General features: G+C 71.0%; 100 protein-coding genes, 4 tRNA genes and 1 pseudogene (2 of these 105 only partly in view). 46 read left to right on the top strand and 59 right to left on the bottom strand.

What is annotated here, in order from left to right; translation table 11 throughout:
- Positions 1-913, top strand: the 3' portion of a protein-coding gene (locus Q0818_RS02395) for a low specificity L-threonine aldolase (RefSeq protein WP_298870931.1). 155 nt of this gene lie to the left of the window's left edge; the window shows 913 of its 1068 coding nt (coding positions 156-1068); the start codon falls outside the window, past its left edge; its stop codon occupies positions 911-913.
- A gap of 88 nt (positions 914-1001) precedes the next feature.
- On the opposite strand, the gene Q0818_RS02390 is transcribed toward Q0818_RS02395, so the two are convergent.
- Together Q0818_RS02390 and Q0818_RS02385 are read right to left on the bottom strand one after the other, a co-directional pair.
- Positions 1002-2924, bottom strand: coding sequence for a M3 family metallopeptidase (locus tag Q0818_RS02390; protein WP_298870929.1), 1923 nt, complete (start codon positions 2922-2924; stop codon positions 1002-1004).
- Positions 2925-3006: 82 nt separating this feature from the next.
- The gene (locus tag Q0818_RS02385) at positions 3007-3621 is read right to left on the bottom strand and encodes an NUDIX hydrolase family protein (RefSeq protein WP_298870927.1); all 615 of its coding nucleotides are present in this window, start codon (positions 3619-3621) and stop codon (positions 3007-3009) included.
- 153 nt (positions 3622-3774) lie between these two features.
- Here Q0818_RS02385 and Q0818_RS02380 point away from each other — a divergent pair, with 153 nt between their 5' ends.
- The 4 genes from Q0818_RS02380 (at position 3775) to Q0818_RS02365 (ending at position 10684) form a co-directional block, all read left to right on the top strand.
- Positions 3775-4440, top strand: coding sequence for an alpha/beta fold hydrolase (locus Q0818_RS02380; protein ID WP_298870923.1), 666 nt, complete (start codon positions 3775-3777; stop codon positions 4438-4440).
- A gap of 101 nt (positions 4441-4541) precedes the next feature.
- Positions 4542-9215 carry an ATP-dependent helicase gene (locus tag Q0818_RS02375; protein ID WP_298870920.1) on the top strand — a complete coding sequence of 1558 codons (4674 nt, stop codon included), beginning with the start codon at positions 4542-4544 and terminating at the stop codon, positions 9213-9215.
- Positions 9208-9984: a DNA-formamidopyrimidine glycosylase family protein gene (locus Q0818_RS02370; RefSeq protein WP_298870917.1), complete on the top strand. Its 777-nt coding sequence runs from the start codon at positions 9208-9210 to the stop codon at positions 9982-9984. The genes Q0818_RS02375 and Q0818_RS02370 overlap by 8 nt, the downstream gene beginning before the upstream one ends.
- A gap of 292 nt (positions 9985-10276) precedes the next feature.
- Entirely contained in the window at positions 10277-10684 is a 408-nt protein-coding gene (locus tag Q0818_RS02365) for a transferase (protein WP_076673580.1), read from the top strand.
- A 114-nt stretch (positions 10685-10798) separates the two neighbouring features.
- On the opposite strand, the gene Q0818_RS02360 is transcribed toward Q0818_RS02365, so the two are convergent.
- Positions 10799-11188, bottom strand: a complete 390-nt coding sequence (locus Q0818_RS02360; protein ID WP_298870914.1) for a DUF1304 domain-containing protein — start codon at positions 11186-11188, stop codon at positions 10799-10801.
- A 34-nt stretch (positions 11189-11222) separates the two neighbouring features.
- Between Q0818_RS02360 and Q0818_RS02355 the strand changes: the two genes are divergently transcribed.
- From Q0818_RS02355 to Q0818_RS02340, 4 genes are all read left to right on the top strand, one after another.
- Positions 11223-11945, top strand: a complete 723-nt coding sequence (locus Q0818_RS02355) for a LysR substrate-binding domain-containing protein (protein ID WP_298870911.1) — start codon at positions 11223-11225, stop codon at positions 11943-11945.
- Positions 11946-12162: 217 nt separating this feature from the next.
- Positions 12163-12891 carry a GMP synthase gene (locus tag Q0818_RS02350; RefSeq protein WP_298870909.1) on the top strand — a complete coding sequence of 243 codons (729 nt, stop codon included), beginning with the start codon at positions 12163-12165 and terminating at the stop codon, positions 12889-12891.
- Positions 12892-13099: 208 nt separating this feature from the next.
- Positions 13100-13915, top strand: a complete 816-nt coding sequence (locus Q0818_RS02345) for a tryptophan-rich sensory protein (RefSeq protein WP_298870908.1) — start codon at positions 13100-13102, stop codon at positions 13913-13915.
- 154 nt (positions 13916-14069) lie between these two features.
- Positions 14070-15110 carry a sodium:calcium antiporter gene (locus Q0818_RS02340; protein ID WP_298870906.1) on the top strand — a complete coding sequence of 347 codons (1041 nt, stop codon included), beginning with the start codon at positions 14070-14072 and terminating at the stop codon, positions 15108-15110.
- A gap of 25 nt (positions 15111-15135) precedes the next feature.
- Here the strand turns inward: Q0818_RS02340 and Q0818_RS02335 are convergent, their stop codons facing one another.
- On the bottom strand, positions 15136-17274 hold the full coding sequence (locus Q0818_RS02335) for an alpha-galactosidase (protein ID WP_298870904.1): 2139 nt from the start codon (positions 17272-17274) through the stop codon (positions 15136-15138).
- Positions 17275-17330: 56 nt separating this feature from the next.
- On the opposite strand from Q0818_RS02335, the gene Q0818_RS02330 reads away from it, so the two are divergent.
- Entirely contained in the window at positions 17331-18440 is a 1110-nt protein-coding gene (locus Q0818_RS02330; protein WP_298870902.1) for an ROK family transcriptional regulator, read from the top strand.
- Between the two features lie 41 nt (positions 18441-18481).
- On the opposite strand, the gene treZ is transcribed toward Q0818_RS02330, so the two are convergent.
- From treZ to Q0818_RS02295, 7 genes are all read right to left on the bottom strand, one after another.
- Positions 18482-20233 carry a malto-oligosyltrehalose trehalohydrolase gene (gene treZ / locus Q0818_RS02325; protein WP_298870899.1) on the bottom strand — a complete coding sequence of 584 codons (1752 nt, stop codon included), beginning with the start codon at positions 20231-20233 and terminating at the stop codon, positions 18482-18484.
- A gap of 90 nt (positions 20234-20323) precedes the next feature.
- Positions 20324-22729, bottom strand: coding sequence for a malto-oligosyltrehalose synthase (treY, locus tag Q0818_RS02320; protein ID WP_298870896.1), 2406 nt, complete (start codon positions 22727-22729; stop codon positions 20324-20326).
- Positions 22730-22734: 5 nt separating this feature from the next.
- Complete coding sequence (gene glgX / locus Q0818_RS02315) at positions 22735-24957, bottom strand: glycogen debranching protein GlgX (protein ID WP_298870894.1); 2223 nt, start codon at positions 24955-24957, stop codon at positions 22735-22737.
- 97 nt (positions 24958-25054) lie between these two features.
- Positions 25055-25537, bottom strand: coding sequence for a glutaminase (locus tag Q0818_RS02310; RefSeq protein ID WP_298870892.1), 483 nt, complete (start codon positions 25535-25537; stop codon positions 25055-25057).
- Positions 25534-26385, bottom strand: a complete 852-nt coding sequence (locus tag Q0818_RS02305; protein ID WP_298870889.1) for a transposase — start codon at positions 26383-26385, stop codon at positions 25534-25536. Before Q0818_RS02305 ends, Q0818_RS02310 begins: the two co-directional genes overlap by 4 nt.
- Positions 26386-26441: 56 nt before the next feature.
- Positions 26442-27119 (bottom strand): GTP pyrophosphokinase family protein, encoded by a 678-nt coding sequence (locus Q0818_RS02300; RefSeq protein WP_298870887.1) that lies wholly within the window; start codon positions 27117-27119, stop codon positions 26442-26444.
- Between the two features lie 43 nt (positions 27120-27162).
- Positions 27163-27306 carry a hypothetical protein gene (locus tag Q0818_RS02295; protein ID WP_298870884.1) on the bottom strand — a complete coding sequence of 48 codons (144 nt, stop codon included), beginning with the start codon at positions 27304-27306 and terminating at the stop codon, positions 27163-27165.
- Between the two features lie 112 nt (positions 27307-27418).
- Between Q0818_RS02295 and Q0818_RS02290 the strand changes: the two genes are divergently transcribed.
- Positions 27419-27745: a hypothetical protein gene (locus tag Q0818_RS02290; RefSeq protein ID WP_136586020.1), complete on the top strand. Its 327-nt coding sequence runs from the start codon at positions 27419-27421 to the stop codon at positions 27743-27745.
- A gap of 3 nt (positions 27746-27748) precedes the next feature.
- Here the strand turns inward: Q0818_RS02290 and Q0818_RS02285 are convergent, their stop codons facing one another.
- Positions 27749-28066, bottom strand: a complete 318-nt coding sequence (locus tag Q0818_RS02285) for a hypothetical protein (RefSeq protein WP_055959437.1) — start codon at positions 28064-28066, stop codon at positions 27749-27751.
- 118 nt (positions 28067-28184) lie between these two features.
- On the opposite strand from Q0818_RS02285, the gene Q0818_RS02280 reads away from it, so the two are divergent.
- On the top strand, positions 28185-28496 hold the full coding sequence (locus tag Q0818_RS02280) for a hypothetical protein (RefSeq protein WP_298870878.1): 312 nt from the start codon (positions 28185-28187) through the stop codon (positions 28494-28496).
- Between the two features lie 57 nt (positions 28497-28553).
- Here the strand turns inward: Q0818_RS02280 and Q0818_RS02275 are convergent, their stop codons facing one another.
- Entirely contained in the window at positions 28554-28808 is a 255-nt protein-coding gene (locus Q0818_RS02275) for a three-helix bundle dimerization domain-containing protein (RefSeq protein WP_298870877.1), read from the bottom strand.
- Positions 28809-28898: 90 nt separating this feature from the next.
- On the bottom strand, positions 28899-29426 hold the full coding sequence (locus Q0818_RS02270; RefSeq protein WP_298870874.1) for a MarR family transcriptional regulator: 528 nt from the start codon (positions 29424-29426) through the stop codon (positions 28899-28901).
- Positions 29427-29575: 149 nt separating this feature from the next.
- Here Q0818_RS02270 and Q0818_RS02265 point away from each other — a divergent pair, with 149 nt between their 5' ends.
- A complete protein-coding gene (locus tag Q0818_RS02265) occupies positions 29576-30109 on the top strand; it encodes a MarR family transcriptional regulator (protein WP_298870872.1) in 534 nt (177 codons plus the stop codon).
- A gap of 31 nt (positions 30110-30140) precedes the next feature.
- Here Q0818_RS02265 and Q0818_RS02260 read toward each other — a convergent pair whose 3' ends face one another.
- A complete protein-coding gene (locus tag Q0818_RS02260; RefSeq protein ID WP_298870869.1) occupies positions 30141-30380 on the bottom strand; it encodes a DUF3072 domain-containing protein in 240 nt (79 codons plus the stop codon).
- Positions 30381-30459: 79 nt separating this feature from the next.
- Here Q0818_RS02260 and Q0818_RS02255 point away from each other — a divergent pair, with 79 nt between their 5' ends.
- Positions 30460-31425, top strand: coding sequence for an alpha/beta fold hydrolase (locus Q0818_RS02255; RefSeq protein WP_298870866.1), 966 nt, complete (start codon positions 30460-30462; stop codon positions 31423-31425).
- A 96-nt stretch (positions 31426-31521) separates the two neighbouring features.
- Complete coding sequence (locus Q0818_RS02250) at positions 31522-32625, top strand: FUSC family protein (RefSeq protein ID WP_298870864.1); 1104 nt, start codon at positions 31522-31524, stop codon at positions 32623-32625.
- Between the two features lie 99 nt (positions 32626-32724).
- Here the strand turns inward: Q0818_RS02250 and Q0818_RS02245 are convergent, their stop codons facing one another.
- The 5 genes from Q0818_RS02245 to Q0818_RS02225 form a co-directional block, all read right to left on the bottom strand.
- Positions 32725-33969, bottom strand: a complete 1245-nt coding sequence (locus Q0818_RS02245; protein ID WP_298870862.1) for an ADP-dependent glucokinase/phosphofructokinase — start codon at positions 33967-33969, stop codon at positions 32725-32727.
- Between the two features lie 19 nt (positions 33970-33988).
- Positions 33989-34852, bottom strand: a complete 864-nt coding sequence (locus Q0818_RS02240) for a ketose-bisphosphate aldolase (RefSeq protein ID WP_076673539.1) — start codon at positions 34850-34852, stop codon at positions 33989-33991.
- Positions 34853-34886: 34 nt separating this feature from the next.
- Entirely contained in the window at positions 34887-35786 is a 900-nt protein-coding gene (locus Q0818_RS02235; RefSeq protein ID WP_298870858.1) for a carbohydrate ABC transporter permease, read from the bottom strand.
- Between the two features lies 1 nt (position 35787).
- Complete coding sequence (locus Q0818_RS02230; protein ID WP_298870856.1) at positions 35788-36717, bottom strand: carbohydrate ABC transporter permease; 930 nt, start codon at positions 36715-36717, stop codon at positions 35788-35790.
- 73 nt (positions 36718-36790) lie between these two features.
- Positions 36791-38083 carry a sugar ABC transporter substrate-binding protein gene (locus Q0818_RS02225; protein WP_298870855.1) on the bottom strand — a complete coding sequence of 431 codons (1293 nt, stop codon included), beginning with the start codon at positions 38081-38083 and terminating at the stop codon, positions 36791-36793.
- A 234-nt stretch (positions 38084-38317) separates the two neighbouring features.
- On the opposite strand from Q0818_RS02225, the gene Q0818_RS02220 reads away from it, so the two are divergent.
- The 3 genes from Q0818_RS02220 (at position 38318) to Q0818_RS02210 (ending at position 41196) form a co-directional block, all read left to right on the top strand.
- A complete protein-coding gene (locus tag Q0818_RS02220) occupies positions 38318-39124 on the top strand; it encodes a DeoR/GlpR family DNA-binding transcription regulator (protein ID WP_298870853.1) in 807 nt (268 codons plus the stop codon).
- 124 nt (positions 39125-39248) lie between these two features.
- Positions 39249-40505, top strand: a complete 1257-nt coding sequence (locus tag Q0818_RS02215) for a Fic/DOC family N-terminal domain-containing protein (RefSeq protein ID WP_298870851.1) — start codon at positions 39249-39251, stop codon at positions 40503-40505.
- Between the two features lie 64 nt (positions 40506-40569).
- A complete protein-coding gene (locus Q0818_RS02210; protein WP_298870849.1) occupies positions 40570-41196 on the top strand; it encodes a TetR/AcrR family transcriptional regulator C-terminal domain-containing protein in 627 nt (208 codons plus the stop codon).
- A gap of 9 nt (positions 41197-41205) precedes the next feature.
- On the opposite strand, the gene Q0818_RS02205 is transcribed toward Q0818_RS02210, so the two are convergent.
- The gene (locus Q0818_RS02205) at positions 41206-42021 is read right to left on the bottom strand and encodes a DUF1206 domain-containing protein (RefSeq protein ID WP_298870846.1); all 816 of its coding nucleotides are present in this window, start codon (positions 42019-42021) and stop codon (positions 41206-41208) included.
- A gap of 16 nt (positions 42022-42037) precedes the next feature.
- Positions 42038-42718 carry a phosphatase PAP2 family protein gene (locus Q0818_RS02200; protein ID WP_298870843.1) on the bottom strand — a complete coding sequence of 227 codons (681 nt, stop codon included), beginning with the start codon at positions 42716-42718 and terminating at the stop codon, positions 42038-42040.
- Positions 42719-42834: 116 nt separating this feature from the next.
- Between Q0818_RS02200 and Q0818_RS02195 the strand changes: the two are divergent.
- The 4 genes and pseudogenes from Q0818_RS02195 to Q0818_RS02180 all read left to right on the top strand — a co-directional run.
- A pseudogene (locus tag Q0818_RS02195) lies at positions 42835-44508 on the top strand (amidase); the annotation flags it as partial.
- A 365-nt stretch (positions 44509-44873) separates the two neighbouring features.
- Positions 44874-47753: an aminotransferase gene (locus Q0818_RS02190; RefSeq protein WP_298870841.1), complete on the top strand. Its 2880-nt coding sequence runs from the start codon at positions 44874-44876 to the stop codon at positions 47751-47753.
- Between the two features lie 57 nt (positions 47754-47810).
- Complete coding sequence (locus Q0818_RS02185) at positions 47811-48839, top strand: agmatine/peptidylarginine deiminase (RefSeq protein WP_298870839.1); 1029 nt, start codon at positions 47811-47813, stop codon at positions 48837-48839.
- A 118-nt stretch (positions 48840-48957) separates the two neighbouring features.
- Positions 48958-49794, top strand: a complete 837-nt coding sequence (locus tag Q0818_RS02180) for a universal stress protein (RefSeq protein ID WP_298870838.1) — start codon at positions 48958-48960, stop codon at positions 49792-49794.
- A gap of 176 nt (positions 49795-49970) precedes the next feature.
- Here the strand turns inward: Q0818_RS02180 and Q0818_RS02175 are convergent, their stop codons facing one another.
- A complete protein-coding gene (locus Q0818_RS02175; RefSeq protein WP_298870836.1) occupies positions 49971-50558 on the bottom strand; it encodes a pyridoxamine 5'-phosphate oxidase family protein in 588 nt (195 codons plus the stop codon).
- A gap of 122 nt (positions 50559-50680) precedes the next feature.
- On the opposite strand from Q0818_RS02175, the gene Q0818_RS02170 reads away from it, so the two are divergent.
- Positions 50681-52366 (top strand): GAF domain-containing protein, encoded by a 1686-nt coding sequence (locus Q0818_RS02170; protein ID WP_298870835.1) that lies wholly within the window; start codon positions 50681-50683, stop codon positions 52364-52366.
- Positions 52363-52998, top strand: coding sequence for a response regulator transcription factor (locus Q0818_RS02165; RefSeq protein ID WP_298870830.1), 636 nt, complete (start codon positions 52363-52365; stop codon positions 52996-52998). Before Q0818_RS02170 ends, Q0818_RS02165 begins: the two co-directional genes overlap by 4 nt.
- Before the next feature lie 34 nt (positions 52999-53032).
- On the opposite strand, the gene Q0818_RS02160 is transcribed toward Q0818_RS02165, so the two are convergent.
- Complete coding sequence (locus Q0818_RS02160; protein WP_298870828.1) at positions 53033-53869, bottom strand: universal stress protein; 837 nt, start codon at positions 53867-53869, stop codon at positions 53033-53035.
- A 297-nt stretch (positions 53870-54166) separates the two neighbouring features.
- Between Q0818_RS02160 and Q0818_RS02155 the strand changes: the two genes are divergently transcribed.
- Together Q0818_RS02155 and Q0818_RS02150 are read left to right on the top strand one after the other, a co-directional pair.
- Complete coding sequence (locus Q0818_RS02155; RefSeq protein WP_298870825.1) at positions 54167-54817, top strand: hypothetical protein; 651 nt, start codon at positions 54167-54169, stop codon at positions 54815-54817.
- 10 nt (positions 54818-54827) lie between these two features.
- Positions 54828-56549: a LamG-like jellyroll fold domain-containing protein gene (locus Q0818_RS02150; protein ID WP_298870823.1), complete on the top strand. Its 1722-nt coding sequence runs from the start codon at positions 54828-54830 to the stop codon at positions 56547-56549.
- 96 nt (positions 56550-56645) lie between these two features.
- Here Q0818_RS02150 and Q0818_RS02145 read toward each other — a convergent pair.
- A tRNA-Ser gene (locus tag Q0818_RS02145) sits at positions 56646-56735 on the bottom strand.
- A 126-nt stretch (positions 56736-56861) separates the two neighbouring features.
- Between Q0818_RS02145 and Q0818_RS02140 the strand changes: the two genes are divergently transcribed.
- Together Q0818_RS02140 and radA are read left to right on the top strand one after the other, a co-directional pair.
- Positions 56862-57815, top strand: coding sequence for an L-lactate dehydrogenase (locus Q0818_RS02140; RefSeq protein ID WP_298870819.1), 954 nt, complete (start codon positions 56862-56864; stop codon positions 57813-57815).
- 255 nt (positions 57816-58070) lie between these two features.
- Complete coding sequence (gene radA / locus Q0818_RS02135; RefSeq protein ID WP_298870817.1) at positions 58071-59438, top strand: DNA repair protein RadA; 1368 nt, start codon at positions 58071-58073, stop codon at positions 59436-59438.
- A 433-nt stretch (positions 59439-59871) separates the two neighbouring features.
- Here radA and Q0818_RS02130 read toward each other — a convergent pair whose 3' ends face one another.
- The 6 genes from Q0818_RS02130 to Q0818_RS02105 all read right to left on the bottom strand — a co-directional run bounded on the left by Q0818_RS02130 (position 59872) and on the right by Q0818_RS02105 (position 65791).
- Positions 59872-60282, bottom strand: a complete 411-nt coding sequence (locus Q0818_RS02130) for a dehydrogenase (protein ID WP_298870815.1) — start codon at positions 60280-60282, stop codon at positions 59872-59874.
- A gap of 374 nt (positions 60283-60656) precedes the next feature.
- Entirely contained in the window at positions 60657-61373 is a 717-nt protein-coding gene (locus Q0818_RS02125; protein WP_298870814.1) for a GntR family transcriptional regulator, read from the bottom strand.
- 23 nt (positions 61374-61396) lie between these two features.
- Positions 61397-62176: a 3-oxoacyl-ACP reductase gene (locus tag Q0818_RS02120; protein WP_298870813.1), complete on the bottom strand. Its 780-nt coding sequence runs from the start codon at positions 62174-62176 to the stop codon at positions 61397-61399.
- A 150-nt stretch (positions 62177-62326) separates the two neighbouring features.
- A complete protein-coding gene (locus Q0818_RS02115; RefSeq protein ID WP_298870812.1) occupies positions 62327-63682 on the bottom strand; it encodes an aldehyde dehydrogenase family protein in 1356 nt (451 codons plus the stop codon).
- On the bottom strand, positions 63679-64434 hold the full coding sequence (locus tag Q0818_RS02110; RefSeq protein ID WP_298870811.1) for a gamma-glutamyl-gamma-aminobutyrate hydrolase family protein: 756 nt from the start codon (positions 64432-64434) through the stop codon (positions 63679-63681). Before Q0818_RS02110 ends, Q0818_RS02115 begins: the two co-directional genes overlap by 4 nt.
- Before the next feature lies 1 nt (position 64435).
- Complete coding sequence (locus tag Q0818_RS02105; protein WP_298870808.1) at positions 64436-65791, bottom strand: glutamine synthetase family protein; 1356 nt, start codon at positions 65789-65791, stop codon at positions 64436-64438.
- A 152-nt stretch (positions 65792-65943) separates the two neighbouring features.
- Here Q0818_RS02105 and Q0818_RS02100 point away from each other — a divergent pair, with 152 nt between their 5' ends.
- Positions 65944-67479, top strand: coding sequence for an amino acid permease (locus Q0818_RS02100; RefSeq protein WP_298870805.1), 1536 nt, complete (start codon positions 65944-65946; stop codon positions 67477-67479).
- Positions 67480-67684: 205 nt separating this feature from the next.
- Here the strand turns inward: Q0818_RS02100 and Q0818_RS02095 are convergent, their stop codons facing one another.
- The 3 genes from Q0818_RS02095 to Q0818_RS02085 all read right to left on the bottom strand — a co-directional run bounded on the left by Q0818_RS02095 (position 67685) and on the right by Q0818_RS02085 (position 71557).
- The gene (locus tag Q0818_RS02095) at positions 67685-68347 is read right to left on the bottom strand and encodes a hypothetical protein (protein WP_298870803.1); all 663 of its coding nucleotides are present in this window, start codon (positions 68345-68347) and stop codon (positions 67685-67687) included.
- Positions 68348-68449: 102 nt separating this feature from the next.
- Positions 68450-68959, bottom strand: coding sequence for an amino-acid N-acetyltransferase (locus Q0818_RS02090; RefSeq protein WP_298870801.1), 510 nt, complete (start codon positions 68957-68959; stop codon positions 68450-68452).
- Positions 68960-69031: 72 nt separating this feature from the next.
- The gene (locus tag Q0818_RS02085; RefSeq protein WP_298870799.1) at positions 69032-71557 is read right to left on the bottom strand and encodes an ATP-dependent Clp protease ATP-binding subunit; all 2526 of its coding nucleotides are present in this window, start codon (positions 71555-71557) and stop codon (positions 69032-69034) included.
- 189 nt (positions 71558-71746) lie between these two features.
- On the opposite strand from Q0818_RS02085, the gene Q0818_RS02080 reads away from it, so the two are divergent.
- Together Q0818_RS02080 and Q0818_RS02075 are read left to right on the top strand one after the other, a co-directional pair.
- Positions 71747-72373, top strand: coding sequence for a hypothetical protein (locus Q0818_RS02080; protein WP_298870797.1), 627 nt, complete (start codon positions 71747-71749; stop codon positions 72371-72373).
- Entirely contained in the window at positions 72370-72603 is a 234-nt protein-coding gene (locus Q0818_RS02075; protein ID WP_298870795.1) for a helix-turn-helix domain-containing protein, read from the top strand. The genes Q0818_RS02080 and Q0818_RS02075 overlap by 4 nt, the downstream gene beginning before the upstream one ends.
- Positions 72604-72621: 18 nt before the next feature.
- On the opposite strand, the gene Q0818_RS02070 is transcribed toward Q0818_RS02075, so the two are convergent.
- The 3 genes from Q0818_RS02070 to Q0818_RS02060 form a co-directional block, all read right to left on the bottom strand.
- Positions 72622-73359, bottom strand: a complete 738-nt coding sequence (locus Q0818_RS02070; RefSeq protein ID WP_298870793.1) for a hypothetical protein — start codon at positions 73357-73359, stop codon at positions 72622-72624.
- Between the two features lie 86 nt (positions 73360-73445).
- A complete protein-coding gene (gene cls, locus Q0818_RS02065; protein ID WP_298870791.1) occupies positions 73446-74912 on the bottom strand; it encodes a cardiolipin synthase in 1467 nt (488 codons plus the stop codon).
- A 64-nt stretch (positions 74913-74976) separates the two neighbouring features.
- On the bottom strand, positions 74977-75174 hold the full coding sequence (locus Q0818_RS02060) for a hypothetical protein (RefSeq protein WP_298870789.1): 198 nt from the start codon (positions 75172-75174) through the stop codon (positions 74977-74979).
- 113 nt (positions 75175-75287) lie between these two features.
- Between Q0818_RS02060 and Q0818_RS02055 the strand changes: the two genes are divergently transcribed.
- Positions 75288-76442 carry a DUF4192 family protein gene (locus Q0818_RS02055; RefSeq protein WP_298870787.1) on the top strand — a complete coding sequence of 385 codons (1155 nt, stop codon included), beginning with the start codon at positions 75288-75290 and terminating at the stop codon, positions 76440-76442.
- Here the strand turns inward: Q0818_RS02055 and lysS are convergent.
- The 12 genes from lysS to hpt form a co-directional block, all read right to left on the bottom strand.
- On the bottom strand, positions 76393-77913 hold the full coding sequence (gene lysS / locus Q0818_RS02050; RefSeq protein WP_298870784.1) for a lysine--tRNA ligase: 1521 nt from the start codon (positions 77911-77913) through the stop codon (positions 76393-76395). The two genes, Q0818_RS02055 and lysS, sit on opposite strands and share 50 nt — an antisense overlap.
- Positions 77914-78057: 144 nt before the next feature.
- On the bottom strand, positions 78058-78912 hold the full coding sequence (gene panC, locus Q0818_RS02045) for a pantoate--beta-alanine ligase (RefSeq protein WP_298870781.1): 855 nt from the start codon (positions 78910-78912) through the stop codon (positions 78058-78060).
- On the bottom strand, positions 78909-79631 hold the full coding sequence (locus Q0818_RS02040; protein ID WP_298870778.1) for a DUF2520 domain-containing protein: 723 nt from the start codon (positions 79629-79631) through the stop codon (positions 78909-78911). The genes panC and Q0818_RS02040 overlap by 4 nt, the downstream gene beginning before the upstream one ends.
- Positions 79628-81457 carry a PH domain-containing protein gene (locus tag Q0818_RS02035; protein ID WP_298870776.1) on the bottom strand — a complete coding sequence of 610 codons (1830 nt, stop codon included), beginning with the start codon at positions 81455-81457 and terminating at the stop codon, positions 79628-79630. Before Q0818_RS02035 ends, Q0818_RS02040 begins: the two co-directional genes overlap by 4 nt.
- On the bottom strand, positions 81454-82047 hold the full coding sequence (locus Q0818_RS02030; RefSeq protein WP_298870774.1) for a PH domain-containing protein: 594 nt from the start codon (positions 82045-82047) through the stop codon (positions 81454-81456). Before Q0818_RS02030 ends, Q0818_RS02035 begins: the two co-directional genes overlap by 4 nt.
- Entirely contained in the window at positions 82001-82486 is a 486-nt protein-coding gene (locus Q0818_RS02025) for a DUF3180 domain-containing protein (protein ID WP_298870771.1), read from the bottom strand. The genes Q0818_RS02030 and Q0818_RS02025 overlap by 47 nt, the downstream gene beginning before the upstream one ends.
- A complete protein-coding gene (gene folK, locus Q0818_RS02020) occupies positions 82483-83010 on the bottom strand; it encodes a 2-amino-4-hydroxy-6-hydroxymethyldihydropteridine diphosphokinase (protein ID WP_298870769.1) in 528 nt (175 codons plus the stop codon). The genes Q0818_RS02025 and folK overlap by 4 nt, the downstream gene beginning before the upstream one ends.
- Entirely contained in the window at positions 83007-83375 is a 369-nt protein-coding gene (folB, locus tag Q0818_RS02015; RefSeq protein ID WP_298870767.1) for a dihydroneopterin aldolase, read from the bottom strand. Before folB ends, folK begins: the two co-directional genes overlap by 4 nt.
- A complete protein-coding gene (folP, locus tag Q0818_RS02010; protein ID WP_298870765.1) occupies positions 83375-84166 on the bottom strand; it encodes a dihydropteroate synthase in 792 nt (263 codons plus the stop codon). Before folP ends, folB begins: the two co-directional genes overlap by 1 nt.
- On the bottom strand, positions 84163-84750 hold the full coding sequence (gene folE, locus Q0818_RS02005) for a GTP cyclohydrolase I (RefSeq protein WP_298870763.1): 588 nt from the start codon (positions 84748-84750) through the stop codon (positions 84163-84165). Before folE ends, folP begins: the two co-directional genes overlap by 4 nt.
- Before the next feature lie 6 nt (positions 84751-84756).
- The gene (ftsH, locus tag Q0818_RS02000) at positions 84757-86760 is read right to left on the bottom strand and encodes an ATP-dependent zinc metalloprotease FtsH (RefSeq protein ID WP_298870761.1); all 2004 of its coding nucleotides are present in this window, start codon (positions 86758-86760) and stop codon (positions 84757-84759) included.
- A 124-nt stretch (positions 86761-86884) separates the two neighbouring features.
- On the bottom strand, positions 86885-87436 hold the full coding sequence (hpt, locus tag Q0818_RS01995) for a hypoxanthine phosphoribosyltransferase (RefSeq protein WP_298870759.1): 552 nt from the start codon (positions 87434-87436) through the stop codon (positions 86885-86887).
- Between the two features lie 108 nt (positions 87437-87544).
- Between hpt and Q0818_RS01990 the strand changes: the two genes are divergently transcribed.
- Positions 87545-88882, top strand: coding sequence for an MFS transporter (locus Q0818_RS01990; RefSeq protein WP_298870757.1), 1338 nt, complete (start codon positions 87545-87547; stop codon positions 88880-88882).
- A gap of 13 nt (positions 88883-88895) precedes the next feature.
- On the opposite strand, the gene tilS is transcribed toward Q0818_RS01990, so the two are convergent.
- The gene (gene tilS, locus Q0818_RS01985) at positions 88896-89894 is read right to left on the bottom strand and encodes a tRNA lysidine(34) synthetase TilS (RefSeq protein WP_298870754.1); all 999 of its coding nucleotides are present in this window, start codon (positions 89892-89894) and stop codon (positions 88896-88898) included.
- Positions 89895-90118: 224 nt separating this feature from the next.
- Between tilS and Q0818_RS01980 the strand changes: the two genes are divergently transcribed.
- A complete protein-coding gene (locus Q0818_RS01980) occupies positions 90119-90652 on the top strand; it encodes an inorganic diphosphatase (RefSeq protein WP_298870751.1) in 534 nt (177 codons plus the stop codon).
- Positions 90653-90709: 57 nt separating this feature from the next.
- Here Q0818_RS01980 and Q0818_RS01975 read toward each other — a convergent pair whose 3' ends face one another.
- Positions 90710-92161 carry a M23 family metallopeptidase gene (locus Q0818_RS01975; protein WP_298870748.1) on the bottom strand — a complete coding sequence of 484 codons (1452 nt, stop codon included), beginning with the start codon at positions 92159-92161 and terminating at the stop codon, positions 90710-90712.
- A 213-nt stretch (positions 92162-92374) separates the two neighbouring features.
- Between Q0818_RS01975 and Q0818_RS01970 the strand changes: the two genes are divergently transcribed.
- The 3 genes from Q0818_RS01970 to Q0818_RS01960 all read left to right on the top strand — a co-directional run bounded on the left by Q0818_RS01970 (position 92375) and on the right by Q0818_RS01960 (position 92688).
- Positions 92375-92447, top strand: a tRNA-Glu gene (locus Q0818_RS01970).
- A gap of 30 nt (positions 92448-92477) precedes the next feature.
- Positions 92478-92551 (top strand) — tRNA-Asp (locus Q0818_RS01965).
- Positions 92552-92615: 64 nt separating this feature from the next.
- Positions 92616-92688, top strand: a tRNA-Phe gene (locus Q0818_RS01960).
- A 122-nt stretch (positions 92689-92810) separates the two neighbouring features.
- Here Q0818_RS01960 and Q0818_RS01955 read toward each other — a convergent pair.
- Entirely contained in the window at positions 92811-93614 is an 804-nt protein-coding gene (locus Q0818_RS01955) for an alpha/beta hydrolase (RefSeq protein WP_298870745.1), read from the bottom strand.
- Positions 93615-93929: 315 nt separating this feature from the next.
- Here Q0818_RS01955 and Q0818_RS01950 point away from each other — a divergent pair, with 315 nt between their 5' ends.
- Positions 93930-95936, top strand: coding sequence for an MDR family MFS transporter (locus Q0818_RS01950; RefSeq protein ID WP_298871684.1), 2007 nt, complete (start codon positions 93930-93932; stop codon positions 95934-95936).
- Between the two features lie 263 nt (positions 95937-96199).
- Here the strand turns inward: Q0818_RS01950 and Q0818_RS01945 are convergent, their stop codons facing one another.
- From Q0818_RS01945 to Q0818_RS01935, 3 genes are all read right to left on the bottom strand, one after another.
- Positions 96200-97783 (bottom strand): AMP-binding protein, encoded by a 1584-nt coding sequence (locus tag Q0818_RS01945; RefSeq protein WP_298870744.1) that lies wholly within the window; start codon positions 97781-97783, stop codon positions 96200-96202.
- 254 nt (positions 97784-98037) lie between these two features.
- Positions 98038-99231, bottom strand: a complete 1194-nt coding sequence (gene chrA / locus Q0818_RS01940; protein ID WP_298870738.1) for a chromate efflux transporter — start codon at positions 99229-99231, stop codon at positions 98038-98040.
- A gap of 71 nt (positions 99232-99302) precedes the next feature.
- On the bottom strand, positions 99303-100259 hold the full coding sequence (locus Q0818_RS01935) for a Gfo/Idh/MocA family oxidoreductase (protein ID WP_298870733.1): 957 nt from the start codon (positions 100257-100259) through the stop codon (positions 99303-99305).
- A gap of 106 nt (positions 100260-100365) precedes the next feature.
- Here Q0818_RS01935 and Q0818_RS01930 point away from each other — a divergent pair, with 106 nt between their 5' ends.
- From Q0818_RS01930 to Q0818_RS01895, 8 genes are all read left to right on the top strand, one after another.
- Positions 100366-101526: a polysaccharide deacetylase family protein gene (locus Q0818_RS01930; RefSeq protein WP_298870730.1), complete on the top strand. Its 1161-nt coding sequence runs from the start codon at positions 100366-100368 to the stop codon at positions 101524-101526.
- A gap of 159 nt (positions 101527-101685) precedes the next feature.
- Positions 101686-102813 (top strand): glycosyltransferase family 2 protein, encoded by a 1128-nt coding sequence (locus Q0818_RS01925; protein ID WP_298870727.1) that lies wholly within the window; start codon positions 101686-101688, stop codon positions 102811-102813.
- A 69-nt stretch (positions 102814-102882) separates the two neighbouring features.
- Positions 102883-103140 carry a glutaredoxin domain-containing protein gene (locus tag Q0818_RS01920; RefSeq protein ID WP_298870725.1) on the top strand — a complete coding sequence of 86 codons (258 nt, stop codon included), beginning with the start codon at positions 102883-102885 and terminating at the stop codon, positions 103138-103140.
- Positions 103141-103166: 26 nt separating this feature from the next.
- Positions 103167-104069, top strand: coding sequence for a hypothetical protein (locus Q0818_RS01915; RefSeq protein WP_298870722.1), 903 nt, complete (start codon positions 103167-103169; stop codon positions 104067-104069).
- A gap of 31 nt (positions 104070-104100) precedes the next feature.
- Complete coding sequence (locus Q0818_RS01910; RefSeq protein WP_298871683.1) at positions 104101-105345, top strand: aminotransferase class V-fold PLP-dependent enzyme; 1245 nt, start codon at positions 104101-104103, stop codon at positions 105343-105345.
- Positions 105346-105452: 107 nt separating this feature from the next.
- A complete protein-coding gene (locus Q0818_RS01905) occupies positions 105453-107201 on the top strand; it encodes a sodium:proton antiporter (RefSeq protein ID WP_298870720.1) in 1749 nt (582 codons plus the stop codon).
- Between the two features lie 94 nt (positions 107202-107295).
- Positions 107296-108048, top strand: a complete 753-nt coding sequence (locus Q0818_RS01900) for an SDR family oxidoreductase (protein WP_298870718.1) — start codon at positions 107296-107298, stop codon at positions 108046-108048.
- Between the two features lie 447 nt (positions 108049-108495).
- Positions 108496-108969, top strand: a complete 474-nt coding sequence (locus Q0818_RS01895) for a dehydrogenase (RefSeq protein WP_298870716.1) — start codon at positions 108496-108498, stop codon at positions 108967-108969.
- A 271-nt stretch (positions 108970-109240) separates the two neighbouring features.
- Here Q0818_RS01895 and Q0818_RS01890 read toward each other — a convergent pair whose 3' ends face one another.
- The 4 genes from Q0818_RS01890 to Q0818_RS01875 form a co-directional block, all read right to left on the bottom strand.
- The gene (locus tag Q0818_RS01890) at positions 109241-111580 is read right to left on the bottom strand and encodes an excinuclease ABC subunit UvrA (RefSeq protein ID WP_298870713.1); all 2340 of its coding nucleotides are present in this window, start codon (positions 111578-111580) and stop codon (positions 109241-109243) included.
- Positions 111581-112099: 519 nt separating this feature from the next.
- Positions 112100-113653: a DEAD/DEAH box helicase gene (locus Q0818_RS01885; protein WP_298870711.1), complete on the bottom strand. Its 1554-nt coding sequence runs from the start codon at positions 113651-113653 to the stop codon at positions 112100-112102.
- A gap of 197 nt (positions 113654-113850) precedes the next feature.
- Positions 113851-114420, bottom strand: coding sequence for a DNA-3-methyladenine glycosylase I (locus Q0818_RS01880; protein WP_298870709.1), 570 nt, complete (start codon positions 114418-114420; stop codon positions 113851-113853).
- A 176-nt stretch (positions 114421-114596) separates the two neighbouring features.
- Positions 114597-115343, bottom strand: the end of a protein-coding gene (locus tag Q0818_RS01875) for an acyl-CoA dehydrogenase (protein WP_298870706.1). The gene runs 1356 nt beyond the window's last position; 747 of the gene's 2103 nt are visible here — the last part of the coding sequence; the start codon falls outside the window, past its right edge; it ends in the stop codon at positions 114597-114599.

Here is a 115343-nt window from a genome sequence, read left to right as displayed (position 1 = left end):
CGTCTCGCTGCTGGGCGACGGCGTCGAGGCGTACCCCGTCTTCAACGGCACGGGCGCCAACGTCGTCGGGCTGCAGTCGATGCTGCCCCGCTGGGGCGCGGTGATCTCGGCATCCACCGCGCACATCAACGTCGACGAGGGAGGAGCCCCCGAGCGCGTGGGCGGCATCAAGCTGCTCACGGTCCCCACCGACGACGGCAAGCTCACGCCCGAGCTCGTCGACCGCGAGGCGTGGGGCTGGGGCGACGAGCACCGCGCGCAGCCGCTCGTGGTCTCGATCACGCAGTCGACCGAGCTGGGCACGCTGTACAGCGTCGAGGAGATCCGCGAGCTGGCCGCCCACGCGCACGGCCACGGCATGCGCCTGCACATGGACGGAGCGCGCATCGCGAACGCCGCCGCTGCCCTCGACGTCCCGCTGCGCGCCTTCACCCGCGACGCGGGCGTCGACGTGCTGAGCTTCGGCGGTACGAAGAACGGCGCGATGATCGGCGAGGCCATCGTCGTGCTCGACCCCGCGGCATCGACCGGGCTCACCTATCTGCGCAAGCTCGACATGCAGCTCTCGAGCAAGATGCGCTTCGTGTCGGCCCAGCTGGTCGCCCTCCTCGACGGCGATCTCTGGCTGCGCAACGCCCGTCACTCCAACGCGATGGCGCAGCGCCTGCGCGCGGGCGTCGAGGCGGGACTGGCCGACGGCTCGATCCAGGGCGTGGAGTTCACCCAGCCCACGCAGGCCAACGGCGTGTTCGCGACCCTGCCGGCCGGCGTCGCCGATCGGCTGCGCGCGAGCTTCCGGTTCTACGACTGGGACGAGATGCGCCGCGAGGTGCGTTGGATGTGCTCGTTCGACACCACGGAAGACGACATCGACGCGTTCGTCGCCGCGATCGCGCGCGAGACGACCGCGTGACCTGACGCGCCCGCACCCGTCGCCGACGGGATCGACGCGAGCCCGAGGGCCGCGGCATCCGGACCAGGATGCCGCGGCCCTCGTCGTCTCACGCTCCCGCGAGCCAGTCGCGGTAGGCGTCGAACGTGCTCTCACGCCCGAGGAACGACTCGACGAGGTCCCGAGCGTCGCGGGTGCCGCCGGGTTCGAGGATCTCGCGGCGGTAGCGCGTCGCCGTGTCGACGTCGAAGAGGTCGTCGCCGAACGCCGAGAGCAGGTCGCGCGCGATGACGAGGCTCCACTGGTACGTGTAGTAACAGGCCCCGTAGCCCGTGAGGTGCCCGAACCCGGCGTACGAGTGCGCACCGTCGAGCGGGGTCACCGGACTCGCGGCGCGGTAGTAGCCGTCGACGGCCGCGGCCAGATCCACCGGGCGGTCCACGTGCAGGCGGTACGAGGTGGTCGCGTGCCCGAGCTGCCTCGTCACCTCGAGGCCGCGCCCGAAGGCGTCGGCGGTGCGCATTCGCGCGACGAGGTCGGCGGGGATGGGCTCGCCCTGGTCGTTCACGGCGAAGGCGGCGAGCGCCTCGGCATCCCACGCCCACTCCTCGAGCAGCTGGCTGGGCGCCTCGACGAAGTCCCACTCGGTCGCCACGCCCGTCCAGCGCGCCCATGTCTGGTGGCCGCCGAGGATGTCGTGCACGAGGTGACCGAACTCGTGGAAGAAGGTCACGACCTCGTCGTGTTCGAGCAGTCCGCGCGAGAAATTGCACAGCAGCACCGATTCGGGCAGCGCGCGCCCCGCGATGCCGGGAGCGAGTCCGAAGCACGCGGCATGGTTGTACTTGCCCTCGCGGGGGTGCAGGTCGAGGTGGATGCGACCGAGTCGCTCCCCCGCGCGGACGACGTCGTACGTGCGCACGTCGTCGTGCCACGACGGAGCCTCGACCGGCACGTAGTCGACGTCGAGCAGGCGCCCGGTGGTGGCGAGGACCCCGTCGAGCACCCGGTCGAAGCGGAAATAGGAGCGCACGAGCTGCGCGTCGACGTCGTACTCCTCGCGCTTGAGCGCACCCAGGACGTACCAGAAGTCGGCGATCGTGACGGCCTCGGCGGTGGGGTCGTCGCGCCAGAGACGGGCGAGGACGCGCTCGTATTCGGCGGTCGCCGCCGGAGCCACGGCCTCCGCGACCCGCTCGAGGAATGCCGCGACCGCGGCGCTCGAGCCGATCATGCGCGTCTCGGTCTCGTAGTCGGCCCAGTCGCCGTAGCCGAGCAGCGCCGCGCGCTCCGCCCGCACCGCGAGCAGCTCGGCGAGCACGGGCTCGTTGACGGGCCACGCGAGGTCGTTGTACATCGCCACCAGGGCGTGGCGCACCGACCGGTCGCGCGCGTACTCGCGCACGGGCATGAGGTCGGTGTACTCGGTGGTGAGGGTGACCATCCCCTCGTCGTCGGCGGGGTGCTCGGCGAGGAAGTCGTCGGGGAGGCCGTCGAGCGACGACGCCGGGACGCGGATCTCGCGACGCCCCTCGCGGATGTTGCGTGAGAACATCAGCGACAGCTCGGTGTCGCGATCGGTCAGCTCGCGCACGCGTTCGCGATCGGCATCCGCGAGATCGACGCCCCCGCGACGGAAGTCCCGCCGGACGTGTTCGAGGAAGCGCCGCTCGTCGGGGTCGAGCCCGTCGGGGTCGGCGTCGGCGAAGACGCCCCAGAGCTCGCGCTCGAGGAGCCGGCGCGACTGCACGGCGTCCACGGTCTGCGCCTGCTTCTCGGCGGCGTCGCGGACGCCGGCGTCGGGGTGCGACTCGCTGAGCAGGTGGGAGGGCGCCGCGGCCTCGGCGAGGGCGAGATCCGCCTCGTTCCACAGGGCGAGACGCTCGCGCAGGCTCAGGTCGGTCTCGGCGACGAGCCGCGCGTCGATCTCGGCGACCCGGTCGAGGAGTCCACGCGGACGCTCTTCGGCGAACGCGCGCCAACCATCGAGGTCGTGGGGCAGGGTCAGGGGTTCCAGGGGAGAATCCGGCATCCTCCGACCCTAGGCAGAGCCTGCGACGCCGGGCAATGGCCGGGGGACGACCTCCCGCCCTCCCAGGCCTGGGGAGGAGTGGTCAGCGCAGGGCGCCGACCGAGGCCAGCGCGAGCCGGATGAGCGTGCCGCGGCCGCCCTCCATCTCGTCGGAGAGGGCATCGGATGCCGCCTCCTGCGGCGAGAGCCACGTGACCTCGAGGGCGTCCTGACGCGGTTCGCACGTGCCGGTGACCGGCACGACGTACGCGAGGGACACCGCGTGCTGGCGGTCGTCGTGGAAGGCGCTCACGCCCGGGAGCGGGAAGTACTCCGCCACCGTGAAGGGGGTGGGCTGCGGCGGCAGCAGCGGGAAGGCCATGGGCCCGAGGTCGTTCTCGAGGTGGCGGAACAGCGCATCGCGCACCGTCTCGCCGTAGCGCACGCGACCCGAGACCAGCGTGCGGGTCATCTCGCCGAGCGGGGTCGCCCGCAGCAGGATGCCGACCTGCGTCACCGCGCCCATGCCGTCGGTGCGCACCGGCAGCGCCTCGACGTAGAGCATCGGGAGGCGCCGGCGCGCCTCGGCCAGCTCGACCTCGCTCAGCCAGCCCGGGTTGGGGTTGGGGCCTCCCTGCGCGCCTGAGAACGACGCCGAGAGCGGCTCGCGCTCGTCGCCGTTGTCGCCGGGTTCGGGGTCGGGGGTACGCACGGGCATGATCCCTGTATATCAACGTCTGCTCCGGATGCCGCGTTCGGCGGTGCCGGAGCGGTCGCGCGGCGATCGCCCGTACCGGTCTCCGATCCCCTCCTGCATCGCGCCGCCCCGCGCGAGCGCCGCCGTGTCGGAGGCCTTTGCCACAATGGCGGCATGAGCGCGCATCCCTCCCTCGATCCCTCCGTCGTGCGGTGGTCCGTCCCCGCGGCCGAGCGCGGCGATCGCCCGGTGCTGCTTCTGCTGCACGGCTACGGCTCCGACGAGCACGACCTGTTCGGCCTCGTGCCGTACCTGCCCGAGACCTTCGTGATCGCGAGCGTGCGCGCTCCGCTGGCGCCGCCGTGGCCCATGCCCGGAGCCTCGTGGTACCCGATCGAGGGTCTCGACGGGCGCGACCCCGAGGCCGTGACCCTCGCGGCGCACGCGGTGCTGTCGTGGGTGCGGGAGGCCGTGGGCGAGGCGCCCGTGGGCCTGCTCGGGTTCTCGCAGGGCGGCGCGGTGGCGCTGCAGACCCTCCGCGCGGCGCCCGACGCGGTGTCGTTCGCCGTCGTGCTCGCCGGCTACGCCGCGGGTGGGGAGCTGCCGGGCGACGACATCCTCGCCGAACGGCGCCCTCCGGTGTTCTGGGGGCGCGGGGCCGCAGACGACGTCATCCCCGCGGCGCTCGTCGATTCGACGGCGCAGTGGCTCCCCGTGCACAGCGAGCTGAGCGGGCGGGTGTACCCCGGGCTCACGCACTCCATCTCGCAGGACGAGCTCGACGACGTGCGGGCGTTCCTCGAGGCACGACTGCGCGACCGCGACGCCGCCTCCGACTGAGCGACGCGGGGCCCGTGCGGCACCGGCCTCCTGAGGGGCGTTCCGCGACCAGCGAACGTCAAGCCCGACCCGATGTCGGAGGTCCGGGAGAGGATGTCGGCATGGCCGACGTGCTCGAGAGATTCGGTCCTGCGACGCAGGACTGGTTCCGTGGCGCGTTCTCCGCGCCCACCAACGCGCAGAAGGGCGCGTGGGAATCCGTCTCGTCCGGTCGCAACGCGCTGGTGGTCGCCCCGACGGGCTCGGGCAAGACGCTGTCGGCCTTCCTCTTCGCGATCGACCGCATCTTCCGAGAGAAAGCCCCCGAGGCCGCGGATGCCGCGCCCGCGCGCCGCGGCAAGAAGGCGGCCGCGAAGGCCCCCGCCACGAACACCCGCGTCCTGTACATCTCGCCGCTGAAGGCGCTCGGTGTCGACGTCGAGCGCAACCTCCGCTCGCCCCTCGTCGGCATCGGCCAGTCGGCCCGGCGACTCGGCATCGACGTCCCGGCCGTGAGCGTGGGCGTGCGCTCGGGAGACACCAGTTCGAGCGATCGCCGCAAGCTCGTCTCCGACCCGCCCGACATCCTGATCACCACTCCCGAGTCCCTGTACCTCATGCTCACGAGCCAGGCGGCCGAGACGCTGCGCGGGGTGCACACGGTGATCATCGACGAGGTGCACGCGGTCGCCGCCACAAAGCGCGGCGCGCACCTCGCGGTGAGCCTCGAGCGACTCGACGCCCTCCTCGACTCCCCCGCCCAGCGCATCGGGCTGTCGGCCACAGTGCGGCCGATCGACGAGGTCGCGCGGTTCCTCGGTGGAGCACAGCCCGTCGACATCGTGGCCCCCAAGGCCACGAAGGCCTTCGACCTGTCGGTCGTCGTGCCGGTCGACGACATGCTCAACCCACCGCCCCCGCCCGGATCGCCGGCTCCCGACGAAGCGGCCGAGGGCGAGTGGTTCTCCGAGCGCCCCGAGAGCACCGAGATGGCGGGGTCGGTGTGGCCCCACGTCGAGGAGGCCATCGTCGATCGCATCCTCCAGCGGCGATCGACCATCGTCTTCGCCAACTCCCGGCGTCTCGCCGAGAGGCTGACCGGACGCTTGAACGAGATCTACGCCGAGCGCCAGGGCATCGACGTCCCCGAGCCCACCGTGCCGGCATCCCTCATGGCGCAGGCCGGATCCTCGGCCGGCGTCGCCGCGATCCTCGCGAAGGCCCACCACGGCTCGGTCTCGAAGGAGCAGCGGGCCCAGGTCGAAGACGAGCTGAAGTCGGGGGCGCTGCGGTGCGTCGTGGCGACGAGCAGCCTCGAGCTCGGTATCGACATGGGCTCGGTCGACCTCGTCATCCAGGTCGAATCGCCGCCGAGCGCGGCATCCGGTCTCCAGCGCGTCGGGCGCGCGGGCCACCAGGTCGGCGAGGTGAGCCGCGCCGCCCTCTTCCCGAAGCACCGCAGCGACGTGCTGCACACCGCGGTGGTCACCGAGCGCATGCTCGGCGGACGCATCGAGGCGATCTCCGTGCCGCAGAACCCGCTCGACATCCTCGCGCAGCAGACCGTCGCCGCGTCGGCCCTCGGGTCGATCGACGTCGAGGAGTGGTTCGACACCGTCAAGCGCAGTGCGCCGTTCCGTTCCCTCCCCCGGTCGGCCTACGAGGCGACGCTCGATCTGCTCGCCGGCCGCTACCCCTCCGACGAGTTCGCCGAACTGCGCCCGCGCCTGGTGTGGGACCGCGACGCGGGGACGCTGACGGGGCGGCCGGGCGCCCAGCGCGTCGCCGTGACCAGCGGCGGCACGATCCCCGACCGCGGTCTGTTCGGCGTCTTCGTCGCCGGGGAGTCGCAGAACGCCCGCGTGGGCGAGCTCGACGAAGAGATGGTCTACGAGTCGCGCGTCAACGACGTGTTCACCCTCGGCACGACGAGTTGGCGCATCGTGGAGATCACCCACGACCGTGTGAACGTCGTCCCGGCGTTCGGCCAACCGGGCAAGCTGCCGTTCTGGCACGGCGACGGCATCGGTCGCCCCGCCGAGCTCGGCGAGGCACTGGGCAAGTTCTCCCGCGACATCGCCGGCGCCGACCGCGCCAAAGCCGAAGAGCGTCTGCGCGAATCGGGTCTCGACGACAACGCCATCACCAACCTGCTCGCCTACCTCGCCGAGCAGCGCGAGGCCACCGGGAGCCTGCCCACCGACAAGACGCTCACGGTCGAGCGCAGCCGCGACGAGGTCGGCGACTGGCGCATCATCCTGCATTCCCCCTACGGCATGCAGGTGCACTCCCCCTGGGCCCTGGCGGTGAACGCGCGCATCCGCGAGCGTCTCGGCGTCGAGGGCGCCGCCGTGGCGAGCGACGACGGCATCATCGCGCGCGTTCCGGATGCCGCAGCCGAACCGCCCGGCGCCGATCTCTTCGTCTTCGAGCCCGACGAGCTCGAGCAGATCGTCACCGACGAGGTCGGCGGCTCCGCACTGTTCGCCTCGCGGTTCCGCGAGTGCGCCGCGCGCGCCCTGCTCCTCCCGCGTCTGAACCCGAACCGGCGTTCCCCTCTCTGGCAGCAGCGCCAACGTTCGGCCCAGCTGCTCGAGGTGGCGAAACGGCATCCCAGTTTCCCGATCATCCTCGAGACGCTGCGCGAGGTGCTGCAGGACGTCTACGACCTGCCCGCGCTGTTGCGCATCACGCGCCAGATCGGCGAGCGCCGCATCCGCCTCGTCGAGATCACCACCTCGCAGCCCTCGCCCTACGCCCGCGATCTGCTGTTCGGCTACGTCGGGGCGTTCATGTACGAGGGCGACTCGCCCCTCGCCGAGCGTCGCGCCGCCGCGCTCTCGGTCGATCCCGCGCTGCTGAGCGAGCTGCTCGGCAAGGTCGAGATGCGCGAACTCCTCGACCCCGACGTGATCGCCCAGTTCGAGCGCGAGGTGCAACGGCTCGACCCCGACCGGCGCGCCCGAGGGGTGGAGGGGGTCGCCGACCTGCTGCGCATCCTCGGTCCCCTCGACGCGGCCGAGGTGTCGGCGCGTCTCGACACCGACGGCGACGCCCTCGCCGAGGCAGAACACCACCTCGCAACGCTCGTCGACGAGCGTCGGGCCATCCGTGTGACGATCGCCGGGATCCCGCGCGTGGCCGGCATCGAAGACGCCGGGCGCCTGCGCGACGCCCTCGGTGCCGCCCTGCCCGTCGGCATCCCGAACGCCTTCCTCGAACCGCTCGCCGATCCGCTCGGCGACCTGGTCGCCCGTTTCGCCCGCACGCACGCCCCCTTCACGACGGATGCCGTGGCCGAGCGGCTCGGTGTCGGTGTCGCCGTCGCCCGACTCACGCTGCAGCGACTCGAGTCGCAGGGGCGCCTGTCGAGCGGCTTCTTCCTCCCGGAGGCCTCGGGGGGAGCGCGCGGCGATGACATGGAATGGTGCGACGTCGAGGTGCTGCGGCGCTTGCGCATGCGCTCCCTCGCCGCGATCCGCGGCAGTGTCGAGCCCGTACCGCCCGCCGCCTACGCGCGGTTCCTCCCCGTGTGGCAGCATCTCGGCCGACCCCTCGAGGGGATCGACGGCGTGCTGGCCGTCGTCGAGCAGCTGGCGGGGGTCCCCATCCCCGCGAGTGCGTGGGAATCGCTCGTGCTGCCCTCCCGCGTCGCCGATTACAGCCCGGCCCTGCTCGACGAGCTGACCGCCACGGGCGAGGTGGTCTGGTCGGGCCACGGCACCCTGCCCGGCCGTGACGGGTGGATCGCCCTGCACCCGGCGGAGGCCGCTCCCTTCACGCTGCAAGACCCCGACGAGGCCGACGACCCCGCCCCCGATTCGCTCGAGGCGCGACTCCTCGCGGCTCTCTCCGGCGGCGGCGCCTACTTCGCGGCCCAGCTGAAGCAGCTGGCCGAGGCCGAGAACGAGCAGTCCGTCAACGACGCACTGTGGGCGCTCACCTGGGCGGGGCGAGTGACGAACGACACGTTCGCTCCGGTGCGCACCCTGCTCAGCGGGGGCGGACAGTCGCACCGCGTCGCTCGGCGGGCGCCACGGGCCCGCATGTACCGCGGGGCCGCCATGCCCCGCGCGACCTCGGCTCCGCGACCGCCCTCGCTCGGCGGACGCTGGTCGCTCCTGCCCGAACGCGAAGCGGATGCTGCGGCACGGGCGACCGCCACCGCGAGCCTCCTGCTCGACCGATACGGCGTCGTCACCCGCGGAGCCGTTCAATCGGAAGGGGTGCCGGGCGGATTCGCTCAGGTCTACCGCATCCTCGCCGGGTTCGAAGAGGCCGGGCACTGCCGTCGCGGCTACGTCATCGAGAAGCTCGGTGCGGCGCAGTTCGCGGCGTCGGCGACCGTCGACCGCCTGCGCGAGTTCGCCGCGGTCGCCGATCCCCCACCGCTGCGGACCGTCACGCTCGCCGCCACCGACCCCGCCAATCCGTACGGTGCCGCCCTCGGCTGGCCGGCGATCGAGGGGGTCACGCACCGCCCCGGACGCAAAGCGGGCGGCCTGGTCGTGCTCGTCGACGGAGAGCTGACGCTGTACCTCGAGCGCGGGGGCCGCAGCGCTCTCGCCTTCACCGATGAGGAGGCCTCCCTCCAGGCTGCGTCGCGCCACCTCGCGGAGACGGCGCGCAAGAGGCGGCTCGACACGCTGACGGTCGAGCAGGTGAACGGCGAGTTCGTCTACGGCACCGCCGTCGGACGAGCCCTTCGCGAGGCCGGCTTCGTGGAGTCGCCGAAGGGTCTGACGCTGCGCAAGCTCACCGCCGGCGACACCCTGCGAGAGGCCGCGCGTGCCTGAGGGCGACACCGTCTACCGCGCCGCCGCGAAGCTGAACGCCGCACTGGCGGGCAGGGTCGTCACGCGCTTCGACATCCGCGTCCCCGGCAGCGCCACCGCCGATCTGCGCGGCGAGACCGTGCACGAGGTGGCGGCCCGCGGCAAACACCTCCTGCACCGCATCGGCGGCTACACCCTGCACTCGCACCTCAAGATGGAGGGCCGCTGGGACCTCTACCGCCCCGGGCAGCGGTGGCGACGCCCCGCGTTCAAGGCCCGCGCGATCGTCGGTGTCGACGGCATGGATGCCGTCGGCTTCGACCTCGCGATGGTCGAGGTCCTGCGCACCACCGACGAGCACACCGTCATCGGCCACCTCGGCCCCGACCTGCTCGCCGACGACTGGGACGAAGCGGAGGCGGTGCGGCGCGTCTCCGTCGACGACCGGGCAGCCCACGTGGCCCTTCTCGACCAGCGCAACGTCGCGGGTTTCGGCAACGTCTACGCGAACGAGCTCCTCTTCGTGCGGGGCATCGCCCCCACGACCCCCGCGACGCGGATCGACGCCCGCGCCACGATCGCCCTCGGCGAGCGCATGATCCGCGCGAACCTTCCGCGGCCCGAACGCACATTCACCGGCGACAGCAGGCCCGGTCGTCGCTTCTGGGTCTACGGGCGCGAGGGCGCGCCGTGCCGGCGCTGCGGCACCCCCATCCGAGCCACGACCCTGGGCGCGACCGACACGAGCGAGCGCAACGTGTTCTGGTGCCCGACCTGTCAGCCCGGCTGAGACCGGATCCGCAGCGCACCTCGACGGAGTGCTCCCACCGTGCGCGCGACTCCCGGCATCCCGCCCGGAAAACGACCGTCGCGCCGTCCGCTGTCAACCCGGCCGTGACTGTCGGTTCGACATGCGAGAACAAGGGGACAACACAACGCCGGGCAACGGACCGCAGGGGATCTCTCGACATCGAGGAAACCGATAGCGGGAGGGGCGACGAAGAACCATTCGAGGGAATGAAGAGCATTCCCCACCCGTTGTCAGACATGTCGGCGCACCCGAGGGCCGACCGGAGGGGATCGTGGGAAAGAACTACATCGACATCGAGAACGACCACGGCGAAACGCTGCGTTACCGCAAGCACGTCAACGGTCGGGGCCTCGTCGCGCACGGCGCGAAGGTCCACCCGTCGGCGCTCGTGGAGAACGGCGCTTACGTCGAACCCGGCGTGCAGATCGCGGCCGGTGTTCGAGTGGGTCGCGGCGCGTGGATCGAATCCGACGCCGTCATCGGTCCGGAGGCCCGTATCGAACCGCACGCGCACATCTGTGCGGGCGCGGTCATCGGCGCCGGAGCGCACATCGGCGTCCGCACCCAGGTCGGCCACAACGCGCGCATCGCGGTGGGGTCGCTCATCGGCGACGACGAGATCATCAACGACGGCGAGGCCGTCGCGACCGACCGTCGGGGTCTGCGCCTCGCGGCCTGACCCCCGCCCGCCGGGCATTCATCGACCCGCACGACTCCCCGGAGCGTGCGGGTCTTCGTCTGCCCGGGCGAGGTGCCCGCGCACCCGCGACGGAGCGGGTGGCCGTCGAGTCCCTCAGGCGAGGATCGTCAGCACGAGACCGAGCAACGGAAGCGTCCCCTGGATGGCGGCGGGACGAAGGTACTTCCGCCCGGAGGTGACGAGCACGAGCGCCGCCGCGAGCATCGAGCCGAGCGAGAAGATGAGCAGCGTCCGCCCCGCGACGTCACCGGTGCCGTTGACGATCCACAGCACCACGCCCACGGCGGCGCCGATCGCGAGGAACAGGTTGTAGAAGCCCTGGTTGTACGCCATGGGCTTGGTGATGTCGGCGGCGCGCTGGTCGGCGATGCCGAACACCTTCCACGTCGCGGGCTGCGTCCAGCGCACGCTCTCGAGCACGAAGATGTAGACGTGCAGCAGGGCCGCGAGCCCCGCGAAGACGAGTCCCAGGACGCCGATCATCCCTCCACGTTAGCGGCGCGGCTAGCCTGGGACCATGGCGAACGGTTCGGGCTCCCGAGGTCGCGGCGGCGCACCGCGACGCGGCGGACCCGCGCGCGCGGCGGCGAAGGGACGGCCGCGGCCGGCGCCGAAGCCCTCGCGCCGACCGGAGCCGACGCCTCCCCCAGAGCCCCGCGCGTTCCGCCTCGGTGCCGTCCCCGGGGCGACGCCCGGCAAATGGATCGGCGTCTGGCGCGAACGCCTGCCGCACGTGTCGCTCGAATTGCGGGAGATCGCCGTCGCGTCGCAGCGGGATGCGCTCGACGAGGTCGATGCCGCTCTGGTGCGCCTTCCCGTGGAGTCATCCGACGACGTCCACGTCATCGAGCTGTACGAAGAACTCCCCGTGGTGGTGATGGCCGCCGAATCGCACCTCACCGCGGCCGAGGAGCTCGCCCTCGCCGATCTGGCCGGCGAGGTCGTAATCGTCCCGGCCGACGACGTGCTGCACACCGAGGTCCCGGATGCCGTGCCCCCGGCGTTCGCGCCTCCGGCCGACACCGCGGAGGCCATCGCGACGGTGGCCGCGGGCGTCGGCGTCGTGATCGTGCCGATGTCGCTCGCGCGCGCGCACCAGCGCCGCGACGTGGACTACCGCGTCCTCACCGACGGTCCGCGCTCCACGGTCGCCCTGGCGTGGCTGCGCGAGCGCACCACCGAAGACGTCGAGACGTTCGTCGGCATCGTGCGCGGCCGCACGGCCCGCTCCTCGCGCTGACGAACGGCTCGCGGATTCCGATCCGACGCGCCGCGTCAGCGGCATCCGCCCGCATCTCGAGCCGAGGGCGGCGAACGCGCGTCGAGCGGGGCTTCGTCGAGAATGCGCGGAAAGGCTTTCGCGCGCGGCGGGTCGCGCGAGAGGACGCGCAGCGCGGAACGTGTCGCCGCATGTCCAGGCCCGCTCGGCCCGGGCGCCGCCCGCATAGAATCCCTGAGTGACCGCCCCCCTCCTCTACGTCTGCGCGCGCCCCCAGCGGGTCGCGGCGGAGGCGGAGTGGGCGTCGTTCCGCGATGGGCTGGGCGTGCGCGATCACGAGCTCGTGCACCACGACCTCGTCCGCGAGCCCCTGCCCGCCGACCTCGACCGGTTCGCCGCCGTGGTGGTGGGCGGCAGCCCGTTCAACGTCACCGATCCCGACAAGACCGACGAGCAGCGGCGCCTCGAACGCGACCTGGAGCGCCTGGCCGCCGCCGCGATCGAGGGTCGCACGAGCGCGCTGTTCACGTGCTTCGGGATCGGAGTGGTCACGCGGTTCCTCGGCGGCGACGTGACCCTCGGACACCCCGAGGGCACGGGTCCCGCCGACATCTCGCTCACCGAGGCGGGCCGCGCCGACGAGCTCTTCGGCATCCTGGAACCGCGCTTCCAAGCCCTGACCGCGCACAAGGAGGGCACCGCGAGCGTGCCGCCGGGGGCGACGCTGCTGGCCCAGAACTCCGCGTGTCCGGTGCAGGCCTACCGGGCGGGGCGCGCGCTATGGGCGACGCAGTTCCACCCCGAGCCGACCACCGAGGCGTTCGTGGAGCGCATGGTCGTCTACCGGGATGCCGGCTACTTCGACGCCGACGCCTTCGACGAGGTCTCGGCGCACGTGCGCACCGCGTCGGTCGAGCAGCCCACCCGGCTGCTGCGCTCGTTCGCCGCTCGCGCCGTCGCCGCCTGACGGGCGGCACCTCCTCCGAGGCCCGGCGGGCACAACGGCGGGTGGCCGCGGCGAAACGCCGTCCGGCCCCGGCCGCCCTCCGGCGTGTCGCCGTGCGCTCCCGCTGCTGTGCACGACCAGGCACGGCGGCGCGGCGGGCTCGGTGGGCGACGAGGGAGAAAGTCAAGCCCACGGCATCCATTTACCTAGCTTTTCTAGTGTTCTCTGTATGAACGCAACAGCTCAGTGGCGGGGCGCAGACCTCGCGCGTCAGATCGTCGTCCTCTCCGCGGTGTCGTTCATGCTCATCGCGGCCGTGATCGGCGCGGGAGCCTTCGGCAATACGGCCGTCGAGGATCAGCAGGGCGGCGCCCTCAGCACGAGCGGTTCGTACCTCGCGCCGGCCGGCCCGGCCTTCTCGATCTGGTCGATCATCTACCTCGGCCTCATCGCCTACGCCATCTGGCAGGCCCTCCCCCGCCAGCGCACGAACGCGCGCCAGCGCGCGATCGGTTGGCTCATCGCCCTCACGATGACCCTGAACGGTCTGTGGCTCGTCGCCGCCCGCTTCGGCACGCTGTTCCTCACCGTCGTCGTGATCGTCCTGCTCCTCGCCGCCCTCGGCTGGACCTTCCGCGTCGCCGTCGCCACCCGCGAACCGCGCGGGGGCGTCGTCGACTCGGTGCTCATCGACGGCGTCACGGGCCTTCACCTCGGATGGGTCAACCTCGCCACCGTCGCCAACACCGCCGCCTGGCTCACCACGGTCGTCCCGCCGTCGTGGGAGGAGGGGGCGGATGCCATCGGCGTCGCCGTGCTGATCGTGGTGGCGCTCATCGGACTCGCGATCGCCTGGCGCAGTTCGTGGCGCGTCGCGCCGGCTCTCGCCCTCGCATGGGGCCTCAGCTGGCTCGCCGTCGAACGCTTCGGCGGCGAACCGCAGAGCACCCCGATCGGCGTGACGGCGATCATCGTCGCCGTCGTCGTGCTCGTGCCCCCCGTGGCCGTGAGCGTACTGCGCCTCATCCGCCCGAACGTCGACTGAGCGGGGGCGCACGAGCCGGCGGGGCGCCACGGCGCACCGCGCTTCACCCGCCGGACGTCGACGGATCGGGGGCGCACGGGCCGCTCGCGTAACCCCTCGGCATCCGCCGCACAAGAGCATCGGATGCCACGGCGATCGGTGGTCTCATCGGGGCGTGGACTCGTTGCCCTTCGCCCTTCTCGTCGTCATCTTCGTCGCCGCCGCGGCGGTGGTGTGGGTCGCCGGTATCCAGCTGTCGAAAGCGACCGACGTCCTCGACGCGCGCCTGCATCTGGGCAGCGCCCTGGGCGGGCTCATCGTGCTCGCCGTGGCGACCAACCTTCCCGAGATCGCCATCACCGTGTCGGCGGCGATGGCGGGGAACCTCGAGGTCGCGGTGGGCAACATCCTCGGCGGCATCGCCCTGCAGACGGTCGTCCTGGTGATCCTCGACGCGTTCGGCAAACGCGGGCGCGGCGTGAAGCCGCTCACCTACCGCGCGGCCTCGCTCACCCTGGTGCTGGAGGGATTGTCGGTGGTGGCGGTGCTGGCGGTGGTGATCGCCGGCAGCCAGTTGCCCGACGGCCTCGAGGTGCTGCGGCTGACCCCCGACGTGGTCCTGATCGCTGCTCTCTGGATCATCGGGCTGGTGCTGGTGCAGCGCGCCGGCAAGCACCTGCCGTGGCACGAGGACGGCCGCGCCCCCGATGCGAGTCCGAAGCCCTCGCCCGCGAAGACGAAGATGAGCACGAAGAAGGCCGCGGTGGTCTTCTCGATCGCGGCACTAGCGACCCTCGTCGCCGGTGTCGTCCTGGAGCGCGCCGGTGACGCGGCCTCCTCGCAGATCGGACTGTCGGGAGTGCTCTTCGGCGCGACGGTGCTCGCCCTCGCCACCTCCCTACCCGAGATCTCGACGGGTCTGCAGGCCATCCGGCAGGGCGACGACAACCTGGCCATCAGCGACATCTTCGGCGGCAACGCCTTCCTGCCCGTGCTGTTCCTGCTGGCCACGGTGATCTCGGGATCGGCGGTGCTCCCGCGCGCCAACGGCGCCGACATCTACCTGACCGCGCTGGCGGCGCTGCTGACGCTCGTCTACGTCGTCGGCCTGATCTTCCGTCCGCAGCGGCGGATCATCGGGATGGGCGTCGACTCGTTCGTCGTCCTCGTGCTCTACGCCGTGGGCATCGGCGGGCTGTTCGCGATCTCCGCGTGAGCGAGCCCCGGCTGCACGCCCGGAATCACGCCGTGAGCTCGACGACCACCGCCTGCTGCGGGTTCTGCACCGGGGGACGGATGCCGGCGACGGCCAGCTGCCGGCCGGTGAGCACGGTGTCGTCGTGCGCCCAGGGCAGCGGGGATTGCGCGGGCTCCTGCACGAGTCCGCCCGGGGTGACCAGCCGCACGCGGTACGCGCGGTCGGGGTCGAGCCCGGGGAGGCGCACGCGCCCCGCGGGCGAGGCGATGAGCGTCTGGGTCTGCGCAATCGTGAAGAACGCGTGGTCGCGCTCGGCTGAGACGACGCCGCGCACATCGAGACCGGGGTCGGTCGTGTCGACGTTGACCAGGCGTCCGGTCGCCACGAGCGGCCGCACCCGCCGCGCTAGGTCCACCCACTCCGCCACGAGCGCGCGGTCGTCGGCGGAGAGCGTCGTGAGGTCCCACTCGATCCCGAAGTGCCCGAAGAGGGCGACCGCGCCACTGAACGCGAGCGACACCGTGCGCCCCGTGGAGTGCACGTGCGGAGTGGTCAGGTGCATGCCCATCATCTCGGGCGGCACCACCAGGGCCGTGTGACGCTGCGTCTCGAGCCGTTCGACGGGATCGAGGCAGTCGCTCGTCCAGATGCGATCCGTGCGATCCAGGATGCCGAGATCCACCCTCGAGCCGCCCGAGGCGCAGGATTCGATCTCGAGGTCCGGGAACGCGGCCTTGAGCTCGTCGATGAGGCGGTAGACGGCGAGCGTGTGGGCGTGCACGGCCGAGCCTCCGCCCGGCCCGGTCGCGGCATCCACGAGATCGCGGTTGTGATCCCACTTCACGTAGGCGATCGGGTAGGCCCGCAGCACCGCGGTCATGCGATCGAGCAGATAGGCGTAGGCGCCGGGGTGGGCGAGGTTCAGCACCTGCTGCTGGCGGGCCGAGGGCGGCAGCTCGTCGCGGCCGCGCAGGATCCACTCGGGGTGCGCGCGGGCGATGTCGCTGTCGGGGTTGACCATCTCGGGCTCGAACCACAGCCCGAACTCCATGCCGCGCTCGATGACGTGATCGGCGAGCGGGCTCAGGCCGTCAGGCCACACGCCCTCGTCGACGAACCAGTCGCCCAGCCCCGCGGTGTCGTCGCGGCGGTGCCGGAACCACCCGTCGTCGAGCACGTAGCGCTCCACGCCGATCTCGGCGGCGACGTCGGCGAGCTCGAGGAGCTTCGGCAGGCGGTGGTCGAAGTACACGGCCTCCCAGGTGTTCAGGGTGATCGGGCGCGGGCGCGTGGGATGCTGCGGGCGGGCGCGCCAGGTGTCATGGAAGCGCGCGGCGAGCTGGTCGAGCCCGTCGCCCCACGAGCCGTAGACGATCGGCGACGACAGCTCATCGCCGGGGGCGACGACGACCTCTCCCCACGCGAGCAGCTCGCCACCCGCGAGCAGCGCCTCGCCCAGCGGCAGCCGCTCGGCGAACACGCGCTGGTTGCCGCTCCAACCGACGTGGATGCCGTGCACCAGGCCGCTCTCGAACCCGAACCCCGGCCGCCCGGCGGCCAGCAGCAGCGTGGCATCCGCCCCCGGTCGACCCCGGCGGCTCTCGCGGAGGTGCGTGCCGAAGGTGAAGGCGTGGCGCTGCGCCGAGCGCTCGCGCAGGTGGCGCCCGGTCGTGTCGAGGATCTCGGTGGCGTCCCACGGCAGCGGGAACGTCGGCTGCAGCGCCTGCACGACGAGGTCGTCGGCGCCGTCGTTGGTCACCGTGAGTCGCTGCGTGAAGAGTCCGGCGTCATCCACCCGCAGCTCGGTGCGCAGACGCAGAGCGCGCTGCTCGTCGACGAGGTGCAGCGTCAGGGCATCCACGGCGACATCGACGGATGCCGTCGAGAACACCGTCCCCTGCACGACACCGCCGCGTCCCCCCTCGAACCCGGGCGCCCCGGGCCATCCCGCCGCGGCGGTCGGCACGATCGTGAGGCGGGGCGTCTGGTCGATACCTCCCGACACGCGCTGCGGCCGCGCGGCGACGACCATCGACGACAGCTCGCGGGCCCCGAGTTCGCCGAGGTCGGGGCCCCAGTGGATGATCGCGGGCGCCGGGTGCGCGGTGAGGTCGACGACGACGCTCGTGCCACCGCCTCGCAGGTGGACGGCGGTCTCGGCGGCGGCGACGGGGTCGGACATGGCATTATTTTTATCACGGAAGTTATTCGACGCATCAGCCGGCGGGGGAGGAAACGATGCTCACCGAGAGCGAAGCCGCCGTCGCGCGCGAGGTGCTGATCCACGGACCGCTCTCGCGCAGCGCCCTCGCGACGCGCCTGCACCTGTCGCCTGCGAGCCTGACCCGTCTCACACGCCCGCTGCTCGACGCGGGCCTGCTCGTCGAACTCGACGACGCCGCCGGATCGGTCGGCCGCCCGTCGCGTCCCCTCGACCTCTCGCCCGCTGCAGGGACGTTCGTGGGGGTCAAGCTCACCGGCGAGCGCCTGTACCTGATCACCACCGACATGCGCGCCCGGGTGATCGAGTCGCACGAGAGCGCCCTCGCCGACACCTCCCCCGACGCGGTCGCCGCGACGATCGCACACCTCGTGGATGCCGTGGACCACGTTCGCGGCGTCGGCGTCGCCATCGGCGGGCACGTGCACGACGGCCTCGCCGCCGACGCCCCCTTCCTCGGATGGCGTGACGTGCCGTTCGCCGCCATGCTCGCCGAGCGGCTCGGCGTCCCGGTCGCGCTCGAGAACGACGTGGTCGCCCTCACGGATGCCGAGCGCTGGTTCGGCGTCGGACGGGGCATCCCCGGGTTCGCCGTCGTCACGATCGGCGCCGGCGTCGGCCTCGGGCTCGTTGTCGACGGGCGCACCGTCCGCTCCCCCGACGCGTCTCGCGGCACCGTCGGACACCTCCCGCTCCGGGCCGACGGGCCCTCGTGCGCGGAGGGTCATCGCGGGTGCGCCGACGCCCTGCTGACGACCGGTGCACTGAGCATCCGGGTGTCGAGGGATCTCGGGCGCGCGGTCAGCGCCGACGACGTCTTCTCGCTGGCCCGCGACGGCGAACCCGCGGCGCGGGCCGCGATCGACGATGCCGGCGAGGCCCTCGGCATCCTGTGCGGGCTGGCGGCGAACCTGTCGCTGCAGGCCGACATCGTGCTGGCGGGTGAGGCGACCGCCGTCTGCGACCTCGCGCGCGAGCATGTCGACGCGGCCCTCGAGCGCACCCGCCCTCACGGCTCGACGCCGGTGCGGGTGCACGTCGACGGCGCGGGATTCTCCGCCTGGGCGAGGGGAGCGGCGGCGGTGGCGATCCAGGCCGAACTGGGACGCATTCCGCTGACACGCTGACGGCCCCACTCCCTCGCGGGAACGGGGCCGTCAGCGCGACGTCAGAGCGCCGGACCCACGATCGCGCTGGCCCCCGCGGGCACCGTCAGCGCCGTGCCGTCGAGCACCACGCCGTCCGCGGTGGCGAGCAGCACGCGCGCTCCCGGAACGACGGATGCCGTGGCCTCCGCCTCCGAGAGGTTCACCACGACCACGAGGTCGCGACGGTGCAGCTCGTAGACGCGTCCGCCGGTGGCCTCGCGCGCGGCGGCCGACAGACCCTCGCGCGACGGATCGGTCAGCTCGGGGCGCTCCCGGCGCAGCTTCGCGAGCTCGCGGTACAGGCCGAGGAGCTGGGCGTGATCGCCCTCGCCGACCTCGTCCCAGTCGAGCTTCGAGTTCTCGAACGTCGAGGGGTCCTGCGGGTCGGGCACGGAGTCCTCGTCCCATCCCATCTTCTCGAATTCGGCGATGCGCCCCTCGGCGGTGGCCTTGCCGAGCTCGGGCTCGGGGTGCGAGGTGAAGAACTGCCACGGCGTGGTCGCGCCCCACTCCTCGCCCATGAAGAGCATCGGCGTTCCCGGCGCGGTGAGCGTCAGCACCGCTGCCGCGGCGAGGCGGTCGTAGCCGAGCGACTGCGACAGGCGGTCGCCGGCGGCGCGGTTGCCGATCTGGTCGTGGTCCTGGGCGAAGGTCACGAGACGCCAGTTCGGCACGGCATCCGGGATGGGCTTGCCGTGCTTCTCCTCGCGGAACGAGGAGTAGGTGCCGTCGTGGAAGAACCCGCCCTCGTTGACCTTGCGGAAGGCGTCGAGGTCGGCGAAGTCCTCGTAGTAACCGGTCGTCTCGCCGGTGAGGGCGACGTGGGCGGTGTGGTGCCAATCGTCGGACCACTGGGCGGTGAGGCCGTAGCCGCCGGCCTCGCGCGGCAGGATCAGCTTCGGGTCGTTCATGTCGCTCTCGGCGACGGTCGTGAGCGGGATGCCGCGGTGCGCCGACAGGGCGTCGGTGCGCTCGGCGATCTCCTGCAGCACGTGAACGTCGCGGTGGTCGAGCAGCGCGTGCACGGCATCCAGGCGCAGGCCGTCGACGTGGTAGTCGCTCATCCACATCAGGGCGTTCTCGACGATGTAGGCCCGCACGGCGTCCTCGTCGAGGTTGACCGAGTCGCCCCACGTGTTGCGGCTGCCCTCGCGCAGGTACTCCCCGAACTCGGGCAGGTAGTTGCCCGAGGGGCCGAGGTGGTTGTACACGACGTCCTGGATGACGGCGAGCCCGGCCGCGTGCGCAGCGTCGACGAAGCGCTGGTAGGCCTCCGGCCCGCCGTACGCCTCGTGCACGGTGTACCAGAGCACTCCGTCGTATCCCCAGTTCCACGTGCCGTTGAAGCCGTTGACCGGGAGCAGCTCGACGTGGGTCACGCCGAGGTCGACGAGGTGGTCGAGGCGCCCGATCGCTGCATCCAGGGTCCCCTCGGGGGTGAAAGTGCCCAAGTGCAGCTCGTAGATCAGACCCCCGGCGAGTTGCCTGCCCGTCCACGCGGCGTCGTTCCACGAGTACACCGACGGGTCGAACCACGCCGACGCCTCGTGCACCCCGCCCGGCTGACGCCGCGACCGCGGGTCGGGGCGCAGGTCATCGCCGTCGCCGAGCACGAAGCCGTACCGCTCGCCGTCGGCGAGGTCGACCGGTGCCGTCCACCACCCGTCCGACGCCGAGGTCATCTCGATGTCTTCGACGACGCTGTCGCCGCTGTCGTCCAGCCGGCGCAGCCGCACCCGCTGTGCCTTGGGTGCCCAAACGTCGATGCTCATGTGGGTTCGTCCTTACGCGTGAGGTGCCAAGATTTGTCGCTCCAAGAGCGCGTGAGGCGACAAATTCTGGCGACTCACGCGCTCGGGGGGTCAGAAGATCAGGAGGGCGACCGGGAGGAACGCCAGCAGATCGGCCAGGGGGGTCGGGCCACCGGCGAACGAGCGGCCCGTCAGCACGTCGACGACGGGCGTGTCGGGCAGCAGCACGACGGTGTCGCGCCAGCCTCCCGCCGCCTTCAGCCCGTGCGGCAGACGCGTGGCGACCGTGAACACGCCGCCGCGGTCGAATGCGACGACATGGTCGGATGCCACTCCCGCGGCCTCGAGCGGACGGTAGATCTCGAGCGGGTGCTCGCGGCGCAGGCGCAGCGCGCGCGAGGTCACGAGCAGCTTCGCCGCCCCCGTGGCATCCACCGCCGGAGGACGAGCCCCCGGGGCGTCGATCTCGGCGAGCATCCGACGGCGCTCGGCGAAGTCGACCGCACGACGGTTGTCGGGGTCGACGAGCGACTGCTCCCACAGCTCCGAGCCCTGGTAGACGTCGGGGACACCGGGGCCCATGATCTGCAGCAGCTTCGCCGACAGGCCGTTCGACCACCCGGCTTGCGAGATCTCGTCGACGAAGGCGCGGACGCGCTCGGCAGCAGGGCCGGTGGCCGCGTCGACGACCGCGTGCATGCGCTCCTCGAAGGCCTCGTCCTGCTCCCACCAGCCGGTGACCTCGCTCGCCTCGCGCGCTGCCTTCTCGGCGTACGCGTGCAGGCGCTCGCGGTAGTCCTTCAGCCCCTCGGGGGTGGATGCCGAGGCGGGCCACGCCCCCACGATGGCCTGCCACAGCAGAGCGTCGAAGGGTCCGTGACCGGTCGAGGCGATCCCGCGGAACTCCTCGAGGCGTGCCTCCCACGTCTCCGGGATCTCGGCGAGCACAGCGATGCGGGCGCGCGTGTCCTCGCCGCGCTTGGTGTCGTGGGTCGACAGCGTCGTCATGGCGGTGGGCCACGACGCGTGCCGCAGGGCCTGCGCGGTGTGGAAGCCTGCGACGTCGAGGGAGAACTCCCCCGGGTCGCCGCCCACCTCGGTGAGCGAGCCCAGCCGCGTGTAGCGGTAGAACGCCGTGTCTTCGACACCCTTGGCCATGACGGGCCCGGTCGTCTGCTGGAACCGCCACGCGACCTCGAGGCTCGTGTCGGCGAGCACCGGGACGAGCTTCTCGATCACGTCGCCCAGCTCGGGCCGGCGTACCTCGGCCTCGCCCGCGGCGGCGTCGAGGTGCGCGCGACCGGCGGGGAGGTACGAGCGGTACACGGGGAAGCACGCCAGGATCTCGGCGAGCGCGTCCTGCAGCACGTCGGCGCCGAACTCGTCGCGCAGCTCCGCGGGAAGGCCCCGCACCAGGCGACGGATCTCCGACACCTGGATCGAGTCGGCGATCTTGCGCTTGGTGTCGTGGATGAGGTCGTGCCAGCCGGTCAGCGGCGCGACGTCGCTGTCGACGCGGAGGCGCGCATCGAGCGCGTCGAGGGCGGCCTCTCCGGCGGGGTCGGTGAGCACGCGGTCGATCTCGGCGAGCGCGTCGTATCCGGTCGTTCCGGCGGTCTTCCACCACGAGGGCAGCGCCTCGCCGTGCTCGAGGATCTTCTCGCCCAGCACGTACCCGACCTCGCCGTCGCCGGCCTCCTCGAGCGCGACCGCAAGCCGGTCGAGATACCCGCCCGGGTCGACGAGACCGTCGGGGTGGTCCACGCGCAGGCCGTCGGCCAGGCCCTCGCGCACCCAGCGCAGGATCTCGGCGTGCGTGGCGTCGAACACCTCGGGCAGCTCGACGCGCACGCCCGCGAGGGTCGTGACGGCGAAGAAGCGCCGGTAGTTCAGGTCGTCCGCCTCGTCCTGCCAGAATCGCAGCTCGAAGTTCTGCGCATCGAGAAGAGCCTCGATCGCCTCGCGCGAGCCCGCGGCCGCGGCATCCGTCCCCGTCCCCGGCGCGACCGGGAAGGCGTGGTCGTAGTACCGGATCAGGCCGTCGGGAGCGTCGTCGGCGGGCGCGGGGTCGTACGTGATCTCGTCGATGACCGCGTCGAGGTGATCGCCGAGCACGGGCACGCGAACCTTGCCGCGACCGAATTCCCAGTCGATATCGAACGCGCTCGCGTGCGCCGACGCCCGCCCCTGTCGCAGCACGTCCCACCACCACGCGTTGCTGCGCGGTTCCGAGACGCCCATGTGGTTGGGCACGATGTCGATCAGGATGCCGAGCTCCGCCGCGCGCGCCGCCGCGGCGAAGCGGTCGAGGCCCTCGGCGCCCCCGCGTGCGGGGTCGACGCGCTCGACGTCGACCACGTCGTACCCATGGTCCGAGCCGGGCGTGGCCTCGAGGATCGGCGACAGGTACGCCCACGAGACCCCGAGGTCACGAAGGTATCCCGTGACCTCGGCGGCGTCGTCGAGGGTGAACGATTCGCGGATCTGCAGGCGGTAGGTCGAGAGCGGATGCCGCATGTCGCTCACAGCTCCGGCTTGGGCGCCTGACCGGGCAGGTCGTCGGTGCCGACCACCGGGATCTGCGCGGTGAGGGAGGCGGCGACCGAGTGGTCGATCTCGGGCTCGGGCAGGTGGTGCTCGCGCAGGACCATGAGCGACTTCGGCTCGAGCGGCAGCGTCTCCCCGGGCTCGAGGGGCTCGGTGTTGGCGCGCTCCCCCGCGGTGTCGACGTAGGCGTCCCACTTGAGGGCGTACTCGAAGTCGGGCAGACGGAAGTCGACCTTGTCGTCACCGGCGTTGAACAGCACGAGGAAGTGGTCGTCGCTGATCGACTCTCCACGACGATCGCGCTCGCGGATGCCCTGGCCGTTGAGGAACACGCCCACCGCGAGGCCGAAGCCGTTGTCCCAGTCCTCCGGCTGCATGAGCGAGCCGTCGGGACGCAGCCACACCACGTCGGGAATGGGCGCGCCCTCCTCCATCTTCACCGGGCGGCCGTCGAAGAACCGGCTGCGGCGGAAGGTGGGGTGCTGCTTGCGGAGCCGTGCGAGGGCGGCGGTGAACTCGATGAGCGGGGTGTCGATGTTCGACCAGTCCACCCACGTGATCTCGTTGTCCTGCGCGTAGCCGTTGTTGTTGCCGCCCTGCGTGCGACCGAGTTCGTCGCCGTGCAGCAGCATCGGCACGCCCTGGCTGAGCAGCAGTGTCGCGATGAAGTTGCGCTGCTGCTGCGCTCGACGCTTCAGCACGACCTGATCGTCGGTCGGCCCCTCGACGCCCATGTTGCTGGAGCGGTTGTGCGATTCGCCGTCGTTGTTGTCTTCGCCGTTGGCGTCGTTGTGCTTCTCGTTGTACGACACGAGGTCGCGCAGCGTGAAGCCGTCGTGCGCGGTGACGAAGTTGATGGATGCCACCGGGAAACGTCCCGAGTGCTCGTAGAGGTCGGCCGATCCCGTGAGGCGGGAGGCGAACTCGCCGAGGGCCTGGGGCTCGCCGCGCCAGAAGTCGCGCACCGTGTCGCGGTACTTGCCGTTCCACTCGGTCCACTGGGGCGGGAAGTTGCCGACCTGGTAGCCGCCGGGACCGACGTCCCACGGTTCGGCGATGAGCTTGACCTGCGAGACGATCGGGTCTTGCTGCACGAGCTCGAAGAAGGTCGCGAGCTTGTCGACCTCGTAGAACTCGCGGGCGAGGGTGGATGCCAGGTCGAAGCGGAATCCGTCGACGTGCATCTCGAGCACCCAGTAGCGCAGCGAATCCATGATCAGCTGCAGCGTGTGGGGGTTGCCCACGTTCATGCTGTTGCCGGTGCCGGTGTAGTCGGTGTAGTACCGCTTGTCGTCGTCTTCGAGGCGGTAGTACGCCTCGTTGTCGATTCCGCGCATCGAGAGGGTCGGGCCCATGTGGTTGCCCTCGGCGGTGTGGTTGTAGACCACGTCGAGGATGACCTCGATGCCGGCCGCGTGCAGCGCCTTGACCATGGCCTTGAACTCCTGCACCTGCTGACCGTGGTCGCCGGTGGACGAGTACGTGTTCTGGGGCGCGAGGAACGCGATCGTGTTGTACCCCCAGTAGTTCGACAGACCCTTCTCCTCGAGAGTGGAGTCGTTGACGAACTGGTGCACCGGCATGAGCTCGATCGCCGTGATGCCGAGCTTGCGCAGGTGGTCGATGACGGCCGGGTGGGCGACGCCGGCGTAGGTGCCGCGCAACTCTTCGGGCACGTCGGGGTGCAGCTGGGTGAGGCCCTTCACGTGGGCTTCGTAGATGAAGCTCTCGGCGTAGGGGATCTTCGGCTGACGGTCGCCCGCCCAATCGAAGAACGGGTTGACGACCACGCCCTTCATCATGTGCGGGGCGGAGTCCTCGTCGTTGAACGAGTCGGGGTCGCCGAATTCGTAGCTGAAGACCGGCTGGCCCCAGTCGATCTGCCCCTCGACGGCTTTCGCGTAGGGGTCGAGCAGGAGCTTGCTCGGGTTGAAGCGCTTGCCCTGCGAGGGGTCGTACTCGCCGTGGACGCGGTAGCCGTACCGCTGCCCCGGCTGGATGTTGGGGAGGTAGGCGTGCCACACGAACGCGTCGACGTCCACGAGCTCGAAGCACGTCTCCGTTCCGTCCTCCGCGAAGAGGCAGAGCTCGACTTTCTCCGCTCCTTCACTGAACAGGGCGAAATTCGTCCCGTTACCGTCGTAAGTGGCCCCGAGGGGATAACTGGATCCTGGCCATACCTGCTGCACGTCGCTCACGATAGACCAGCGTCGTTTCGCCGAACGGTCGGGGTCGCGCCTGTTGACACCCGGGGCACCCCCGACTATGCGCACGAGGCTCCGCGAACTCCGGCCCTCACGCGCGCTCGGGCGGATGCCGCAGCAGCTCGACGCGCTCGTCGAGGTACCGCGCGATCGGCATGTATCCGCCCGCGGCGCTCCACCGCACCCACACCTCCCCGTCGCGCAGCGCCAGCGGCGCCGAGGCCGCGTCGAGGCGCTCGAGGTCGACCGGCCGCCACCCGATGTGCACCGTCTCCCCCTCGGGCACACCGCCGCGCGCGGCGGCGGCGGCGAGCTCGGCGCGGCGCCGTTGCGACTCCGCCGCGAAACCGCGGCGCACCTCGGCGCGAGCGCGCACGATGTCACCGGTCGCGAGGATCCCGTCGTCGGTCACGAGCAGCACCCCGAGGTGCCACGCCGTTCCGCGCGGCACGATGCGGGGAGCGCGCGGGATGCCGAGCAGCCGCCGCCCCTCCTGCAGCTCGCCGATGCGCTCGCGCGGCGCATCGACGAGGCGGGCCCGGGCGGCGTCGATCAGGGGTGCGACGCCGGTCATGCGTCCCCTCCCCCGTCTCGCGCGGCCTCTGCCCGTTCGAGCGCCCGCGCCGCGTCACGGGCGACCGCCGCGGCGTCGCGCTGCGCCTCCTCGCGCTCGGTCACGGCCTCGTCGGCCTCGTCGGCCTCGGCTTCGGCGCGGCGCAGGTCGGCGCGGAGTCCCTCGACGCGCTCGCGCAGGCGGTCGGCTCGCTCGCGCGCCGTGGCGAGGCGCTTGTCGACCGCCGCCTTCTCGCGCTCGGCGTCGGCCCTCGCACGTTCGGCTTCGCGCACGGCGCGCTCGGCGGCCTTGCGCGCACGACGGGCCGTCAGGTCATCGCGCGGCGCGGGTGCCGGCGCGGCGTCGGGGACCGAACCCGCGACGGCGGCGCCCAGGTCGGAGGGGTCGAGGTCGGCCAGGTCGATCGCCGACACCAGGCGCCCGGTGAGCACGACGGCCGCCACCGCCGGATCGACGACCGCGGCGTTGACGGTCTTCTCGACCGCGTCGGTGACGGCGGCGCTGAGCGGAGTCCCCGCCTCGCTCGCCAACTCCGCCGCCCGCCGCGCCAGGGCGGTCACCAGCTGACGCCGCTGGCGTCCGAGACGGGCGAGCTCCGCGGCATCCAGGTCGTCCTGCGCCTCGTGCAGGGCGCGCGACAGCTCCACGGCCTCTCCCAGCTGCCCGTCGGCGACGAGCAGGTTCACCGCCCAGGCCGCCACGGTGGGCTTGCGCAGCTTCGCGATACCGCGACCCAGGGCGCCGCCGGCGGCGGCGGCGCGTTCGTTCCGGGCTGCGGTGAAGCGCGCGGGGGGAAGCGCGAGAAGCGCGGCGGCAGCTTCGTCGAGGCGGGCGGCGTCGTCGCTCATCCCTTCATTGTGGTCGCCCACCGAGACCTCGACCACCCGGCGACGGTCGGCGCACGTCAGAGCGAGACGATGCCCGGGCGCGGGCCGCGGATCTCGCGGTGCAACCGCTCCATCCGCGCGTCGAGCTCCGCGGCGGTGTCGGCGGCGTTCTTGAGCTCGGCCAGCAGCTCCGGAGGCACGAGCCGGTCGTATTTGTAGTAGATCTTGTGCTCAAGGCTCGCCCAGAAGTCCATGGCGATGGTGCGGAACTGCACCTCAACCGGCACGTCGACCCGCCCGGTCGAGAGGTATACCGGCACCTCGACGATGACGTGCAGGCTCTTGTACCCGTTCGCCTTCGGCTCGGCGATGTAGTCCTTGACGTCGCGCACGGTGATGTCGTCCTGCCGGGTCAGCAGGTCGGACAGACGGTAGGCGTCGTCGACGAAGCTGCACGTGATGCGGATGCCGGCGATATCGGTGATGGTCGCGCGGATCGAATCGAAATCGGTCTCGATGCCCTTGCGTCGCACCTTGTCGACGAGGCTGTCGGGCGACTTCACCCGGCTCGAGACGTGCTCGATCGGGTTGTACGCGTGCATCTCCTGGAACTCTTCCCGCAGGATCGAGATCTTGGTCTCGACCTCCGCGAGGCCGAAGCGGTACTCCATGAGGAATCGCTGGAACTCGTCGCGCAGAGCCCGCAGCGCCGCCCCGGAGACGGTGATCTGCTGATCGTCCAGCGGGTCCGACATGCGGACGACGCTAGCGCCGTCGGCTACGAGGGCGCTGGGAGCGTCATCCGGCGCGCGGCGGTTCCGTCGAGCGGGGAACCAGTTCGCCGTCGACCACGTCGATCGCGATCAGTCCCCGGAACACGTCCGGGAGATCGTCGGGATCCTCCGCCGGTCCGGGCTGCCGGGAAGTGGGGGGATGTGCCACGGCGCCTCCTTCCGTGCAGAGTCCCACTGTGACAGGCGCGGAGCCCCCCGCCGGTGGTCTTGACACCCGGCATCCCTGGGCGTAGCGGGAGCCCTGGCGTATCGTGAAGGCCATGGGGACCATTCACTACGGCGGCAGCGGCACCACGGTGCACATCGAAGACCGCGCGCTGGCCCACCTGAAAGTCGTGATCTCGACCAAGCTCCGCCGCGGCGAGAGCTTCACGCTGTCGTGGCGTCACCGCGACGACGAAGAACGCGGTCGCAGCACGCTGTGGCTGCACCCGGCGATCCCGTTGCGGTTCGTGTTCGACGACGCCGAGCCCACCACCCTCAGCCGCGAGTGGATCGAGCGGCTCGCCGACTCGGCGAACTCGTCGGGCGGCATCATGCTCGTGCCCGAAGACGTCACCCCCGCGCAGGACGCGGAGAAGCGCTAGAGGTCAACCCTCTTCGACGTGGGCGTCTTCGCTCGGCTCGGGCGTGATCGCCAGACCGTTGGGGCCGGATGCCGCGAGCATGAGGTCTTCGACCCACACGCGGTTGATGCGCGGCTGACGGCTGCCGTAGAAGTGGAACTGGATCGGCACCGACGGGTGCATCCAGAAGCTGCGGCGTCCGCTGCCGTCGCCGACCTCGACGTCGAACATGAACGACTCGGAGCGGCGCAGCTTGTTCATCACGACGATGCGCAGGTGCGCCAGCGTGCGGTCATCGATGTCGACGGCGTTCGCGACGGTGTCGTAGATGAATCGGCCCATGCTCAAAGCCTAGTCGAGGAACGCAGCGTCATCCGCGAACCGCGAACCGGATGCCACGGGCACCGCCCGCGGTGCAACCCCCGGGGTCCCCGGAGGTCGAGGCGACTAACGTGCCGGTGTGGGAACGCTCTACTACGGCGACGTTGCAACGCCGATCGAGATCGAGGACCGCGCACTGGCGCACGTCAAGGTGGTCGTCGCGACCAAACTGCGTCGCGGCGAGAGCTTCACCCTGTCGTGGACGCACGGCCCCGGGCAGGAGGTGGGGCGCAGCACCGTCTGGCTGCACCCGTCGATCCCGCTGCGGTTCGTGTTCGACGAGCCCGAGCCGGCCCTGCTCAGTCGCGCGTGGATCGAGGCCCTGGCCACGTCGGCGAACTCCTCCGGCGGCCTGCTGCTCGTGCCGGAGCCGGGTCAGCCCGACGCCTGAGTCGAACGTGGCGGCGGACGGCGGCGAACCGCTTCCGACCTTCGAGGACGGCCTGATTCAGACCGGCGGCTGGTCGAGGATCTCGCGAGCGCCCTCTTCGACGGCGGCGGGCACGACCAGCGGCCGACCGGCCGAGAAGGCCTCCCACTCGCGCAGGACGATCGCCTCGATGCGGGCGGGATCCTCGCCGGGGTAGTCCGCGTGCAGGCGCGACAGCACTCCGCGGAACGAGGCGACGTGCACGCCGTCGACCATCTGCACGGCGTCGGACGCGCGAGGGGTCTCGCCCACGTCCACCGCCTTCTCGTTCATGACCTCATGGTTTCACGGCCACGCCGAGCGGCCTAATGCTGCGGAGGAAAGAAGGCCGCCTACTTACTTACGACCCGTTCGACCGGGGACTCAGTGCGCGGCGTCGACCGCGACGGGGTGGGGATCGACCTGATCGACCGCGTCCTGCAGGCGACCGAGACACGCGATGACGGCCGCACTCTCTTCGGGCGTCATGTCGACGACGGCCGCCATCATGCGGGAGTGCATCGACCCGAGGGTCGCACGCACCTCTTCGTCGCTCGCGGCGGTGGCCACGATGAAGATGCTGCGACGGTCGGTGGGGTGCGGCACGCGCGTGACGTGGCCGGACTTCTCGAGACGATCGACGATCGCGGTGGTCGACGCGGTGGAGACGCCGAGGTAGCGGGTGAGCTCGCTCGGCGAGACCTGGCGGTCCTGTCCCGCCGCCTTCAACAGATAGCGCAGCACGAGGAGCTCGTTCTCGCCCATCGACATCGATTCGCGCGTGCGCCGGCGCATCGCGACCTCGGCCGCACGGTAGACGCGGAAGGCCTGCAGCACGTCGACGGCGCGACGGCCGCGGTCTTCTTCGCTCGCGCCGTACCAGTAGCGCGACGACTCGGACCCGTTTTCCACCAGGGCAGCTTACGTCAGGGGAGGTCGTCCAGCCCCCTGCCGATGCGCATGGCGGACAGGTACGATGGTAAGTAGATCAGCTATCTACTCGACATGCGCGTAGATCGACATCGAAGACACTAGCGCAACGAGAGACACGGGGAGGCGAGATGAGAAGCACAGCGACGGCGGACGACGTGGTGAAGGCCCTCAACGACCTCACCGACTCGGGCGTGGCCTCCGAACGCGTGGCCCTGAGCACTCTGGGGATCGGCCCCAACGATGCGAAGGTGCTGCGCTTCCTTCTGCAGCGCCTGCCCGACGACGAGCCGGTCACGCCGCGCATGCTCGCCGCGATGCTGGGGATCTCGTCGGCGGCGACGACGGCGCTCATCGATCGCCTCGCCGAAGCCGGATGGGTCGAGCGAGAGCCCTATCCGGGCGACCGGCGCTCGATCGTCGTGCGCGAGACGATCGCCGACTCCTCACCCGCGCGCCGCATCCTGTCGGTGCGACGCGCATCGGCGAGCGCGGCCGCCGCGAAGCTCGGTCCGGTCGAGCGCCGCATCGTCGCCGACTTCCTCGACGACATCGCACGAGGCGAACGAGCGGACATCGACGATCTGGCCGCCGAAGACGGGGATGACGACGGTATGGCCGCCGACGACGGGGCCGCAGACGACGAAGCGTCCCGCACGGCCTGATCGGCACGTACGGGACGCTCGACGACGCGGATCACTCGGTCGAGCGGCCGGTCTCGTTCTGCAGGCGGTCGATCTGCTCCGAGGCCTCGGCCTTGGTGAGGTCGGCCGGGATCTCCTCGCCCGCCTCGCGGGCGAGCGTGTCGAGGTAGCTGCGCTGGGGAGCGGTCATCGGCTCGTCGCCGGTGACCCAGTCGGACGGGTCCTTCTCAGCGGGGTTCTCACCCTCGCGGACGGCACCCAGGGTCTCTTCTTCGCGGGATGTATCGCTCATCCCCGAAGGCTAGGCGGCCGGGTCCGGCACGCCCCCCGGGATTGACAGGCCGCCCCACCGGGTGCGGCATCCTTGGACGATGGCCTCCGACCACCGTTCCCTCGACGTGCAGGTCGAGTCGTACCGCTCTGCCGCCGCGCGCACGCGCGTCACGCGCGTGTCGACCGGCGCGACCGCGGAGCGCCCTTTCGTCCTGATCGCGGGAATCGGGGTCGCGTCGACGTACTTCGAATTCCTCGCACCCCTGCTGGCCGAGAGGGGCGAGGTCTATGCGCTCGACCTCCCCGGATTCGCCGGCGTGCCGGCATCCGGCGCTCAGCCCACCGCCGCCTTCTTCGCCGATCAGGTCGAGGGCATGATCGACCACTACGGTCTGACCGACCCCGTGCTCGTCGGGCATTCGATGGGGACGCAGGTCGTGACGGAGGTGCTCTCGCGTCGGCCGCGCCTGTCGCACGCCGTGCTCGTGAGCCCGGTCGTCGACGAGGACGAGTCGGGGGCCGTGGTGCAGGCGGTGCGTTTCGCCCAGTCGACCGCGCGCGAATCGCTGCACGTCGCGCTGCTGGCGCTCTCGGCGTACCTGCTGTGCGGCGTGGTCTACTTCTTCGAGGTGCTCCCCTACATGCTGCGCTACCGCATCTCCGACCGGATCGGAGCGGGTCACGCGACGCTCCTGCTGCTGCGCGGCGAGTTCGACCGCCCCTCCCCGCGGCGGCTGCATTCGCGCCTGGTCGCCCGTGCCCGTGACGCGCGACGGTGGGAGATCCAGGGGGCCGCGCACTGCGTCGTCAACAGTCACGCGGTGGGGGTCGCGCGGCTCGTCCTGCGCCACATCGACGACGACCTCCCCCGCAAGGGACGGATGCCGGCGGCCGAGGCCGCGGTTCCGCCGGCGCGTCACGCCGACCTGCGCATGGTGGTCGGGGCCGTGGCCAGCCGCCTCGCCGAGTGGTTCAGCTCGGCGCGCAACGACGACGACGGGGTCGAGAAGGCGAAGGCCCGGCACGCGCACGTGCTGTGGAACGCCTACCGCCCCGGACGCTGACCTACCCCCGCCTCTCCCGCGCGGCAACCCCCGCGACGCCCGGGGGCTCGACGCCCAGCATGGGAACGTGCCGCCTCGCCCCCGCACCCCGCTGCGATGACCTTTCCCCCCGCCCTCGACCCCCGTCGGTGGTGGTCTGACGCCGTGTCCGCCGACCGGCTGCTGCTGGCGGCCAAGACCGCCGCGGCCGCCGCCCTCGCGTGGTACCTGGCACCGTTGGTGCCTTTCGCGCAGAGCGAGTACTCGTACTACGCCCCGCTCGGCGTGCTCGTGAGCATGTACCCGACGGTCGCCCGCTCCGCCTCGAGCGGCGTGCAGGCCGTCGTCGGTCTGGCGCTGGGCATCGGCCTGGGCCTGATCTCGCTCGCGGTGGTGGGCACGGGGCTGCCCCGCATCGTCGCGGTGGCCATCGTCATCCTCTTCGGCGTGCTGCTGGCCGGGGTGCGCGCGCTCGGCGTCGGCCGTGACTGGGTGGCGGTCGCGGCCCTGTTCGTGCTCCTGCTCGGCGGGGCGGACCCCGACGGCTATTCGTCGTCGTACCTGATGACGATGGCGTTCGGTGTGCTGGTGGGCGTGGTCGTGAACCTCGTCATCGTGCCGCCGCTGCGCGTGGGGCGCGCCGACGACCGCATGACGCGGCTGCGCGATGCGCTCGGTTCCGCCCTGGACCGCATTGCCGATGCCCTGGCCGGTCACGCCTTCGATCCTGTGGCCGCCGACGCCGCGACGGAGGGACTCACGGCCACGCTGGCCGACGTGCGCGAGGAGGTGGACCTGGCCGACGAGAGCCGCCGGTACAACCCCCGCGGACGCCGGCTCCAGGCCCCGCGCGATCTCGGCCGTCGACGTCTCGACGCCCTCACCGGCACTGCGGACGCGACCCGCGAGCTCGTCGCCGCCCTGACCCGGCTCACGGCCGGACCCGACGCCGACGCCCGCCTGCCCACCGAGGCGCGCCGCACCCTCGCCGAGGCCGTCCGCGCGGTGTCGCGACTGGTGACGACACCCCCCGAGCCCGAGGGAACCGCCGCACAGCTCCGCGCGGCCGACGCCGCCCTCAGCGCCTACACGCAGCGCCTGCGCCGCCTGGACGCCGACGACGAACCCCTCGACGGGTGGGAGGCCGCCGTGGCGCTGCGCCGGGTCATCGCGGCGTGCGGTCCGTTCTCCGACCCGGATGCCGCGACCGGCGCGCGGTGATCCGAGGGATCGCGCCGGATGCCGACCCGGGGGCTCCGGGGCGTTCTGCTGCCCCCGGCGATCCTCAGCCGGACCCTCGGGCGCGGTGGCGCGAGCGGATCAGCGTGCCATCGTCGCCGCGGCGTCGAGAGCCCTCTCGAGCGCGGCGGCGGTCGCGACGCGCGCGGCCGAGGGCACGGCCGCGAGGAAGCCGCCGACGAACGTGTCGCCGAGGCCGATCGTCGTGGGGTGAGGGGTGTCGACCACGTACGCCGCCACCCCCGCGGCGGGCAGAGATCGCTCGACCTCCGCGACGACCGTCGCTCCGCCGGCATGACGGGGCAGCCGCGCCGTCTCGTCGAGATCGGGTGCCGTGCAGGCGTCGCCGAGGCGATACCGCGTCGCCGCCGTGCGCACCGCGCTCTCCAGCCCCGCGCGGTGCGCCGAGGCCCGGGGACCCACCGCGATCGCCCAGTACTTCGTGTGCACGACGAGGGCGCGCGCCGGGATCAGCCGATGCGCTTCGGCGAGGGCGGCCACGACGTCGTCGGGCGAGAGGAGGTCGACGGGACGACCGAGGTACTCCTGCAGCTCGTCTTCGTTCATGCCGTACACGTCGATGCGTTCGAGCAGGCGTTCCCGCACGGCCGCCGACAACTCGCGCCGATAGAACCCCGCGTCCTCGTAGTAGACGAGAGCCGTCGCGGGAAGACGCTGCATGGCCCCGACGAGGTCGTCGAGCCGGCGCGCCAGCAGGTCGGCATCCTGCATCGTGTTGAAGCCGGAGACGAGGAACGCGGAGGCGTCCGCGAGGGCGTCGCCGAGGTCGGCGGCGATCGCCATCTCGCGATTGGGAGCGTCGTTGGCGAGGATGATGCGGTTCGAGGAGGGTGCCGTCACCTCCGCATCGAGCAGACGAACGGTCGCCCCCTCGGGGTACTGCACGATGAGGTGCGGGTCGAGCGTGTCGCGGGTCGCCGACGACACCACCCGCATCGACCGCGGCAGCAGGCGCCGCACGTTGTCGTCGATGCTGACCAGGTGCTGCACGGTCGGCACGCCGATGCGGTCGAGGGCGATGCCCGCCCGCACGCCCGTCCCCCCGAGCGTCACCTCGACGCCGAAGTGCCCGGCGAAGCGCTCGACGATCTGCGACGACAGCACGAACCGCTCGCCTCCCCCGCCCGTGGCGAGGAAGGCGAGCACCGTGACGACGAGGGAGCGCTCGTCGATGATCGGCGTCGTGGTGGTCAGCTCGTCGAGGCGGATGCCGTACTCCCGCGCGAGGGTCGAGAGCACCTCGACATCCCATCGGATCTCGTAGTCGACCGTGCCGCCGAGTCCGAGGACGAGGTCTTCCGCCATGTCGCCGTTTCCCGTCCGATCAGTACAGGTCGGCCTTGCCGGCGGCGCCGAACAGGTCGATCTTCTCCGCGGCCGTGACCTTCATGGCCGCGATGGGCTCCGGCTGGATGGCGTTCGGCTCGCGCAGGCGACGGTCGGTGCCGAGCACCTCGCGCATGCGGTCGTGGTACGCCACCTTGATGTCGCTGGAGATGTTGATCTTGTTGATGCCGAGCGACACGGCGCGGGCGAGTTCGGCATCCGGGTTGCTGGAACCGCCGTGCAGCACCAGCGGGATGCCGACGGCCGCCTTGATCTGCTCGAGCAGGTCGTGGCGCAGCTCGGGGTTCTTGTCGGAGGGGTAGAGCCCGTGCGAGGTGCCGATGGCGATCGCGAGGCTGTCGACGCCCGTCTGCTCGACGAAGCGCACCGCGTCGTCGACGTTCGTGTAGATGATCTCGGCCGCACCCGACTCGCCGTAGCTGTCGTTCGCGCCGATCGTGCCGAGCTCGCCCTCGACCTGCACGCCGACCGCGTGAGCGGCCTCGACGACCTTGCGGGTCAGGGCGACGTTCTGCTCGAAGGGCTCGAGGGAGGCGTCGATCATGACCGAGGTGAATCCGGCCTGGATCGCGGTGATGATCTGCTCGTACGTTCCGCCGTGATCCCAGTGGATGGCCACGGGCACGCTCGAGCGGTGTGCGCGGGCGTGCATCGCGGGGATCAGGTCGGTGGTGATGTGCGAGACCTCGTCGGGGTGGATGGCGATGATGACCGGAGCGTTCTTCTCCTCGCTGATGTCCATGATCCCGGTGAACATCGCCCAGTCGCTGATGTTGAAGGCCGGGATGGCGAAGCTGTGGGCGTTCGCCACGTCGAGGATGGACTTGCCGGTGTAGAGCACGGATTTCTCCTTGTTCGGGGTTGGGTAGGCGGGATCAGCTCTTCACCGAGCCGGCTGTGAGGCCGCTGATGAAGAAGCGTTGGAAGAAGAGGAAGAGCACCAGCACCGGGATCGAGCCGAGGATGCTCATCGCCATGATCTGGTTCCACTCGTAGGAGTGCTGGCCCATGAGCAGCTGGATGCCGATCGGCACCGTGCGCATGTCGATCGTGCGCGTGAGGGTCAGGGCGAACAGGAACTCGTTCCACGCGATCATGAACGTGTAGATGCCGACCGACACGATGCCGGGGATCGAGATCGGCACGAGCACGCGCCACAGGGCGGTGAAGGACCCGGCGCCGTCGACGCGGACGGCCTCGTCGAGCTCCTTCGGCAGGGTGTTGAAGTACCCGGTCATCATGATGATCGCGTAGGGCAGCGTGAACACCATGTAGGTGAAGATCAGCCCGGGGTAGGTGTTGTAGAGCCCCAGCCCCACCATGAGCCCGAAGTACGGGATCAGGAGGGTGATCGGCGGCACCGCCTGGACGCTGACGATGATGACGTTGACGATGCGCTTGCCCCGGAACTCGAAGCGGCTGAAGGCGTAGGCGGCCTGTATGGCCACGAGCAGCGTCAGGATCGTCACCGCCCCCGCCACGACGTAGCTGTTGATGAAGAACCGCACGGTCTCGGGGTTGGTGAAGATCGACACGTAGGCGTCGAACGAGAAGGTGTCGGTGATCAGACGCGGCGGCAGCTCGAAGATCTGCGTGTTCGACTTGAACGAGCTCGACAGCATCCACAGCACGGGACCGGCGGCGAAGACGGCACCGAGCACCAGGCCGATCATCACGGCGATCTTGGCGACGCGCCGCCGGGTGACGGTGCTCGAGGGGCGCTGACGCGCCGGCGCGGTCGACACGCGCGGGCGCGCGGGGGTGGTCAGGGCCATGTCAGTCCCTCGCCTTCTGGTGGCGGACGTAGAGCACCGCGATGATCATCGACATCGCCAGCACCAGCACCGCCGAGGTGGATGCCATGGAGAAGTCGTACTTGGCGAATGCGAGCTTGTAGGTGAACGTGCTGAGCATCTCGGTGACGTCGATCGGACCGCCGCCCGTGGTCAGCCAGATCAGTGCGAACTGCTGCGAGGTCCAGATGAGATCGAGCAGCACGAGGCTGACGATGATCGGGCGCAGCTGCGGGATGGTGACGTTCCAGAAGCGCTGCGCGGGGCTGGCGCCGTCGACCGTCGCCGCCTCGTACAGGTCGCTCGGGATGCCCTGGAGACCGGCGAGCAGGCTGACCATGAAGAACGGGTACCCGGCCCAGATGTTGATGAAGGTGACCGTGCCGAGGGCCAACGAGGGAGACGCGAGCCACTCGATATCGGTGTTGAGCAGGAAGTTGACGATGCCGTTGGGGGCGAGCAGCATGCGCCAGAGCACCGCGATGACCGCGACGGTGAACAGCCACGGCAGCACGTATAGGCCGCGGAAGATCGCCCGGGGGACGGCGCCGATGAGGCGCGAGTTCAGCATCATCGCGAACGACAGGCCCAGAACGAGGTGGGCGGCGACGCTCGTGAGCGTGAAGAAGAGGGTGTTGCCCGTCGCCTTCCAGAAGCCCGGGTCGGTGAGGATCGCGACGTAGTTGTCGGCGCCCACGATCTCGGGGCTCTTGTTCAGGATGACGTTGTCCTGGAACGAGTAGCCGATCACCATGACGATCGGGACGATCATCAGGACGAACAGCAGGATCAGCGTGGGAGAGAGGAAGACGTAGGCCTCTCCGGCCTTACGGAGCTGCCGGGTGCGGCGCGAGACCGGTCGTCCGGTGACGATCACCTCGGTGTCGGGGGGAGTCAGGGTGCGCATTGTCATGGTGTGCGGCTTTCGATGAGCGGGATGCCGCACCACCCGCGGGGGCGGTGCGGCATCCCGGATCGGGGTCGGATCAGAACTCCGACGTCCATTCGTCCTGCGTCTTCTTCAGCGCGTCGCTCATGGACTGCTGACCGTCGAGCGCGGACTGGAACTGCTCGCCGAACTGGCGCATGAGCTCCTCGGCGACGGGGAGACCGGTGAACTCGTTCGCCGGGTACCCCTCCTTGTAGATGTCGAACGCCGTCTTGAACAGCTCGTCGTCCTCGACGAAGGTCGGCACGCTCTCGGTGTTGCCGGGGAAGGCCTTCGCCATCGTCGACAGCTCGCTGTTGACGTCCTTGCTCATCAGGAACTGCACGAGCTTGAAGGCGGCGTCCTTGTGCTCGGAGTTCTCGGCGACGCCGATGCCCCACGAGGCGTAGGGGATGCCGCGCTCGCCCGAGAAGCCGTCCTCGGCGGGGATCGCCGAGATCGAGAACTTCAGGTCGGGGTTGGACTCGCGGATGAGGTTGATGTGCGCGAGCGAGTCGATCATCATCCCGACGCGGCCGTTGGTGAACTCCTCGACCTTGTCCTGCTCCTTCATGGTGAAGGATCCGGGGGCGATGACGCCGTCGTCCCAGAGCTGCTGGATGTAGTCGGTAGCCGACGCGACGTCGGAGTTGGTCAGGTCGGGCTGGCCGTCCTTCAGCATCGATCCGCCGGAGGCCCAGACCCACGACATCACGTCGTTCTGGACGCCGTTGGGGGCCTCGAGCGAGAGCGGGAGCACCCAGCCCGAGACGTCGCCGCCGAGCGCCTTGATCTTCTTCGCGGCGTCGGCGAACTCGGTGCGCGTCGACGGCGGGGCCGAGACGCCCGCCTGCGAGAGCAGACCGTCGTTGGTGAACATCGGGTAGACGAAGTTCACCACCGGGATCATGTAGGTGCTGCCGTCGACCTTGATCTGGCTGGCGAGCTGGCTCTCGTCGTAGCCGGAATCGCTCATCAGCTTCGACAGGTCGGCGATGACGCCCTGTTTGGCGAAGTCGCTCACCCACGCACCGTCGAGACCGACGACGTCGGGCATCGTGCCGGAGGCCGCACCGGCGAAGAGCTGCTCCTTCGTCGACGCGTAGGGGCCGCTCACCAAGTCGACCTTGATGCCCGGGTTCTCCGCTTCGAACTGGTCCATGAGACCGCGGAACTGGCCGTCGCCGAGTTCCGGCTCCCACCACTGCGCGAACTCGATCGTGACGTCTCCGTCGGCCGAGGTGGCCGACGAGTTCGACGAGCACCCCGCCATGGCCAGGAGGGTCGTGGCCGCTGCCGCGACACCGACGAGCTTGATGGCGTTCCGACGCCGGCGCCCGCTGTTGTCCATCGTTTCTCCTCGTTGAGATCTGCCGCATTTCGCGCTGTTCTGCGCGTTCTTGCGTCTTTCAGCACGAGTATGCGCTCGTCTGCGGGGCAGGTCAAGCGACTGATGCATATTCGTGACAATTGCGGCAAAGAAACGCGTGCAACTCGGGCACATTTCGGCACCAAGATGCGCTTACGTGCTGTTTTTCCTCGAATTCTGCATCTGTTGCTGCAGCACTGTGCTAGACACGACCGCATGGATGCATCCACAGCCACGACGAAGCGGCGACTGCCGGCGGGGCGCAAAGCCGAGCTCGCGGCCTACGTCGCCGACTCGGGCCAGGTCACCGTGGTCGATCTCGCCTCGCACTTCGGCGTCTCCATCGACACGGTCCGCCGCGACCTCGATCAACTCGACCGCGAGGGCATCGTCGTGCGCACCCACGGCGGTGCCGTGAGCGCCATGTCGGTCCCCGGGCGCGATCGCGGCCTCGACGTGCGCTCGCAGATGCAGATCGCCGAGAAGGAGCGCATCGCGGCCCTGGCCGTCGACCTCATCGAGGACGGCTCGGTCCTCATGCTCAACGCCGGGACGACGACCCTCGCCGTGGCCCGCGCGCTGCGCAACCATCGCGACCTCACGATCGCGACGAACAATCTGCGCATCCCCGCCGAGATCTCCCCCTCGGCGTTCCGCGACCTGTTCATCTTCGGCGGCGCCGTGCGCACGATCACGCAGGCGACCACGGGTCCCGTCACACTCGCCCTGAACTCGCACTCCCCCGACGTCGACATCCGGTGCGACTACGCGCTGATCGCCGTCGGCGCGGTCGACGGCTCGGGCTTCTCCACGAGCAACCTCGGCGACGCCACGATGATGACCGAGATGATCCAGAAGGCCGACCGCACGGCGATCCTGGCCGACTCCAGCAAGCTGGATCGGCGCCTGTTCGCTCAGATCGCGCCCCTCGAGAAGGCGGACTACCTCATCACCGACGCGCCACCGTCTCCGGATCTCGCCGCCGCCCTCGCCGAGGCGGGGGTCACCGTCCTGACCCCCTGAGGCGTCCCGCCCTCGCACGAGCGTCGCGGTGCCCCGTTCCAAGGGACCTGCCTCACCGATCGCGAACGACGTCGGGCGTTTGTGGGTCATCTGCGCGTGAATCTCGCCGACTTTAATTACGCGCTTGTTGTTTCAAGCGATTCGCAATTTACTTGAAGATCGCGGCGACGAGTCAAGCACGCTTGAAGGGAGAGCCATGGATCGCGAGCACTTCTCCGCAAGTCCGGTCGGCGCTCTGATGCCCATTTCCGGGACGGACGGACGAGGCGATCGCTACGAGCACGTCGCGTTCGCGGCCCATCCGCTGGGCGAGCCGCCGACTCTTCGGACGGGAACGTGGAATCGGATCTCCCGGGCGAATCGCGCGCTCGGTCGATTGCAGCAGGGCTCACTCCTGGTCATCAACCCGGGACTGCTCCGCCAGCCCACCTTCCGTCGTGAGGCGCAGAGCACGTCGGCCCTCGAAGGCACCTACGCTCCCCTCGAAGACGTCCTCGCCGCTGACGTCATGCACGGCAGTGAGCGTTCCGCCGCTCTCAGCGAGGTGCTGAACTACGTCACGGCCGCCGAGAACGGATTCCGGTGGGTGCAGCAAGGACGCCCCGTGACCGTGGGGCTCCTGTGCGACCTTCACCGAACGCTCGTGACGGGCACGGTGGCCGATACGGAGGAGGCTGGCCGGATCCGTCGCATCCAGGTGGTCATCGGCAGCCGCGGTGGGCGCGTCACCGATGCGAAATTCATCCCGATGCCAGGAGGAGCGCAGCTCGAGTCCGGCGTGCAGGATCTGATGACGTGGATGCAGACCGCTCACGACGATCTGGATCCGCTCGTGGCAGCGGCAATGACCCACTATCAGTTCGAGACGCTTCACCCCTTCAACGACGGCAACGGTCGCATCGGACGACTCCTCATCGTCCTCCAGCTCGTCGGCCTGGGGCTGCTCTCGGAAGGTCTCCTCAGTGTCTCCCCCTGGTTCGAGAAGCGTCGCGACACGTATCAAGACCTCCTCGCGAGAGTGAGCGCCACAGGTGAGTGGGACGAGTGGATCTCGTTCTTCGCGGACGGTATCGAAGCGTCAGCCGTCGACTCGGCGGAGCGGATTCGCCGTCTTCTCGAGTTGCAGACCCAGTACCACGAGAGGCTCCGAGACGCGGGGGCTCGAGGTGCAGTCAGAGACATCGCGGATCTGCTCATCGGTCGCCCGTACGTGAATATTCCCACGCTGCGTGACGCGACGGGCCTCACCTACCAAGCCGTGAGCAACGCCGTGAAGAAGCTCACGGAACTCGGAATTCTCGAGCAGCGAACCGTACCCGGCGTGATGGCGTTCCGCGCGCCGGAAGTCGTGGAGATCATCTCGGCGCCCAGCGCTGGGTGACGCCGGTTCTCAATGTCGAACACGCTCGGCGTAGCGTGGTCGGACCCCACCGAAAGGCCCCGCCGTGCCCCGGCCGACCCAGCCCAAGCTCTCGCGCGAGCAGATCGCCCGCGCCGCGCTCGCCCTCGTCGACCGCGACGGCAGCGAGGGTGCGAGCATCCGCCGCGTCGCGGACCGCCTCAAGGTGCACCCCACGTCGCTGTACAACCACGTGCCGAACCTGGCCGCCCTCATCGAGGACGTGCGTGCGCTCGTGTCGTCGCGCATCGACTCGTCCGCCCTCCGCGACCGCGAGTGGGAGGAGGGGCTGCTGCTGTGGGCCCGGTCGTATCGCGACGCCTTCCGCCGGCATCCGAAGACGATCCCCCTGCTGATGTCGCACCGCTCGTCGGCACCGCTGCTGATGTCGCAGTACGAGGATTTCGCCGTCGCCGCCGAACGCGTCGGCTGGACGAGCGACGACATCCTGCCGCTGCTGACGGCGTTCGAGTCGTTCATCCTCGGCAGCGTGCTCGACATGAGCGGACCGTCGGTCATGTTCGACCCGACGGGGCAGGAGGAGGACGTTCCGCGCTTCGCGGCCGCCTACGCCACCCTCTCCGACCACGACCCGGGCGACCCCGTCGCCACGCGCGCCTTCGAGCTCGGCCTCTCGCTGCTCATCACCGGGGCGCGGCCCCGCGTCGACTGAGCGCCGGCCTCACATGCGGGCGTAGCGCGCGCGGGCGAAGCAGAACAGGCCGTAGACGACGAGGCCCGCACCCACGAGCCAGAGCACGAACTGCCCGAAGGGGAGCCCCGCGAGCGAGCGCAGCGCGGCATCGAGACCGCCCGCCGCGTTCGGATCGTGCGCGAAGGCCGCGACCAGGAACAGGATGCCGGCGACGCCGACCGCGATGCCCTTGGCGATGTAGCCGACCATCCCGAAGACGCGGATGCCCCGCCCGATCTCGCCGCCCGGGCTCGAGAGCCTCTTCATGAAGGCCTTCGTGATGCCGCGCACCACGAAGGCGACCCCGATCGCCGCCACGACGAGGCCGATGAGGACCAGCACGAAGATGCCGCCCGGAGCGGCCATCAGCTGCGCGCTCAACGACCGTGTCGATTCGCCCGACTCCGAACGCCCACCCAGCACGACCGTGAGGGCGGTGATCCCGATGGCGCCGTACGCGACGGCCGTGCCGACGTACTTCGCGCGGTGCGCCCAGCGCTTCTTCGTGTCGGGATCGCGCTCGGCGACGGCATCCGCGATCTGCCACACGGCGAGCGCCGCCAGACCGATCACGATGACCCAGAGCAGCAGCATGCCCGCGGGCGCTGCCGCCACCTGCTGGATCGCGCCGCTCTGGTCGGCGCTCTCGCCCCCGGCGCCGGTCGCGATCGAGATGGCGATCCCGCCGATCAGGAGGTGCAGCAGCCCGAGGACGACGTAGCCGATCCGCGCGGCGACGCGGAAGGCGGTGGAGTCCTGTGCCTTGTCGGCCGCGGCGGAAGCGGAAGCGGAGGCGGAAGTCATCCGTGCACGCTAGCGCTCAGGAGTCGACCTCGGCCACCCGTTGCGCGCGACGCACGCGCCACACCTCGATCAGCGCCCACACGAGCGTCGACACCGCGACGCCCTCGAGGAACCCGGCCACGACGTCGGAGAGCCAGTGCGCGTGGAGGTACGTGCGGCTCCACATCATGAGCAGCACCCAGACCACCCCCGCGACCCAGATCCATCCGCGCCGGAGGATCAGCGCGAGCGTGATCGCGATCGTCGTGGCCACCGCCGTATGGCCGGAGGGGAACGAGGTCGCCTGCGTCTCGGCCAGGGAGTCCGTGGGACGTGCCCGGGCGATGACGGCCGCGAGAGGAGCGCCGATCAGCACGACCAGGGCGATGGCCCCCGCCACGTTCAGGGCGTCCCACGGGCGCTTGACCAGCAGGAAGACGATGCTGGTCGACACGCCGATGACGATCATGCCGATCGTGCCGCCCACGGTGGCGGGGATCCAGGCGACGATCACCGCGACCGGGTTCGCGAGGGCGGCCATGGCGTCGTCCCACCACCGGTCGAACGCGAGGGGTGCTCCCCCGTCGAGATCGACCGCGAGGCGCAGGGCCACGAAGAGCACGGTCGCGATCACGCCCACGATCAGCGCGACGGGGCGACGCGCATCGGTCCGCGGGCGGTCGGGCAGCAGCGCGGGTTCGTCGGTGGTGGCATCCATCCCCGCATCGTGCCAGGGCGGTGGCGCGCAGCGATAGCCATTGCCGAGGCGGCGGGGATCCGTCAGGGGCGGAAGTCCCTCTCGAATCCGTAAAACAAACGGTGTAGGTTTCACGCATGACCTCCGAGGCCCTCACCGTCGTCGAAGCCGACATCGACCGCCTGCGCGCCGCCCTCGACGACGGCACCGTCACCAGCGTCGAGCTCGTCGCCCGCTACCTCAACCGCATCGCCGCGTACGACCGCACCGGCATCCGCCTCAACAGCGTCCCGGTGCTCAACCCCCGCGCGTTCGACGAGGCCCGCGCGAGCGACCGGCGTCGCGCCCGGGGCGCCGCGCTCGGCCCCCTCGACGGCATCCCCTTCACCGCCAAAGACAGCTACCGCGTCGAGGGGCTCCCCGTGGCCTCCGGCTCGCCCGCCTTCGCCGGGGTCATCGCGGGCGACGACGCCTTCGCCGTGGCGCGCCTGCGCGACGCCGGGGCGGTCTTCCTGGGCCTGACGAACATGCCCCCGATGGCTGCGGGCGGCATGCAGCGCGGGGTCTACGGCCGCGCCGAATCTCCCTACAACGGCGAGTACCTGGCATCCGCCTTCGGGTCGGGCTCGTCCAACGGATCGGGCACCGCCACCGCGGCGAGCTTCTGCGCGTTCGGGCTCGGCGAGGAGACGTGGTCGTCGGGTCGCGCTCCCGCCTCGCACAACGCCCTCGTCGCCTACACGCCCTCGCGCGGGGTCATCTCGGTGCGCGGCAACTGGCCGCTGGTGCCGACGATGGACGTGGTCGTGCCCCACACCCGCACGATCGGCGACATGCAGCACGTGCTGGATGCCGTCGTGGCCGACGACCCGCAGACCGAAGGCGATCTGTGGCGCACCCAGCCGTGGATCCCGCTGCCGAGCCCGTCCGAGGTGCGGCCCGCGTCGTTCGCCGCCCTCGAGCCCCTCCCGCTCGCGGGCCTGCGCGTCGCCGTCCCCCGCGTCTACATCAACGGCGACCCCGACAACGCCTCGCCCATCGTCACACGCGACAGCATCATGCAGCTGTGGAACGCCCTGCGCCTCGACCTCGAGGCCGCGGGCGCCGAGGTGGTCGAGACCGACTTCCCCGTCGTCGACCGCTACGAGAAGCTGCACGACGGCGACGAGGACTTCCTCGATCGCGGCTTCGTGACGCGCGACTTCCTCGACGACGAGGTGGGCGATCTCGCGGTGTGGGCGATGGACACGTTCCTGCGCACCAACGGCGACCCCGCCCTTCCCCGGCTCTCCGACGCCGATCCGGCGCTGATCTTCCCGCACCCGCCGGGCGCCCTCGCCGACCGGTACGGCATCTGGCATTACGACATCTCGTACGACATCGGCGAGTACGTCAGCCGCGCCCAGGGGTGGGAGCCGGACTGGCGCGACGTCGCGAGCCTCGAGGAGGGGCTCCGCGGCCTGGAGCACACCCGCCGCGTCGACTTCGAGCAGTGGATGGATGCCGAGGGCATCGACGCCGTGGTCTTCCCCACGCAGTCCGACGTCGGTCCCGCCGACGCCGACGTGAACCCCGCCTCGGCCGACATCGCGTGGCGCAACGGCGTGTGGGTCTCCAACGGCAACCTCGTCCCCCGCCACCTCGGCATCCCGACCGTCACCGTGCCGATGGGCACCATGCCCGACACGGGGATGCCGGTGGGCCTGACCATCGCCGGGCCCGCGTACAGCGACACGCGGCTCCTGCAGCTGGGGGCCGCGATCGTCGGCCTCGGCGAGCGCCGCACCGCCCCTCGCCGGACGCCCGCGCTGCCCGACGAGGCGCTCTTCGCCGCGCCCCGGCCGGCTGCGGAGGGCGAGCTCGCGGTCGTCATCGACGAGGTGAGCCGTCAGGGCGACCTCGTGCGGTTCCGCGCGACGATCACCGGCGGCGCGGCCGTCGAGCACGCGGTGTTCGTCGACGGCGCGCGCGTCGACGCCGAGGGCTCGGGCGACCGCCTCGACGGTGTGGCCCGCGTCGCTCCCGACGCGTACGGTGAGCCCGTGAGCGAGTGGGTCGCCCCGTACGGACCGCTCGTGGTCGTCGCCGTGCGCGACGCCGAGGGAGCCGTCGCCGGCGCCGTCGGCACGGCATCCGACTCTCCCCTGTGACCCCCGAATCACCCGAGGAACAGCCCGTGAACGACACCACCCCCGTCTCGGTGTTCGACTACTTCCGCCAGGTCGACCTGCCCACCCCGACGCTCTCCGACGAGGAGGTCGCGCGGCTGTTCGCCGAGACCTTCGGCGTCGAGATCGACGTGCGGGCGCTCGGCAGCCAGCAGGATCAGAACTTCCGCGTGTTCCGCCTCGGGTCGACCGAGCCCCTGGGCGTGCTCAAGCTCAGCAACCCCGTGTTCAGCGAGGCCGAGATCGACATGCAGGATGCCGCGGCGGCCCGCGTCGCCGAGCGGAGCCCGCACGTGCGCATCCCCCGCCTCGTCGATGGACCGCGCGGGCCGATGTCGACGTGGTGGGACTCGAGTCAGGGCCGCATCCACGCGCGCGTGATCGAGAACATCTCCGGCAGCACCTTCACCGGCTCGGGCTACCTCTCCCCCGCCGTCGTGGAGGGTCTGGGGGCGCTCGCGGGTGCGGTGAGCCTCGCGCTCGCCGACTTCGCCCACCCCGCGAGCGGCCGCGTGCTGCAGTGGGACCTCCGTCACGCCGAGCGCGTGATCGACACCCTCCTGCCGGAGGAGCCGGATGCCGCGGTGCGGACCGTCGTGGAACGCGCAGCCCGGGCCGCACGCGAGGCCCTGGCCCCGGTCGCCGCGACCCTGCCGATGCAGGCCGGGCACTTCGACGTCACCGACGACAACGTGCTGCGCGCCCCCGGCGCGACCGTGCCCGACGCCGTCATCGACTTCGGCGACGTGTGCGCGTCGTGGCGCGTGGGCGAGATCGCCGTGACCGTCTCGTCGGTGCTCCACCACGACGGCGCGACGCCCGAGAGCGCCTTCCCCGCGATCCGGGCGTTCGATCGACGGCGCGACCTCACCGACGACGAGATCACCGCCCTCTGGCCGCTGGTCGTGCTCCGCGGTGCGGTGCTGGTGCTCAGCGGGCGCGCGCAGGTGCGCCTCGACGAGGCGAACGACTACGCCGCCGTCGCGCTCGAGCGCGAATTCCGCATCCTCGAGCAGGCGGCATCCGTGCCCCTCCCCGTCATCACCGCGGCGACGCGCGCCGCCCTCGGCCGGCCGGCCCCGGCGGAGCGCGAGGGGACGGGGCCGACGCTGCTCCCGGTCGGCCTCCACGTCGAGCTCGACGCCTCGACCGAGTCCGCCCTGAACGACGCGGGAGCCTGGCTCGCCCCTCGGACCCTCGACGACGCGGCCCTCGCCGCGCTCGACGCCGGGGCCGACGTCGTCACGGCTCCCGCGTGGAGCGCGCGTCTCACCGGCACGACCGACCCACTCCCCTCGACCGCCGAGACCGTGCCGACCGACGTCCTGGTGTGGCTCGCGGAGCCGCGACAGCTCGACGGCGCCGCCCGCGTCGACGGTGACACGCTCACGGTCACGGTCACGGGGGATGCCGGCACCCTGGCGATCACCGGCGTCGCCGCCGACGCGGCATCCGGGGTCCTGCCCGCGCGGACGCGTCTGTCGGTGCGGCGACCGCTCGGCGCACTCGTGCCTCCCCCGCGGACCACGCGCGCCCTCGCCGACGCGTGGCGCGAGGTCGCCGGCGACCCCGGCGCCGCCCTCGGCCTCCCCTCCCCCGCACCGGCGTCCGACGACTCCCTCGCGCGGCGTCACGGGGTGCTCGCCGAGGTGCAGGAGCACTACTTCGCCGCTCCCCCGCGCATCGAGCGGGGGTGGCGCGAGTACCTCGTCGACGTGAACGGCCGGGTCTACCTCGACATGGTGAACAACGTCGCTTCCGTCGGGCACGCCCACCCGCGCGTGGTCGAGGCGGGCACGCGGCAGATGCACCTGCTCAACACCAACTCGCGGTTCCACTACCGTGCGATCACCGACTACGCCGACCGGATCGCGGCGACCCTGCCCGAGGGCTTCGACACGGTCTTCTTCGTCAACTCCGGCTCCGAGGCGACCGACCTCGCGATCCGCCTCGCGATGGCCGCGACCGGCCGCCCCGACATCGTCGCGATGCGCGAGGCGTACCACGGGTGGACCTACGCCAGCGATGCGGTCTCGACCTCGATCGCCGACAACCCCTTCGCCCTCGAGACCCGTCCCGAGTGGGTGCACACCGTCGACGCCGCCAACTCCTACCGCGGGGTTCACCGGGGAGCGGATGCCGCGAGATACGCCCCCGAAGCCGTTGCGGCGATCGACGAGCTCGCGGCATCCGGTCGCCCGCCCGCGGGCATGATCGCCGAGACCTACTTCGGCAACGCCGGTGGAGTGGCCCTGCCGGACGGGTACCTGCGCGAGGTGTACGCCGCGATCCGCCGGCACGGCGGGCTCGCGATCGCCGACGAGGTGCAGGTCGGCTACGGGCGCCTCGGCGACTGGTTCTGGGGCTTCCAGCAGCAGGACACCGTGCCCGACATCGTCGCGGTGGCGAAGTCCATCGGCGGCGGACACCCGATCGGGGCGGTCGTCACGCGCCGCGAGGTGGCCGACCGCTACCGCACGCAGGGCTACTTCTTCTCCTCCACCGGCGGATCGCCGGTCTCGTCGGCGATCGGCATGGCCGTGCTCGACGTGATCGAGCAGGAGGGGCTCCAGGAGAACGCCCGCGTCGTCGGCGGACACCTGAAGCACCGCCTGGAGGAACTCGGCCGTCGGTATCCGCTCATCGGCACCGTGCACGGGTCGGGGCTGTACCTCGGCGTGGAGTTCGTCCGCGACCGCGAGAGTCTCGAACCCGCCACGGCCGAGACCGCGGCGATCTGCGACCGCCTGCTCGAGCTCGGCGTCATCATGCAGCCGACGGGCGACTTCCAGAACGTGCTGAAGATCAAACCTCCGCTGGTGATCACGCGCGCCTCGGTCGACGTCTTCGTCGACGCGCTGGACCGCGTGCTCACCACCGGCTTCTGACCCCACCCGGCATCCCCCGCCACCGAACCCGAACCGATCAGACCCGAGGAGCCCGCCATGTGGCGCATGCCCATCGAATCCGCCCCGCACGAGCGCACGTGGATGGCGTTCCCGCGCGAGGGCGTCACCCTCGGCGACGATGCCGAGGCCCGCGCGGAGGGCTACCGGGCGTGGACCGAGGTCGCGCACGCCGTCGCGCTGTTCGAGCCGGTGACGATGGTCGTCGATCCGAGCGAGATCGCGCGCGCCCGACGCATGCTGTCGGCCGACATCGAGATCGTCGAGGCGCCCCTCGACGAGTTCTGGATGCGCGACGTGGGCCCGACCTTCGTCGTCGACGCCGACCGCCCGGGCGTGCTCGGAGCCGTGGACTGGATCTTCAACGGCTGGGGCGCCCCCGACTGGGCCGAATGGCAGAAGTCGGCGCTGCTCGCGCGCGTGGTCGCCGAGCACGTCGGCGCCGAACGCATCGACTCGCTGCTCGTGGCCGAGGGCGGCGGCCTGCACGTCGACGGTCGGGGCACCGTGCTGCTCACCGACACCGTTCAGCTCGACCCGCGGCGCAACCCCTTCGCCGATCGCGCGCGGGTGGAGGCCGAGTTGGCCCGCACGATCGGGGCGACCGACGCGATCTGGCTCTCGCGCGGACTCACCCGCGACTACGACGACCTCGGCACCAACGGCCACGTCGACATCGTCGCGACCTTCGCCTCGCCCGACCACGTGCTCGTGCACGAGCAGACGGATGCCGCTCATCCCGACGCCGAGGTGTCGCAGCTCGTGCGTCGCGAGCTGACCGACGCGTTCGCCGCCCTCGGGCGGTCGGTGACGATCACCGGCATCCCCGCCCCCTCGACCCTGCGCGACGACCACGGCTGGGTCGACTGGAGCTACATCAACCACCTCGTCACCAACGACGGCGTGGTGCTCTGCGGCTTCGGCGACCCCGCCGCCGACGCGCGCGCCGCCGAGATCATCGCCGACGCCTACCCCGGCCGCCGGGTCGTGACGGTCGACTCCCGCCCGATCTTCGATCGCGGCGGCGGCATCCACTGCATCACGCAGCAGCAGCCGACGGTGGGCTGAGGGCGAGGCGCGGCCGGGACAGCCGGGGCGGACGACGGGTCGAAGGTCCCGCCAGGAGCGCTGCGCCGACGCGACGATGGACGTGAGCCGATCCACGGCGCGAAGGCGAGGAGCGATCATGAACGGGACCATCGCGGTCGGAGTCACCGACGCACCGGGGGCGCAGAGCGCCCTCCACTGGGCCATCGAACGCGCGATCGCCCGCCGGGATCGGCTGCGGCTCGTCGGTGTGGTCGGCTCCGCGTGGGGCATCGTCGGTGAGGAGATGCTCGTCGGTGACGCCCTCTCGCGGACGACGACTCTGCTGGAAGAGGCGGCCGCGAGCGCACGCGCCGCGGGAGCGGATGCCGAGATCCTCGTCGAACGCGGAGACCCCGTGGCGCGGCTCATCGACGTCTCGGGGCGCGTCGACCTCCTCGTCCTGGGGAGCGACTTCGTGCACGACGGTCCGCGGCTGCGCGGCGTACGCGGCGTGCGGATCGCCGCCGGGACGCGCTGCCCCGTCGTCACCGTCCCGGAGGACGGCGAACGGGGGCGCGCGGGCGTGGTCGTCGGGGTCGACGGCTCGGAGACGTCGGAGAAGGCGGTCGCGTTCGCCGCGGCGGAGGCCGACCGCACCGGCGACGGTCTGACCGCGGTCATGACCTGGTCGCCGGTTCCGGTCCCGTTCGAGCTGGAGGGCTACCCGCCGGACTACCTGGAGCGGATGCAGGCTCTCACCACGGAGGATCTGGCGATCTCGCTCGCGGGCCTCCGGCAGGACTATCCCGACCTCGCGGTGACCACCCTCGTCGAGTCCGGGTACCCGGCGGCCGCCCTTCGACGCCTGTCGCGCTCCGCCCGCCTGCTCGTCGTGGGCAGTCACGGGCGCGGAACCCTGGGGCGGTTCCTTCTGGGCTCGACGAGTCAGGAAGTGCTGACGCAGCTCTCGACCGTGACCGCCATCGTCCGGTAGACGCGCCTCCTGCGGGGCCCCGCACCCGGAGGCGCCGGTCGGAGCGGGCGCGTCGGATCGCCACGCGTCGGGGTCATGCGTCGGCGGGCGGCCCCGGCGGCGCGCGTCGGAGCGGGGCGCGTCGGATCGCCACGCATCGGGGCCACGCGTCGCTGGGCGGCCCCGGCGGTCGCCCGTCACGGGCCGGGCGTCGAGGAGCCGGGCGTCGACGAGCCTGGCACCGGCGGTCGTCCCTCGGCGCGAGGGGTGAAGCTGGCGATCGGGTGCGGCGCTCGCGCGGACGCAGGAAGGGCTTCCTCCCGCGACCGGAAGATCCGCGAGCGCAGCGCATCCTCCCGCGCGTCGGCGGGGCGCTCCGGGAATCGACGTCCGGTGATGCTGCGCGGAGAGATGCGCACCAGGTAGGGCTTCGCCTCCGGACTCATCGAGCGCAACCCCGTCTCACGGGCGCGCCGGATCTCGGCATCCAGATCGACGGGCACCGCGTCTCCGCGCACGACCACGCTCCACCGATCGCCGGCATCCTGCCCGTCGACCTCGAACGCGACGGCCGGACGCGACCGCAGCAAACGCAGCTTCGCGTCGGCCGCGCTCCGCAGGTAGATGACGCCGTCGCGCCCGGCGAAATTCACCGGGTAGATCAGGGGTTCGCCGGACGCATCGATGAGAGCGAGGCGGCCGAGCCGCTCGGATTCGAGCAGGCGCCAGCAGTCGGACGTGCTGAGCTCCCGGACGGTCGGGGGCGGGAACGGATCGTGGGTCATGGCGAGCCTCCTGTCGCCAGTCCAGCACGCGGGCGCCGGCGGCGATGGGGCGAAGGTCCCCCGGGTCCTGGCCAGACCCCGGCGCCGGTCGTAGATTGAGGATCCGGGGAGAGGAGCGTGCGATGACGAGCGAACATCTCGCACCGCCCGCCGACGCGCCGCCCCCGGCCCCCGACGAGACGTCCTCGGCGGACCACCTCCGCGGTCTCCTCCGCGCGGTCGACACGATCGTCGGAGAGATCGAGCTGCCCGTCGTGCTGCGCCGCGTCGTCGAGGCGGCCGTCGACCTCGTGGATGCCGAGTACGGAGCGCTCGGGATCATCGCCGCCGACCGGTCGTCGCTCGATCAGTTCATCCACGTCGGCCTCCCGGCCGACACCGCGGATGCCATCGGCCACCTCCCGCGTGGCCGAGGTGTTCTCGGCGCCCTCATCGCCCATCCCGAACCGATCCGCCTCGACCATCTCGGCGAGGATCCCCGGGCTGTCGGCTTCCCCGCCCACCACCCGCGCATGGAGTCGTTCCTCGGGGCGCCCATCCGCGTACGCGGCGAGGTGTACGGGAACCTCTACCTCACCGATGCGCGGCGAGGGACGTTCTCGGCCGAGGACGAGGAACTCGTCCGCGCTCTGGCATCCACCGCGGGGTTCGCCATCCAGAACGCCCGCCTCCTCGACGAGGCGCGCACCCGGGCGACGTGGATGACGGCGACGGCGGAGCTGTCGGCGACGATCCTCGCCTCCCCGTCCGACGACGTGAACGACCTGCTCGCGAGACGCGTCGCCGACCTCGTCGACGGCAGCCTCGTGACGGTGCTCGTCCCCGTGGACGGATCGGAGGTGCTCCGTGTGGCTGCCGCTCGCGGCCCCGGAGAGGACGACGTGATCGGCGCGAGCGTCGATCGTGCGCACACCATCGCGGGGGCGGCGATGCACCACGGCGGCGCCCGGGTGGCCACCGTCCCTTCCGTCGCGGACCGTCCGGACCCGGCGTCGATCACCGGAGATCACGAGACCGGCCCCGCGATCGCCGCGCCCCTGCAGACGCGGCAGCACACGTGGGGCGCTCTGTGCGTCGCTCGGGCGCCGGGCGAGCGAGGGTTCACCGCCGTCGAGCTCGAGGTGCTCCACGACCTGGCCTCGCAGGCGAGCATCGCGACGGAGCTCGCCCGCGTGCAGTCCGAGCAGCAGCGCGCCATGCTCACCGACGAGCGCGCGCGTATCGCGCGTGACCTGCACGACCACGTGATCCAGCAGATCTTCGGCGCGGGTCTCACGCTCCAGTCGATGTCGGCCTCCCTCGACCGCACCGGGGACCGCGACCGCGTCGGTGACGTCATCCGCCAGCTCGACGACGCGATCACGCAGATCCGCACCGTCGTCTTCGCGCTCTCCGCCCGCGACGGCAGTTCGCTGCGTCACCGCCTGATCGACGTGGTCGCCGAGGTGTCGGGGGCGCTGCGGCGCCCGCCCGCGCTGCGGTTCGCCGGCGCGGTCGACCACGCCATCCGCGGCCCGCTGGCCGACGACGTCGTGGGCGTGGCCCGCGAGCTGCTGACCAACAGCGTGCGCCACGCGGGCGCGGACAGCATCTCGCTCGACGTCGCCCTCACCGGGCCGGACGTGTCGATCGTCGTCACGGACGACGGCGTCGGCATCCGCGACGACCGTCGGAGCGGGCTGGCCAACCTCACCGAGCGGGCCGCGCGACGCGGTGGGACGCTGACCCTGACCACCGGCCCCGGCGGAACGCGCGCCGAATGGCGGGCGCCCCTCGACACCGTGACCGAAGGGGGATCCGAGCGATGACACGCGTCTTCCTCGTCGACGACCACGAGATCGTGCGGCGCGGGCTGTCCGACCTCATCGACGGCGTCGAGGGACTCGAGGTGGTCGGCGAAGCGGGGACCGTCCGTCAGGCGCTCGCGCGCATCGAAGCCGCCCGGCCGGACGTGGTCGTGCTCGACGTGCGCCTGCCCGACGGCAGCGGGATCGATCTCTGCCGCCAGATCCGCTCGTCGATGCCCGAGGTCGCGTGCCTCATCCTCACGGCCTACGACGACGACACCGCGACCTCCGCCGCGGTGTTGGCCGGGGCGTCCGGATATCTGCTGAAGAACATCGCCGGCATGCGGCTGCTGGACGACATCCGCGCCGTCAGCACCGGCCGCATCCTCCTGGATGCCGGAACCGTGGCCCGCGCCGCGGCGAGCCTGAGGGACGGCGCCCGCGACGACGACCCGCGATGGGGCTCCCTCGGACTCCGCGAGCGGCAGGTGCTCGCCCTGATCGCCGACGGCCTCACCAACCGCCAGATCGGTGAGCGTCTCGGCCTGGCCGAGAAGACGGTGAAGAACTACGTGTCGTCGCTGCTGCTCAAACTGGGCGTCGGCTCGCGCACGCAGGCGGCCGTGCTGCATCTCGGGCATCCCGGCCGCTGACGCGCGGCGCCGGCGCACACCCGCGCCGCGGGCTTCACGCGCCCTTCGCCGGGAAACTCGCGGACGGGACGACGACGAGCGGACACCGCGCCCGCCAGAGCAGGCCGCGGCCGACCGAGCCGACGTAGGCGCCCGTCAGCGGCCCATCGCGGTGGGTGCCGATGACGAGCATCGCCGCCCCCGGGGCGTGCTGCAGGAGGGCCGCAGCCGGCTCCGCGCGCACGAGGTCCGCCTCGATGTGCACGCGGGGGAAACGCCGGGTGACGGAGCGGACCGAGGCTTCGAGCAGCTCTCGATGCTCTTCCAGGATCCGTTGCGGAAGCACCAGCAGAGCCGCGGATCCGTCGCGCGAGGGTTCGGGGAGATGCCAGGCGTGGACGATGCGCAGTCGACCCGAGGAACGCTCGGCCTCCTGCGCCGCGAAGGTCAGGGCCTCCGACGACGACAGGTCGTCCTCGAGCCCGACGGTGACGCTCCCCTGCCGTCGCTCCCAACCGGAGGGGACGATGCACAGCGGCGACCGGGCATGCGCGATGATCCGGACGGGAAGCCACCCGCCCAGGGCTGCTCGAACGGGATGCTCCGGATCGACGCCGATCACGAGCAGATCCGCGCCCGCGGACGCCTCCGCGAGAGTCTCTGCGACCGCCCCCGAGACCCGGCGGAACGTCGCCGCCTGATCGGGCGCCGCGGCGCGCATGGCGCGCTCGGCGTCCGCGAGCGCGTCGTTCGGCGATGCCGTGCGCCCCGCGACGGGGCCGACGTGGACGACCTCGACCTCCGCCGTCCGCGTGCCGCATCGATCGACGACCCACGCGAGCGCAGAACTCGACGCCGCGCTGCCGTCCACCCCCACGACGATCTTCCCCATGGCATCCTCCGCTCCCTCCGCACGGTAGGCGCAGCGCGGGCCGCGGCGGGGGTCGAAGGTCCCGCCGGGGCGGGATCACCGGGCACGAGGGGGCTCATCTCTGTCCAGGCGGACTCACGCGGGCATCGGGTGACGTCGGGGGTGAACAGCTCCGAGGTCACTTCTTCACAGTCCCCGCCGACGGGCCGATCGGCGAGCTACACCCGCCTTCGACGACGTCGGCGCCCCGTTCGCACATGCACCGGGCGCGATAGGGAGGGGTGTCCTCACCTCCCCACCCACCCGACAGGAACAGTCGTGCCCACACCTCAGCCCGCGCCGTCCCGCCGACGCCGCCTCTCCTTGCCCGTCCTGCTCGCCGGCGGCGTGGCATCCCTCATCCTCGCCCTCGGACTCTCGCCCACGATCTCCGCGTTCACGGCGCAGATCAAGAACACCGTCGACACCGCCGGCACCGGAACCCTCATCATGCAGGAGACCAATGCCGATGGGTCCGTCGTCTGCACCAGCACCGACGGAGGGTCCGTCTCGACCAACACCGCCACCTGCGCGACCATCAACAAGTACGGCGGCACGCTCACCATGGTGCCCGGCCAGACGGTGTCGACCGACGTCAAGATCAAGAACACCGGCACCGCCGACGCCTCGGCGTTCACCCTCACGCCCGGCACCTGCTCGCAGTCCGCGAACGGAACCCCCAACGGCAGCGCGACCAATCTCTGCTCCACCATGACGCTGGTCGTGACCTCGGGATCCACGACGGTGTACTCGGGCACGCTGCAGGGATTCAGCTCCGCCGTGAACCTCCTGACCGCGCTGGGCCTGACGTCGATCCCTTCCGGCACGACCGTCCCCTTCACCTTCGCGGTGACCGTCCCGTCGACCGCGGGCAACACCTACGCGGGACTCCAGGTCTCGCAGCCCCTGACGTGGGACTTCAGCAGCTGAGCACCCGCCCGTGACGACTGACGCCACGGCGGCCGCCGTTCGACGCACCGCGGGCCCGGCCTTCGCCCTCGCCGCCGCGCTCGTGCTGATCTCGATCGCGGTCGCCGTGGCGTTCGCCGCCACCGGCATCCGTCTCTTCGCCGTCCAGACCCCCAGCATGGGCCAGACCGCGCCCGTCGGTTCCCTTGTCGTCACCCACCCCCAACGGTCCTACGCGATCGACGACATCGTCACCTTCACGACGGGGGATCGCACCGTGACGCACCGCATCGTCGACGAACGTGAGGGATCATTCGTCACCCGCGGCGACCTGAACGGCGCCCCCGACGCAGCGCCCGTCGCCCTCGACGAGGTGGTCGGGCGGGTCGTGGCGATCCTGCCCGGCGCCGGCTTCCTCCTGCAGGCGGCGCCGTGGCTGCTCCTCGGCGCCGTGCTGACCGAAGTGGTGGCGTGGGTGGGCGACCGGCGCCCCGGGTGGGCCTGGAGCGCACGCTTCACCGGATGGTCGCTGACGGTGACACTGGTGGGGTTGTGGATGCGCCCATGGTTCGACATGGTGCTGCTCGACTTCCGAGCGACCGACGGCGGGTCGGGCGCCCTCCTCCACGTCGTGAACACGGGGCTGTTCCCGCTCGTGGCGGGAGGAACGCGGATCCTCAGCGGCCAGGACGCCACCGTCCCGACGACGGACCGCGCGTCGAACGGGGCCTTCGTTCTCACCCCGCACCCCGACCTCGATCTCCCGATGCGCCTCGTCGTGATCGCCCTCTGTCTGCTCCCCCTCGTGGCGGCCCTGCTCGTGCGGGACCCCGTTCCCGTCGCCGCCCCGGGCGGACTGCGGGTCCGCCCCGACACCCGGGGCGGTCGGGTCGTCGTGCCGCTGATCGTCGTCACGGTGACGGCCGTCGCCCTGCTCACCGGACTGTCCTCGACAGGTGCCGCATTCGCCGCGCGCGTGAGCAGCACGAGCGACACCGCGGGGACGAATCCGTTCTTCACGTGCCGCGACGCGGAACTCGCCGTGGGCACCCTGGGGACGAAGGGCGCCTACGCCCTGAGCCCGACCAATACGCCGAGCAAGTCAGAGAACGACCTCTCCGGTATCGGCTCGCGACGCGCCACGTACGCCGTCGCCCCGGCATCGTCGACGAGCATCGGATGCCGCCGTGATCTCCCCGCGACGTCCGTCGTCTTCGACGGTCGTTCGCAGTGCCTGTTCGTTCCCGGGCCGGTGACCAACCCCACCACGTTCAGCCTCGAAGCCTGGTTCCGCACCTCCTCGACCTCGAACGGCAAGATCGTCGGATTCGGCAGCGCCTCGCAGTCCGCGGCGGATTCGCAGTGGGACCGCCACATCTATCTCGACAGCACGGGGAGAGTGGTGTTCGGCGTCTATCCGGACCAGGTCCGCACGATCGCGACCCCCGCCGGACGCTCTTATGCCGACGGCGCCTGGCACGCGGTGGTCGCGTCGCTGTCCACCGCCGGCATGGCACTGTACGTGGACGGGACCCTCGTCGCAACGAACCCGACCACGACGTCGGCCGAGAACTACACCGGGTTCTGGAAGATCGGCTGCGGAAACCTCGCCCTGTGGGCCAACGGCACCTCGAACGGGATCTCCGACTATTCGGGCCCGTCCTACTTCACGGGTCAGATCCAGTTCGCCGCGATCTACACCCGGGCGCTCACCGCCGACGAGGTGCGCCGCCACTACTACGCCGGACGCTGATGCCTCTTCGGGCCGGGGTCCGCGGACGCGTGGGGGACCGACCCCACGCCGAACGCAGATCAGCCCCGCACGAATGCGGGGCTGATCTGGTGGAAATGGCGGTGACGGTGGGATTTGAACCCACGGTAGGGGTGAACCTACACAACATTTCGAGTGTTGCACCTTCGGCCGCTCGGACACGTCACCGCCGACAAGCTTACGACACGAGGGCGGATGCCGCGAATCGGCGCCGTGGCCGGCATCCGGCATCCATTCGTCCACCGTCGAAGCACCCCCCTGGAGCCGGTTCGCGCGCGCTGCCAGGATCGAGCCATGAGCGTGATCGAGAACTCCAAGCTGACGGTCGTGGGCGCGGGGAGCGTGGGGGCGAGCGTCGCGTACGCGGCGCTGATCCGCGGATCGGCCCGCCACGTCGCGTTGTACGACATCGCCGCGGAGAAGGTCGAGGCCGAGGTCCTCGACCTCGCCCACGGCACGCAGTTCACCGGCTCGAGCGACATCACGGGGGGTAGCGACGTGTCGGTCGCCGAGGGCTCGCACGTCGTCGTGATCACGGCGGGGGCCAAGCAGAACCCCGGTCAGACCCGCACCGAGCTCGCCGCCACCAACGCGCGCATCATCCGCGACATGATGCCGCAGCTGCTCGAGGTCGCCCCGAACGCGATCTACGTCATCGTCACCAACCCGTGCGACGTCCTCACCGTCCTCGCGCAGGAGGCCACCGGCCTGCCGACGCGGCGCATCTTCGCCTCCGGCACGGTGCTCGACACGTCGCGCCTGCGGTGGAAGATCGCCCAGCGCGCCGGCGTCGCCACCTCGAGCGTCCACGCGTGGATCGTCGGCGAGCACGGCGACACCGAGTTCCCGCTGTGGTCGACCGCCACGATCGGCTCCGTCCCCATCACGGAGTTCGAGCTGCCCGACGGCTCCTCCTTCGACCAGGACGAATTGGATGCCATCGCCGTCGACGTCCGCGACGCCGCGTACAAGGTGATCAAGGGCAAGGGCGCCACCAACTACGCCATCGGCCTCTCGAGCGCCCGCATCGTGGAGGCGATCCTGCGCGACGAGCACGCGATCCTCCCCGTCAGCACCGTGCTGTCGGACTTCCACGGCGTCGACGGCATGGCGCTGTCGGTGCCCTCGATCGTGTCGGCGAGCGGCGCCGTTCCGATCGCCGCCACGCCGTTCTCCGAGCGCGAGGTGACGCTGCTGCGGCGCTCGGCCGACGCCCTCACGACGGTGGCCGACTCGCTGCGCGGCTGAGGCGCCGCCGCGACGCCGTCGCGCGTCGCACGGCCGGTCACGCCGTCGTCTGCGGAATCCGGGGATGCGAGCGACCGGCTGCCCTCCGCCACGCCCACGCCCACATCATCGATAAACGCTCGCCGTGTCGACGAACGCTCTCGCACCGCGTTCCTCAGCGCGGAGAGCGTTTATCGGCAGGCTCACCCCGCCCCACAGCCCGGATGCCGGCGCCCCGGCGCGAGCGATGTCGGAGGCCCCGCGTAGCCTGACTCCATGGCATCCCGTCGTCCCGCAACCGCCCCCGCTCCCTACCGGTGCACCGAGTGCGGGTGGACGACGCTCAAGTGGGTCGGCCGCTGCGGCGAGTGCCAGTCGTGGGGCACGGTGGTCGAGGCTGCCGAGCAGACGGGCATCGTCCGATCCATCACGCCGGTCGCCCCGGGGGCGGCCCGTGCCGCGCGACGCATCACCGAGATCGACACGCAAGACGCCCCGCGGCGCACGAGCGGCGTCGGCGAGTTCGACCGCGTGCTCGGCGGAGGCATCGTTCCGGGCGCCGCCATCCTGTTGAGCGGTGAGCCCGGCGTCGGCAAGTCGACCCTGCTGCTCGAGGTCGCGGCGCAGAGCGCCCGCGCCGGGCGCCGCGTGCTCTACGCCAGCGGCGAGGAGTCCGCCGCGCAGGTGCGCCTGCGGGCCGAGCGCACGGGGGCGCTGCACGACGAGCTCTTCCTCGCGGCCGAGACCGATCTCGCCACGATCCTCGGACACATCGACCAGGTCGAGCCGGGGCTTCTCATCGTCGACTCGGTGCAGACGGTGTCGTCGGCCCACAGCGACGGAGCCGCCGGTCAACCGGCGCAGGTGCGCGAAGTGGCATCCGCTCTCATCCGCGTCGCCAAGGAACGGGGGCTGCCGGTGATCATCGTCGGCCACGTCACCAAAGACGGCTCGATCGCCGGCCCCCGCATCCTCGAGCACCTCGTCGACGTCGTCTGTCACTTCGAGGGCGACCGTCAGACCTCGCTGCGGTTCGTCCGGGCGCTCAAGAACCGCTTCGGCCCCACCGACGAGGTCGGCTGCTTCGACATGACCGGCACCGGCATCGCCGAGGTCGCCGATCCCAGTGCGCTGTTCCTCGGCCACGGCGAGCCCGAGCCCGGCACGTGCGTCACCATCGCGATGGAGGGTCGCCGCGCTCTCCCCGTCGAGATCCAGGCCCTCGCGGTCCGGCAGACGGCGCCCAACCCCCGACGCATCGTCAACGGCGTCGACTCGTCCCGCGTCGCGATGGTGCTCGCGGTGCTCGAGAGCCGCATGGGCCTCACCCTCTCCGACCGCGACGTGTACGTCTCCACCGTCGGCGGGGTGCGCCTGGTCGAGCCGGCGGCCGACCTCGCCATCGCGATCGCGGTCGCCAACGCCGTGAAGAACCGCAAAGTGTCGAAGCGCCTCGCCGCGATCGGTGAACTCACGCTCACCGGCGAGATCCGCAACGTCACGCAGGCCGCCCAGCGCGCGTCCGAGGCGAAGCGGCTCGGCTATCACACCGTCCTCGACGCCTCCTCACGCAAGCTGGCGCAGGCGTTGAACGAGCTGCAGGTGCGAGGCATGCCGCGCGACGAGGTCGAACCCGGCTTCTGAGCGATCGCGCATCGAGGGCGACGCCCCCGACGTCCCGACATCTCCCGAGACCGGCCGGCTCGCCTTCTCCGGGCGAACGGATCAGCGACCGGGAGGAGCGGACCGACGGCGACGGTGCGGCGAGGTCATCCCGAGGACCGCGGGGATGACAAGTCCGGCGGCGCACACGGCACCGGCGATCAGGTACTCCATGCCCCCGAGTCTCGCACGGGTCCTTCACCCACGCGACTCGGGTTTCTCACCCCCGCCGGATCTGTCGGCATCCGATCGCTGCTCCTCGCTCCCGGGCACGGCAGCGCGGGTGCACAACGGCTGACCGAGGCGGCGACACGCCGCGGCCGACGATCCGCCATCGGCGTGTCGTCACCCCGACACGCCGTCGTGCACGCACCGGGCGGAACGCCGCCAGGTCGGCACGGGAGCCCGCCGCCCCTCAGGCGTCGAGCGCGGCGATCAGGTCGGCGGGCGAAGCCTGGATCGGGTGCGGCCCCGCGATGTCGATGAACACCGTCGTGATGGCATCCTGGTGCGCCCCCAGGAACGACCGCAGCCACTGCGGCGACTGCAGAGCCACGTGCGGCGGGAGCGTCTCGGGCTTGTGCGCCGCATCGCTGAACAGCAGCAGGGCCACCTGGCCCGTGTTCGGGTCGCGGTACGTCCACACCTCGCCCACGCTGAGCGGGTTGTCGGCGTCTCCCGGCGTCATGAGCGGCACGACCGTGGGTCCGTGCCGGAGGGCGAAGGCGATCGCCGCCATGTCCTGCGTCTGCAGGGCGTCGGTCAGCGCGGTGTTCTTGAAGTCCATGTCGACCTTCTTCCCCTTGCGCTTCTTGCTCGCGGCCATCCCCCGAGCCTATCCGCGGCGTCCCTCCCCCGCCCATCCGGCCCGGTGCCCGCCCGATGCCGCGTTTGCGTCCGCCCTCTCGGTTCGGGGCGCAGTCCTCGTTTCGGGGCGTGATCCTCGCGCCCCGAAGCAAGAAACGCGCCCCAGAACGTCGCGCGACGACCCCACGGCGACAACCGCGCCCCAACACGCCGCGCGACTACCCCGCCGCACACCCCACGGCGACACCGCGCCCCACACGCCACCCGACCACCCCGCCGCAGGCCCCACGGCGACAACCGCGCCCCAGAACGCCGCGCGACCCTTCCCGCATCCACCCCACGGCGAGCATGGCGCCCCGATACACGGCGCGATCACCGCCGCACGGCCCGCACCTACGCCAGGAACCCCCGCAACAGCGCCTCCGACCCGGCGAGGTGATCGCGCATCGCCGCGTGGGCGGCATCCGGTCGGCCGGCGAGGATCGCCGACACGATCGCGGCGTGCTGCGAGGTGGAGTGGTCGATGTTGCGTGGCAGGAGGGGGAACGTGTCGAGCCACGCGTTGACCTTCGCCCGGTTGTCGGCGACGAGGGGAACGAGAGAGGGGATGCCGGCGAGCTCGGCGATCGTCAGGTGCAGCAGGGTGTCGAGTCGGCGGTAGTCCTCTCCCCCGGCGACGGCCGCCGCCTCGTGGCGCGCCCACAGCACGTCGCGCTCGTCCGCGGACAGCGAGCGCCCGGCCGCGGCCCACGCGGCACCGGTCTCGAGCACGCCCCGCAGGGCGATGACGTCGCTGAGCTCGGCGGGCGACACCACGGCCGGCTCCGACGGCCGCGGCACCGGGTCGACGACGAACGTCCCCCCGTAGCGCCCGCGCCGCGTCTCGAGCCACCCGGCGTCGGCGAGCTCGCGGATCGCCTCGCGCACGGTGTCGCGACTCACGCCGTAGAGCGCCGCGAGCTCGCGTTCGGCGGGCAGCGATTCCCCCGGGGCGACGAGGCCGAGGCGCACGGTCTGGACGATGCGCGCCGTGGTGTCTTCGAGCGCGTTGCCGCTGCGCACGGGACGGTAGACCGCCCGCCGCAGGTCGTCCAGGGGCGCCTCGCTCACGGTCTCAGCCTGTCATGTCCGGATCAGAGCGGCGTGACGTAGGCGTTGGTGATCCCGCCGTCGACGACGAACGCCGTCGCGGTGATGAAGGACGCATCGTCGGATGCCAGGAAGGCCACGGCCGCGGCCATCTCCTCCGGTTCCGCGAAGCGGCCCATCGGCACGTGCACGAGACGGCGCTGCGCCCGCTCGGGGTCTTTCGCGAACAGCTCCTGCAGCAGCGGCGTGTTCACCGGTCCGGGGCACAGGGCGTTGACGCGGATCCCCTGCCGCGCGAACTGCACGCCCAGCTCGCGCGTCATCGCGAGCACGCCGCCCTTCGACGCGGTGTACGAGATCTGCGAGGTCGCCGACCCGAGCAGCGCGACGAACGACGCCGTGTTGATGATCGACCCGCGCCCCGCGGGCACCATGTGCCGCAGCGCCGCGCGCGAGCAGAGGTAGACGCTCTTGAGGTTGACGTCCTGCACCCGGTCCCAGGCGGGCAGCTCGGTCGTCTCGATCGAGTCGTCGTCGGCGGGCGAGATCCCCGCGTTGTTGAACGCGATGTCGACGCTGCCGAGGTCGGCGGCGACGCCGTCGAAGAGAGCGTCCACGGAGGCCTCGTCGGCGACGTTCACCTGCCGGAACACCCCGCCCACCGCCTCGGCGGCGGCGGTCCCGGTGGTCTCGTCGAGGTCGGCGATCACGACGCGCGCCCCCTCGGCGGCGAAGCGGTGGGCGGTCGCGAGCCCGATGCCGCTCGCGCCGCCGGTGACGATCGCGACGCGGTCGCGCAGACGCTGGGTGAGGTCGATGGTCATGGTGCGGTGGTTCCTTTCGCGCTGGACCTCGTCCCACTCATGGCTGGTGTGGGGCCTCCAGACCGGCCATGAGTGGGACGAGGACCGTCATAAGTGGGACGAGGGGGCAGGCGGGCGGGGTGGGGCGGGCGGGAGGAGGGAACTGCGGCGTCAGTCGGTGGCGTAGAAGACGTTCTTCGTCTCGGTGAAGTGCTCGGCGGCATCCGGGCCCAGTTCGCGGCCGAGACCCGAGGCCTTCATGCCGCCGAACGGGGTGGAGTAGCGCACCGACGAGTGCGAGTTCACCGAGAGCACGCCGCTGCGCACCCCCCGCGAGACCCGGATGCCGCGGCCGAGGTTCTCGGTCCAGATCGAGCCCGCGAGGCCGTAGGCGGTGTCGTTGGCCAGGCGGATGGCATCCGCCTCGTCGTCGAACGGCATCACGGCGAGCACCGGACCGAACACCTCCTCCCGCGCGATGCGGTCGCCCGGCTGCGCGAGCACGACGGCGGGCGCGAACCAGAAGCCGTCGCCCGTGGGCGCCGAGCCGCGGAAGGCGATGTCGGCGCCGTCGAGGAAGCCCTCGACGGTGGAGCGGTGGGATGCCGAGATCAGCGGCCCCATCTGCGTGTCGTCGTCGCGCGGGTCGCCGACCTTCCACGCGGCGACCGCGGGCTCGAGCAGCTCGAGGAACCGGTCGTAGACGCTCCGCTCGACGAGGAGGCGGCTGCGCGCGCAGCAGTCCTGGCCGGCGTTGTCGAAGACCGAGCCGGGAACCCCCGCCGCGGCCTTGTCGAGATCGGCATCCGCGAACACGATGTTGGCGCTCTTGCCGCCGAGCTCGAGCGTCACGGGCTTGAGCAGCCGCGCGCAGCCGGCGGCGACCTCCGTGCCCACCTCGGTCGAGCCGGTGAAGACCACCTTGTGCACGTCGGGATGCGACACGAAGCGCTGCCCCACGACCGAGCCCGACCCGACGACCACCCGGAAGAGGCCCTCGGGGAGCCCGGCCTCGAGGGCAAGCTCCCCCAGCCGCACGGCCGTGAGGGGGGTGAGCTCGGCGGGCTTGAGCACGACGGCGTTGCCCGCGGCGAGCGCCGGGGCGAAGCCCCAGGCGGCGATCGTCATGGGGAAGTTCCACGGCACGATGATCCCGACGACGCCGTACGGCTCGTGGTAGGTCACGTCGAGCCCGCCGGCCACCGGGATCTGCGATCCGATCAGGCGTTCCGGCGCCCCCGCGTAGTAGTTGAGCACCTGGGCGACGTGCTGCGCCTCCCAGCGGGCCGAGCCGATCGGGTGCCCCGAGTTGCGCACCTCCAGCGCCGCCAGCTCCTCGACGTGCGCCTCGACGACGCGGGCGAACGCCCGCAGCGCGTCCGCGCGGGCGACGGGGGCCAGGGCCGCCCACGCGCGCTGCGCGCGCACGGCGTCGGCGACGGCGGCATCCACCTCGGCGATGTCGGCGCGCTCGAGGGTGGTGATCTCGGTCCCGGTCGCGGGATCGATGACGGTGAAGGTGCTCATGCGGACACTTCCTGGTGGTGATCGGAACGTTCGGCCCGGTATCGCGCGGCGGCGGCGACGAGGCCGAGGAACAGGCGCCGGTCCTCGGCGTTCTCCTCCGGATGCCACTGCACGGCGACGAGGTAGTCGTCACCCGGCAGCTCGACGGCCTGCACGAGCCCGTCGTCGGTCCGCGCGGTCACGCGCAGTCCCTCGGCGACGCGGTCGACGCCCTGGTGGTGGTAGCTGTGGACGGTGAGGTCTCCGGCACCGACGAGGCCGGCGAGCCGGGTGCCGGCATCCACCTCGACGACGTTGTCGGCGAACACGCCGCCGCCCACGCGATACCTCTCGGTGCCGAGGGCCTCGGGGAGGTGCTGGTGCAGCGTCCCGCCCATCGCGACGTTGATGAGCTGCAGACCGCGGCAGATGCCGAAGACGGGGATGCCGCGCTCCCGCGCCCCCGCGAGAAGGGCGATCTCCCACGCGTCGCGGTCGGCACGGGCGGGGTCGGTCGTCGGGTGGCGCTCGGCGCCGTAGAGCTCGGGCTGCACGTCGAGCCCGCCGGTCAGGATGAGTCCGTCGAGGCCGTCGAGCACAGCATCGGCGGCCTGCTCCGGCCGGGGCTGCGGGGGCAGAAGCACCGCCGAGGCGCCCGAGGCGGTCACGGCGTCGAAATACTGCTGCGGGAGGAACGACGCGCGCACGTCCCACACGCCCTGCTTCGCGCGTTCGAGGTAGGTCGTGAGCCCCACGACGGGAGTCCGGTTCACGTCAGAGCCGCTCGAAACCACGCACCCGCTCCCAGTCGGTCACGGCGGCGTCGTAGGCCTCGACCTCGATGCGCGCCTGGTTGAGGTAATGCTCGACGACGTCGTCGCCGAACGCGGCACGGGCGATCGTCGACTCGCTGAAGAGCCGCGCCGCCTCGCGCAGGGTCGTCGGCAGGGTGTCGACGCCCGCGGCGTAGGCGTTGCCGGTGAGCGGCGCGGGGAGTTCGAGCTCGTTCTCGATGCCGTGCAGACCGCCCGCGATGATCGCGGAGATCGCGAGGTAGGGGTTCACGTCTCCTCCGGGCACGCGGTTCTCGACCCGCAGTGACGAACCGTGACCGACGACGCGCAGGGCGCACGTGCGGTTGTCGACGCCCCACGCCACGCCAGTCGGCGCGAACGAGCCCTTCGCGTAGCGTTTGTAGGAGTTGATCGTGGGGGCGTACAGCAGCGTGAACTCGCGGAGGGTGGCCAGGATGCCGGCGATCCAGTGCTCCATGAGTGGGCTGAACCCGTGTTCCCCGTCGCCCGCCATGACGGCCTCGCCGCCGTCGCCGCGCACCGAGAGGTGGATGTGGCAGCTGTTGCCCTCGCGCTCGTTGAACTTGGCCATGAAGGTCAGCGACTTGCCGTGGCGGTCGGCGATCTCCTTCGCGCCGTTCTTGTAGAGCGTGTGGTTGTCGGCGGTCTCGAGGGCTTCGGCGTAGCGGAAGGCGATCTCCTGCTGGCCGAAGTTGCACTCGCCCTTCACGCCCTCGCAGTACATGCCCGCGCCGTCCATGCCGAGGCGGATGTCGCGCAGGAGCGGTTCGAGGCGGGTGGTGGCGAGCAGGTTGTAGTCGACGTTGTAGTCGGTCGAGGGGGTGAGCCCGGTGTACCCCTTGGCCCACGCGTCGCGGAAGGAGTCGTCGAACACGATGAACTCCAGCTCGGTCCCCGCGTAGGCGGTGAGCCCACGCTCGGCGAGGCGCTCGCGCTGCGCGTTCAGGATGCCGCGCGGCGACTGCACGACGCGTTCGCGGTCCTCCCACGCGAGGTCGGCGAAGACGAGCGCCGTCCCGGGCTGCCAGGGGATGCGGCGGAGGGTGTCGAGGTCGGGCACCAGCAGCATGTCGCCGTAGCCCTTGTCCCAGCTCGACATCGCGTAGCCGTCGACGGTGTTGAGATCGACGTCGACGGAGAGCAGGTAGTTGCACGCCTCGGCGCCGTGACCCCGCACCTCGTCGCGCCAGAATCGCGCAGCCACGCGCTTTCCGACCAACCGGCCCTGCGCGTCGGGGAAGGCGACGACGACGGTGTCGATCTCTCCCGCCTCGATCGCGGCATCCAGGTCTGCAGTGGTGAGATTGCCCGCCATGGTGTCGTGTCCCTCTCGCCTCATCGGCGCCCTCCGATGCGGAGGACGTAACGAGGAACTTACACGCCAAAGGTAGACAGGTCGACCAATAGAGGGCCATGATTTCCCGCAAAGGCGAGCCCGAAGCCTGCCCGCATCCTTCTGGAGGTCACATGTCCACCTCGAGCAGTTCCCGCAAAAAGGTCGCCGGAGCCACCTATACGGAAACCGACGCCAGCTACTTCGAGAAACGCACCCTGAAACGCTCGGCGGGCGTGTGGGGACTGTGGGGACTCGCGGTCGCCGCGGTCATCTCCGGCGACTTCTCGGGCTGGAACTTCGGCATCGGCTTCGCCGGCTTCGGCGGCATGCTGATCGCCTTCGTGATCCTCGTGATCATGTACTACGGCCTCACGTTCTCGATCGGCGAGATGGCGGCGGCGATGCCCCACACCGGTGGGGCCTACTCGTTCGCCCGCTCGGCGATGGGCCCGTGGGGCGGCTTGGCCACGGGTCTGGCCGAGACGATCGAGTACGTCGCCACCACCGCCGTCGTCGTGTACTTCTCGGGCCAGTACGCCGACTCGGCGCTCGAACTGCTGACCGGGGTGAGCCTGCCCGCCTTCGTCTGGTGGATCATCCTGTACGCGCTGTTCATCGCTCTCAACGCCGCGGGGGCGAACATCTCGTTCGGCTTCGCGATCATCGTCTCGATCATCTCGATCGGCATCATCGTGGTCTTCGGCGCGATGGCGCTGATGTCGGGCGCGTTCGACTGGGGCTCGCTGTGGAACATCGCCCCCACCGACGGCAACACCGAGTTCCTGCCCTTCGGCGTCGGCTCGATCCTGCTGGCGCTCCCCTTCGCGATGTGGTTCTTCCTCGGCATCGAGGAGCTCCCCCTCGCAGCGGAGGAATCCCACGACCCCGCCCGCGACATCCCCCGCGCGGGGCTGTGGGCCCGCGGCACGCTGATCGTGACCGGCCTCATCGTGCTGTTCCTCAACACCGGCGTGCTGGGCGCCGAGGCGACGGGCGGCTCTCTCGAGCCCCTGCTCGACGGCTTCCGTGCGATGGTCGGCGATCAGGCCGCGGCGCTGCTGTCGCTCCTCGCGCTCGTCGGCCTGCTGGCATCGCTCATGGGCATCATGTTCGCCTACGGACGCAACATGTACTCGCTCTCGCGGGCCGGGTACTACCCGCGCTGGCTGTCGCTCACGGGAGCGCGCAAGACGCCGTGGGTCGCTCTCGTGTTCGGCGCCGTCCTCGGCTTCCTCGCCCTCGTGGTCGTCCAGGCGGCGGGCGGGGATGCCAGCCCCGCCGGCGCCATCGTGCTGAACATCGCCGTGTGGGGCGCGGTGGTGGCGTACTTCCTGCAGATGGTGTCGTTCATCGTGCTGCGGCGGAAGTTCCCGAACGCGCTCCGCCCCTACAAGAGCCCGTGGGGCCTGTTCGGCGCCTACTCGGCCGCGATCATCGCCGCCGTCGTGTTCTTCGGCCTCCTGCTGAACCCCGCGTACCTCCTGGCGATCGTCGCGATCATCGTCGTCTACGCGGTCATCTTCATCGCCTTCGCCGTCTACGGCCGGCACCGCCTCGTGCTCTCGCCCGAGGAGGAGTACGCCCTCTCCGGCGGACTCCACGGCGACCCGCAGAGGGAGGGCTACGACGCGATGGAGGGCGAGGTCTTCGGCGACCGGCGCTCCTGACCCAGCGGCGGAGGGGGCGGGCGCTGCGTCATCCGTCCCCTCCGGCGTGTCCTCCGGCGTGTGGCCTCGCGTGTTCGGGGCGCATTCCTCCGTCCGGGGCGCGCGACTCACGCCCCGGAGGGGGAATCGCGCCCCGAACGGATGCGGCGACAGAGCATCGGCGCGGCACGCCGACCCGGCCGGAGCGGATGCCGCGGACCCGATGTCACTGCAAGACGAACGACGCCGTTCCGGCCGACGGGATGCCGCCGATCGACACGCTCAGGTGATAGGTCGCCCCACCGCCCGGAGCGTACGGACGCTCGCTCTCGCACGAGCCGACGGAGGAGCGCGTGCGGTCCCAGGTGAGCGGTGCGGAGCTGGTGACGACCTGCCCGGCGGCGAGCGTCACCTCCATGTCGCTCGGCTCGGTCTGGCAGTCGGTCGAACGCCACCACACGTCGGAGCCACTGGTCACCGTGAACGATTGCGCGCTGGTGCCGACGTTCATCGTGCAGGGATTCGCCGAGGTGTTCGTCAGGCGGATCGAGAGCTGCGGGTTCTCACCCTGGCCGTACTGCCCCTTGTCGGAGAGCGCCTCGACGGTGATGTCGGCCGCGGTGCACTCGACGGGCCCCGACGGCGCGCTGGCGGTCGGCGTCGGGGAGCTCGACGGGGATGCCGCGGGCGCGGATGACGAGGGTGCGGCGGCGGGCGTGCTCTCGGCGGGGGCGGGGGTGTCGAGGGCTGTCGGGGCGGAGCGCCACGGCGGAGCCGCGACGAGCCACACGACGAGGCCGATCACGACGAGCGCCAGAAGGCCCGCCGCGAGACGACGTCGACGGTAGACCGCCGGGGACTGCCTCCGCCTACGGGGGGCATCGGTCATGGTTTCCAGGGTAGGCGCCTGGGCGGCGACGGCATTCCACGGCGCGCGCGCATCAGCACGCTCACAGGCACGCGGAGCCCTCAGCGCCGGGCGATGCGCGCGTCAGAGGTGCTTGAGCATCCGGGTGTTGCCGAGCGTGTTCGGCTTCACGTGCGCGAGGTCGAGGAACTCGGCGACGCCCTCGTCGGGGCTGCGCACGAGCTGCGAGTACACGTCGGGGTCGACCACCTGCTCGCCGATCGGAGCGAACCCGCGCCGCGTGAAGAAGTCGACCTCGAAGGTGAGGCAGAACAACCGGGCGACCCCCAGCTCGCGCGCGCGCTGCTCGAGGTCCTCCACGATGGCCCGACCCACGCCGTGGTGCAACCAGTCGTCGTGCACGATGAGCGTGCGGATCTCGGCGAGGTCGTCCCACATCACGTGCAGCGCGCCGCACCCGATGACGACCCCGTCGGCCTCGGCGACGACGAACTGCTGCACGGACCCGTAGAGCACGACGAGGTCTTTGCCGAGCAGGATGCGCTTCTGCACGAACGGCTCGAGCAGTTCGTGGATGCGTCGCACGTCGGCGGTTCCGGCGGGGCGGACGACGAACGGCGCGGGTGAGGTCATCGGAACAGCCTACGCCGCAACGACGAAGGGGCCCGGATGCCATGGCATCCGGGCCCCTTCTGAGCTAGGCGATCAGCTCCCCGCGAGGGTGTCGGGGGTGGCGGCGATCTCGCCAGCCGTTCCGACGCCGATCGCGACCTTCTCGCCGCGCGGAGCGGTGTCGAAGGTGAACTGACCGTTCTCGACGCCGACCTTCACGTGGTCGCCCGACTCGAGCTCGCCGTGCAGGATCTTCTCGCTGAGACGGTCCTCGACCTCGCGCTGCATGGCGCGGCGCAGGGGGCGCGCACCGAGCGTGGGGTCGAACCCGATCTCGATGAGCTTGTCCTTCGCGTCGTCCGACAGCTCGACCGTCATGTCGCGGTCGAGCAGGCGGTCGGCCAAGCGCTTGACGAACAGTCCGACGATCTGACGGAGCTCGTCCTTGTTCAGCTGCGGGAAGACGATGACGTCGTCGACGCGGTTGAGGAACTCGGGCTTGAAGTGGCGCTTGAGCTCTTCGTCGACCTTGCCCTTCATCCGCTCGTACGAGGTCTGCGCGCTGCCCTCGACCTGGAAACCGACCGGGCCACCGGCGATCGCCGACGAACCGAGGTTCGTCGTCATGATGATCACGGTGTTCTTGAAGTCGATGACGCGGCCCTGACCGTCGGTCAGACGACCCTCTTCGAGGATCTGCAGCAGCGAGTTGAAGATGTCGGGGTGGGCCTTCTCGATCTCGTCGAAGAGCACGACCGAGAACGGCTTGCGACGCACCTTCTCGGTGAGCTGGCCGCCCTCTTCGAACCCGACGAACCCGGGAGGGGCACCGAACAGGCGCGAGACGGTGTGCTTCTCACCGAACTCCGACATGTCGAGGGAGATCAGCGCACCCTCGTCGTCGAAGAGGAACTCGGCGAGCGCCTTGGCCAGCTCGGTCTTTCCGACACCGGTGGGGCCGGCGAAGATGAACGAGCCCGAGGGGCGCTTCGGGTCTTTGAGGCCCGCGCGCTGACGACGGATCGTGCGCGAGAGGGCCGCGATCGCCTCTTCCTGGCCGATGACGCGCTGGTGCAGCGCCTTCTCCATGAACATGAGGCGGCTGGACTCCTCCTCGGTGAGCTTGAACACCGGGATGCCGGTCGCCTGAGCGAGCACCTCGGCGATCAGGCCCTCGTCGACCACCGCGTGGGAGGCGACGTCGCCGGAGCGCCACTGCTTCTCGAGGCGCAGACGCTCAGCGAGCAGCGACTTCTCCTCGTCGCGCAGGGCCGCTGCCTTCTCGAAGTCCTGCTCCTCGGAGGCCTGCTCCTTCTGCTCGCGGACCTTGGCGATCTTCTCGTCGAACTCGCGCAGCTCCGGCGGCGATGACAGGATCGACAGGCGCAGGCGCGCGCCGGCCTCGTCGATCAGGTCGATGGCCTTGTCGGGCAGGAACCGGTCGCTGATGTAGCGGTCGGCGAGGTTCGCCGCGGCGACGATCGCACCGTCGGTGATCTGCACCTTGTGGTGGGCCTCGTAGCGGTCGCGCAGCCCCTTCAGGATGTTGATCGCGTGGGGCAGGCTCGGCTCCGCGACCTGGATCGGCTGGAAGCGGCGCTCGAGAGCGGCATCCTTCTCGAAGTGCTTGCGGTACTCGTCGAGCGTGGTGGCACCGATGGTCTGGAGCTCACCGCGGGCGAGGAGGGGCTTGAGGATGGATGCCGCGTCGATCGCGCCCTCAGCGGCACCGGCACCCACGAGGGTGTGGATCTCGTCGATGAAGACGATGATGTCGCCGCGCGTGCGGATCTCCTTGGTGACCTTCTTCAGGCGCTCCTCGAAGTCGCCGCGGTAGCGGGATCCCGCGATGAGCGAGCCGAGGTCGAGCGAGTAGACCTGCTTGTCCTTCAGCGTCTCGGGCACGTCGCCCTTGACGATGGCCTGGGCGAGGCCCTCGACGACCGCCGTCTTTCCGACACCGGGCTCGCCGATGAGGACGGGGTTGTTCTTCGAGCGGCGCGACAGGATCTGCATCACGCGCTCGATCTCCTTCTCGCGCCCGATCACGGGGTCGAGCTTGTTGTCGCGCGCGGCCTGCGTGAGGTTGCGGCCGAACTGGTCGAGCACGGCCGACCCGCCCTGGGCGGCACCCTGGCTCTGCTCGCCGGCCCCGGACGCGACGCCCGCGGGCTCCTTGCCCTGGTAGCCGGAGAGCAGCTGGATGACCTGCTGGCGCACCTTGTTCAGGTCGGCGCCGAGCTTGACGAGCACCTGGGCGGCGACACCCTCGCCCTCGCGGATGAGGCCGAGCAGGATGTGCTCGGTCCCGATGTAGTTGTGGCCGAGCTGCAGCGCCTCGCGCAGGGACAGCTCCAAGACCTTCTTCGCGCGCGGCGTGAAGGGGATGTGGCCGGTCGGCTGCTGCTGACCCTGGCCGATGATGTCCTGCACCTGCTCGCGGACGGCGTCGAGCGAGATGCCGAGCGACTCGAGCGCCTTCGCGGCGACGCCCTCGCCCTCGTGGATCAGCCCGAGCAGGATGTGCTCGGTCCCGATGTAGTTGTGGTTGAGCATCTTCGCCTCTTCTTGGGCGAGGACGACCACACGACGGGCACGGTCGGTGAATCTCTCGAACATCTCAGTCCCTCCAGAAATGGGCTGACAGGCACGCCTCCGCGCGCCGTACATCGAGAGTAACCAGCGGCCGGATGCCGGAGACGCGTGTTCGCCGTGGGCATACCGCCGTGACACCCGGCGTTGCGAAACCTATCGAGTATCGATACCTTATCGACAGTCAATAACAACGATCATCGATAAGGAGCGATCATGGCATCCCCCCGATCCACCTCGCGCACCCTCTCCCGCGGCGACACCGGCAGCTTCCTGCTCTTCATCGTCGCGGGCGTCGCCATCGCCGCCTGGGCGGTGATCCGTTCCGTGGGCACCATCGTGGCCGCCGTCGGCAACCGCGACGTGCGCGTCCCCATCGAGTTCCTCGACACCGTCGCCCAGGCGCCGATCGGTCCCGACGGGGCGTCCGTCCCCGTCGAGCTGACCGGCGCGGTGGTCACCGCCCCCTCGCTCCCCCTCGCCTCGCTCTGGGCGCTGTTCCTCTCGCAGGGGATCTTCGCCGCCGCGGTCGTGACGGTGGTGGTGCTGCTCGTCGTCCTGTGCGTCGGCATCCTGAAGGGGGAGATCTTCAGCCGCCGGCACACCCGTCTGGTAGCGGCCGCCGGCATCGTCTCGCTCGTCGCGGCGTTCGCGGTGCCGTTCTTCCACAACATGGTCGCGAACGGCGCCCTCGCGTGGCTGTCGGATCGCACCTACGACCGCGGACTGACCCAGCAGATCGACCTCCCGATCCTCATCGTGATCGGCTTCGTCGCGGGACTCTCCAGCACCGTGTTCACGGTCGGCGATCGCCTGCGGCGCGACACCGAGGGCCTCGTATGAGCCCGGCCGCCGCCGACGAGGGGCCCACCGGCATCCATTGCCGCCTCGACGAGCTGCTGGAGGCCCGCGGGATGACGCTGACCCGACTGAGCGAGCTCGTGGGCGTCTCGGTCGTCAACCTCTCGGTGCTCAAGAACGACCGGGCGAGGGCGGTCCGCTACTCGACGCTGTCGGCCATCTGCCGCGTGCTGGAGTGCGAGGTGGGCGACCTGCTGGTCGTCAGCCCGTGAGACCCCGCGGGCCGGCGCTCAGCGCGAGCCCAGCACCGGGATCGGATCCGGCGCATCGACTCCGCCACCCGACAGCACCACCGACACGGCACCCTCGGGCGCCCCGTCGCCGACGTCGGCGAGGGTGACGCGCGGGGCGAGGTCCATCGTGCAGATCTGGTCGGCGGGCGGGGCGGCGAACTGCACCGTGATGCCGGTCCCGGTCGTGGTGACCGACTCCACGGTGGGCGGGCAGCCGGAGCTGCCGTAGGTGACGAGGGCGATGGTGCGCGCGTCGACCCAGCCGGCGCTGGGAGCGAACTGCTCCGCGTCGGACGGGGCGGAGGTCAGCGGTGCGAGGGTCGTCCGCCCCTCGGCCGCGCCTTCCACGGTCACCTCAAGCGATCGGGTGGGGTCCACGCCCGCGGGCAGGCCCACCAGGGTGGCCCGCGGAGCCATGTCGCGCGTGCAGTCCGTGCGGGTGGACTCCCCGAGGGTGACGGTGAGGGCGTCATCGGACAGGGCCGGCTCCGCACTGACGACGGGCACGCAGGTCGAGCTCCCCCAGGTGACGACGGCGATCGCGCGACCCGCGTCGAGCCATGCGGCCCCGACCTCGGCCGCCGATGCCGACTCCCCGGCATCCGGACTGGACGAGGCGGACGGCGAGGTCTCCTGCGCGGGCGACGACGCGCCGGTGGCGCAGCCGGTGAGGGCGCCGGCGGCCAGCAGGCCGGCACCGAGGGCGGCGATGAGAGTCAGACGATGACGGGACATGTGGACCTCCGGGGCGAGTTCCGCCCCATGATGGCGGAGATTCCTGGATGCCGGCGGCGAAGCCGCGGCGCGCCACCGCCGGAGCATCACTGCAGCGCCGAGGTGAGCCGCGCGAGGTTGTCGAGGATCGTCGAACGGAGCGGCTGGTGCTTCCACTCCTCGATCGTGAGCTGGCGGCTGAGGCTGCGGTAGGTGTGCTCGACGGCGCGCATGTCGCGGACGAACTCCTCGCCCCGCACGAGCATCGACACCTCGAGGTTAAGACCGAACGATCGCATGTCCATGTTGCTCGAGCCGATGACCGCGACCTCGTCGTCGATCGTCACGCTCTTGGAGTGCAGGATGAACGGCTTGCGGTACATCCAGATGACCACGCCGGCGCGCAGGAGCGCCTCGTAGTAGCTGCGCTGGGCGTGGTAGACCATCGCCTGGTCACCCTCTTCGGACACGAAGAGCTCGACGTGGACGCCGCGCTGGCACGCCGTCGTGATCGCCAGGAGGAGGGCCTCGTCGGGGACGAAGTAGGGGCTTACGATGATGATGCGCTCGCGCGCGGCGAAGAGCAGCCCGAGGAAGAGCTTGAGGTTGTTCTGGAAATCGAAGCCGGGACCCGAGGGCACGATCTGGCAGTCGAGGTCGCCGGGGCCGGAGGTCACGCTGAACAGGTCGATCTCGTCGCGCAGGGTCTCGTCGGTCTCGCTGTACCAGTCCGAGAGGAACACGGCGTTGATGCTGGCCACCACGGGGCCTTCGACGCGCACCATCAGATCGACCCAGTGCAGGCCGCGACGGATGTTCTTGCGCAGGTTGTACGACGAGTCGGTGACGTTCTGCGAGCCCATGTAGGCGACGTCGCCGTCGATGACGAGGAGCTTGCGGTGGTTGCGCAGGTCGGGGCGCTGATACCGCCCGCGCAACGGCTGCACGGGGAGCATGAGATGCCAGTGCGCGCCCATGTCGTCGAGACGCCGGAGGGTCTGCTTGTAGAAGGGCTTGCCCCGGTTGGCCCAGTGATCCAGCAGCACGCGGACGACGACACCGCGCTCGGCCGCCTCCTCGAGGGCGCGGAAGAAGTTGTCGGTCGATTCGTCGGACTGCAGGATGTAGAACTCGACGTGCACGTAGCGCTTCGCGAGGCGGATGGCCTCGGCCATGGCATCCAGGCTCTGCTGGTAGTCGGCGATGAGGGTCGCGGCGTTGTCACCGGCGATCGGCATCGCCCCGAGGTTGCGGTTGAGGCGCACGAGGGCGCGGAACCAGTCGGGGGCGTGGGGACGCAGGGTGCCGAACTCGAGCGACGCGCTCGTGTCGTGGATGTACTCGTTGATCGCGGTCTGCTTGCGCCGGCGCTTGCGCGGCAGACGGGGATTGCCGATCAGCAGGAAGAGGAAGACCCCGAGGAAGGGGATGAAGTAGATCGCCAGGAGCCACGCCATCGCGGCGGTCGGGCGGCGGTTGCGCGGCACGATGATGATCGCGGCGATACGCACCACGAGGTCGACGACGAACAGCGTGATGACGAGCCAGCTCGCGTCGAACGTGGCGGTGATCACGGGTCCTCCTGAGCGGGTCGTCCACCCAGCGTAGCGAGGGGCTGCGACAGCGGTCGCGCGATCGTCAGCTCGCGGGACCGTCGCCGGTGGAGGCGACCGGCGGGAGGCCGCGCTTCGCGCGCTCCTCGGCTTCGATGCGCGAGTAGACCTTGCGCTCGGTGCGGTCCATGCGGATCACGTTGCGGAGGATGAAGAAGAACACGACCGAGACGACGATCGTGGGCAGGATCGCCCACAGCATCGCGACCCAGGTCTCATCCATACCCCCAGGATACCCGCGCACCGCTCCTCCCCACGCGCCGTGGCAGTCGGGTTATCCACGATCGAGGTTTCCCGCCCCGCGCGCGGATGCCGTGACCCGGCACGCTCGTGCCCATGACCCCGACCGTCGTCCGCGCCGCCTCGTCCGCCTCGTTCCTCGCCCTCGTCCCGCACCTGCTGGAGTGCACCCCGCGGGAAAGTCTCGTCGTCGTCCCCTTCGCCGACGGGCGATCTCTCGGGGCCATGCGCGTCGACCTCCCCCGCGGCGGGCCGACCGAGGCCGAGAGCATCGCGTCGACCGTCATCGGCATGGCGTGCAAGGTCGCGTCGACGGACGCGATCGTCCCGGTCGTGTACACCGACAGCCCGGTGACCGGCGGCTCCGACCTCCCGGAACGCGCGCTGATCGACGAGGTCGTGTCTCGAGCGGGCATCTGCGGCCTGCGCGTGCTCGACGCTCTCGTCGTCGGTCCCGATGCCTGGGCCTGCTACCTCGACCCCGCGGGCGCGTCCGCGGGTCCGCTGTCCGAGATCGCCGACGCCGACGCCCGAGGAGCCGACGCACTCCCCCGCACCGACCAGTTCTCCGCCGCCGCGCTCCCCGCGGTCGACACCGAGACCGCGGCATCCGTGGCGCGATCGCTCGGCGACGTCGACGACGCCCTCGGCCGCCCGCGCGATCGGCGTCGCCTGCCGCTCGCGCGGCGAGCCGAGGCCGATGAGATCGTGTCACTGCTCGCCGACCCGCCCGCCCTGTTCGAGAGGGCGGTCACCGAGTCGGGGCGCCTGCGGTCGACGATGATCGCGGCCCTCGCGTTCTGCCTCGAGCGTCCGTCGCTGCGCGACGTGGCCCTCATGCAGTGGGCCGCCGATGTCGCCGCCGGCGATGCGGTGCTGCGCGCGCAGACCGCGTTCAGCGCGGGCACGCCCTTCCCCGAAGACCTCGCGCGTCCGATGTGGGGAGAGGGCCCGCAGCCCGAGCCCGAGCGCCTTCGGGCCGCCCTGGAGGTGTGCCGGCAGGTCGCCGCGACCGTGCCGCCCGATCGACGACCCGGGGCCCTGTCGGCCTGCGCCTGGCTGGCGTGGGCGCTGGGACGCTCGTCGCACGCCGGGACCTACGCCGAAGAGGCGATCCGCATCGACCCCCAGCACGGCCTCAGCGCGATCATGCTGAGCCTTCTCGACGCCGGTCGCCTGCCCGAGTGGGTCTTCGAGCGCCCTACTTCACCAGCGGGAAGAGGATCGTCTCACGGATCCCGAGCCCGGTGATGGCCATCAGCAGACGGTCGATCCCCATCCCCATCCCCCCGGTGGGCGGCATCCCGTGCTCGAGCGCCCGGAGGAACTCCTCGTCGATCGGCATCGCCTCGTCGTCGCCCCGCGCGGCGAGCTTGGCCTGCTCGACGAAACGCTGGCGCTGGATCACCGGGTCGACCAGTTCGGAGTACCCGGTGGCGAGCTCGAATCCGCGGACGTACAGGTCCCATTTCTCCACGACCCCCGCGATGGAGCGGTGCTCGCGGACGAGGGGACTCGTGTCGACCGGAAAGTCCATGACGAAGGTGGGGCGCGTCAGGCCCCCCTTCACGAAGTGCTCCCACAGCTCCTCGACCCACTTGCCGTGGGTCTCGTGCGGAGGCGCGTCGACACCGGACTTCTCACCGAGAGCGCGCAGCTCGTCGAGCGAGGTCTCGGGGGTGACCTGATGACCGGATGCCGCCGACAGCGAGTCGTACATCGAGATGCGGTCCCAGTCTCCGCCGAGGTCGTACTCGGTGCCGTCGGCCCACGTCACGGTGGTCGAGCCGGCGACCGCGATCGCGGCATCCTGGATGAGCGTCTGGGTCAGGTCGGCGATGCCGTTGTAGTCGGTGTAGGCCTGGTAGGCCTCGAGCATCGCGAACTCGGGGCTGTGCGTGGAGTCGGATCCCTCGTTGCGGAAGTTGCGATTGATCTCGTAGACGCGGTCGATGCCGCCGACGACCGCGCGCTTGAGGTAGAGCTCCGGCGCGATGCGCAGGAAGAGCTCGGTGTCGAAGGCGTTCGAGTGGGTCGTGAACGGCCTGGCCGACGCGCCGCCGTGCTGCACCTGGAGCATCGGGGTCTCGACTTCGACGAAGTCGCGCTCGGTGAAGGTGCGGCGCAGGCTCGCGTTGACCGTGGCGCGAGCGAGCACGGTCTCGCGCGCCCGGTCGCGCACGATCAAGTCGAGGAAGCGGCTGCGCACCCGGCTCTCCTCGCTGAGCTCGGTGTGCAGATTGGGCAGCGGCAGCACGGCCTTGGCCGCGATGCGCCACTCGGCGACCATGATCGACAGCTCGCCACGGCGGCTCGAGATGACCTCGCCCGAGACGAACACGTGGTCGCCGAGGTCGACGAGCTCCTTCCACGCCTGCAGCGACTCCTCGCCGACGACGCCCTGCGACACCATCGCCTGGATGCGGCTGCCGTCACCGGCCTGCAGCGACGCGAAGCAGAGCTTGCCGGTGTTGCGACTGAACACCACGCGCCCGGCGACGCCGACGGTCTCGCCCGTCTCTTCACCGGCCTCGAGCTCGCCGAAGCGCTCGCGCAGGGAGGTGATGGTGGTCGTGACCGGGACCGACACCGGGTAGGCGCCGCCCGCGGCGTCGCTGCGCTCGGCGAGCAGTCGCTCGCGCTTGGCCAGGCGTACCGCCTTCTGCTCGAAGACCTCGTCTTCGGTGGGTTCGGCGGCGTCGTTCGCGGGCGCGTCGGTCATCGTGCAAGCTCCTCGGGGTCCTCCCCAGTGTATTCGCCCGGCCCGGGCCGCTCGGGGCACTCGCCCGCCTCGACGGTCGGCCACCTTCGCCGCACGCCGTGCCGCAGCGGCCGTCGCCCGCGTCCGGGTCGGGCCGCCGGATCGTCAGCGCAACGAGATCTCGGCGTTGTCGATGAAGCGGTGGCCACCGACGGTCGCCGCGATCAGCGCGAAGGCGCGACCGCGATGCCCCTCGTCGACCGGCAGGAACGTCGCCGGATCGACCACGCTCAGGTACTCCAGCGAGATGCGCTGCTCGCCCATGAGCGCCGACTGGGCCGCCGCGATGCACGCGTCGACGCCCATGTCGGCATTCGACGCAGCGGCCTCCAGAGCACGCGGGAGCTTGGCGACCGCCCGGCGGTCGACCTCGTCCAACAGGGCGATCCGGCTCGACACCGGCAGGCCGTCGTCGGTGCGCACGGTGGGGACCGTGTCGATCTCGACGGGGAAGTTCAGATCGCGCACCATCCGCCGCACCAGGAAGATGCGCTGCAGATCGCGCTCACCGTAGACGGCGACGTGGGGGGCGACCAGATGGAACAGCTTCGCCTCGACGGTCAGGACGCCGTCGAAGTAGAACGGGCGCACCCGACCCTCGTAGCGGAGCCCGACGTCGCCCGCCGACACCCGTGTGGTCGCCGTGCCGGCCGGCAACAGCTCCGCCGCGGTCGGGGCGAAAACCACGTCGACCGCGAGATCGTCGAGAACGCGCGCGTCCGCGTCAGGGGAGCGGGGGTAGGCCGCGGTGTCTTCGGCCGTACGGAATCGCAGCGGGTTGACGAACGTCGAGACCACCACCACGTCGGAGCGCTCCCGGGCACGCTTGATGAGGTCGACATGGCCGTCGTGCAGGGCTCCGAGCGTCGAGACGAGCGCGATGCGGGGTCCCTGCGCGGCGCGGTCGGTCCCTCGGATCTCGTCGAGTCGGGCGCGCAGATCCTCGAGGGTGGCGATCATCCGTCGATCGTAGCGTCGCCGTCGAGGCGACCCGCGCCGGTGCCCTCGACGAGGGCGTGGTCGACGCTCGAGCGCACGAGCGCTGACAGGTACCCGCCCGGGTTGTCGATGCCGACTCGGCTCAGCAGGTCGGACGACTGTCGCACGATCGAGCGAGAGAACTCCGTCGCCGTCGCGATCGCCTCGGCGTACGTCGGTCGATCGCGCTCGGCCACGACGACGGGCTCGCATCCGAGTTCGACGGCGAGAGCTTGGGCGATGGGCAGCACGGGTGCGGGCGCCGTCACCGCGGCGTACGCCTGGGCGAGCTGGCGGAGGTCGATCGACGACGCACCCGTGAAGACGATGGCGGGGTGGATGGCGAGGGGGATGGCCCCCCGCTGCGCCGCGGGATCGAGAACACGCGCGCCGTATGCGGCGTCGGTGTGCAGCACCAGCTGTCCGGGCTGCCAGGCGCCGAGCTCCGCGAGACCGACCACGAGGCCCGGGAGCTGGTCGTGCGGAACCGCGATGACCACGAGTTCACTCCGGCGCACGACCTCGTCGGCCGTGAGCTGCGGCACTCCGGGCAGGATCGCCTCGACACGGTCGTCGTCCGAGCCCGAGGTGATCCCGGTGAGAAGGTGTCCGGCGCCTGCGAGGGCGGCCGCGACGACGGGTCCGACTCGTCCGGCGCCGATTACCCCGACGCCGAGGCGTCCGTCGCGACCGCCGCTCATCCGGCCCACCGATGCGTGCGGTCGCCCGCGGCCGCCACCACGCCGCCGCGCGCGGTGGCCTCGAACACGCGGAGGGCGTCATCGCGGTCGATCGCGCCGACGGCGGTCTGCACCGTGCCCGCGATGACGTGACCGGTGAGGGTCGCCGTGCGAGCCGCGCGGGCCAGCGGCCCCTGATGCAGGCCGATCGACTGCAGCCGGGCGAGCGGCAGCACGGTCAGCGAACGCCAGACCCACCCCCGGCGCAGCAGGAGCGCGTCGGCGGTGAGGAGAACGCCGTTGCGGCGCCACGACAGCGGCCGCAGCCACCGCGCGCGTCGCGGAGTCGTCACGTAGGGGTCGTCATCCACCGGACCCAGGATGCCGTCACGGAACACGAGTGTCCATTCCTCGCTCGACAGGCCGGGGGCGAGGATCCGCAGCACCTTCTCGACGTCGGCACGCGTGCCGATGGGCAGCACGGCCGCGATCTGGTCGGCGCTGGAGTCGGTGGACGAGCGACCCGACAGGCGGTTCACCGTCACCGCCCACCACCCGAAGGGACGCCACAGCAGGGGCTGGCGCACCTCGATGGCGTGCACGCGCCCCGGCGGGACGACCTCCGTGACCGTGGTGAAGAGACCGAACGTGACGCGCACCCCATCGGCGGTCGGGGCGATCGAGTACCGCAGCCCCCGCGCGATCGAGCGCACGTAGTACGCACCGAAGGCGAGGAACATGGGCACGACGGTGAAGAGCAGCCACAGCGTCGACACCGATGCCGCGACGACGATCCCGATCACGAAGGCGATCAGCACGAGGGTCGATCCGCTCAGCACGCGCGAGGCGAAGAGGCGGCCCAGCGGGATGCGCACGATGCTCTCGGGCTCGGCGTCGGAGAAGTCCTCCCCGTCGACGATGCCCTGCAGCCCGTCGGCGACGGTGTCGGCGGCCGCCGTCACGAGGGAGCGCTTCGCCCCCGGACCGGCGCCCGCCTCGGCCAGACGTCGACCCGACGCCAGCCGGAGGATGTCGCCACGGATCGCCTCGGCATCCGCGCCCGAAAGGTACTCGAGCTTGACGTTCGCGTCGAGACCGGCACCCACGACTTCGAGCTTCGCGAGCCCGAGCAGGCGCGCGACCATCGGACGGGTCAGGTTCACGCCCTGCACGCGATCCAGCGGGGCCCGGCGATGGGTGCGGAAGAGCACACCGGAGCGCACCTCGACGTCGTCGTCGCCGATGCGCAGGGTGTGGAAACGCCACGACAACCGGAACAGCACCAGCAGCACGAGGAGGACGACCAGGGCCACTCCGGCCGCGATCAGGATGAGGTTGTTCGCCAACAGGAAGTCCACCGGGTCGGGCGGGACCGCCCCGGGCGGGAGGTCGGTGAAGATCGGGAAGAACAGCTCCAGCAGCCGCTCGCGGAGATTGGCCACGATGAGGCCCCCGATGACGAGCAACGAGAGACCGCCGCGCAGCAGGGGCGTCAGCGGGTGCAGTCGGTGCCATCCGCCGTCGCTGTACGGCGATCGCACGACCGACCGCGGCACCCCGGGGCCGCCTGCCGGATCCGGGGTGGCGGCATCCGGGGCGATTCCGGGCCCGTCGCCCGACGCCGCGACCCCGGACCCGTCGCCCGACACCGCGACCCCGGACCCGTCGCCCGACGCGGCGACCTCGGTCCCGTCGCCCGCCGCCGCGACCTCGGTCCCGTCGCCCGCTGCCGCGACCTCGGCGGGCGCTCCCGGCGCGACGTCGGCCGTGGGCTCCGGCGTCGCTCGCGAGCCGGTGTCGGTCGGCTCGACCGCGTCGTCGCGAGCGCGATCGTCCGTGTCGCTCACAGCCCTGTCCGTCGCGTCTCCGCCACGGCGACGAGGGTGTCGCGCAGCTGCTCGGCCGCCTCCTGCGTGAGCCCCGGGATCGTCACACCGGTCGAGGCCGCGGCCGTGACGAGCTTGAGCTGGGCGATCCCGAACCCGCGGTCGAGGGGCCCGTGCGTGATGTCGACGAGCTGCATGCGCCCGTACGGCACCGCGACGACACGCTGCCACAGGATGCCGCGGCGGAAGACGAGGTCGTCCTGACGCAGCTGATAACCGAACGAGCGCGCCTGCCGCGGCGTGATGAGCAGACCGATCGCCGTCACGACGAGCACGATGCCCGCGGGGATCCACTGCCAGGGCACGCCCGTGAAGACCTGAACCACGATGGGGACGACGAGCGCGAGGAGGAAGACAACCCCCTGCGAGATGAGCTGCACCCACACGTAGGCGCGCGCCAGCTGGTGCCACGTCCCGTCGCCGAGAGGAAGGCGACCGGCGGCGCGCGGCTCCAGGATGCGCGAGAACGTCCGCGCGTCGAGGGCGTCGACGCGCGGCGGGGCGTCAGATGCCGACGGGTCCGGCAGGGGTGTTCCCGGGGGTGTCGTCATCGTCGTCCTTCCGGATGGTGCACAACTGCTCGGCCACGAGCCCCGCGACGACGAGGACGACCGCGCACACGACCGTCGCGATGATCGATCCCATCGAGCCTAGCGACGGTGTCGCGGGCCGGCTCAACAGGAACGCGAGCAGACCGGCGCCGAATCCGAAGGCCGCAGCCCCCACGAGCGACGACGCCTTCGCGAGCATCGCGATGCGCAGAGCCCGGAACGGGTCGATGCGTCGCTCACTTCTCCCCCGCGTCGCGCGGAACACCGGCACCGCGAGAATGACGATCACCGCACCGACGAGCGCGAGGATCGTCGGCAGACTCGCCGCGGGGGTGAACGTCGCGCGACCCATCGCCGTGAGCATCGTGTCGAGGACGAAGCCGACCACGCCGCCGATGATGGCGGCGATGAGCAGGATGCCGGCACCGGTGCGCTTCATCGTGCTCCTCCCCGCAGCGCGGCGAGAAGGTCGTCGACCCGACCGCGGCCGGGGATCACGGCATCCGGGTCCACGTCGAGCCACGGCGCGAGCACGAAGTCGCGCTCGTGCGCGCGCGGGTGCGGGACCACGAGGTCGTCGCGGTCGATGATCTCGTCGCCGTAGGCGATGAGGTCGAGGTCGAGCGTGCGGTCGCCCCATCGTTCGCGACGCACGCGACCATGGCGCGCCTCGATGCGGTGGAGGGCGGCGAGCAGCGCCGTCGGAGCCAGTCTCGTGCGCAGCGTCGCAACGGCGTTGAGGTAGCGGGGTGCGTCGTCGTCCTCGCCGTCGAGGGTCACGGCGACGGTCTCGATCGGCGCCGACACCGTGACGTCGGCCGTGAGGGGCAGCGCCCGCAGTTCGGCAACGGCCGCGGCTAGGGTCTCGGCCCGCTCCCCGAGGTTCGCGCCCAGTGCGACCACGGCCGCGACGGGAGAGGTGCGCGGCGCCTCTCCGATGCCGTGCGCCAGTCGCACGCTCACGAGCGCCCGCGCGTGATCGTCACCGACACGTCGGCGAAGGGGACGGGGATGGGCGCCGCGGGCTTGTGCACCGTGACGGCCACGGCCTCGATCCGCTCGTCGCGGAGCACCTCGTCGGCGATGCGCGCGGCGAGCTTCTCGAGCAGGTCGACCGGCTCCCCCGACACGATCGCGGCGATGCGTTCCGCGAGCTCGCCGTAATGGACCGTGTCGACGACGTCATCCGTCTCCGCCGCCCGTGCGAGCGGGAGGTAGACCGTCGCGTCGACGACGAACTCCTGCCCGTCGCGCTTCTCGTCGGGGTAGACCCCGTGGTACCCGAAGGCGCGCACGCCCGTCAGGGTGATGTGGTCGACGGCATCCATCAGGCCTCCCAAGCGCGGGCGACGGCGAGCGCGTCGCGGGTGGTCGGTACGTCGTGAACGCGCACAGCCCAGGCTCCGGCCCGGGCGGCGAGGGCGCTCGTGACGGCGGTGGCGAGGTCGCGGCGGGCGAGGCCGGCGTCGTCGCCGAGCACGTCGGCGAGGAATCTCTTGCGGCTCGTGCCGACGAGAACGCGCCGACCGGCGGCGACGAGGTCGGGCAGCGCCCGCAGCGTCTGCCAGTTCTGGACGCCGCGCTTGCCGAACCCGATCCCGGGGTCGACGACGATCCGCGACGCCGGGATGCCGGCGGCCTCCGCGGCCGCGACGCGTTCGTCGAGTTCCGCGGCCACCTCGGCAGCCACGTCGACGTACTCCGCGCGCGCGTACATCTCGCTCGACGGCCCGCGCCAGTGGCCGATCGCCACCTCGGCTCCGCTCTCGGCCACGGCCGCGAGCATCTCGGGGTCGGCGAGACCTCCTGACACGTCGTTGACCAGGCGCGCACCTGCCGCCACCGCGGCCGCCGCAGTCGAAGCGTTCATGGTGTCGATGCTGACGTACGCCCCCTCGGATGCCAGGGCGGCGACGACGGGGAGCACGCGCTGCTGCTCGACCCGGGGCGAGACGCGCTCGGCACCGGGCCGCGTGGACTCTCCGCCGATGTCGAGCAGGTCGGCGCCCTGCGCCCGCAGACGGCGGGCGTGGGCGATGGCCACGTCGGGGTCGAGGTAGCGTCCGCCGTCGCTGAAGGAATCGGGGGTGACGTTGACGATCGCCATCACGAGGCTCACGCGCGCGCTCCGATCAGGGCGACGAGCTCGGCGCGGGCCACGGGCTCCGCGTAGGCGCCGCGAGCGGCGATCGTCACGGTCGAGGCGTCGAGCTGCCGGCCACCGCGCATGGTGACGCATTCGTGGGTGGCATCCAGGACGACGAGGACCCCGCGGGCGTCGAGGGCGGATGCGATGGCGTCGGCGATCTGCTCGCCCAGGCGCTCCTGCACCTGAGGACGGGCGGCGAGGATGTCGATGACCTTCGGCAGTGCGCCGAGACCCACGACCTCCTCCCCCGGCAGGTAGGCCACGTGCGCGCGGCCGCGGAACGGCAGCAGATGGTGCTCGCACATCGAGCGGAACGCGATGTCGCGCACCATCACCGCTCCCGAGGGCAGCGTGTCGGGCGCCGGTCCCCGCGACACCGAGATGGTGTGCTGAAGCGGCGCGCCGGCATCCTGATTCACTCCCGAGAAGAACTCGGCCCAGCTGTCGGCGACGCGCGCCGGGGTCTGCCGGAGGCCGGGGCGATCGGGGTCTTCCCCGATCGCCTCCAGCAGCTCACGGACGAGGGCTGCGACCCGCTCTCGATCGACGGCCACGGCGCCTCAGGCGGTCGCCGGGCGTGTCTGTCCGCTCGGACGGGGCTGCGCCTGAGCCTGCGTCTGCGCTCCCGCCTCGGCGGAGGCGGCGATGCCGGCCGGAGCCTGACGACGCGGGACGTCGACCGGGGGCTGGTTCGAGACGGGACGATCGCCCGACGACAGCCACTGCGGACGCGGGGTGAGGCGCTTGACGTCCTTGAAGATCTCGGCGAGCTCGATGTGGTCGAGCGTCTCCTTCTCGAGCAGCGCCAGGGCGAGGCGGTCGAGCACCTCGCGGTTGTCGTTGATGACCTGGTACGCCTCGTTGTGCGCCTGCTCGATGAGCGCGCGCACCTGGCTGTCGACACGCTCGGCGATCCGCTCCGAGAAGTCGCGGCCGTGGCCCATGTCGCGACCCATGAAGACCTCGCCCGACGAGGAGCCGAGCTTCACGGGGCCGACCTCGTTGGTCATGCCGTACTCGGTGACCATCTTGCGGGCGATGCTGGTGGCCTTCTCGATGTCGTTCGAGGCGCCGGTCGTGGGGTCGTGGAAGACAATCTCCTCCGCGACGCGGCCGCCCATCGCGTACGTCAGCTGGTCCTGCAGCTCGTTGCGGGTGACGGAGTACTTGTCGTCGAGCGGGAGCACCATCGTGTAGCCCAGAGCCTTGCCGCGCGGGAGGATCGTCACCTTCGTCACGGGGTCGGTATGGTTCATCGCCGCCGCGGCGAGGGCGTGACCACCCTCGTGGTAGGCCGTGATGAGCTTCTCTTTGTCCTTCATCACGCGCGTGCGCCGCTGGGGACCGGCGATGACGCGGTCGATCGCCTCGTCGAGGGCCCGGTTGTCGATGAGCTGCGCGTTCGAACGCGCGGTGAGCAGCGCCGCCTCGTTGAGCACGTTCGCCAGGTCGGCACCGGTGAAGCCGGGCGTCTTTCGCGCGACGACCTCGAGGTCGACCGAGTCCGACAGCGGCTTGCCGCGGCCGTGCACCTCGAGGATGCGCTGGCGGCCCTTGAGGTCGGGGGCGTCGACGCCGATCTGACGGTCGAAGCGGCCCGGGCGCAGCAGAGCGGGGTCGAGGATGTCGGGGCGGTTGGTCGCCGCGATCACGATCACGTTGACCTTGGGATCGAAGCCGTCCATCTCGACGAGCATCTGGTTCAGCGTCTGCTCGCGCTCGTCGTGACCGCCGCCCATACCGGCACCGCGGTGGCGCCCGACGGCGTCGATCTCGTCGATGAAGATGATCGCCGGCGAGCTCTCCTTCGCCTGGTTGAAGAGGTCGCGGACACGGCTTGCGCCGACGCCGACGAACATCTCGACGAAGTCCGACCCGGAGATCGAGTAGAACGGCACACCGGCCTCGCCGGCGACGGCGCGGGCGAGCAGGGTCTTACCGGTTCCGGGAGGGCCGTACAGCAGCACGCCCTTCGGGATGCGGGCGCCGACCTCTTCGAACTTCTTGGGGTCCTTGAGGAATTCCTTGATCTCGTCGAGCTCTTCGATCGCCTCGTCGGAGCCCGCGACATCCTGGAAGGTGACGGTCGGCGTCTCCTTGGTGACGAGCTTGGCGCGCGACTTGCCGAACTGCATGACCTTGCTGCCGCCGCCCTGGGCGCTGGAGAGCAACCACCAGAACAGCAGGCCGAGCAGGATCAGCGGGAGCAGGAGGCCGATCAGACCGTCGAACCAGCTGGGCTTGGGCACGACGTCGTTGAAGCCGTCGGCGGGGGCCGCGGCGTCGATCGCGTTGGCGACCTCGTTCGCGCGGGCCTGGCTGAAGTAGAACTGCACGTCGTTCGCGCCCTCGAAGGGCTGCGACAAGGTCAGATCGACGCGCTGATCGGGATCGTTCGTGACGACCTGGGTCACGGTGCCGCCCTTGAGCAGGTCCAGCCCCTCCTTGGTGGACACCTGACGGGCACCACTGAGGTTGGAGATGAGGGAGAAACCGACGACCAGAAGCAGACCGACCAGCAGAACGTAGACGATCGGATTACGCGTGATCTTCTTGAAATTCATGGTGGGCGAGCCCAGCCCTTTCGTGATCCTCCGCCGAAACGCGGTCGCAACAGGCTAACGCCCGCGGACTATGCCGGGCCTGTGCGTTCGTCGAGGGCGTACGCCGGACTCCGCTCCGAACGCCTCAGGAATACACGTGCGGTGCGAGGACGGCCACATCGCGGAGGTTGCGATAGCGCTCGGCGTAGTCCAGTCCGTAGCCGATCACGAAATCATTGGGGATGTCGAAGCCGACGTAGCGGCAATCCACTTCCACCTTCATCGCATCCGGCTTTCGCAGCAGCGCCAGCACTTCGACCGACTCCGCTCCGCGCGAGGCGAAGTTCTCGAGCAGCCAGCTCAGCGTCAGACCCGAGTCGATGATGTCCTCGACGATCAGCACGTGCTTTCCGGTGATGTCGGTGTCGAGATCCTTCCGGATCTGCACGACGCCGCTCGAACGGGTCGAGGCGCCGTACGACGACACCGCCATCCAGTCCATCGAGACGTGCATGGGCAGATGCCGCGCGAAGTCGGCCATGACCATGACCGCGCCCTTCAACACACCCACGAGCACGACGTCGCGACCTTCGTAGTCGGCAGCGACGAGCTCGGCCAGTTCGGCGAGCTTGCCGTGGATCTGCTCCTCGGTGAGGAGGACTTCGCTGATGTCGTCGGAGATGTCGGCCGCGCGCATTGGAAAAGTCTACGTCGTCCGGTTCCGGATGCCGCCCGCCCGGCCCTGCCACCGGGTAGCGTCGGTCGGCGAGGCAGTCGCACCGCCATCGACCTCGAGGAGGACGCGTTGAGTCATCCGCTCCCCTCGCCCGAGCCGGCATCCGTGTCGGCGTCCGATTCGCCGACGCCTCCCCGCGGCGCCGGCGCGGTCATCGTGGCCCAGCTGCTGCTGCGGACCGCGTCGGCCGCGGGCGCCCTCGCTCTGGGTTCCTACTTCGTCGACCTCTCCCGCCAGGGCACGTCGGTGGGCCCGCTGGTGTTGGGGATCCTGTCGGGCATGGGCTTCCTGGCCGAGCTCGTGCTCGCCCCCGCCGCGGGGTCGGCCAGCGACCGCCGAGGGCGCAAGGTCTTCCTCGTCGCCGCTCCCCTGCTGGCCGCGGCCGGCGTCCTGCTCACCCCCGGCGCCTCGCTGATCGCGACCGCCCCGTCCATCGCCCTCGTCGTGGTCATCGTCGGCACCTCGCGCCTGCTCGACGGCGCGGGAGCGGCGATCTCCGCGCCCACCACCCTCGGTCTCCTGGCCGACGCCAGTGACGACGACCGCCGACGCCGCGGTCGGGTGACGAGCCTGTACGAGCTGTCGTCGTCCGGAGGCATCGCTCTCGGCGCGGTCGCCGGACCGCTCCTGTACGGGGCGCTCGGTCTCGGCACGTTCGTCGCGTTGGCGGCCGTCTACGTGGTGGCGGCCGTGCTCACCCTCGTCTTCGTCCCTCGGCACGCCCGGACATCGCCGGCACCCGTCCGCGCCGGCGTGCGCGATCGCCTGCGCGTGCTCGTTCAGCCTCGCCTGCTCGCGTTCCTCCCCGCCTGGATCGCGGTGAACGCGATCCTCGGAACGTGGGTGACCTCGCAGATCACCTTCGTGCTGGCCGGCGACCGGCGTGCGGACGGCCAGCTGTTCCCCGGTGCGTTCCGCGGCGACGAGACGGGACTGTCGATCGTGCTCGGGGTCTACGTGCTGTTCTTCAGCCTGTGCATCGTCGCGTGGGCGCTCTTCATCGGCAGACTGCCGACGATCCCGGTGCTCTTCGTCACGGTGGCGGGCGCGTTGATCGCCTCGGTCGGCCTGATGCTCGCCAACGGCGGTGCCCCCATCGCCGTCGCGGTGCCGCTGGTGATGGTCGGGGTCTTCCTCGAAGCCGGGTTCACTCCCGCCGCCCTCACCCATCTCAGCGACATCTCCGCCGAGTTCCGCGACGATCGCGGCCTGATCATGGGCGCGTACTCGGTCGTGGTCGGCGCCGGCTACCTCCTCGGCAACGTCCTCGGCGGTGTCTTCGCCGAGTGGCTCCTCTTCGACGGACTCGCCCTGCTCACGATAGGGCTGGCGGCCGTCGCTCTGGCGTCGATCACGGTCATGGCGGTGATCGAGTCCCGCCTCGCCCGACGCCGCGCTGTGAGCTGAACGCCCCGCGGCGTCATCCGCGCCCGCGCGCCACGATCTCGATGCGGGCCCCCACCCGCCGAGCCGTGCAGGAGGGCAGATCGATCGCTCCCTGCCCCCGCCAGTCCACCGCGAGCCGCGCGACCTCGAGGGTCTGCGCCCGCGTCAGCGAGACGCCGAACTCGCTCTCGACGACGTAGCGGATGACGCGGTTGCGCAGGGCCGCGGGGTTGGCGGCGAGAGCGGCGACCGAGATCGAGATACCCGCCTCGGCGTGCTCGACGATGTCTTCGATGGTCTCGTCGATCATGTCCTGAAAGGCGGCCGCATCCTCCCGCAGTTGCTCGGCCGTGCGGGCGAGGGCCTCGGCGACACCGGGACCGAGCTCCGTCTCGAGCACGGGGAGCACGCGCTCGCGCACCCGCACCCGGGCGTACGACGGGTCGGCGTTGTGCGGGTCGGACCACGCGCCAAACCCCTCCGCGGCGCAGGCGGCGGCGGTCGTCCGGCGATGGACGCCGAGGAGAGGTCGCAGCCACACCGGCCCCGTCGCATCCCGTCTCTCGGGTGCCATGCCGGCCAGACTCGTCGCGCCGGATCCACGGGCGAGGCCGAGCAGCACCGTCTCCGCCTGATCGTCGAGGGTGTGCCCCAACAACACGGCATCCGCGCCGATCTCGGTCGCCGCCCGGGCCAGACCGGCGTACCGCGCCGCACGCGCGTCGGCCTCGGGACCGTCGTTCGCGACGACGTCGACCGTGACCACGCGCGCGTCGATCCCGCGCCCGCGCACGGCCTCCGCAGCGCCGCGCGCGACGGCATCCGACCCTTCCTGCAGGCCGTGATCGATAACGACGGCCTCGACCCGGATGCCGAGACGCTCGGCCTCGAAACCCGTCGCCGCCGCGAGGGCCAGCGAATCGGCCCCGCCCGACAGCGCCACCACGACCGCACCGGTGCGTCCTTCGAGCGCCGCGCGGACGGCTCGGCGCACCTCGGCGACAGCGGGAGAGAGTCCAGGGCGGCGGTCCATCCCCCTACGGTATTGGCCGATCGGCACAACGCAGGAGTTCCCCCGTCGCGGGGCTGGATGGATCGGCGTCCGACCGGGTCGCACCTCGCCGGTCGCCCGTTCCCTGCGCCGAGTGCCGACCGCGCGGCTCCGCCCGACCGCCCGTCGCCGCCCGCAGACCAGACGTGCGACCCCGGCCCGACTAGGCTGGGCCGCGGAAATCCACAGATCTAAGGAGCACGAGTATGGGCGCTTTCGACGCCGTCATCGAGATCCCCCGCGGCAGCCGCGTGAAGTACGAGGTCGACCACGGCACCGGCCGTGTCTACCTCGACCGCATCCTCTACACGGTGTTCGGCTACCCCGCCAACTACGGCTTCTTCGAGAACACCCTCGGCGAAGACGGCGACCCGCTCGACGTGCTCGTGCTGCTCGACCGCGACCTGCACCCCGGCATCCTCGCCAAGGTGCGCCCGGTCGGCGTACTGAAGATGAGCGACGAGGCCGGCGGCGACGACAAGGTCGTGGCGGTCCTCGCGAAGGACCCGCGCTGGGATCACATCCAGGACGTCGACGACATCGACGAGTGGACCAAGAAGGAGATCTCGCACTTCTTCGAGCACTACAAGGACCTCGAGCCCAACAAGTGGGTCAAGGTCGACGAGTGGGCGAACGCCGCCGAGGCCGAGCGTCTCGTGGCCGAGGCCTTCACGCGCTTCGACGAGCACGACGCGCAGACCAAGACGCAGGGTTCGGGCGAGGCCCCCAACACGCTCTGAGTCGATGAGACGAGAAAACCCCCGGTCGATCGACCGGGGGTTTTCTCGTGGAAGCGATCAGACCCAGACGCCGCGATCGCGGAGCCAGGGGGCCGGATCGGTCGTGCCGCCCCACGGCGGGTAGACCTCGAAGTGCAGGTGGCAGCCGAAGGAGTTGCCGGTCTGCCCGGTCGCGGCGATCTGCTCGCCCGCACCGACGCGCTGGCCGTACGAGACGTAGATGCCGCCGTTGACGATGTGCGCGTAGCCGGTGGCCGAGCCGTCGTCGTGCTGGATGCGAATGTAGTTGCCGTAGCCGCCGTTGTAGCCGGCGTAGGTGACGCGCCCGGCCGACGCCGCGTAGATCGGCGAGTAGCAGCCGGCGCCGAAGTCGAGACCGAGGTGCCACGAGCTCGCGCAGTAGCTGCCGTTGCACTGGCTGGAGCGCGGGCCGTAGCCCGAGGTGGTCCCGGCCGACGAGGGACGCGCCCAGCCCGAGCCGGTAGCCTGACCGCCGCCTCCGCCGCTGCTCGAACCTCCGCCGCTGCTGGAGCCGCCCCCTCCGCCACCACCGCTGTTGTTGTTCGCGGCTTCGCGATCGCGCTGCTCCTGCTCGCGACGCGCACGCTCGGCGCGGTCACGGGCCTCCGCCTCTTCGCGCGCCTTGCGTTCGCGCTCCTCGCGGGCTTTGCGCTCGGCCTCGACACCGGCCTGGTAATCGGCCACGGTCTTGGCGGTCGTGTCCTGCAGGGCGGCCAGCTGCGCCTCGAGCACGACCTGATTGGCCTGCTGCGCGGCGAGTGCCTCTTGCGCGGCCTGAGCCGCCTGCTGCGCGGCGACCATCTTCTCTTCGGCGATCTTCTGCAGACGGTCGCGCTCGGTGCGGGCGTCGTTCGCCTGGTTGCTCAGCTGCGTCGCGGAATCGCGCGCCGTGACGGCCGCGGCGTACACCGAGCGGTTGCGCTCGATGAGCTTGTCCATCGTGCCGAGCTTGGCCAGCAGATCGTCGGCGCTGGCCGCGGAGCCTGAGAAGAACAGGTCGAGAGAGGTGTCGTCGCCACCCGAGCGGTACAGCTGCGCGGCGACCTTGCCGGCCTTCGCGGCCGCGTCGGTGGCCTTGGCGGCCTCGGCGTCGGCCTGCGCCTGAATCTGCTGGGCGCGGTAGTCGGCGTCGAGGTACGCCTGCTGCGCGGTGTAGTACTCGTCGGATCGGGCGACGACCTCGGCCTGCGTGCGGGCGACCTCGGACTGCAGTCCCTGGATGAGCCCCTGGATGCGGGCGATCTCGCCGGCCTTGGCGGACTCGTTCGCACGCGCCGCCTCGACATCGGCCCACGAGGGGTAGTCGGCGGCCGCCGCGGGAGACGAGAATCCGGATGCCGCCGCACCGAAGGCGCCGAGAGCCACGGCGCCGAGAGCGCCGAACTTCAACGCGCTGCGTCGATCGAAGGTCGGCCACAGGCGCCGCCGCTCATCCGCGGTGGGCGCGCAGCCGCAATCGTCTGACTCAACGGGGCGCTCGAGCGTCACGGGAATACCTCATCTCACCGGTCGCAACTCGACTCACAGTAGCAACACGAGTCACACACACAACAGGGCGAGTTCACGTCGGCAGCGCCCATCCTGCGCCCCCGACACGCGCGAGCCGCGTACGCCACGCCCCGAATTGGCAATCTCGCGAGATGTGAAGTAGGCTCGGTCGTCGGCAAGCGAGAAGGAAATCGCAAGGTTTCCGCCTCATCCGGCCCCATCGTTTAGCGGCCTAGGACGCCGCCCTTTCACGGCGGTAGCACGGGTTCGAATCCCGTTGGGGTCACTTTCCGGTGAAGTACAATTGAAAATGCATGGCCCTGTAGCGCAGTTGGTTAGCGTGCCGCCCTGTCACGGCGGAGGTCGCGGGTTCAAGTCCCGTCAGGGTCGCTCCACAGCGACGGGCCTTCTTTCGAGGAGGCCTTTCGTTTAGGAAGCGGCAGACATGTCGCTCGGCTCTGTAGCTCAGTTGGTAGAGCGCACGACTGAAAATCGTGAGGTCACGGGATCGACGCCCGTCGGAGCCACACGGATCATCATTACAGTGATCCCAGAAACCCTCGCCTAGCTTCTACATGGCGGGGGTTTTGCTTTTCCCTCCCGCCCCGGTGTCCGAGACGGCGGGCCGAGGAATTCTTGTGGCCAGAGATCACGCGGCCCCGCCGGCCTCCAGAAACGATGTCAACGCTGTCATCCACGCGTCGAAGGCGTCGAGATGAGCGTCGTGCGACGCTCCGGCGAGGTCGATCCTGGTGACCTCGCCCCCACCGGCCACGAAGTCCACCTTTTGACGCTCCGTGAACATGCCGTTTTCGGCGTAGACGACGAGCGTGGGAGCCGTCACCTGCCGCCACTCGCTCCATCGCGCCGTCGCAACCTCGGCGATGACCGCGACCATGACGTCGGGGTCGAAACGGGGATACAGACCGTCGGCGCGGTGTTCGAGATCGGCGACCCAGGCCTGCGCGAGCGGACCCGCCCCTAGCGTCGCGCTGGCCGCGGCTCGGTCTGCGAAGGGAATCGGCCACGACCGGAAGTAGTCTCCGAGCGCGGTGTGTTCCTCCGGCGTTCCGCTGCCGGCATCGCATTCGAGAAGCACCAGTCGACGCACGAGATGAGGGTGCGCCGCGGCGAGCATCATTGCGGTGTGCGCACCCATCGAATGTCCGACGAGATCGACCCGCCGGGCCGACTCCGCGCCGATGATCATCACGACATCGGAGACAAATGCCTCACGTGAGAGGTCGAGGGGGTGCCGCGCACTGCGCCCATGGCCGCGCTGGTCGATAAGAATCGTCCGGCGTCCCGCCAATTCTTTCGCCGTTCGCTCGAACTCGCGTCCGCTCCCCGCCAGCCCATGCAGAATGACCACGGTCGGCTCGACACCGTCGACGACCACATACGAAACCGAAGTCCCGTCGGCGGCGACAATTTCTCTGCGTACCGAATCCACCGCATCACAGTAGCCTCCGACCTCGGCTCGGCGACGCGATACCGAGATCCCCCAACGCCGCCGGCACCCACCCGAGACCGGGCTCCCCCCACAGGGGTATTTCTGCGCGCCTGGCCTAACGACGACCCGCAGGTGGTTCCGCGATGCCGCCGGGCAGCGCTACTATTTGTTGACTTTTAGCAAACACCTGGCGCCCGGCCCTGCCCGATCGAGCCGCCCGCCGCCCCTTCTCGATGAGGACAGATGTCAGACATCACCCGTAGCCGCCGCGCGCCCGCGGCATCCCGCCCCACCACCGGCGCCACCGACACGGTCATGACCCACCGCATGATCATGTTCGTGATCTTCGGCCTCATGGCCGGAATGTTCCTGTCGGCCCTCGACCAGACCATCGTCGGCACCTCGATCCGCACGATCGGCGACGACCTGCAGGGTCTCAGCCTGCAGGCCTGGGTCACGACCGCGTACCTGATCGTCTCGACGATCGCGACGCCCATCTACGGCAAGCTCTCCGACATCTTCGGGCGCCGGCCGCTGTTCCTGCTGGCGATCCTCATCTTCATCGTCGGCTCCGTGCTCGCCAGCTTCTCGACCTCGATGGCCGAGCTCGCGGCGTTCCGCGCCATCCAGGGCCTCGGCGCCGGTGGCCTGATGTCGATGCCGCTGGCGATCATGGGCGACATCCTCGCCCCGCGCGAGCGTGCGAAGTATCAGGGCTACTTCCTCGCCGTCTTCGGCATCTCCAGCGTCATCGGCCCGCTCGTCGGCGGTCTGTTCGCCGGCGCCGACCAGATCCTCTTCATCACCGGCTGGCGCTGGGTGTTCCTCATCAACGTGCCCATCGGCATCGCGGCGCTGGCGATCGTGTGGCGATTCCTGCACATCCCCAAGCAGCCGCGCCACTCGGTGCGCATCGACTGGTGGGGCGCCACGACGGTGATCGTCGCCCTCGTTCCGTTGCTGCTCGTCGCCGAGCAGGGACGCGAGTGGGGCTGGGGCTCCCCCATCTCGATCGCCTGCTACGTCATCGGCGCCCTCGGCATCGCGGCGTTCGTGATCGCCGAGACCGCGATGAAGGACGACGCGCTCATCCCGCTCAAGCTCTTCCGTTCGCCCACCTTCTCGATGGCGACGATCATCGGCGTGCTCGTGGGCTTCGGGATGTTCGGCGCGATGCTGACGCTGCCTCTCTATCTGCAGCTGGTCCTGGGCTCGACGCCCACGCAGAGCGGGTTCGAGATGCTCCCGATGATCCTGGGCCTCATGATCGCCTCGATCGCGAGCGGCCAGATCATCGCGCGCACGGGCCGCTACCGCATGTTCCCGATCCTGGGCACGGCGCTGATGTCGATCGGCTTCTTCCTGCTGACCTTCCTGAAGTACGACAGCCCCTACTGGCACGTCGCGCTGGCGATGCTCGTCATCGGCCTCGGGCTCGGCCAGCTCATGCAGACCCTGACGATCGCCAGCCAGAACTCCGTCGGCCTGCGCGACATGGGCGTGGCCACGAGCGGATCGACGTTCTTCCGCCAGATCGGTGGAACCCTCGGCACGGCCGTGCTGCTCTCGCTGCTGTTCACGCTCATGCCCTCGAACATCATCGGCTCGTTCTCCGACCGGGCGACCCTCACCGACGCGCTCGACGCTGCCTTCGACCCGACGGTGGCCTCGGCCCCGGCGAACGAGAAGATCATGTCGAGCATCTACACCCCGATCGTCACCCAGACCACCGATGCCGTGACCCAGCAGGTGCAGCAGGGCGTGCAGCAGGCAACGGATGCCGCGACCCAGGCGGTGGCCGCCCAGGTCGCCACCGGGCAGATCCCGGCTGCGGCGCAGGCCCAGGCCACGCAGGCGGCGGTGTCGCAGGCGATCGCGGCCGCCACGGCGCAGATCCAGCAGCAGGTGCCCGTGGCGCGTATCGGCGCCGACGGCTCGGTGAGCCTGGACTTCTCCGACGCCGCCGACCGCGCCGCGTTCGTCGACGGCGTCGCGACCACCCTCCAGGATCGCTTCACCGCGGGCGATGAGAACACCTCGATCGGCGGCTCGACCCTCGACGACACCTCCTTCCTCATGGGTGCCGACGCGCGGCTGACCAAGCCCTTCCTGGTGGGCTTCAACGCCTCGTCGACGAGCGTCTACTGGGTCGCGATGGGCGTGGTGCTGCTCGCCTTCGTGCTGTCGCTGTTCTTCCGCACACCGCCCCTGCGCGCGAAGTCGGCGTTGCAGGAGGCCGCCGACGAGCGTCGCGGTAAGGACGACGAGGAGAAGCGGGCGGAGGAGTCCGCGGCGCAGACCGGCGCCCTGCTCGCGCCGTAGCCGCAATGACGAAGGGCGGGGCCGTCGGAAGACGCCCCGCCCTTCGTCGTCCCTGTGGCTGCGGTCGCCGCCCCTCGCGCGGGCCCGCACCGCGGCGAGACGTCGGCGGCCCGGCATCCATGTCCCACTTGTGGTGTGTGAGCGCGCTTCGCACCCACCACGAGCGGGACATGCACCGCCATAAGTGGGACGAGGGGGATGCAGGGATGCCGACCGAGGGCGGCAGTCCTGCGGCCTCGCCCCGCCGCGGGGACGGGCCGGGGTCACACGGCTTCGCGCGCGCGCAGATCCTTCCGCAGGATCTTGCCCGACGTCGATTTCGGCACCACGTCGATGAACTCCACCCGCCGCACCTTCTTGTGGGGAGCGACCTGGCCCGCGACGAACGCCATGACGTCCTCCGCCGTGAGGCCGGCATCCGGTGCCATCACGACGAACGCCTTGGGGATCTCCTCCCCGTCGTCGCCGCGCACGCCGATCACGGCGGCATCCTGGATCTTCGGATGCGACAGCAGCAGCGCCTCGAGCTCGGCCGGGGCGATCTGGTAGCCGTGGTATTTGATGAGCTCCTTCAACCGGTCGACGATCGTGAAGTAGCCGTCGACGTGGTGCACGCCGATGTCGCCGGTGTGCAGGAACCCGTCGGCGTCGAGGGTCTCGGCCGTGGCGTCGGGGCGGTTGAGGTAGCCGAGCATCACGTTGGGGCCCCGCACCCAGATCTCCCCCGGCGCGGTCAGGCCGTCGTCGCCGTGCTCCTCGAGCTCGGCCCCGGTCTCGGGGTCGACCAGCTTGGCGTCGCAGCCCGGGATGAGCACGCCCACCGAACTGACCGGGAAATCGGAGTCGGCGGGGATGGCGTGCGAGACGGGGCTCAACTCGCTCATGCCGTAGCCCTGGAAGAAGCGCGCGCCGATGCGCCGGCCGGCGGTCTCCGCGGTCTCGCCGTCGAGCGGAGCGGCTCCGGAGAACACGCTGTGCACGCGGGAGAGGTCGAACTGATCGACGGCGGGGTGCTTGGCCAGGGCGACCGCGATGGGCGGTGCGATAAACAGGAAGGTGCAGCGGTGGTCCTGCACGACACGGAGGAACTCCATCAGGTCGAAGCGGGGCATCGTGACCAGCGTCGCCCGCTGGCGCAGCGCGAGGTTCAACAGCACCGTCATGCCGTAGATGTGGAAGAAGGGCAGCACCGCGAGCACCCGATCGTCGGGCGAGATCTCGATGATCGGTCGGCACTGGTGCACGTTCGCCACGAGGTTGCGGTGCGACAGCATCACTCCCTTGGGCACACCGGTGGTCCCCGAGGAGTACGGGAGCACGGCGACGTGGGTGGCGGGATCGAACGACACCTCGGGCGGGGTCCTGCCCTCGCTCAGCAGCGACCGCAGGTCGGGGTGCCCCTCGGCGCCGTCGAGCACGATGATCCGCTCATCGGGGATGCCGACGGCCGCCGCGGCCTGCGCCGCCTGCGGCAGCAGCGGCGACACGGTCACGAGCCAGGTGGCCTCGGCATCGCGCAGCTGGTTCTCGATCTCGTGCGCGGTGTAGAGGGAGTTGATGGTGGTGATGGCCGCCCCGAGCCTCAGGATGCCGTGGAACACCGTCGCGAAGGCGGGGACGTTCGGGCAGAGCATCGCGACGACGGTGTCGGTGCCGACGCCGCGCGCGGCGAGCGCTCCCGCGAAGGCGTCGACCTGTGCGCGCAGCGCGCGGTAGGTGGTCTCGGCGCCGCTGGCCGGGTCCACCAGCGCCACCCGATCGAGGTCGCCGTCGGCGAGTGAGCCGAACAGGTAGTCGTAGATGCTCTGGTCGGGGATCTCGACGGGCGGGTAGGGGCTCTGGAACACGGTTCTCTCCCTCGAAAACACCGGCGGCGTCGCCGTGCGCTCATCCTGGCACCGCCGACACCCGGTGTCACGCACCGTGGAGACGAGTCTCAGGATGCCGCGGGTGTCGAGGTCGCGGCGGAGCGGCGGTGCCTCACGCAGGAAGAACGGCGGCGCCGCCTGACGCGATACCCGGAATCCCGCGGACGACGGCGGAGGCGGCGCCGGATCTCCTGCGCTGTGCACGCTGCGTCCCCTGCGCCGTGGGCGCCGGCTCACACCAGGCTCAGCACGATCCCACCCGCGGCTCCGACGAGCACGACCGCCCACGCGGGAGTCCGGAACGCCGTCAGAAGGACGAAGCCCACCGCGGCGAGCACGAGCGACCCGGGTCCCGTGATCGCGGTCGTGAACACGGGGGTGTACAGCGCCGCGCCCAGGATGCCGACCACGGCCGCGTTCGCCCCGCGCATGGCCGCACGCACGCGCGGCCGTGTGCGCACGGCATCCCAGAACGGAAGAGCACCGACGAGCATCAGGAAACCGGGGAGGAAGATCGCGCCGAGCGCGAGCGCGGCCCCGAGGATGCCACCGGGCCCGGCCTCCGAGACGGAGCCGAGGTACGCCGCGAAGGTGAAGAGCGGCCCCGGCACGGCTTGGGCGGCGGCGTACCCGGTGAGGAAGGACTCGGGTGAGACCCAGCCCGTCTGCACCACGCCCGCCTGGAGGAGGGGGAGTACGACGTGTCCGCCACCGAACACGAGCGCACCCGCACGGTAGAAGGCGTCGACGAGGGAGACGCTGCTCGATCCCGTGAGGGCGGCGAGCAGCGGCAGCGCCACCAGCCCGCCGACGAAGAGCGCGAGGCACGCGACCGCCGCGCTCTTCCGTACGCCGAACGACGGTGACGGCACCGCGTCGGCCTCGTCGGTCCCGCGCAGCACGACGACACCGGCCACCGCCCCGATCGCGAGGGCGGCGAGTTGACCCGGGGCGGCGGGCAGCAGCAGCGCCAGGGCGAGGGCGACCACCGCGATGCCCGCGCGCGGCGCGTCGGGGGTGAGGGAGCGCGCCATGCCCCACACGGCGTGCGCGACGATCGCCACAGCCACGATCTTCAATCCCGACAGGATGCCGTCGCCGACGACTCCGCCCAGCGCGGCCGCACCGCCGGCGAAGGCGACGAGAAGCACCGCCGAGGGCAGGGTGAAGGCCGCGAAGGCGGCGAGCGCCCCGAGCACGCCCGCGCGCTGCAGCCCCATCGCGAAACCGACCTGGCTGGAGGCCGGCCCGGGGAGGAACTGGCACAGGGCGACGAGGTCGGCATAGCCCCGGTCGTCCATCCACCGGCGGCGGACGACGAGGTCATCGCGGAAGTACCCCAGGTGGGCGACGGGGCCGCCGAAGGAGGTCAGCCCCAATCTCAGGAACGCGAGGAAGACCTCGGTCGCGGTCCCGGTCCTCTGCATCCGTCGACCCTCTCAAGACGGGGGAAACGACAGGTGAACTCCGTGCCGTCCCGGGCTACGTGCCGTCCCGGCTACGCGAGGGGGACCGCGAGCACCTCGTCGACGAGGCGCAGCGTCATCGCGGTGAGGTCCTGGTCGCCGACGATGTCGGCCCCCTCGACCGCCTGTCGCAGACGCTCGACCTCTCCCACCATCGGATTGCCCGGGGCATCGACCTCGATCACGGAGGGCGCCTGACCGCGCGGCGTCAGGGTGAGCCGCCGCGGCGCGTCGATGGCGTCGATCGCGAGCGAGCCGTCCTCGCCCTGGATCTCGCTCGGCAGGGCCGTGTCGGTGATCTTCGACCAGGCGACGTCGGCGACGAATCCGTCGTAGACGGCGAGCGCGCTGCCGAGACCGTCGGTGCCGGAGGCGATGCCCACGCGCGCTCCCCGGATTGATCGCGGCTCGCCGAACAGCCGCACCAGGGCGTGCAGCGGGTAGACGCCCAGGTCGCGCAGCGCGCTGCCGCCGAGCGAGGGGTCGAAGATGTTCGTCTGCTCCCCCGCCAGGACGTGGTCGTACCGCGCCGACCTCTTCTCGTAGCGCAGCGAGACCCGCCGCACGGCGCCGAGGCGAGGCAGGAGATCGCGCACAGCCGCCAGCCCGGGGTCGTAGGCGGTGCGCATCGCCTCGAGCAGCACCACGCCCCGGGAGCGAGCGTGACCCACCGCGGCGTCCCAGTCGGCAGCCGACAGCACCGCCGGTTTCTCGACGAGCGTCGGGATGCCGGCATCCACGGCCGCGGAGATCTGCTCCGCGTGCACCGAGTTGGGGCTGGCGAGGTAGACGGCATCCACGTCGGGCGCGGCGAGGAGGTCGTCGAGACCGACCGCGATGCCGGGGGCGCCGATGGCGTCGGCGAAGGCGCGCGCCCGGTCGGCGTCGCGGGAGGCCACGCGCGAGACGACCATGCCGTCGACCACGCCCACCGCCTCGGCGAAGCGTTCGGAGATGCTGCTGGTGCCGACGATGCCGATGCGGATCATTCCCCCATCCTCTCGCGCCGATGCGTCGCGACGCGATGGGTCCCGGGCGCGCGCGAATCGTCCCGCTAGGATCGCGGCGAGCCGCCCCACCCGACCCCGAGGCACCATGACGACCACCCGAGCCGCCCGCCGCCGGCGCGCCAGTCGACGCGTCCGCGCGCGGCGCACCCTCGTCGCGACGGTCGCCGTCGCCCTGATCGCCGGGGCGGTCACCGCCTTCGCCCTCACCCGCGGTCCCGCCGCGGTGGACGAGACGACCGCTGCGAGCGGAACGCCGACGAGCTCGCCCACGCCCACCCCCACTCCGACTCCGACGCCTCTGACCGCCGCCGAGCGGCTGCTGGCGACGACGAGCGATCCGAATGCGTGCGCGGTGTCGTTCGCCGGCGACGGGATCGCCCTCGACCCCGAACTCCAGACGCGGGGGGTGCGATACGCGGCCCTGCCCCTCCCCCGGGCCGAGGGGCGCGTCTTCGCGGGGTGGTACCCCACCGTCGCCGACGCCCAGGCGCTCACCCTGTCCGCCCGCGTCAACGGCGCCGACCTCGTCAGCTGCACGGGTCGCGAGCAGGTGCTGCACGCCGGGTGGACGACCCCGGAGGCGAATGCCGCGGAGGATGCCGGCATCCCGATCCTCATGTACCACCAGTTCACCCAGAAGCCGGAGGGGGAGGACGGCTGGCTGCGCGGCAACTACGCCTACATCGGGGATTTCGATGCGCAGATGGCCCACATCCAGGAATCGGGCTTCTACCTGCCGACGTGGGACGAGCTGAGCGCGTTCATCGACGGGAGGCTCTTCCTGCCGAAGCATTCGGTCATCATCACCGATGACGACGCCGACTCGTCGTGGCTCGAGCTCGCCGCCCCGATCGTCGATGCCCGGCATCTGCTCACGACGTCGTTCGTCATCACGTCGTCGCGCACCGAGCCGACGCCCAACGGCTTCGTGCTGCAGCGTTCGCACACGTACGACATGCACCGCGCGGGCGCCAACGGCAAGGGACGCATGGTCAACGACGACGCCGACACGATCGCCGCCGATCTCGAGCAGTCCGCGCAGATCCTCGGGGCGAAGGAGGTCGTCGCCTATCCGTTCGGCCACTACAACGACACGACCAAGGAGGGCGTGCGCCGAGCCGGCTTCGAGCTGGGGCGCACCATCGAGCCCGGGTACGTCCGCATCGGCACCGATAAGCTGGCCCTCCCGGTCATCCGCGTCAACTACGGCATGACGGTCGACGACCTGAAAGCGGAGATCGGCTGAGCTCCGCCGCGTTATCACGCCGGTGACGGGCGGTTTCTGGACGGACACTGGGGTGAACACCCGCTAGCTCCCAGGTAACTCCTCCACAATCCCAATTTGGGCACGCGTCGGCCGGTCTACGCTGTGTACTTCTGACTTACCGAGAAAACGCGAGCACACATGGATATTTCCGTCATCGTTCCGACCTTCAATGAGGGTCCGAACGTCGCCGAGCTCGTTCGTCGCACGACGGACGCCCTGCTCGGTCGTGACGTGGAGATCATCTTCGTCGACGACTCCCGCGACGACACCCCCGACATCATCCGGGCCGTCGCGGCGACCTCCGACGTCCCCGTGCGCCTCATCCACCGCGACGAGCCCGTCGGTGGCCTCGGCGGCGCCGTGGTCGAGGGCATCAAGGCCGCGGTGTCCGACTTCTGCGTCGTCATGGACGGCGACCTGCAGCACCCGCCCGAGGTGATCGCCGAGCTGCTCGCGCGCGCCGAGATGGGCGACGCCGACGTGGTCGTGGCATCCCGGTACATCGCCGGCGGCACGTCGGACGGCCTCGCCAACGCCGTGCGCACCACGGTGTCGCGGGCGTCCACGCTGCTCACGAAGGCGATGTTCCCGAAGAAGCTGCACAACTGCTCCGACCCGATGACGGGCTTCTTCCTCGTCGACCGCCGCTCGCTCGAGGTCGAGACCCTCCAGCCGCGCGGCTTCAAGATCCTGCTCGAGATCCTCGCGCGCAAGCAGATGCGCGTCGCCGAGGTGCCCTTCTCCTTCGCTCCCCGCTTCGCCGGCGAGTCCAAGGCGTCGTTCAGCCAGGGCATGCGCTTCCTCACCCAGCTCACGATGCTGCGCTTCGGCCGCATGTCGGCCTTCGCACTCGTGGGCGGTCTCGGCGCCGTCGCCAACCTGCTGATCATGGGGGCGCTGCAGGCCGTCGGCGTGCAGTACATCATCGCTGCGGTGATCGCGAGCGTCGTGACCATCGTCGCGAACTTCCTCGCCCTCGAGTACCTCGTTTTCGCCGACATGCGCGCGGAGTCCGGGCTCATGCGACACCGGTTCATCAAGTCGTTCACCTTCAACGGCATCGAAGCCATCGTGCGCATCCCGGTCATCTGGGTCCTGGTCAGCCAGGCGCACATCCAGAGCGTCGTCGCCGCCGCGCTCACGCTGATCGCCGCCTTCGTCGTGCGTTTCGTCTTCCACGCGCTCGTGGTCTACGCGCCCAAGAAGAGCCGTGTCGGCAAGGTCGTGCACGCCATCGAGCCCCTCGAAGACGAAGTCACGGCCTGACGCCGCTCCGCCCGCCCTCGGGCGCGGGTACTCAGCGCCCGCCGAGCGGGGGCGGCGTACGCTGGAACCATGTCCTCCGACGCATCCATCCGTATGTTCGGCGCCGACTGGTGCCGTGATTGCATCCGCACCAAGAAGCAGCTCGACGAACTCGGCATCGACTACGAATACGTCGACCTCGTGGCCGACCCCGCCGCCGCCGACGTCGCCAAGGAGATCTCGGGTCGCACGAGCATCCCCGTGGTCGTCTACCCCGACGCCAGCCACCACGTCGAGCCGTCGAACGCCGACGTCGAGGCGAAGCTCCGCGAACTCGCGCTGATCTGACGACCGTGTGGCCGGTCCGGCGCGCGTTGACCGGCGAGAGCGGCACGATGCTGCCGGCCTTCGTCGACCATCACGTGCACCTGCACCTCGTCGACGCCGCCGGCCTGCCCCGCCGCGGGGTCGCCGCCGTCGTCGACCTCGGCGGTGACCCGGTCGCCCTCGCGCGTCGCGGGGCGGGACTCCCCCACGTCGCCTATGCGGGCGCGTTCCTCACCGTGCCGGGCGGGTATCCGACGGGGCGCTCCTGGGCGCCCGAGAGCATCGTTCGCGTCGTGACGGGGAGTTCACGGCATCCGGGGGTCGCGGGCGGCGCGCGCACGGCGGTCGACGCGCAGGCGGATGCCGGGGCCTCGGTCATCAAAATCGCCCTCCACGCCGACGCGGGCCCCGCCCCCGACGACGACACCCTGGCCGCCATCGTCGGGTCCGCCCGCGAGCGCAGGCTCGCCGTCGTCGCGCACGCGCAGGGAGACGGCCAGGTGGAACGCGCGATCGAGGCCGGAGTCTCGGCCCTCGCACATGCCCCCTTCGACGCTCCGCTGTCGCGCCGGGTCATCGCCCGAGCGGTCGCGGCCGGACAGTCGTGGATCTCGACTCTCGACATCCACCGCGGCGAGGCCCGTCGTGTGGCAATCGCGAACGTCCGCGCCTTCGCGGCGCGCGGAGGGCGCGTGCTGTACGGCACCGACCTCGGCAACGGTCCCCTGCCGGTGGGCCTGAACCGCCGCGAGCTGCTCGCCCTGCACGAGGCGGGCGTCCGCGGCGACGCTCTCGTCGCCGCCCTCACCGATCCCTGGCCCGGCTCGGACGCGATCGGCGCTGTCTCGACCTTCATCGCCGGTCCCGCCCCCACCGACCCCGACGACGTGCCCACCTGGCTCAGCCGGGCGACGGTCGTCCCGACCGAGGAGCTCACGCGTGTCGACTGACCCCTCCCCCGACTTCGGCTCGGTCGACCGGTTGGAGGTGCCGCACCCCTCCCTCGAGGTCGAGGCGGCGGCCCACGATGCCGACGATCCGCTCGCTTCGTACCGCGCGGCCTTCGTGGGGGCGGACACCTCGCTGGTCTACTTCGACGGCAATTCGCTCGGGCGCCCTCCCCGCGCGACCGCCGATCGTCTCTCGCGCTTCGTCACCGAGGAGTGGGGCGGACGTCTGATCCGCGGCTGGGACGAGGCCTGGATGGAGCTTCCCTTCGAGATCGGCGACCGCATCGGCGCGCTCGCGCTCGGCGCGGCATCCGGACAGACGGTCATCGGCGATTCCACGACCGTGCTGCTGTACAAGCTGCTGCGCGCGGCGCTCGACGCCCAGAGCACGACCGACCCCGAGCGGGTCGAGATCGTGGTGGGACGCGACGACTTCCCCACCGACCGCTACCTCGTCGAGGGCATCGCCGCCGAGCGCGGCGCCCGCGTCGTCTGGATCGACGTCGACCCGACGCGCGGAGTGGATGCCGATCTGCTGCGCGACGCGGTCGGTCCGCGCACCGCGGTGGTGCTGCTCAGCCACGTCTCGTACCGCTCCGGGTACCTCGCCGACGCCCCCGCGCTCACCGCGATCGCGCACGAGGCGGGCGCGCTCGTGCTGTGGGACGTGTGCCATTCCGCCGGTTCGGTGCCGATGGAGCTCGACGCGTGGGGCGCCGATCTCGCCGTCGGGTGCACGTACAAGTACCTCAACGGCGGGCCCGGCTCCCCGGCCTTCGCCTACGTCGCCGCGCGCCACCAGCGTCGACTCACCCAGCCCGTGCAGGGGTGGATGGGCGCGGCCGACGTGTTCTCGATGGGGCCGCGGTACGAGCCCGCCGACGGCATGCGTCGGTTCCTGTCGGGCACGCCGCCGGTGCTCGCGATGATCGCGATGCAGGACACGCTCGATCTGCTCGAGGAGGCCGGTATCGCGGACGTGCGACGCAAGTCGATCGCGCTGACCGAGTTCGCCCTACGGGTGGCCGACGGCATCCTGGTTCCTCTCGGGGTGCGGCTCGCTTCGCCGCGGGATCCGGGCGAGCGTGGAGGGCACCTGACGCTGTCGCACCCCGCGATGCGCGCGGTGACCGCGCAACTGTGGGACGACGACGTGATCCCCGACTACCGCGACCCGCACGGTCTGCGCATCGGACTGTCGCCGCTGTCGACGAGCTTCACCGAGACGCTCACGGGCATGCGCGCCGTCGCCGCCGCGGTGCGCGCCGAGATCTGAGACGCGGGCTCCCGCGCGCGAAGATCTGCCCGGGCCGCCTCTCGAACCGCCCACCGGATGGTCGGGCGCGGTCGAGGCACCGCGGGGCGGAGGGCTAGCCTCGGAGGGTGATCGATCCGCTCATCATCGTCGTCGCCGGCGTGGTGGTCGTCGCCCTCGCCACGGTCATCGGGCCGCGTTTCAACGTCGCCGGGCCCCTGGTGCTCCTCGCCATCGGTGCGGGGGTGAGCCTGCTCCCCTTCGTCCCCGCGTTCGCGGTGAACCCCGAGGTCATCCTCATCGGAGTGCTCCCGCCGCTGCTGTACTCGGCGGCGGTGCAGCTGCCCGCCATCGAGTTCCGCCGCGACTTCGCTCCCATCGCGGGCCTCTCGGTGCTGCTCGTGGTGTTCAGCTCGCTCGTCCTGGGGCTGTTCTTCTGGGCGGTGATCCCCGGTCTGGGGCTCGCGCTCGCGATCGCGTTGGGCGCCATCCTCAGCCCCACGGATGCCGTGGCCACCTCCATCGCGAAGCGTCTGGGCATCTCGCCCCGCGTGGTGACGATGCTCGAGGGTGAGAGCCTGCTCAACGACGCCACCGCGCTCGTGCTGCTGCGCACCGCGGTGGCGGCCGTGGCATCCGGGTTCGCGTTCGGTGATGCGCTGGCCGCGTTCGCCTGGGCCGTCGTGATCGCCATCGCCCTGGGCGCGGTCGTCGGATGGGGGAACCTGCGGGTGCGCGAGCGCGTGACCAACTCGGCGGCGAACACCGCGCTGAGCTTCACCGTTCCCTTCATCGCCTACCTGCCCACCGAGCACCTGGGGGGATCGGGTCTGGTCGCCGCGGTGGTGGCGGGAATCGTCACCGGCCAGGGAGCGGCACGCCGGTTCACGCCCGAGCAGCGCATCAGCGACCGCCTCAACTGGCGCACGATCGAGCTCATCCTGGAGGGCGGCGTCTTCCTCGTGTTCGGCCTCGAGCTGAAAGACATCGTCACCGCCAATCTGCGTGAGCACGAGGGCCTGTGGCACGGCACGTGGCTCGCGCTGTCGGCGCTGGGGATCACTCTCGCGGTGCGCGCTCTGTACGTGTCGTGGCTGATCTGGGTGCAGGGGCGCCGCAGTCGTCGCGTCGTGCACCACCAGGAGCGCGTCGACGACGCCCAGCGCCGTCTGGACCGGTTCGAAGAGGCCTATCGCACCTCGCCCGAGCAGTTCGGCGTGCGCGCCGACGATCCGGCGCGCACCGCCCGGCGCGTCGGGTGGATGCGCGTGCGCATCTCGCGCACCATGGCCGACCTCGACTACTACCGCGACACCCCGCTCGGCGCACGTCACGGAAGCGTCATCGTGTGGGCCGGGATGCGCGGCGTCGTCACGCTCGCCGCCGCCCAGACCCTCCCCGAGGACACCTCGCAGCGTCCCCTGCTGATCTTCGTCGCGTTCCTGGTCGCCCTGTTCAGCCTCGTGCTGCAGGGACTCACTCTCCCGGCCGTGGTGCGCACGGTCGGCTTGGCGGGCGACGGGGGCGAGGGGCCCTCGCGCGACGAGCAGCGCGCGCTCGACGCCGAGCTCCGGGATGCCGCGATCGCGGCCGTGCAGTCGGGATCGCTGACGCGGCGCGACGGCGAAGCCTTCCCCGACGAGATGATCGAGCGCGCGGGCGCCCGCTTGGTGCAGCCGCCCGACGAAGAGGCCTCGACGCGCGTCCGCGATCTGCTCGAACTCCGGCTCGCCTCGATCGAGGCGATGCGGCGGCGCCTGCACGACGTCGGCCGCGACGGCCGGTACAGCACCGCGGCCCTGCGCCACGCCCTCGCCGAGCTCGACGCCGACCAGCTGAGCCTGGAGCTGCGCATCGACGACGGCGAGGACGACTGAACGGAATACCCTCGGCGGCGCGGCGGTTTCCATTCACGCGCATGCGGTCACCTCGAGATCCGTGGTGACTCGACGGCGGGAGAGAAGTGCATCCATGAGCAGGTTCGCCCAGAAGGTCGCCCTCGTCACCGGCGGTGGGAGCGGTATCGGAGCCGCGATCGCGCGAGAGTTGGCCGCCGAAGGCGCGTCGGTCGTCGCGACCGACATCAACAAGGATGCCGCCGAGAGCGTCGTGCAGCAGATCACCGACGCGGGCGGGACCGCCGCCGCTTTCGCCCAGAACACCGCGAAGTGGCAGGACTCCGAGGCGGCCGTCGAATTCGCCCGCACCACCTTCGGCGGACTCCACCTCGCCGTCAACAACGCCGGAATCGGCGCCCCGCCGCAGAACATCGGCGACTACGACATCGAGGCCTGGGACCGCGTGCGCGCGGTCGACCTCGACGGGGTCTTCTATGGCCTGAAGTTCCAGCTGCCGGCGATCGTCGCCTCCGGTGGCGGTGCGGTGGTGAACATGGCATCCGTCCTGGGGTCGGTCGGCATCGCGCAGAACGCCGCCTACGTCGCGAGCAAGCACGCCCTGGTCGGCCTGACGAAGGTCGCAGCCCTCGAGTACACGAAGCAGGGCGTGCGGACCAACGCCGTGGGTCCCGGATTCATCGACACCCCGCTCGTGCGCTCGAGTCTGACCCCCGAAGCGCTGACGCACCTCGAGAACGAGCACGCCACCGGCCGGCTCGGCACCGATTCCGAGGTCGCCGCGCTCACGCTGTTCCTCCTGAGCGACGCCGCGTCGTTCATCTCGGGCAGCTACCACCTCGTCGACGGCGGGTATTCGGCTCACTGAGCCATCGCCGTCCTGGCCCGTCGCACGGAGGTGCGGCGGGCCTTTGCGCGCGTGGGGCTCGGGCTTGGGCCGCGGTTGCGGGCCTGGGCTGCGGATGCGGCTTGAGCTGCGGCTGCGGCTGCGGCTTGGGCGACGGCTGCGGCTGCGGCTTGAGCTGCGGCTGGGGCTTGAGCTGCGGCTGGGGCTTGGGCTGCGGCTTGGGCTTGGGCTTGGGCTGCGGCTGGGGCTTGAGCTGCGGCTGGGGCTTGAGCTGCGGCTTGGGCTTGGGCTTGGGCTTGGGCTTGGGCTTGGGCTTGGGGGGTATGTCCCACTTATGGTCAGTAATTGAGCTCCGGAGTGACACCTTTTGGGACATGCACCGCCATAAGTGGGACGAGGGGGAAGGCCAGGCGGGACCTCGACGGCGGTTTCGCAGGGGCGTGGGGCACAATGGTCGCGGAGGTTTCCATGAGCGATCCGATCCCGACGATGCCGTCATCCACGGATGCCGGGACCGCCGCGGTGCCGATCACGCACGCCGCGGCCGAGTGCCCGAAGTGCTTCACCGAGCTGCAGAGCGACCGGGACTGGTGGCGTGCCCGCCCGGCGGGGTCCCGCCTCGTCGGGCTCGTCGTGTCGCGTCCCGACATGCCCACCGTCGTGCAGCAGCGCGACGACCTGACACGGTTCGGGGTCCCCATCGAGGGCTTCCGGCATCCGGCCCCCGAGACGCTCGAGGGCTGGGCGAACCGCCTGGACAGATTCTTCGGCACGCTCACGCGCGGAGACGTGCTCGTGGTGGCCAGTGTTCACGCCCTCGGCCTGACGCGCGAGGACGAGTCGCGCGCGGTCGCCGATCTGCGTCGCCGCGGAGTCATGGTGAAAGTGCTCCCGCACGGCGACCGTCACCTGCACGACGCGTCGCTTCCCGCGCGCGGCTGACCGCCGACCGAAGGGAACGCGCCGCGTGAGGCGCTCGAACGCCGGAGCGCGCGAGAAGCGTCGACGTCGGGCGTTCGGGTACCGGCGAGGCGAGGGCGGTTGCCGGAGGTCGTGCGCCGACGGAGCGCGAGGCTCCGGGGGCGAGGTCGAACGTCCGAACGGCCCGACGTGCGTTCGCTCCTCGGGGGTCGTGCGCCGACGTAGCGCGCGGGGCTGAGGGCTCACGCGATCGGACGTCCGAAGAGCCCGACGTGCGTTCGCGCCTCGGGGGTCAGGCGCCGACGTAGCGCGCGAGGTGCTCCCCCGTCAGGGTCGAGCGCTCGGCGACGAGCCGGGCGGGTGTCCCCTCGAACACGACCGTGCCGCCGTCGCGACCGGCTCCCGGCCCGAGGTCGATGAGCCAGTCGGCGTGCGCCATCACGGCTTGATGGTGTTCGATCACGACGACGGTGTTGCCGGCATCCACGAGGTGATCGAGCAGCCGGAGGAGCCTGTCGACGTCGGCGAGGTGCAGACCCGTCGTGGGCTCGTCGAGGACGTACACGGCTCCCGCCTTGGCCATCGAGATCGCGAGCTTGAGGCGTTGGCGTTCTCCGCCCGACAGCGTGCTCAGCGACTGCCCCAGCGTGAGGTAGCCGAGCCCCACGTCGCGCAGGCGGCCGAGGACGGCGACGGCCGGACCGGTGACGAGGAACTCCCCCGCCTCGGCGACCGACATCGCGAGCACCTCGGCGATGTTCTTGCCGTCGAGCGTGTACTCCAGCACGTCGTCGGAGAACCCGGTGCCCTCGCACAGCTCGCAGACGGTCTCGACCGTGGACTGGAACCCCAGCTGCGTCACGATCACGCCGAGTCCCTTGCACGCCGCGCAGGCGCCCTGACTGTTGGCGCTGAAGAGCGCCGGCTTGACGCCGTTCGCCTTCGCGAAGGCCGCACGTACCGCGTCGAGGATGCCGGTGTAGGTCGCGGGACTGCTGCGCCGTGACCCCTTGATGGCGGTCTGATCGACCACGACGACGTCGTCGAACGCGGGGAGGTTGCCGTGGATGAGCGACGACTTGCCGGACCCGGCGACTCCGGTCACCACCGTCAGCACGCCGAGCGGGATGTCGACGTCGACGCCGCGGAGATTGTGCTGGGTCGCGCCGCGAATCGAGAGCGCGCCGACGCCCGTGCGCACGGTGTCTTTGAGCTGCGCGCGGTGATCGAGGAAGCGGCCCGTCAAGGTGTCGGACGCACGCAGCCCTGCGACGTCGCCCTGGAACTGGATGGCGCCGCCCTCGCGGCCCGCGCGCGGACCGAGATCGACCACGTGGTCGGCGATGTCGATGACCTCGGGCTTGTGCTCGACGACGAGCACCGTGTTGCCCTTGTCGCGCAGCTGCAGAAGCGTCTCGTTCATGCGCTGGATGTCGTGCGGGTGCAGGCCCGCGGTGGGTTCGTCGAAGACGTAGGTGATGTCGCTGAGACTCGAGCCCAGGTGGCGGATCATCTTGGTGCGCTGCGCCTCTCCCCCGGACAGCGTGCCGCTGGAACGGTCGAGCGAGAGGTAGCCGAGCCCGATGTGGACGAACGCGTCGAGCGTGTCGCGCAGACCCTGCACGAGGGGCGCCACCGAAGGGTCGTCGATGGTGCCCACCCAGACCGCGAGATCGGTGATCTGCATGGCCGCGGCATCCGCGATGTTGACGCCGTCGATGCGCGATGACCGCGCGCCCTCGTTGAGGCGAGTGCCCTCGCACGCCGGGCACGCGACGACCGTGGCCGCACGGTCGACGAAGGCGCGGACGTGCGGCTGCAACGCGTCGCGGTCTTTCTGCAGCATGCTCTTGGTGATCTTGGGGACGAGCCCCTCGTACGTCATGTTGGTGTTCGCGATGCGGACCTTCGTCTGCTCCTTGTAGAAGAAGTCGGCACGCTCCTGGGGGGTGAAGTCGCGCACGGGCTTGTCGGGGTCGACGAAGCCCGACTCGCTGAAGACGCGGACCATCCAGCCGTCGGCCGTGTAGCCGGGCACGAGGATGGCTCCGGCGTTGAGCGAGAGCGAGGCGTCGACGAGTTGATCGAGGTCGAGGTCGCCGACCTGACCGAGACCCTCGCACTCGGGGCACATGCCGCCGGTGATCTCGAACGAGCGACGCTGCTTCTGCCCCTTGTTCGCGCCCGTGGCGATCGTGACCGCACCCGCCCCCGAGATCGAGGGCACGTTGAACGAGAACGCCTGAGAGGACCCGACGTGCGGCTGGCCGAGGCGACTGAACAGGACCCGCAGCATGGCGTGCACGTCGGTGGCGGTGCCGACGGTGGAGCGGGCGTTCGCAGCCATGCGCTCCTGATCGACGCGGATCGTGGCGCTGAGGTTCTCGAGGGCGTCGACGTCGGGTCGCGACAGCTCGCCCATGAATTGCTGCACGAAGGTGGGGTAGGTCTCGTTGATCAGCCGCTGCGACTCGGCGGCGATCGTGCCGAAGACCAGCGACGACTTGCCCGATCCGCTGACCCCGGTGAACACCGTGAGGCGCCGCTTGGGCACGTCGAGGTCGACGTTCTTCAAATTGTTCTCGCGGGCGCCGCGCACGCGGATGACGTCGTGGGCGTCGGGATCGGTCATGGGCGCCTCCTCGGGATCGTCCCCAGTGTGGCGCAGATCACCGACATCGACGATGTGCCGATTCGACGATGTGCCCATCGGCGGTGCGTCCCGGTCCAGCGCGGGGTCGCCGGTCGGCGCCCGCGTGCACAACGGCAGGCAGACCCCGCGACACACCGCAGCACAGGCCTCCGGGCCCGGTCGGCCGTCCCGCGGGGTCGCCCGGTCAGCGCCCGCGTGCACAACGGCAGGCCGACTCCGCGACACGCCGCAGCACAGGCCCCCAGGCTCGGCGTGTCGCCCACGGCATCCGCCGTTGTGCACGCCCGGCGGCGCCCCGTGCCGGCCCGGCGGGCGCCGCACCGGCCCGGCGCCCGCGTGCACAACGGCGGGCCGCCCCCGCGACGCCCCGCCGCACAGGCCCCCAGGCTCGGCGTGTCGCCCACGGCATCCGCCATTGTGCACAGGGGCGCGGGCGGACGGCCGCACAGACGACGGCGCCCCCGCAGACGGATCTGCGGGGGCGCCGGGAGGAAGGCGTCAGCCCTGGGCGCGACGGTTCGTGCGCGGGCTGCGGGCTCCGACGACCATGCCGGTCGTGGGCGTTCCGGATGCCGAGCGACCCGCGCCCTGCGGACGACCCGCGCCGGCGCCGGCGCGCTGCGCACCCGCTCCGGCCTGGCCGCGACCGGCGCCCGAGCGCTGGCCCTGGCCACGGCCACCCTGGGGAGCGTGGCCGGACGCTGCGGGGGCCTCGCCACCCTGACCGCTGCCGCCGCGTCCGCGACGACGGCGACCGCCGCCGGCGGCCGGGGCCGCGGCATCCTGGCCCGGGGTGCGGGCGGCGCGCTTGCGCTGGGCGTTGGCGCCCTGCGAGCGTCCGCCGCCCTGCGGCTGCACGACGACGGGCTCGGGCTTGACGTACGGGGCGACCTCGCCGACCAGCGCCACGACCTCGGGCGAGGTCGGGGTGACGGGCTGCGGGGTGGCCGAGATTTTGGCCTTGCGCAGGATGTCGAGCGTGTCGCGGCGCTGCTCGGGGAGCATGATCGTCACGACGTCGCCGGCCGTGCCCGCGCGGGCCGTGCGGCCGGAGCGGTGCAGGTACGCCTTGTGCTCGACGGGCGGGTCGACGTGCACGACCAGCTCGACGCCGTCGACGTGCACGCCGCGGGCGGCCACGTCGGTGGCGACGAGCACCTTGGCGCGTCCGTCGCCGAAGGCGGCGAGGTTGCGGTCGCGCTGCGGCTGCGACAGGTTGCCGTGCAGGTCGACCGAGGGGATGCCGGCGGCGGTGAGCGCCTTCGCCAGCTTCTTGGCCTGGTGCTTGGTGCGCATGAAGAGGATGCGACGGGCCGCGCCCGAGGCGAGCGTCTGCACGAGCTCCCTCTTCGCGTCGGCGTCGGCGGGGGCGAAGACGTGGTGCGTCATCGCGGCGACGTGCGAGTGCGCTTCGTCGACCGAGTGCAGGACCTCGTTGCGGAGGAACCGCTTGACGAGCTTGTCGACGCCGTTGTCGAGCGTCGCCGAGAACAGCAGACGCTGACCGTCGGCGGGCGTGCGCGACAGCAGACGGGTGACACCGGGGAGGAAGCCGAGGTCGGCCATGTGATCGGCCTCGTCGAGGACGGTGATCTCGACGTCGCCGAGGTTGGCGAAGCCCTGACCGATCAGGTCTTCGAGGCGGCCCGGGCAGGCGACGAGGATGTCGACACTCGCGGCGAGCGCGTCGACCTGACGCTTCTGGTTGACCCCGCCGTACACGGTGGTGGTGACCAGACCGAAGGCGGCGGCGAGGGGCTTGATGACCTCGTCGATCTGGTTCGCGAGCTCGCGCGTGGGTGCCAGCACGAGGGCGCGGGGCTTGCGACCGCGGCGGCGGTCGGTCTTCGCGGCGAGGCGTGCCACGAGCGGCAGCGAGAAGGCCAGGGTCTTGCCGGAGCCGGTCTTGCCGCGGCCGAGCACGTCACGGCCGGCGAGGGTGTCGGGCAGGGTGTCGGCCTGGATGGGGAAGGGCTCGTTCTTGCCCTGAGCGGCGAGAATGTCGACCAGCGGCGCGGGCACGCCGAGGTCGGTGAAAGTCTGAGACGTCATGAATACTCCTGCCGCGGCGCGGGAGCACGCGGCGGTTCGGGATGCCGCGATGCTGCGGCAGAAATGGGCGAAGGCGCCGGGTGGCGCATCCGTTCGCCGTGAAGGTCAAAGGCCCGAGAAGAGGGGGCCGGTGCGTTCGACGACGCGTGGAGCGAGAGCTCCTGCACCTAGTCTACCGGTTCCGAGCAGGCCGCCCGTCAGGCCGCGCGCCAGCACCCCGCCACGTGGTCGTCGACCATGCCCGACGACTGCATGAGGGCGTACATCGTGGTGGGCCCGACGAAGCGGAACCCTCGGCGGCGGAGCTCGGTGCTCATCGCGGTCGATTCGGGCGTCACCGCGGGAACGTCGGCGAAGGTCGCCGGCGGCGTGTGCGACGCCGGTGCGAACGACCACATCAGTGCATCGAGCTCGCCCGGGGCCATCCCCGCGACGATCGTGGCGTTGCCGATCACAGCCTCGATCTTGCCGCGGTGGCGGATGATGCCGGCATCCTGGAGCAGACGATCGACGTCGTCGGGACCGAATCGCGCCACGGCCGAGGGCTCGAAATCGTGGAACACCTCACGGAAGCGCGGACGCTTGCGGAGGATGGTGATCCAGGCGAGACCCGCCTGGAATCCCTCGAGGCTCATCTTCTCGAACAGCGGGCGGTCGCCGCGCAACGCCGTGCCCCACTCCTCGTCGTGGTAGCGCTGATACTCGGCGTCGGCGCCCGCCCACGCGCAGCGGGTGACGCCGTCGCCTGCGGTCACGAGGTCGCTCATGCCCCCAGGCTATGCCGGACCCCCGACACCCACCGCGCGGCGATCGGGCCAGGGGATCGTTCGAGGACAGGACCGATGAGCGGCCACCCGGCCTGTTCTCGACGGATGTCCTGTCACGGCGCGCCGAAACGACACCGCCCCGCCTCTCGTGGAGGCGGGGCGGTGTCGGTCGCGACTCAGCGCGCGGGCTTCTTCTCCGGAACCGGGGCGTTACCCGACGCCTTCAACGCGGCGTAGTACGACGCGGCCTCGTTCTGACGATCGTCCTCGACGCCCGACGCGATCGAGGCGCGGATGTGCTCGGGGCCGTAGCCGAACGCGTCGACGAGGTCTTGAGCGTGCGGGCGCAGACGAGCGCACAGACGGTCGATGTAGCGCGACACCGCCGCGGCCCGCTGCGTCGACAGCCGCCCGTGGATGAGGTACCAGGCCAGGTGCTTCTCGATCAGCTGCAGACCGAACAGGTCGCGCAACCAGGTGAGCACCTTCAGGGTGTCGCGGTCGTCGATGCGGTTGATGGCGTCGGTGAACGCCTCCCACTGCAGCAGCTCGCCGTGGGCGCGCGCGGCCTCGATGAGCTCCGCCTGGTTCTCGTTGAACAACGCCGCCGCGTCTTCGCGCGAGAGCTTGGATGCCGGACGCAGGCGCCCCGCGATGTCGGCGATCATCTGCTGCACGCGGTCGGCGAGCAGCTCGTGCTGCTGTTCGGCGCGCAGTCCCTTCTCGACCGAGCGGGCGGTCGAGCCGAAGTCGCTCACGGCCTGACCCAGCTGGCGCATGCCCGCGCCGTGGAAGAGCTTGCCGGCCGTCTGGCCGACCGCGAAGGCGGCGAGCTGCTTGGCATCCTTGCCCTTGAACTGCTTCGCGTAGTCGGCGAGCAGACGCTTGCCGACGAGCTGCAGCAGGATGTTGTTGTCGCCCTC

It is taken from the genome of uncultured Microbacterium sp. (assembly GCF_947489255.1).
GTDB classification, from domain to species: domain Bacteria; phylum Actinomycetota; class Actinomycetes; order Actinomycetales; family Microbacteriaceae; genus Microbacterium; species Microbacterium phycohabitans.
This window is presented reverse-complemented; position numbering and strand designations above follow the sequence as displayed.

What these genes read in the sequence shown, in the direction of transcription:
- Q0818_RS02030 (WP_298870774.1), bottom strand. Translation starts at nt 82,047, where the DNA reads ATGACGACACCCCCGGGAACACCCCTGCCGGACCCGTCGGCATCTGAC.
- Q0818_RS02235 (WP_298870858.1), bottom strand. Translation starts at nt 35,786, where the DNA reads ATGGCCCTGACCACCCCCGCGCGCCCGCGCGTGTCGACCGCGCCGGCG.
- Q0818_RS02130 (WP_298870815.1), bottom strand. Translation starts at nt 60,282, where the DNA reads ATGGCCGCGAGCAAGAAGCGCAAGGGGAAGAAGGTCGACATGGACTTC.
- Q0818_RS02375 (WP_298870920.1), top strand. Translation starts at nt 4,542, where the DNA reads ATGGCCGACGTGCTCGAGAGATTCGGTCCTGCGACGCAGGACTGGTTC.
- Q0818_RS02290 (WP_136586020.1), top strand. Translation starts at nt 27,419, where the DNA reads ATGGGGACCATTCACTACGGCGGCAGCGGCACCACGGTGCACATCGAA.
- Q0818_RS02250 (WP_298870864.1), top strand. Translation starts at nt 31,522, where the DNA reads ATGACCTTTCCCCCCGCCCTCGACCCCCGTCGGTGGTGGTCTGACGCC.
- Q0818_RS02115 (WP_298870812.1), bottom strand. Translation starts at nt 63,682, where the DNA reads ATGAGCACCTTCACCGTCATCGATCCCGCGACCGGGACCGAGATCACC.
- Q0818_RS02245 (WP_298870862.1), bottom strand. Translation starts at nt 33,969, where the DNA reads ATGGCGGAAGACCTCGTCCTCGGACTCGGCGGCACGGTCGACTACGAG.
- Q0818_RS02095 (WP_298870803.1), bottom strand. Translation starts at nt 68,347, where the DNA reads ATGACCGATGCCCCCCGTAGGCGGAGGCAGTCCCCGGCGGTCTACCGT.
- Q0818_RS02305 (WP_298870889.1), bottom strand. Translation starts at nt 26,385, where the DNA reads ATGAGCGACGACGCCGCCCGCCTCGACGAAGCTGCCGCCGCGCTTCTC.
- treZ (WP_298870899.1), bottom strand. Translation starts at nt 20,233, where the DNA reads ATGAGCATCGACGTTTGGGCACCCAAGGCACAGCGGGTGCGGCTGCGC.
- Q0818_RS01925 (WP_298870727.1), top strand. Translation starts at nt 101,686, where the DNA reads ATGGATATTTCCGTCATCGTTCCGACCTTCAATGAGGGTCCGAACGTC.
- Q0818_RS02060 (WP_298870789.1), bottom strand. Translation starts at nt 75,174, where the DNA reads ATGGATGAGACCTGGGTCGCGATGCTGTGGGCGATCCTGCCCACGATC.
- Q0818_RS01950 (WP_298871684.1), top strand. Translation starts at nt 93,930, where the DNA reads ATGACCCACCGCATGATCATGTTCGTGATCTTCGGCCTCATGGCCGGA.
- Q0818_RS02140 (WP_298870819.1), top strand. Translation starts at nt 56,862, where the DNA reads ATGAGCGTGATCGAGAACTCCAAGCTGACGGTCGTGGGCGCGGGGAGC.
- Q0818_RS02310 (WP_298870892.1), bottom strand. Translation starts at nt 25,537, where the DNA reads ATGACCGGCGTCGCACCCCTGATCGACGCCGCCCGGGCCCGCCTCGTC.
- Q0818_RS02085 (WP_298870799.1), bottom strand. Translation starts at nt 71,557, where the DNA reads ATGTTCGAGAGATTCACCGACCGTGCCCGTCGTGTGGTCGTCCTCGCC.
- treY (WP_298870896.1), bottom strand. Translation starts at nt 22,729, where the DNA reads ATGCGGCATCCGCTCTCGACCTACCGCCTGCAGATCCGCGAATCGTTC.
- Q0818_RS02330 (WP_298870902.1), top strand. Translation starts at nt 17,331, where the DNA reads ATGCTCACCGAGAGCGAAGCCGCCGTCGCGCGCGAGGTGCTGATCCAC.
- Q0818_RS02170 (WP_298870835.1), top strand. Translation starts at nt 50,681, where the DNA reads ATGACGAGCGAACATCTCGCACCGCCCGCCGACGCGCCGCCCCCGGCC.
- Q0818_RS02080 (WP_298870797.1), top strand. Translation starts at nt 71,747, where the DNA reads ATGGCATCCCCCCGATCCACCTCGCGCACCCTCTCCCGCGGCGACACC.
- Q0818_RS02360 (WP_298870914.1), bottom strand. Translation starts at nt 11,188, where the DNA reads ATGATCGGCGTCCTGGGACTCGTCTTCGCGGGGCTCGCGGCCCTGCTG.
- Q0818_RS02275 (WP_298870877.1), bottom strand. Translation starts at nt 28,808, where the DNA reads ATGAACGAGAAGGCGGTGGACGTGGGCGAGACCCCTCGCGCGTCCGAC.
- Q0818_RS02385 (WP_298870927.1), bottom strand. Translation starts at nt 3,621, where the DNA reads ATGCCCGTGCGTACCCCCGACCCCGAACCCGGCGACAACGGCGACGAG.
- Q0818_RS02120 (WP_298870813.1), bottom strand. Translation starts at nt 62,176, where the DNA reads ATGACCATCGACCTCACCCAGCGTCTGCGCGACCGCGTCGCGATCGTC.
- Q0818_RS02390 (WP_298870929.1), bottom strand. Translation starts at nt 2,924, where the DNA reads ATGCCGGATTCTCCCCTGGAACCCCTGACCCTGCCCCACGACCTCGAT.
- Q0818_RS02205 (WP_298870846.1), bottom strand. Translation starts at nt 42,021, where the DNA reads ATGACTTCCGCCTCCGCTTCCGCTTCCGCCGCGGCCGACAAGGCACAG.
- panC (WP_298870781.1), bottom strand. Translation starts at nt 78,912, where the DNA reads ATGATCGCCACCCTCGAGGATCTGCGCGCCCGACTCGACGAGATCCGA.
- Q0818_RS02055 (WP_298870787.1), top strand. Translation starts at nt 75,288, where the DNA reads ATGACCCCGACCGTCGTCCGCGCCGCCTCGTCCGCCTCGTTCCTCGCC.
- Q0818_RS02175 (WP_298870836.1), bottom strand. Translation starts at nt 50,558, where the DNA reads ATGACCCACGATCCGTTCCCGCCCCCGACCGTCCGGGAGCTCAGCACG.
- Q0818_RS01885 (WP_298870711.1), bottom strand. Translation starts at nt 113,653, where the DNA reads ATGACGTCTCAGACTTTCACCGACCTCGGCGTGCCCGCGCCGCTGGTC.
- Q0818_RS02300 (WP_298870887.1), bottom strand. Translation starts at nt 27,119, where the DNA reads ATGTCGGACCCGCTGGACGATCAGCAGATCACCGTCTCCGGGGCGGCG.
- Q0818_RS01895 (WP_298870716.1), top strand. Translation starts at nt 108,496, where the DNA reads ATGAGCGATCCGATCCCGACGATGCCGTCATCCACGGATGCCGGGACC.
- Q0818_RS02075 (WP_298870795.1), top strand. Translation starts at nt 72,370, where the DNA reads ATGAGCCCGGCCGCCGCCGACGAGGGGCCCACCGGCATCCATTGCCGC.
- Q0818_RS01920 (WP_298870725.1), top strand. Translation starts at nt 102,883, where the DNA reads ATGTCCTCCGACGCATCCATCCGTATGTTCGGCGCCGACTGGTGCCGT.
- Q0818_RS02200 (WP_298870843.1), bottom strand. Translation starts at nt 42,718, where the DNA reads ATGGATGCCACCACCGACGAACCCGCGCTGCTGCCCGACCGCCCGCGG.
- Q0818_RS01890 (WP_298870713.1), bottom strand. Translation starts at nt 111,580, where the DNA reads ATGACCGATCCCGACGCCCACGACGTCATCCGCGTGCGCGGCGCCCGC.
- Q0818_RS02285 (WP_055959437.1), bottom strand. Translation starts at nt 28,066, where the DNA reads ATGGGCCGATTCATCTACGACACCGTCGCGAACGCCGTCGACATCGAT.
- Q0818_RS01980 (WP_298870751.1), top strand. Translation starts at nt 90,119, where the DNA reads ATGGGCGCTTTCGACGCCGTCATCGAGATCCCCCGCGGCAGCCGCGTG.
- Q0818_RS02185 (WP_298870839.1), top strand. Translation starts at nt 47,811, where the DNA reads ATGTGGCGCATGCCCATCGAATCCGCCCCGCACGAGCGCACGTGGATG.
- Q0818_RS02345 (WP_298870908.1), top strand. Translation starts at nt 13,100, where the DNA reads ATGAACGCAACAGCTCAGTGGCGGGGCGCAGACCTCGCGCGTCAGATC.
- Q0818_RS02255 (WP_298870866.1), top strand. Translation starts at nt 30,460, where the DNA reads ATGGCCTCCGACCACCGTTCCCTCGACGTGCAGGTCGAGTCGTACCGC.
- Q0818_RS01900 (WP_298870718.1), top strand. Translation starts at nt 107,296, where the DNA reads ATGAGCAGGTTCGCCCAGAAGGTCGCCCTCGTCACCGGCGGTGGGAGC.
- ftsH (WP_298870761.1), bottom strand. Translation starts at nt 86,760, where the DNA reads ATGAATTTCAAGAAGATCACGCGTAATCCGATCGTCTACGTTCTGCTG.
- Q0818_RS02025 (WP_298870771.1), bottom strand. Translation starts at nt 82,486, where the DNA reads ATGAAGCGCACCGGTGCCGGCATCCTGCTCATCGCCGCCATCATCGGC.
- Q0818_RS01935 (WP_298870733.1), bottom strand. Translation starts at nt 100,259, where the DNA reads ATGATCCGCATCGGCATCGTCGGCACCAGCAGCATCTCCGAACGCTTC.
- radA (WP_298870817.1), top strand. Translation starts at nt 58,071, where the DNA reads ATGGCATCCCGTCGTCCCGCAACCGCCCCCGCTCCCTACCGGTGCACC.
- chrA (WP_298870738.1), bottom strand. Translation starts at nt 99,231, where the DNA reads ATGCAGAGGACCGGGACCGCGACCGAGGTCTTCCTCGCGTTCCTGAGA.
- Q0818_RS02380 (WP_298870923.1), top strand. Translation starts at nt 3,775, where the DNA reads ATGAGCGCGCATCCCTCCCTCGATCCCTCCGTCGTGCGGTGGTCCGTC.
- hpt (WP_298870759.1), bottom strand. Translation starts at nt 87,436, where the DNA reads ATGCGCGCGGCCGACATCTCCGACGACATCAGCGAAGTCCTCCTCACC.
- Q0818_RS02355 (WP_298870911.1), top strand. Translation starts at nt 11,223, where the DNA reads ATGGCGAACGGTTCGGGCTCCCGAGGTCGCGGCGGCGCACCGCGACGC.
- Q0818_RS02105 (WP_298870808.1), bottom strand. Translation starts at nt 65,791, where the DNA reads ATGGCGGGCAATCTCACCACTGCAGACCTGGATGCCGCGATCGAGGCG.
- Q0818_RS02165 (WP_298870830.1), top strand. Translation starts at nt 52,363, where the DNA reads ATGACACGCGTCTTCCTCGTCGACGACCACGAGATCGTGCGGCGCGGG.
- lysS (WP_298870784.1), bottom strand. Translation starts at nt 77,913, where the DNA reads ATGACCGACGCGCCCGCGAACGACGCCGCCGAACCCACCGAAGACGAG.
- Q0818_RS02100 (WP_298870805.1), top strand. Translation starts at nt 65,944, where the DNA reads ATGTCCACCTCGAGCAGTTCCCGCAAAAAGGTCGCCGGAGCCACCTAT.
- Q0818_RS02160 (WP_298870828.1), bottom strand. Translation starts at nt 53,869, where the DNA reads ATGGGGAAGATCGTCGTGGGGGTGGACGGCAGCGCGGCGTCGAGTTCT.
- tilS (WP_298870754.1), bottom strand. Translation starts at nt 89,894, where the DNA reads ATGGACCGCCGCCCTGGACTCTCTCCCGCTGTCGCCGAGGTGCGCCGA.
- Q0818_RS02230 (WP_298870856.1), bottom strand. Translation starts at nt 36,717, where the DNA reads ATGACAATGCGCACCCTGACTCCCCCCGACACCGAGGTGATCGTCACC.
- Q0818_RS02180 (WP_298870838.1), top strand. Translation starts at nt 48,958, where the DNA reads ATGAACGGGACCATCGCGGTCGGAGTCACCGACGCACCGGGGGCGCAG.
- Q0818_RS02335 (WP_298870904.1), bottom strand. Translation starts at nt 17,274, where the DNA reads ATGTCCGACCCCGTCGCCGCCGCCGAGACCGCCGTCCACCTGCGAGGC.
- Q0818_RS02225 (WP_298870855.1), bottom strand. Translation starts at nt 38,083, where the DNA reads ATGGACAACAGCGGGCGCCGGCGTCGGAACGCCATCAAGCTCGTCGGT.
- folB (WP_298870767.1), bottom strand. Translation starts at nt 83,375, where the DNA reads ATGGATGCCGTCGACCACATCACCCTGACGGGCGTGCGCGCCTTCGGG.
- Q0818_RS01930 (WP_298870730.1), top strand. Translation starts at nt 100,366, where the DNA reads ATGACGACCACCCGAGCCGCCCGCCGCCGGCGCGCCAGTCGACGCGTC.
- Q0818_RS02220 (WP_298870853.1), top strand. Translation starts at nt 38,318, where the DNA reads ATGGATGCATCCACAGCCACGACGAAGCGGCGACTGCCGGCGGGGCGC.
- Q0818_RS01880 (WP_298870709.1), bottom strand. Translation starts at nt 114,420, where the DNA reads ATGAGCGACCTCGTGACCGCAGGCGACGGCGTCACCCGCTGCGCGTGG.
- Q0818_RS02040 (WP_298870778.1), bottom strand. Translation starts at nt 79,631, where the DNA reads ATGAGCGGCGGTCGCGACGGACGCCTCGGCGTCGGGGTAATCGGCGCC.
- Q0818_RS02260 (WP_298870869.1), bottom strand. Translation starts at nt 30,380, where the DNA reads ATGAGCGATACATCCCGCGAAGAAGAGACCCTGGGTGCCGTCCGCGAG.
- Q0818_RS02265 (WP_298870872.1), top strand. Translation starts at nt 29,576, where the DNA reads ATGAGAAGCACAGCGACGGCGGACGACGTGGTGAAGGCCCTCAACGAC.
- Q0818_RS02090 (WP_298870801.1), bottom strand. Translation starts at nt 68,959, where the DNA reads ATGACCTCACCCGCGCCGTTCGTCGTCCGCCCCGCCGGAACCGCCGAC.
- Q0818_RS02070 (WP_298870793.1), bottom strand. Translation starts at nt 73,359, where the DNA reads ATGTCCCGTCATCGTCTGACTCTCATCGCCGCCCTCGGTGCCGGCCTG.